The 115,343-nt window shown below is 57.7% G+C and carries 104 protein-coding genes, 1 tRNA gene and 1 pseudogene (2 of these 106 only partly in view); 48 read left to right on the forward strand and 58 right to left on the reverse strand.

Going from position 1 to position 115,343, the window contains the following annotated elements; all coding sequences use genetic code 11:
• A protein-coding gene (locus IG617_RS07540; protein ID WP_192108630.1) for a methyl-accepting chemotaxis protein crosses the window boundary here: on the reverse strand, positions 1-1,699 show its 5' portion. Its footprint begins 812 nt before the window's first position; only the first 1,699 of its 2,511 coding nucleotides appear in the window; its start codon is at positions 1,697-1,699; the stop codon falls past the left edge of the window.
• A gap of 324 nt (positions 1,700-2,023) precedes the next feature.
• Positions 2,024-2,515, reverse strand: a complete 492-nt coding sequence (locus IG617_RS07545; RefSeq protein WP_192108631.1) for a bacterioferritin — start codon at positions 2,513-2,515, stop codon at positions 2,024-2,026.
• A 256-nt stretch (positions 2,516-2,771) separates the two neighbouring features.
• On the opposite strand from IG617_RS07545, the gene IG617_RS07550 reads away from it, so the two are divergent.
• A complete protein-coding gene (locus IG617_RS07550) occupies positions 2,772-3,182 on the forward strand; it encodes a MerR family transcriptional regulator (protein ID WP_192108632.1) in 411 nt (136 codons plus the stop codon).
• Positions 3,183-3,203: 21 nt separating this feature from the next.
• The gene (locus tag IG617_RS07555) at positions 3,204-3,593 is read left to right on the forward strand and encodes a carboxymuconolactone decarboxylase family protein (RefSeq protein WP_192108633.1); all 390 of its coding nucleotides are present in this window, start codon (positions 3,204-3,206) and stop codon (positions 3,591-3,593) included.
• Between the two features lies 1 nt (position 3,594).
• On the opposite strand, the gene IG617_RS07560 is transcribed toward IG617_RS07555, so the two are convergent.
• Positions 3,595-3,894 carry an Rdx family protein gene (locus IG617_RS07560; protein ID WP_192108634.1) on the reverse strand — a complete coding sequence of 100 codons (300 nt, stop codon included), beginning with the start codon at positions 3,892-3,894 and terminating at the stop codon, positions 3,595-3,597.
• A gap of 96 nt (positions 3,895-3,990) precedes the next feature.
• Between IG617_RS07560 and IG617_RS07565 the strand changes: the two genes are divergently transcribed.
• Positions 3,991-4,860, forward strand: a complete 870-nt coding sequence (locus IG617_RS07565; RefSeq protein WP_192108635.1) for a phosphotransferase — start codon at positions 3,991-3,993, stop codon at positions 4,858-4,860.
• Here IG617_RS07565 and IG617_RS07570 read toward each other — a convergent pair.
• The 5 genes from IG617_RS07570 to IG617_RS07585 all read right to left on the reverse strand — a co-directional run bounded on the left by IG617_RS07570 (position 4,857) and on the right by IG617_RS07585 (position 7,529).
• A complete protein-coding gene (locus tag IG617_RS07570) occupies positions 4,857-5,819 on the reverse strand; it encodes an acetyltransferase domain-containing protein (protein ID WP_192108636.1) in 963 nt (320 codons plus the stop codon). The genes IG617_RS07565 and IG617_RS07570 overlap by 4 nt on opposite strands.
• A 39-nt stretch (positions 5,820-5,858) precedes the next feature.
• Positions 5,859-5,984, reverse strand: coding sequence for a hypothetical protein (locus tag IG617_RS21790; protein WP_274611770.1), 126 nt, complete (start codon positions 5,982-5,984; stop codon positions 5,859-5,861).
• A 182-nt stretch (positions 5,985-6,166) separates the two neighbouring features.
• Positions 6,167-6,577, reverse strand: coding sequence for a DUF3775 domain-containing protein (locus tag IG617_RS07575; protein WP_192108637.1), 411 nt, complete (start codon positions 6,575-6,577; stop codon positions 6,167-6,169).
• Positions 6,578-6,924: 347 nt separating this feature from the next.
• Positions 6,925-7,227, reverse strand: coding sequence for a hypothetical protein (locus IG617_RS07580; protein ID WP_192108638.1), 303 nt, complete (start codon positions 7,225-7,227; stop codon positions 6,925-6,927).
• An 8-nt stretch (positions 7,228-7,235) separates the two neighbouring features.
• Positions 7,236-7,529, reverse strand: coding sequence for a hypothetical protein (locus IG617_RS07585; protein ID WP_192108639.1), 294 nt, complete (start codon positions 7,527-7,529; stop codon positions 7,236-7,238).
• A gap of 382 nt (positions 7,530-7,911) precedes the next feature.
• Here IG617_RS07585 and IG617_RS07590 point away from each other — a divergent pair, with 382 nt between their 5' ends.
• From IG617_RS07590 to msrP, 5 genes are all read left to right on the forward strand, one after another.
• Positions 7,912-9,039 carry a PAS domain-containing protein gene (locus IG617_RS07590; protein ID WP_192108640.1) on the forward strand — a complete coding sequence of 376 codons (1,128 nt, stop codon included), beginning with the start codon at positions 7,912-7,914 and terminating at the stop codon, positions 9,037-9,039.
• A 140-nt stretch (positions 9,040-9,179) separates the two neighbouring features.
• Positions 9,180-10,379 (forward strand): pyridoxal phosphate-dependent aminotransferase, encoded by a 1,200-nt coding sequence (locus IG617_RS07595; RefSeq protein WP_192108641.1) that lies wholly within the window; start codon positions 9,180-9,182, stop codon positions 10,377-10,379.
• Positions 10,380-10,683: 304 nt separating this feature from the next.
• Entirely contained in the window at positions 10,684-11,169 is a 486-nt protein-coding gene (locus IG617_RS07600; RefSeq protein WP_192108642.1) for a DUF992 domain-containing protein, read from the forward strand.
• 638 nt (positions 11,170-11,807) lie between these two features.
• Entirely contained in the window at positions 11,808-13,901 is a 2,094-nt protein-coding gene (locus IG617_RS07605) for an elongation factor G (RefSeq protein WP_192108643.1), read from the forward strand.
• A 157-nt stretch (positions 13,902-14,058) separates the two neighbouring features.
• Positions 14,059-15,024, forward strand: coding sequence for a protein-methionine-sulfoxide reductase catalytic subunit MsrP (gene msrP / locus IG617_RS07610; RefSeq protein WP_192108644.1), 966 nt, complete (start codon positions 14,059-14,061; stop codon positions 15,022-15,024).
• 630 nt (positions 15,025-15,654) lie between these two features.
• Here the strand turns inward: msrP and IG617_RS07615 are convergent.
• From IG617_RS07615 to IG617_RS07625, 3 genes are read right to left on the reverse strand one after another with little or no spacing between them, the layout of a single operon-like run.
• On the reverse strand, positions 15,655-16,551 hold the full coding sequence (locus IG617_RS07615) for a LysR family transcriptional regulator (protein WP_192108645.1): 897 nt from the start codon (positions 16,549-16,551) through the stop codon (positions 15,655-15,657).
• 43 nt (positions 16,552-16,594) lie between these two features.
• Positions 16,595-17,560: a thioredoxin-disulfide reductase gene (trxB, locus tag IG617_RS07620; RefSeq protein ID WP_192108646.1), complete on the reverse strand. Its 966-nt coding sequence runs from the start codon at positions 17,558-17,560 to the stop codon at positions 16,595-16,597.
• A 25-nt stretch (positions 17,561-17,585) separates the two neighbouring features.
• Positions 17,586-18,566 carry a mitochondrial fission ELM1 family protein gene (locus tag IG617_RS07625; RefSeq protein WP_192108647.1) on the reverse strand — a complete coding sequence of 327 codons (981 nt, stop codon included), beginning with the start codon at positions 18,564-18,566 and terminating at the stop codon, positions 17,586-17,588.
• A gap of 150 nt (positions 18,567-18,716) precedes the next feature.
• On the opposite strand from IG617_RS07625, the gene IG617_RS07630 reads away from it, so the two are divergent.
• On the forward strand, positions 18,717-19,190 hold the full coding sequence (locus IG617_RS07630) for an Lrp/AsnC family transcriptional regulator (protein WP_192108648.1): 474 nt from the start codon (positions 18,717-18,719) through the stop codon (positions 19,188-19,190).
• A 25-nt stretch (positions 19,191-19,215) separates the two neighbouring features.
• Here the strand turns inward: IG617_RS07630 and IG617_RS07635 are convergent, their stop codons facing one another.
• The 4 genes from IG617_RS07635 to IG617_RS07650 all read right to left on the reverse strand — a co-directional run bounded on the left by IG617_RS07635 (position 19,216) and on the right by IG617_RS07650 (position 24,156).
• Positions 19,216-19,692, reverse strand: a complete 477-nt coding sequence (locus tag IG617_RS07635) for a hypothetical protein (RefSeq protein ID WP_192108649.1) — start codon at positions 19,690-19,692, stop codon at positions 19,216-19,218.
• An 87-nt stretch (positions 19,693-19,779) separates the two neighbouring features.
• Positions 19,780-20,253, reverse strand: coding sequence for a transcription elongation factor GreA (gene greA / locus IG617_RS07640; RefSeq protein WP_192108650.1), 474 nt, complete (start codon positions 20,251-20,253; stop codon positions 19,780-19,782).
• Positions 20,254-20,364: 111 nt separating this feature from the next.
• Complete coding sequence (gene carB / locus IG617_RS07645; RefSeq protein ID WP_192108651.1) at positions 20,365-23,727, reverse strand: carbamoyl-phosphate synthase large subunit; 3,363 nt, start codon at positions 23,725-23,727, stop codon at positions 20,365-20,367.
• Positions 23,728-23,916: 189 nt separating this feature from the next.
• Positions 23,917-24,156: a helix-turn-helix domain-containing protein gene (locus IG617_RS07650; RefSeq protein WP_192108652.1), complete on the reverse strand. Its 240-nt coding sequence runs from the start codon at positions 24,154-24,156 to the stop codon at positions 23,917-23,919.
• A 488-nt stretch (positions 24,157-24,644) separates the two neighbouring features.
• On the opposite strand from IG617_RS07650, the gene IG617_RS07655 reads away from it, so the two are divergent.
• Entirely contained in the window at positions 24,645-25,706 is a 1,062-nt protein-coding gene (locus IG617_RS07655; protein ID WP_192108653.1) for a helix-turn-helix transcriptional regulator, read from the forward strand.
• A 499-nt stretch (positions 25,707-26,205) separates the two neighbouring features.
• Positions 26,206-26,700, forward strand: coding sequence for a MerR family transcriptional regulator (locus tag IG617_RS07660; RefSeq protein ID WP_209008346.1), 495 nt, complete (start codon positions 26,206-26,208; stop codon positions 26,698-26,700).
• A gap of 180 nt (positions 26,701-26,880) precedes the next feature.
• Here the strand turns inward: IG617_RS07660 and carA are convergent, their stop codons facing one another.
• The gene (gene carA, locus IG617_RS07665; protein WP_192108654.1) at positions 26,881-28,062 is read right to left on the reverse strand and encodes a glutamine-hydrolyzing carbamoyl-phosphate synthase small subunit; all 1,182 of its coding nucleotides are present in this window, start codon (positions 28,060-28,062) and stop codon (positions 26,881-26,883) included.
• 243 nt (positions 28,063-28,305) lie between these two features.
• On the opposite strand from carA, the gene IG617_RS07670 reads away from it, so the two are divergent.
• The 9 genes from IG617_RS07670 (at position 28,306) to IG617_RS07710 (ending at position 38,366) form a co-directional block, all read left to right on the forward strand.
• Complete coding sequence (locus tag IG617_RS07670; protein ID WP_192108655.1) at positions 28,306-28,770, forward strand: GatB/YqeY domain-containing protein; 465 nt, start codon at positions 28,306-28,308, stop codon at positions 28,768-28,770.
• Between the two features lie 233 nt (positions 28,771-29,003).
• Positions 29,004-31,001 (forward strand): DNA primase, encoded by a 1,998-nt coding sequence (dnaG, locus tag IG617_RS07675; protein WP_192108656.1) that lies wholly within the window; start codon positions 29,004-29,006, stop codon positions 30,999-31,001.
• Between the two features lie 433 nt (positions 31,002-31,434).
• Positions 31,435-33,438, forward strand: coding sequence for an RNA polymerase sigma factor RpoD (rpoD, locus tag IG617_RS07680; protein ID WP_192108657.1), 2,004 nt, complete (start codon positions 31,435-31,437; stop codon positions 33,436-33,438).
• A gap of 8 nt (positions 33,439-33,446) precedes the next feature.
• Positions 33,447-34,877, forward strand: a complete 1,431-nt coding sequence (locus IG617_RS07685; protein WP_192108658.1) for a DUF930 domain-containing protein — start codon at positions 33,447-33,449, stop codon at positions 34,875-34,877.
• 154 nt (positions 34,878-35,031) lie between these two features.
• Entirely contained in the window at positions 35,032-35,421 is a 390-nt protein-coding gene (locus IG617_RS07690) for a DoxX family protein (protein WP_192108659.1), read from the forward strand.
• 155 nt (positions 35,422-35,576) lie between these two features.
• Complete coding sequence (locus IG617_RS07695) at positions 35,577-35,909, forward strand: ArsR/SmtB family transcription factor (RefSeq protein ID WP_192108660.1); 333 nt, start codon at positions 35,577-35,579, stop codon at positions 35,907-35,909.
• A complete protein-coding gene (locus IG617_RS07700; RefSeq protein WP_192108661.1) occupies positions 35,906-36,991 on the forward strand; it encodes a permease in 1,086 nt (361 codons plus the stop codon). The genes IG617_RS07695 and IG617_RS07700 overlap by 4 nt, the downstream gene beginning before the upstream one ends.
• A gap of 14 nt (positions 36,992-37,005) precedes the next feature.
• Positions 37,006-37,848 carry a transglutaminase-like domain-containing protein gene (locus tag IG617_RS07705; protein WP_192108662.1) on the forward strand — a complete coding sequence of 281 codons (843 nt, stop codon included), beginning with the start codon at positions 37,006-37,008 and terminating at the stop codon, positions 37,846-37,848.
• Between the two features lie 107 nt (positions 37,849-37,955).
• Positions 37,956-38,366, forward strand: a complete 411-nt coding sequence (locus tag IG617_RS07710; protein WP_192108663.1) for a ketosteroid isomerase-related protein — start codon at positions 37,956-37,958, stop codon at positions 38,364-38,366.
• A gap of 2 nt (positions 38,367-38,368) precedes the next feature.
• Here the strand turns inward: IG617_RS07710 and IG617_RS07715 are convergent, their stop codons facing one another.
• Positions 38,369-39,025 (reverse strand): dimethylsulfonioproprionate lyase family protein, encoded by a 657-nt coding sequence (locus tag IG617_RS07715; RefSeq protein ID WP_192108664.1) that lies wholly within the window; start codon positions 39,023-39,025, stop codon positions 38,369-38,371.
• A 182-nt stretch (positions 39,026-39,207) separates the two neighbouring features.
• On the opposite strand from IG617_RS07715, the gene IG617_RS07720 reads away from it, so the two are divergent.
• Entirely contained in the window at positions 39,208-40,305 is a 1,098-nt protein-coding gene (locus IG617_RS07720) for an NAD(P)/FAD-dependent oxidoreductase (RefSeq protein WP_192108665.1), read from the forward strand.
• 275 nt (positions 40,306-40,580) lie between these two features.
• Positions 40,581-41,168, forward strand: a complete 588-nt coding sequence (locus IG617_RS07725) for a GNAT family N-acetyltransferase (RefSeq protein ID WP_192108666.1) — start codon at positions 40,581-40,583, stop codon at positions 41,166-41,168.
• 73 nt (positions 41,169-41,241) lie between these two features.
• On the opposite strand, the gene IG617_RS07730 is transcribed toward IG617_RS07725, so the two are convergent.
• Together IG617_RS07730 and IG617_RS07735 are read right to left on the reverse strand one after the other, a co-directional pair.
• Positions 41,242-42,027, reverse strand: a complete 786-nt coding sequence (locus IG617_RS07730) for an SIMPL domain-containing protein (protein WP_254170483.1) — start codon at positions 42,025-42,027, stop codon at positions 41,242-41,244.
• Positions 42,028-42,136: 109 nt separating this feature from the next.
• A complete protein-coding gene (locus IG617_RS07735) occupies positions 42,137-43,510 on the reverse strand; it encodes an AI-2E family transporter (protein ID WP_209008347.1) in 1,374 nt (457 codons plus the stop codon).
• Between the two features lie 17 nt (positions 43,511-43,527).
• Between IG617_RS07735 and IG617_RS07740 the strand changes: the two genes are divergently transcribed.
• Positions 43,528-43,604, forward strand: a tRNA-Ile gene (locus IG617_RS07740).
• A gap of 367 nt (positions 43,605-43,971) precedes the next feature.
• Here IG617_RS07740 and IG617_RS07745 read toward each other — a convergent pair.
• Complete coding sequence (locus IG617_RS07745; protein WP_192108668.1) at positions 43,972-44,880, reverse strand: LysR family transcriptional regulator; 909 nt, start codon at positions 44,878-44,880, stop codon at positions 43,972-43,974.
• Between the two features lie 117 nt (positions 44,881-44,997).
• Here IG617_RS07745 and IG617_RS07750 point away from each other — a divergent pair, with 117 nt between their 5' ends.
• Positions 44,998-45,861 (forward strand): NAD(P)H-binding protein, encoded by an 864-nt coding sequence (locus IG617_RS07750; protein WP_192108669.1) that lies wholly within the window; start codon positions 44,998-45,000, stop codon positions 45,859-45,861.
• 154 nt (positions 45,862-46,015) lie between these two features.
• On the opposite strand, the pseudogene IG617_RS07755 reads toward IG617_RS07750, so the two are convergent.
• The 13 genes and pseudogenes from IG617_RS07755 to IG617_RS07815 form a co-directional block, all read right to left on the reverse strand.
• Positions 46,016-46,321: pseudogene (locus IG617_RS07755) on the reverse strand (DUF2793 domain-containing protein); the annotation flags it as partial.
• 69 nt (positions 46,322-46,390) lie between these two features.
• On the reverse strand, positions 46,391-47,695 hold the full coding sequence (locus IG617_RS07760) for an HlyD family type I secretion periplasmic adaptor subunit (protein WP_192108670.1): 1,305 nt from the start codon (positions 47,693-47,695) through the stop codon (positions 46,391-46,393).
• Positions 47,692-49,413: a type I secretion system permease/ATPase gene (locus IG617_RS07765; protein WP_192108671.1), complete on the reverse strand. Its 1,722-nt coding sequence runs from the start codon at positions 49,411-49,413 to the stop codon at positions 47,692-47,694. The genes IG617_RS07760 and IG617_RS07765 overlap by 4 nt, the downstream gene beginning before the upstream one ends.
• Before the next feature lie 178 nt (positions 49,414-49,591).
• A complete protein-coding gene (locus IG617_RS07770; protein WP_192108672.1) occupies positions 49,592-55,072 on the reverse strand; it encodes a putative Ig domain-containing protein in 5,481 nt (1,826 codons plus the stop codon).
• 3 nt (positions 55,073-55,075) lie between these two features.
• Positions 55,076-55,492, reverse strand: coding sequence for a hypothetical protein (locus tag IG617_RS07775; protein WP_192108673.1), 417 nt, complete (start codon positions 55,490-55,492; stop codon positions 55,076-55,078).
• 617 nt (positions 55,493-56,109) lie between these two features.
• On the reverse strand, positions 56,110-56,883 hold the full coding sequence (locus tag IG617_RS07780) for a hypothetical protein (protein ID WP_192108674.1): 774 nt from the start codon (positions 56,881-56,883) through the stop codon (positions 56,110-56,112).
• A 982-nt stretch (positions 56,884-57,865) separates the two neighbouring features.
• Positions 57,866-58,936 (reverse strand): AAA family ATPase, encoded by a 1,071-nt coding sequence (locus IG617_RS07785; RefSeq protein WP_192108675.1) that lies wholly within the window; start codon positions 58,934-58,936, stop codon positions 57,866-57,868.
• Between the two features lie 36 nt (positions 58,937-58,972).
• Entirely contained in the window at positions 58,973-61,048 is a 2,076-nt protein-coding gene (locus IG617_RS07790) for a transposase domain-containing protein (RefSeq protein WP_192108676.1), read from the reverse strand.
• Positions 61,045-61,536 (reverse strand): hypothetical protein, encoded by a 492-nt coding sequence (locus tag IG617_RS07795; RefSeq protein ID WP_192108677.1) that lies wholly within the window; start codon positions 61,534-61,536, stop codon positions 61,045-61,047. Before IG617_RS07795 ends, IG617_RS07790 begins: the two co-directional genes overlap by 4 nt.
• Positions 61,533-62,360: a ParB N-terminal domain-containing protein gene (locus tag IG617_RS07800; RefSeq protein WP_192108678.1), complete on the reverse strand. Its 828-nt coding sequence runs from the start codon at positions 62,358-62,360 to the stop codon at positions 61,533-61,535. Before IG617_RS07800 ends, IG617_RS07795 begins: the two co-directional genes overlap by 4 nt.
• On the reverse strand, positions 62,360-62,743 hold the full coding sequence (locus IG617_RS07805) for a hypothetical protein (protein WP_192108679.1): 384 nt from the start codon (positions 62,741-62,743) through the stop codon (positions 62,360-62,362). The genes IG617_RS07800 and IG617_RS07805 overlap by 1 nt, the downstream gene beginning before the upstream one ends.
• A gap of 163 nt (positions 62,744-62,906) precedes the next feature.
• Positions 62,907-63,185, reverse strand: a complete 279-nt coding sequence (locus tag IG617_RS07810) for a hypothetical protein (protein ID WP_192108680.1) — start codon at positions 63,183-63,185, stop codon at positions 62,907-62,909.
• Between the two features lies 1 nt (position 63,186).
• Positions 63,187-63,498 carry a helix-turn-helix domain-containing protein gene (locus IG617_RS07815; protein WP_192108681.1) on the reverse strand — a complete coding sequence of 104 codons (312 nt, stop codon included), beginning with the start codon at positions 63,496-63,498 and terminating at the stop codon, positions 63,187-63,189.
• 150 nt (positions 63,499-63,648) lie between these two features.
• Here IG617_RS07815 and IG617_RS07820 point away from each other — a divergent pair, with 150 nt between their 5' ends.
• On the forward strand, positions 63,649-64,191 hold the full coding sequence (locus IG617_RS07820) for a helix-turn-helix domain-containing protein (protein WP_338109954.1): 543 nt from the start codon (positions 63,649-63,651) through the stop codon (positions 64,189-64,191).
• A gap of 79 nt (positions 64,192-64,270) precedes the next feature.
• Here IG617_RS07820 and IG617_RS07825 read toward each other — a convergent pair whose 3' ends face one another.
• Positions 64,271-64,537, reverse strand: coding sequence for a hypothetical protein (locus IG617_RS07825; protein WP_192108683.1), 267 nt, complete (start codon positions 64,535-64,537; stop codon positions 64,271-64,273).
• Positions 64,534-65,256: a RadC family protein gene (radC, locus tag IG617_RS07830; RefSeq protein WP_209008350.1), complete on the reverse strand. Its 723-nt coding sequence runs from the start codon at positions 65,254-65,256 to the stop codon at positions 64,534-64,536. Before radC ends, IG617_RS07825 begins: the two co-directional genes overlap by 4 nt.
• Before the next feature lie 237 nt (positions 65,257-65,493).
• Between radC and IG617_RS07835 the strand changes: the two genes are divergently transcribed.
• Positions 65,494-65,781, forward strand: a complete 288-nt coding sequence (locus IG617_RS07835) for a hypothetical protein (RefSeq protein WP_192108684.1) — start codon at positions 65,494-65,496, stop codon at positions 65,779-65,781.
• A 177-nt stretch (positions 65,782-65,958) separates the two neighbouring features.
• Complete coding sequence (locus IG617_RS07840) at positions 65,959-66,324, forward strand: hypothetical protein (protein ID WP_209008351.1); 366 nt, start codon at positions 65,959-65,961, stop codon at positions 66,322-66,324.
• A gap of 254 nt (positions 66,325-66,578) precedes the next feature.
• Here the strand turns inward: IG617_RS07840 and IG617_RS07845 are convergent, their stop codons facing one another.
• From IG617_RS07845 to IG617_RS07865, 5 genes are all read right to left on the reverse strand, one after another.
• Positions 66,579-68,288, reverse strand: coding sequence for a tetratricopeptide repeat protein (locus IG617_RS07845; protein ID WP_192108686.1), 1,710 nt, complete (start codon positions 68,286-68,288; stop codon positions 66,579-66,581).
• Positions 68,289-68,321: 33 nt separating this feature from the next.
• Positions 68,322-69,818: an ATP-binding protein gene (locus tag IG617_RS07850; protein ID WP_192108687.1), complete on the reverse strand. Its 1,497-nt coding sequence runs from the start codon at positions 69,816-69,818 to the stop codon at positions 68,322-68,324.
• Between the two features lie 614 nt (positions 69,819-70,432).
• Entirely contained in the window at positions 70,433-70,837 is a 405-nt protein-coding gene (locus IG617_RS07855; RefSeq protein ID WP_192108688.1) for a hypothetical protein, read from the reverse strand.
• A gap of 178 nt (positions 70,838-71,015) precedes the next feature.
• A complete protein-coding gene (locus IG617_RS07860) occupies positions 71,016-71,459 on the reverse strand; it encodes a hypothetical protein (protein ID WP_192108689.1) in 444 nt (147 codons plus the stop codon).
• Positions 71,460-71,512: 53 nt separating this feature from the next.
• The gene (locus IG617_RS07865; RefSeq protein WP_192108690.1) at positions 71,513-72,442 is read right to left on the reverse strand and encodes an MliC family protein; all 930 of its coding nucleotides are present in this window, start codon (positions 72,440-72,442) and stop codon (positions 71,513-71,515) included.
• A 396-nt stretch (positions 72,443-72,838) separates the two neighbouring features.
• Between IG617_RS07865 and IG617_RS07870 the strand changes: the two genes are divergently transcribed.
• Entirely contained in the window at positions 72,839-74,437 is a 1,599-nt protein-coding gene (locus tag IG617_RS07870; protein WP_192108691.1) for a winged helix-turn-helix domain-containing protein, read from the forward strand.
• Between the two features lie 247 nt (positions 74,438-74,684).
• Positions 74,685-75,230 (forward strand): YaeQ family protein, encoded by a 546-nt coding sequence (locus tag IG617_RS07875; protein ID WP_192108692.1) that lies wholly within the window; start codon positions 74,685-74,687, stop codon positions 75,228-75,230.
• Between the two features lie 276 nt (positions 75,231-75,506).
• On the opposite strand, the gene IG617_RS07880 is transcribed toward IG617_RS07875, so the two are convergent.
• From IG617_RS07880 to IG617_RS07900, 5 genes are all read right to left on the reverse strand, one after another.
• On the reverse strand, positions 75,507-76,361 hold the full coding sequence (locus IG617_RS07880) for a D-amino-acid transaminase (RefSeq protein ID WP_192108693.1): 855 nt from the start codon (positions 76,359-76,361) through the stop codon (positions 75,507-75,509).
• A 19-nt stretch (positions 76,362-76,380) separates the two neighbouring features.
• On the reverse strand, positions 76,381-77,136 hold the full coding sequence (locus IG617_RS07885; protein WP_209008352.1) for an amino acid ABC transporter ATP-binding protein: 756 nt from the start codon (positions 77,134-77,136) through the stop codon (positions 76,381-76,383).
• Between the two features lie 5 nt (positions 77,137-77,141).
• Positions 77,142-78,011 (reverse strand): amino acid ABC transporter permease, encoded by an 870-nt coding sequence (locus IG617_RS07890; RefSeq protein ID WP_192108694.1) that lies wholly within the window; start codon positions 78,009-78,011, stop codon positions 77,142-77,144.
• Entirely contained in the window at positions 78,008-78,775 is a 768-nt protein-coding gene (locus IG617_RS07895) for an amino acid ABC transporter permease (RefSeq protein WP_192108695.1), read from the reverse strand. Before IG617_RS07895 ends, IG617_RS07890 begins: the two co-directional genes overlap by 4 nt.
• 66 nt (positions 78,776-78,841) lie before the next feature.
• Complete coding sequence (locus IG617_RS07900) at positions 78,842-79,675, reverse strand: transporter substrate-binding domain-containing protein (RefSeq protein WP_192108696.1); 834 nt, start codon at positions 79,673-79,675, stop codon at positions 78,842-78,844.
• Positions 79,676-79,787: 112 nt separating this feature from the next.
• On the opposite strand from IG617_RS07900, the gene IG617_RS07905 reads away from it, so the two are divergent.
• Positions 79,788-80,708 carry a LysR substrate-binding domain-containing protein gene (locus IG617_RS07905; protein ID WP_192108697.1) on the forward strand — a complete coding sequence of 307 codons (921 nt, stop codon included), beginning with the start codon at positions 79,788-79,790 and terminating at the stop codon, positions 80,706-80,708.
• A 61-nt stretch (positions 80,709-80,769) separates the two neighbouring features.
• Here the strand turns inward: IG617_RS07905 and pncB are convergent, their stop codons facing one another.
• Complete coding sequence (pncB, locus tag IG617_RS07910) at positions 80,770-82,062, reverse strand: nicotinate phosphoribosyltransferase (RefSeq protein ID WP_192108698.1); 1,293 nt, start codon at positions 82,060-82,062, stop codon at positions 80,770-80,772.
• A 79-nt stretch (positions 82,063-82,141) separates the two neighbouring features.
• A complete protein-coding gene (locus IG617_RS07915) occupies positions 82,142-84,496 on the reverse strand; it encodes a transketolase-like TK C-terminal-containing protein (RefSeq protein ID WP_192108699.1) in 2,355 nt (784 codons plus the stop codon).
• Positions 84,497-84,630: 134 nt separating this feature from the next.
• On the opposite strand from IG617_RS07915, the gene IG617_RS07920 reads away from it, so the two are divergent.
• Positions 84,631-85,083 carry an Lrp/AsnC family transcriptional regulator gene (locus tag IG617_RS07920; protein WP_153768191.1) on the forward strand — a complete coding sequence of 151 codons (453 nt, stop codon included), beginning with the start codon at positions 84,631-84,633 and terminating at the stop codon, positions 85,081-85,083.
• 12 nt (positions 85,084-85,095) lie between these two features.
• Here the strand turns inward: IG617_RS07920 and IG617_RS07925 are convergent, their stop codons facing one another.
• Positions 85,096-86,412 carry a cytochrome-c peroxidase gene (locus tag IG617_RS07925; RefSeq protein WP_209008353.1) on the reverse strand — a complete coding sequence of 439 codons (1,317 nt, stop codon included), beginning with the start codon at positions 86,410-86,412 and terminating at the stop codon, positions 85,096-85,098.
• A gap of 21 nt (positions 86,413-86,433) precedes the next feature.
• Between IG617_RS07925 and IG617_RS07930 the strand changes: the two genes are divergently transcribed.
• Complete coding sequence (locus IG617_RS07930; RefSeq protein WP_254170485.1) at positions 86,434-86,925, forward strand: tetratricopeptide repeat protein; 492 nt, start codon at positions 86,434-86,436, stop codon at positions 86,923-86,925.
• Between the two features lie 51 nt (positions 86,926-86,976).
• Here IG617_RS07930 and IG617_RS07935 read toward each other — a convergent pair whose 3' ends face one another.
• From IG617_RS07935 to IG617_RS07965, 7 genes are all read right to left on the reverse strand, one after another.
• Positions 86,977-87,291, reverse strand: a complete 315-nt coding sequence (locus tag IG617_RS07935) for a Dabb family protein (protein WP_192108700.1) — start codon at positions 87,289-87,291, stop codon at positions 86,977-86,979.
• Positions 87,292-87,389: 98 nt separating this feature from the next.
• On the reverse strand, positions 87,390-88,448 hold the full coding sequence (locus IG617_RS07940; protein WP_192108701.1) for a TRAP transporter substrate-binding protein: 1,059 nt from the start codon (positions 88,446-88,448) through the stop codon (positions 87,390-87,392).
• A 29-nt stretch (positions 88,449-88,477) separates the two neighbouring features.
• Positions 88,478-89,767, reverse strand: coding sequence for a TRAP transporter large permease (locus tag IG617_RS07945; protein WP_192108702.1), 1,290 nt, complete (start codon positions 89,765-89,767; stop codon positions 88,478-88,480).
• Positions 89,767-90,357 carry a TRAP transporter small permease gene (locus IG617_RS07950; protein ID WP_192108703.1) on the reverse strand — a complete coding sequence of 197 codons (591 nt, stop codon included), beginning with the start codon at positions 90,355-90,357 and terminating at the stop codon, positions 89,767-89,769. The genes IG617_RS07945 and IG617_RS07950 overlap by 1 nt, the downstream gene beginning before the upstream one ends.
• An 83-nt stretch (positions 90,358-90,440) precedes the next feature.
• Complete coding sequence (locus tag IG617_RS07955) at positions 90,441-90,971, reverse strand: flavin reductase family protein (protein ID WP_192108704.1); 531 nt, start codon at positions 90,969-90,971, stop codon at positions 90,441-90,443.
• Positions 90,971-91,861, reverse strand: a complete 891-nt coding sequence (locus IG617_RS07960; RefSeq protein ID WP_192108705.1) for an aldo/keto reductase — start codon at positions 91,859-91,861, stop codon at positions 90,971-90,973. Before IG617_RS07960 ends, IG617_RS07955 begins: the two co-directional genes overlap by 1 nt.
• On the reverse strand, positions 91,861-93,015 hold the full coding sequence (locus IG617_RS07965) for an LLM class flavin-dependent oxidoreductase (RefSeq protein WP_192108706.1): 1,155 nt from the start codon (positions 93,013-93,015) through the stop codon (positions 91,861-91,863). The genes IG617_RS07960 and IG617_RS07965 overlap by 1 nt, the downstream gene beginning before the upstream one ends.
• 106 nt (positions 93,016-93,121) lie before the next feature.
• On the opposite strand from IG617_RS07965, the gene IG617_RS07970 reads away from it, so the two are divergent.
• The 9 genes from IG617_RS07970 (at position 93,122) to IG617_RS08010 (ending at position 102,972) form a co-directional block, all read left to right on the forward strand.
• Complete coding sequence (locus IG617_RS07970) at positions 93,122-93,832, forward strand: GntR family transcriptional regulator (RefSeq protein WP_192108707.1); 711 nt, start codon at positions 93,122-93,124, stop codon at positions 93,830-93,832.
• Positions 93,833-93,842: 10 nt separating this feature from the next.
• A complete protein-coding gene (locus tag IG617_RS07975) occupies positions 93,843-94,964 on the forward strand; it encodes a Gfo/Idh/MocA family protein (protein WP_192108708.1) in 1,122 nt (373 codons plus the stop codon).
• Positions 94,965-95,136: 172 nt separating this feature from the next.
• Entirely contained in the window at positions 95,137-97,512 is a 2,376-nt protein-coding gene (locus tag IG617_RS07980; RefSeq protein ID WP_192108709.1) for a heavy metal translocating P-type ATPase, read from the forward strand.
• 10 nt (positions 97,513-97,522) lie between these two features.
• The gene (gene cueR / locus IG617_RS07985; RefSeq protein ID WP_192108710.1) at positions 97,523-97,918 is read left to right on the forward strand and encodes a Cu(I)-responsive transcriptional regulator; all 396 of its coding nucleotides are present in this window, start codon (positions 97,523-97,525) and stop codon (positions 97,916-97,918) included.
• Positions 97,908-98,327 (forward strand): c-type cytochrome, encoded by a 420-nt coding sequence (locus tag IG617_RS07990; protein ID WP_192108711.1) that lies wholly within the window; start codon positions 97,908-97,910, stop codon positions 98,325-98,327. The genes cueR and IG617_RS07990 overlap by 11 nt, the downstream gene beginning before the upstream one ends.
• 50 nt (positions 98,328-98,377) lie before the next feature.
• On the forward strand, positions 98,378-98,872 hold the full coding sequence (locus tag IG617_RS07995; protein ID WP_192108712.1) for a c-type cytochrome: 495 nt from the start codon (positions 98,378-98,380) through the stop codon (positions 98,870-98,872).
• A 4-nt stretch (positions 98,873-98,876) separates the two neighbouring features.
• On the forward strand, positions 98,877-100,280 hold the full coding sequence (locus IG617_RS08000; protein ID WP_192108713.1) for a multicopper oxidase family protein: 1,404 nt from the start codon (positions 98,877-98,879) through the stop codon (positions 100,278-100,280).
• Positions 100,281-100,478: 198 nt separating this feature from the next.
• The gene (locus IG617_RS08005) at positions 100,479-102,074 is read left to right on the forward strand and encodes a PAS-domain containing protein (RefSeq protein ID WP_192108714.1); all 1,596 of its coding nucleotides are present in this window, start codon (positions 100,479-100,481) and stop codon (positions 102,072-102,074) included.
• A 16-nt stretch (positions 102,075-102,090) separates the two neighbouring features.
• On the forward strand, positions 102,091-102,972 hold the full coding sequence (locus IG617_RS08010; protein WP_192108715.1) for a response regulator: 882 nt from the start codon (positions 102,091-102,093) through the stop codon (positions 102,970-102,972).
• Here IG617_RS08010 and IG617_RS08015 read toward each other — a convergent pair.
• Positions 102,924-103,139 carry a DUF3329 domain-containing protein gene (locus IG617_RS08015; RefSeq protein ID WP_209008354.1) on the reverse strand — a complete coding sequence of 72 codons (216 nt, stop codon included), beginning with the start codon at positions 103,137-103,139 and terminating at the stop codon, positions 102,924-102,926. The two genes, IG617_RS08010 and IG617_RS08015, sit on opposite strands and share 49 nt — an antisense overlap.
• A 139-nt stretch (positions 103,140-103,278) precedes the next feature.
• Between IG617_RS08015 and IG617_RS08020 the strand changes: the two genes are divergently transcribed.
• The 4 genes from IG617_RS08020 to IG617_RS08035 all read left to right on the forward strand — a co-directional run bounded on the left by IG617_RS08020 (position 103,279) and on the right by IG617_RS08035 (position 108,378).
• The gene (locus IG617_RS08020; protein WP_192108716.1) at positions 103,279-104,043 is read left to right on the forward strand and encodes a hydroxypyruvate isomerase family protein; all 765 of its coding nucleotides are present in this window, start codon (positions 103,279-103,281) and stop codon (positions 104,041-104,043) included.
• A gap of 118 nt (positions 104,044-104,161) precedes the next feature.
• Positions 104,162-105,481: a ferredoxin reductase family protein gene (locus IG617_RS08025; RefSeq protein ID WP_192108717.1), complete on the forward strand. Its 1,320-nt coding sequence runs from the start codon at positions 104,162-104,164 to the stop codon at positions 105,479-105,481.
• 249 nt (positions 105,482-105,730) lie between these two features.
• Positions 105,731-107,050: an NAD(P)/FAD-dependent oxidoreductase gene (locus IG617_RS08030; protein WP_192108718.1), complete on the forward strand. Its 1,320-nt coding sequence runs from the start codon at positions 105,731-105,733 to the stop codon at positions 107,048-107,050.
• Between the two features lie 5 nt (positions 107,051-107,055).
• Entirely contained in the window at positions 107,056-108,378 is a 1,323-nt protein-coding gene (locus IG617_RS08035) for an NAD(P)/FAD-dependent oxidoreductase (RefSeq protein WP_192108719.1), read from the forward strand.
• Between the two features lie 566 nt (positions 108,379-108,944).
• Here IG617_RS08035 and IG617_RS08040 read toward each other — a convergent pair.
• Entirely contained in the window at positions 108,945-109,856 is a 912-nt protein-coding gene (locus IG617_RS08040) for a hydrogen peroxide-inducible genes activator (RefSeq protein ID WP_192108720.1), read from the reverse strand.
• Between the two features lie 216 nt (positions 109,857-110,072).
• Between IG617_RS08040 and katG the strand changes: the two genes are divergently transcribed.
• On the forward strand, positions 110,073-112,256 hold the full coding sequence (gene katG, locus IG617_RS08045; RefSeq protein ID WP_192108721.1) for a catalase/peroxidase HPI: 2,184 nt from the start codon (positions 110,073-110,075) through the stop codon (positions 112,254-112,256).
• Positions 112,257-112,332: 76 nt separating this feature from the next.
• Here the strand turns inward: katG and tsaA are convergent, their stop codons facing one another.
• Positions 112,333-112,857, reverse strand: coding sequence for a tRNA (N6-threonylcarbamoyladenosine(37)-N6)-methyltransferase TrmO (gene tsaA, locus IG617_RS08050; protein WP_192108722.1), 525 nt, complete (start codon positions 112,855-112,857; stop codon positions 112,333-112,335).
• A gap of 311 nt (positions 112,858-113,168) precedes the next feature.
• On the opposite strand from tsaA, the gene IG617_RS08055 reads away from it, so the two are divergent.
• Positions 113,169-114,254: a DUF2336 domain-containing protein gene (locus IG617_RS08055; protein ID WP_192108723.1), complete on the forward strand. Its 1,086-nt coding sequence runs from the start codon at positions 113,169-113,171 to the stop codon at positions 114,252-114,254.
• Between the two features lie 141 nt (positions 114,255-114,395).
• Positions 114,396-115,343 carry the start of a mechanosensitive ion channel family protein gene (locus IG617_RS08060; RefSeq protein WP_209008355.1) on the forward strand. 1,413 nt of this gene lie beyond the right edge of the window, so 948 of the gene's 2,361 nt are visible here — the first part of the coding sequence; its start codon is at positions 114,396-114,398; its stop codon lies beyond the right edge, outside the window.

The following is a 115,343-nucleotide window of genomic DNA, read 5'->3' on the forward strand; positions in this document are numbered from 1 at the left end:
GGAACGTGCTGACAAGCGCGTCCACGCGCTGTTGACGCTGGCGGGTTGCTTCGGCGTTTGCGTGCTGCTCGGCCTCCAGACGGTGGCGCTCCTGTTCGCGCTCACAGAAGGTGCCGACGGCGCGGGCCATGTCGCCGATCTCGTCCTTGCGGTTTTCGGCCGGGATCGACAGATCCGTGTCGCCCTCGCGCAGGCGGCCCATGGCAACGGTGAGGCCACGCAGCGGCGTGATGATGCTGCGCGACAACATGTAGGCCAGAAATCCGCTGATCAGGACGGCAGCCACAAGCGCGAGCGTGATTTCGATCTGGGCCGTCTGACCGGACGCCACGGCCAGTTCGCCGGAGCGCGAGCTGATGACACGGGCCGTTTGCGCCAGGTCGGTGACGGCGGCGATGAAGGCTGTGTCGGCGGCCTTCAGTTCGGTTTCGACTTCAGCGACCCTTGCGAAGACATTGGCCAGCTGTTCGGCCACGGCGTCTGCCGTGTTCAGGAGCGGTGTGACAGCGCCCTTGAGCGTGCCTTCAACTTCAGCGTCATGGGTGACGACCAGGGCTTCAGACTTGGTTTTCGCCATTTTTTCGCTGACCGTGAGGATCAGCGACGCTTCTTCGACCAGAAGCCCGGCTGTGGTCTCGTCCGGCTGCTTCAGGTAGTTGGCGTAAAGGCTTTTCATGGCAAAGGCGCTGCGGGCAAGCGTCTGCGTGTTGGTCGAGAGGAAGGCAAGGGCCGTGCTTTCCTCCGAAAAGGCCTTGAGGTCGAGCGTCATCGCCTTCATCGGACGGTCGACCGCCTCGGCCAGCTGATCGATCTGTTTTGAAAGGGTCGAAAGCCGCGGACCAAAAGGATCGATGCCAAAGGCAACCGCGCCGCCGTTGGCATGATCCTTCACGGCCTTGGTCAGGGCCTTGGTGTTCTTTTGCAGATCCTTGACGAGAGCCTTGGTTTCATCGGTCTTCACAGCACGGCGGACGGCCTTGGCGTCCTTTTCGAGCTTGCTGATCTGGTCCAGCACAGACTTGACGATTTTCGGCTCCGGCACGCGGGCGACGGTGGGCAGATCTTTCTGCAGCACAACCACGCCGACACGAATGCTGCTCATGCGGGGCACGACACCGGACAATTTGTGCAATGTGCCTTCGTTGACCATCGCCACGGCAGCGCGTCGTTCCAAAAGGGCGCCGATGCCGTCAAAGGCGACATTGGCCTTGTCGACCAGCTCGCTGGTGAGCTGATCCAGCTCGGCGACGGCGTCATCGCGCTCCTGCCGAGTGACGGCAAGACCTTCGAAAGAGGTGTTCAGATCGGTCGCCATGCCAGCAAGGTCAGACGCCTGATCGGGCGCGATGATCGCGAGGCTGTCGGTCCGGCTGGTGATGGTGGAAATGTTGGAGCGGACCGCGGATGCAGCCTCGGGGGATCCTGTCAGCTCGAATTCGCTGACGCCCTTCAGGAGACCGGGCAGCTGTCCCTGGATTTCGCTGGCTTCCTTGGCGGTGCGCACGGTGGTCTGCACCTGCCAGGCCGCGAAGAGACCGCTCGCGCCAACGCCCAGTGCACAGACAAGCATGACGGCCAGGCCGCCGAGAAACTGCGTCTTCACGGAAACCTGCAAGGAGAAGCGCGACTTCTTCTCGGTGGCTTCCTGTGCGGGTTCTGAGGCCGGTTCCGGACGTTTGCTTGCACGCTTCAACAACACTTTCGCTACTCCACACAAATGGTTGGATCCCGATGTCCTCCCAACCCCAAATTGGGCTGGAAGACTAAAGGAAGTCCAAACACCTGTGAAAAATGCGGAGGTTTATTGCCTCGATTTTGTGCGAAAGAGATTAGATCTGCCGAAATATTAGCAGTCCAAGCAAAACTGACCACTTAAAATCGAGGGGCGTGTGGTGGTTGTTGATCACCGGGCCGAGGCTTACAGAGGATCTTCTATGATCTCCGCGCCAGTTTTACACGCGCTGGGGATCTGACGACGGCTAAACGTCGTCGCCAGAGGTATTCGATTGGCGGACTTTGAGGTTTATTCCTCGTCTTCGCCAACACCGACCGTGATGTGCTTCGAGATGTATGTTTTCTCGCCGATCCGGTCGAGCAGGTCGAGCTGCAGTTCCAGCCACGACATGTGACCTTCCTCATCCAGCGCGATCTTTTCGAAGAGTACGCGGGAGCCGATATCCCCGGCTGCAGCGGCATCCTGGGAGGCCTTGGTGTAGAATTCGATCGCCTCTCGCTCATCGGCGAGGTCTGCCTCGAACATGTCCTTGAGCGTTTGGGCGCGCTGCGGAGCCTTGGCCATCTTGAGCTCGGGAGAGCCCTTCAGGAACATGATCCGTTCAATATACTCGTTCGAGTGACCGAGTTCTTCCTGCATTTCCTCACGCATCTGGTCCGCGAGTTTGTCCATGCCCCAGTCGTCAAGCACATGGGCGTGCAACTGGTACTGATGGGCAGCCGAGAGCTCCATGGCCAATGCGGTCTGAAGATTTTCGAGTGTCTTGCTTTTATTGGTCATGCCTTGGCTCCTGAAATCCGGTTCGTCTGAAAAAGTGTTCCGTCGAGGTTATGCGGAGATCTCACGCCTTGCCCTCACACGCCTTGATATATGTCGTTGAGTATCATTTTCACGTAGATGCGACAATTTGAATATATGCAGTCACTCGGGATGGTTCGCTGGCCTTCAGCGCGTCAGTGGCAAGTGTGAGAAAGCGCTTGACCTGGAGCGCACTCCAACTTGTAGATGAAGCAAATCGTCCTGTTCGGAGACAGTCATGCTGATCGGTGATCTGGCGCAAAAATGCGGGCTCAGTGTTGATACGCTGCGCTACTATGAGAAGATCGGCCTCATCCCCAAACCCTTGCGGGATCGTGGCGGCCGGCGGGTCTATGATCAGACCATCCTGAGGTGGGTCGATTTTCTGGACCGGCTCAAGGCGACCGGCATGGGGATCAAGGATCGGCTTCGCTATGCGGACTTGCGCACAAGGGGAGCGGCGTCGCTGACCGAGCGGCGCCAGATGCTGGAAGAGCACCGGGACAAGGTCCGGTCTGATCTTGAACGGTTGACCGAGATGCTGGATGTTCTGGACGATAAAATCATCTTGTACCGGAAGATGGAGGCTGGAGAAGCCGTCGATCCGTCTTTCGAAAACTGCGCCCGGACCGAACACGGCGCTCAGTGATTCCTATAAGGGACATCTTCAATGAGCACTGCCGCCACGAATACCGCGTTGGAACGCGGCCGGGATCTGACCCAGCAGCTGAACCCGAACCTGGAGGCTGTCCTGGCCGAACGGTATGATGATCTGCTTCCCGGGTTCTCCGAAAGCCTGATCGAGTGGGCTTATGGTCGGCACTATGCCCGGCCCGGTCTGGATCTCAAGACCCGCCAATTGTGCACCATCGCAGCCCTGACGGCCCTGGGTGGGCAGACAGCACCGCAGCTGAAGATCAACATCGAGCACACGCTGGCGAGTGGAGCCTCCCGGACCGAGATCGTTGAGGCGATCTGGCAAATGGCCGTCTACGGCGGATTGCCGGCAGCGATCAACGGCCTGAACGCCGCGCGGGAGGTCTTTGAAGCCGAGGCGTAGTTCAGCCCTCGCTCTTGTGCCCGTCTGAATGGCCGAGCTCCATGTCTGGCCAGACTTGGTCGCGCAAGCGTTGCTTCAGGATTTTGGCTTCCGGAAAGCCGCCGTCCTGCTTGCGCTCCCAGATCGGCTTGCCGTCGCAAGTGATGGTGAAAACGCCACCTGTTCCGGGGATCAGCGTGACAGCGCCCAGTTCCTCGGAAAAGGTAGTCAGGACTTCCTGGGCCATCCAGGCGGAGCGCAGAAGCCACCCGCATTGGCGGCAATAGGTGATGATGATATGGGGACCGTTCAAAGGTTCCATCGGTGGTTCCATTCTGATGAAGGCGGCGCGGCCGCCGGAGAAGATTTTGGAATATTTTGCATATCCATATCTGCCTGTCTCTCCGGTCGTGTGCCTGTGAGTGAAGGCGCCGCAAAAGAGACGGCCTTCGCCAGCTGCGGAAAGGCCATTGAAGGGCACCTGCAACTTGCGGCGATCACCGGCGAGCTGATAGCGGCAATGCGCTTGCCCGGCCTCACCAACCGCGTCTACCGGATTGAGTGTGCGAATGGGGATTTCGTGCTCCGGCTGCCGCGCGCGGAGACGGCCATGCTGATCGACCGGCAGGCAGAGCGTGCCAATCTGCTGGCTGCGGCAGAGCAAGGCGTCGCGCTTGCCCCATTGTTCGTTGATATCCAGGCCGGCATTCTGCTCAGCCCAGCGTTGGAAGAAAAGTCTGATCTGGTGTCGCCCGCAGCGCTGGGCAGTCTGGTCGGCCGGCTTCACCGCAAGGTCGCTGGTTTTGCCGGCGCGCTAGATCTCAAGGTGTTGTTGCAGGTGCCGCGCCATTTGGACGCTGCTCTTCGTAGCCGCTTTGCGCCGCTGGAATGCGCACTGGCGAAACATCCTGTCAAAACGGATGGACAACTCGTCGCCAGTCACTGCGACCTGTCACCCGGAAACATCTTGATGACGGCGTCTGGCCCGACCTTGATCGATTTCGAGTATTCCGGCATGGCACCTCCCGCCTGGGATCTTGCCTATGCGGTGCTCGAACATGGCTATGATCAGAGCGGCGAAAGGGGCTTCCTTGAAGCCTATGCCGCTGCGGGCGGCGACGTGCCGGAACCCGAGGGGCTTCAAGGCATGAAAATGCACTGCGATGCTGTTTCTGCGCTCTGGGCGCTCGGTCAGGCTGCAAGCGGCAACGACGCGGAGGATTTTCTGGCTTTCGCAGAGCGCCGGATTGCCCGCGCGCTCAGTATTGCCGACGAGCTTTCCCGCTAGTCATCAGCTGCTGGCGCTGGCGGCGTCTCCCGCAGGCAGATGCGGTAGGTCTCGTTGAGCTGGAGACGAAGGTCCGGATCTTGCGGGTTGGACACGAGGTTCTCCCATATGCCTTGGTTCTGAAGCCTTTCAAGCGTGCAGCTGCAGGAGGCCCGGCAGACGGCTTCGTCGCCGAAGGTGATGGCACAGTTTTTCGTGCAATCGCGCAAAAAGACATTGGCGCTTCGGTCCGGTGCAAGGCCGACGGCCGAAATCGACCACACAAGGCCATAAAGAATCGGCTGGTGGACCAGGTAGATGATCAGTGACCGGCGACCAAGGATGTTGAGGATGCGACCACCCATTCCGGGGATCTTGAGCCGGGAGACACTTTCAAGACCACGCCTTTCGGTCAAAGCGCGGGTCAGTCCGACGCCGAGCATGGTCAGTCCGGCCCAGGGGGCAAGCGGGACATAGTCGACCGCGCCAAGGTCGGGTGTGCCCAGCCCAGACCACAACAACAGCTGGCCGTCGAAAACATGGCTTTTTGCCCAAAAGGGGAGGCTTGCGATCAGCGCAGCTCCAACAAGGGAAAGCCAGGCCGGCGCACGGAGGAAGGGCAGCGCAATCAAACTGCTGGTGGCAATCGCATGCAAGATGCCAAAGCGGACAAATGCATCGCCGAACGTGAAAGAGGTGGCGAGAGAGACACCCGCTGCGGCCAGGACAATGACGGCCTCGCGCTTCCAGAACGCTCGCCAACGCACCCCGTGCTGATGCGCGAGGGTCAGGCTCACGCCGGCGAGGAACAGAAAGGTTCCGGCGATGCCGGCGGCAAAGGCCCGCCACTCCGGTGCGCTGCTGACCTGCCAGTCGACGTGACCAAACCAGGACAGGTCCCAGCTCAGGTGGTAGGCGATCATCGCGAGGATGGCGACGCCGCGCAGGGCGTCTATGGCGTCAATCCGGGACGATTTCATAAGCAGCCCCGGAGGTTAACTTGCCTGATTGGCGTGACTTCAGGCGCCGAAGGCAACGAGAAGTGTGCTGCACAGGGCAGAAAGGGCAAGAAAGCCGGCAACAAATGGCCAGGGTGAGGGCCGGTCCATGGAAAAGGCATCGCGCTTGGAATGATCGTTGAACATAGGTTCGACAGCTCCTCGCTTGGTTCAATTCCCTGGATGAGGGATGTCCAAGCGTGGCCGAGACGAGGGGCGGACGGAAGATGGTAAATCAGGCGTTAACAGTGTTTTCCAGAGAAAACCGCTCCGATGTGCCGGAGCGGGGATAACTTTGAAAGACTTTGGGGCAGCCCCTTGAACATGTCTTAGAGCTCGAGGGCGTCGAGCCCTGCCTCAAGATAATCGGCGAGCATCGGCATGCCGAGAAGGTATTTCGCGGTGGAGCCGACGGCGCGTTCACGTGCTTCCTGGGTGGCCTGTTCGAAATCGGCCGCTTCAAAGTCGCCACGCCCGATCCAGGCAATCGAGACGAGTTCGGCAGCTTCATCGACATTGAGATCCTCGATCAACTCCCGAAGCTCTTCATCCGACATGTCGTCGTTTTCTTCCTCGGCCAGACCGTCGTGGTGATGGGCGTCGGTCAGTGTCTCGGAGTCGAATTCGACATCACCTTCATGTCCATCCTCAAAGCTGTCGTTGAGGGCGGTCGAGACGGCACGTGCCTTCTGGGCGAGCATGCGGATCGTGTCGGCGGACAGTGTCAGGTTGATGTCCATGTCGGGGTCCCCACTTGTTTCCCGTTATTTATCTCTGACCAAAGCGTGCGAGGCAATGGTCTTGCGCATCTATCGATGAAGGTGAGATGCAAGCCTAAATCCCGGTCTTTCCCCGAAATCCAAAGGCCAGGGCGCTCCGTGCGCCGGCTGATGCATCTGTTTTTCATTCCTTCACTCACGGACTTGTATGGCAGGCGCGAGCCTGCTTAACTTTGATCAAGAGCAAGGGATTGCAAACAGATCACCGGGGGCGGACCGGGCGCGAGAGAGCCGAAGAGGGACACAAGTCCTTCTTCGGCTCTCTTCATTTATGCGTCGTGGATCGTTTTTCGTGCAGGTTCCGAAGCCTAGTGCGGGCTGTTTGGCCCGTCAGTATTCCCGTCAGTGAGCCTGTCGGTGAGAATGTGGGGCACGTTGGTCGATAGGGCTGGTTCGGAAGGTGCGCTGCCGCGTTCGGCAAAGGATTCCGGTGCCCAGGATGCTGCGATTGTCAGGGCGACAGCAAAGGTCAGCCCGAGCGCGATGGCGCCCAGAAGAGCGCGTGCATCTGACAGGTCACGATTTTTCCTCCGAGGCGGCAGAATTTCTTCTGCTTCCGGCTGCCGGCTTTTTCTGAGCTTGCGCCAAAACATCCAGCGTTCTGAAGGCATGGGGTTTCTCACGATTTGTCTGCAATCTGGTTGGAGGACGCTGCCTTTTGAGCAACGGGCGCGGCATCAGGGGTTTCGAAGCCTTGAATGAGGCGTTCCGCCAGACAGGCCGTGGCTGCAAGCATTGCGGTGAAGGCGGCACAGAGCGTTGGAAGTGCGATGTCGACCCCGATGACAAAGCCGGTCATCGCGCCTGCCAGGGAGAGCACCGCGAAAGCTGCAGCGGCGATACCCGCCTGATCCCGGTTGGTCAGCGTCGTGGCGCGGGCCGTTGTGTTTTTGCCAAAACCGTTCTTCTGCATTTTGCCATTTCTCCAAAGGGACAGGCGCGCCAAAGAAGGAGGCGCGAAAGCCGAGGTCTTGCAACTGAGCAACATCTGGCGAGGTCAGTCGATGGAGCGAAAATGTCTGAGGACTTGGCCTTGCAAGGGACAGCTTTCAGGCTGTTCCGGTGTCATTTTGTGACCAGAATGTGGTGCCGGACGTGCACCGGAATCGATAGGTCATTCGAGCCCGTCTGCTCGGATTTGGATCAAGTTTTAAGTATTAATGATTGGTTTACCCAACCTTTCCGGATGTGGATGTCGGGACGATTGAATCGTTAAGATTCATAACTTTTTTGCTTTTCTGGCGGATTGTGTTTCGGGTGTGGGGCATGTTGCCAAATGGCGGGTATTGCGGACGATGAATGTACAACCAGCTCAATTGCGCGCTGTAAAAAATGCGGAAAATGCGGAAGGCCAGGATGGTCAGACACCGGAGGTTCAAGAAGAATCCCCGGCGCTCAACCTTGCCGGTCTGCAGTTCTTCTTCGCTGACATCAACCGCAAGACAATCGTCTGGAACGAGAGCGGATCGCAGAGCTTCGACAGCGAGATCCGAGGTCTGTGCGAAGCGCCTTCCAGTGAAGCCCTGCGCCTTCTGACACAGGAAGATCGCAAGAACATTCTGCGTCTCATTCAGGGCGCCATTCGTGACGGCAAGGCCGGGCCCTTCGATGTGGGCGGCGGAGCTGACCATCGCATACCCGGCATTCCGCTCATGGCCTATCGCTACGAGCTTCAGGATGGTCGGCTGATCGTGGTCTGTTTCCCGTCTCTTGGCGAAGACAGCGGCAATCCGGGCAATATCGCCCTCGGTCTCGCACCGATCCTTCAGCACTTTGTGGCAAACTCGAACCGTTGCGTTTGCCTTGTCGACAATTTCGGCTACGTGCGTTTTGCCAGCGAGGGCTTCCTGAGCAGCTTCGGGATCCCTGACGCCAAGCTGATCCTGGGTCGAAACATCGCCCATATCCAGAAACGCGTCGGCCGAACCCTTGTATCGCTTATTCTCGAATCCCTGACCCGGCGCGCCAGCGCGACCGGCCGCGGAAAGTTCCTGGTGGGAACGGGTGCGGCGGTGGAGCTGACCCACAACACGATGTATTTCCGGATCTCGGGAAGTTTTGGCGGTGTGCTCTTCTCGGCTGGCCAGGCCAGTGGCGATGTGGATTTTGCCAAGATCTTCAATCTCTGCAGTGCGCCCATGGTCGTGGTCAACACGAAGAACCGCATGATCCTGGCCGCCAACAAGGCAGCGATCAAAGCCTATCAGCTGACGCCCGAGATCATGGACGAGAAGCCGATTACGGAAACACTGCTCCATCCGAAAAGCTATGGCACCTTGTTGCAGGCCGCCGAGCAGGAAAGCGACGTGCCGCAGCCGACTGTCATCAACGCGTTGAACGGGCAGTCCAAGAAAAAGCGGATCAAGGCGACTCTTTTGCCCGACGACAGGGCGCCCAAGCTGGTTCTCGAAGCCAGGTCCTGACCGGCATCTGACCCTCTGCCTTCTTCAACATCTGCTTTCTGGCATTTTTTGCCGGTTCAGCTTCTGTTGCACTTGCGAAGCCCTGCCTTGAGGACTACGGTCCGCGCGCTTGGATTTTCCCCTTTGCCATGGAGGGCACAATGGGCTTTATCGCCGACGCGCTGGCGCGCGTAAAACCATCCGCAACGATCGCTGTCACCAACAAGGCCCGTGAGCTGAAAGCCGCAGGCCGTGACGTCATCGGCCTCGGCGCCGGTGAACCGGATTTTGATACCCCGGAAAACATCAAGGCGGCGGCGATTGCGGCCATCAACGAAGGCAAGACCAAATACACCGCCGTCGACGGCATTCCCGAATTGAAGGACGCGATCATCGCGAAATTCAAGCGGGAAAACGGCCTGTCCTATGAGCGCACCGAGATCTCGGTGGGCACCGGTGGCAAGCAGGTAATCTACAACGCCCTCGTCGCGACCATCAATCCGGGCGACGAGGTGATCATCCCGACGCCATACTGGGTGAGCTATCCGGACATGGTGCTGCTGGCTGGCGGCGAACCGGTGATCGTCGAAGCGGACAAGTCGACCTTCAAGATCACGGCTGAAGCCCTGGAAGCGGCGATTACCCCGCGCACCAAGTGGTTCATGTTCAACTCGCCGTCGAACCCGTCGGGCGCAGCTTACACGCGCTCCGAGCTCAAGGCGCTGACCGATGTTCTGGTCAAGCATCCGCATGTCTGGATCATGTCCGACGACATGTATGAGCATCTGGTCTACGACGATTTCGAGTTCACCACGCCGGCACAGGTCGAGCCGTCGCTCTATGAACGCACCCTGACCGTCAATGGTGTCTCCAAGGCCTATGCTATGACCGGTTGGCGCATCGGCTATGCTGGTGGTCCGGCGGAGTTGATCAAGGCGATGGCCAAGGTCCAGTCGCAGTCGACCTCCAACCCGAGTTCGATTGCACAGTGGGCCGCCGTTGAAGCGCTCAATGGCCGGCAGGACTTCATTCCGAAGAACAATGAAGTCTTCAAGGGCCGCCGGGATCTCGTGGTCTCCATGCTCAACCAGGCCAACGGCCTTTCCTGCCCGAACCCGGAAGGCGCGTTCTACGTGTTCCCGTCCTGCGCTGGAACGATCGGCAAGACGGCTCCGTCCGGCAAGGTGATCGGAAGCGATGAGGACTTCGTCACGGAGCTGCTGGAAACTGAAGGCGTTGCCGTGGTGCATGGGTCGGCGTTTGGTCTCGGACCGAACTTCCGTATTTCCTACGCAACTTCGACCGAGGCGCTTGAAGAAGCCTGCACCCGCATCCAGCGTTTCTGCGGCAATCTGAAGTAAAAACGCGGGCCCATCGGTTTCGATTTGAGGGCGGCGTGAGCCGCCCTTTTTTGTGTCTGACCACAGCGATCTTGAGACTGCTCACACCCTATCTGCGTCCGCAAGCCGCAGCTGTTGTGACGGCTGCTTCCCCCATTTCGACACGATTGGATGGAACCTTTCCGGCGTGGAGCGATTTGCTCCCTGTTCGCGGATGGCGACGACAGAATGCGTCGAACGTCAGCCCTGTGAAGGCTCCGGGCGTGGTTGATTTCCGGTTCCTTCAAAGTGCCCAGTATCAACCTTTTTGATTCAGGAGACTCTTATGTCCCGTCGTGCAACGCTTGCTTTGCTTCTCGTGTCCGGCTCCTTGCTGGCTTCCCCTGTCATGGCCCAGGACAAGGCGCCTGGCGTACAGGTCGGCAAGCTCACCTGCACCGTCGAAGGTGAAAGCAATTTCATCGTTGGCTCCAGCGCTACGCTTGGCTGTAACTACAAGCCGGTCGGCAATGGCGCGGTCGAATATTACAGCGGAACGGTCAAGGACTACGGCCTCGATATCGGCACGACCGACCAGGCCACGCTGATCTGGGGCGTTCTTGCTCCCAGTGCTGACATGGAGCCGGGCGCTCTTGCCGGTACCTATGGTGGCGTCACAGCCGGTGCCAGCCTTGGCGCTGGTCTCAAGGCCAATGCTCTTGTCGGTGGTCTGGACAAGTCGATCGCCCTCAACCCCTTCAGCGTCGAGAGCCAGACCGGAACAAATGTGACCCTTGGCGTCAGCAAGCTGACGCTGAAACCGATCAACTAATAAAAACTTCCTCCCCCACCAAAACTTGGGCCGGCCTCGCGCCGGCCTTTTTTTTATGTCCCGCGCCCGTCAGTCAGAGTTTTGTTTTGGGGCGCAATCGCCAGTGCTTGAGCCCTGACAGGCGGTGCTTTGGTCCTGAATGCGCTGCAAATCCTGTCTGCGTTCGCTTTCATCGTTCAATGTGCGATTGGAAAGGCTGCCGCGTTGGTTGTTCTGTTGGCGATCCAGCTGCTGGCGTGCGGAAGGGAGGTTCGCCCTCGGATCGGAGTTTAACCCGCGTAACGGTGTCGACTGTGCGAAAGACGCAGTCTGATGGCCGGCAACGACGAAAAAGACGATCAATGCGACGGCTTTAGCAAGATGTGTCACGACATTTAACCTCCGCGGGCTTCGCCCTGGGGATTGGGCTTTCGAACTCGAGCATTCTTTATCCTCAGGCTCAAGGGGGAAACCTGAGAGGGCATTTTATTGGTGCGATGCCGCATAAGTTTCCCTTGCGTCAAAGCTGTAAACGGCGCGACGATACTCCTCCGCTCTCCGGTCCAAAAGGACTTCTTATCGGCGGGTGTGGCGCGGACAGGCCGTGCCTTCCGGGTCGGCCTCGTGATCGCGCTGGGATAACCAACGGGAGGCGACGCATGGCTCAAGTTTCATCGGGAGGCAACGATCACACGGACAGAGCGGCTGGCGCCGGCGCTTCGGAAACGCGATGCATAGCGCTGGTGGGTCCATTCGGCAGCGGCAAGACAACCCTTCTGGAAGCCATCTTGAAGCGCACAGGTGCGATTGCGCGGCAAGGGAGCGCTGGAGAAGGCAATATGGTCGGCGATGCGGGCCCCGAAGCCCGCAGTCATGGCATGAGCGTCGAGACGAATTTTGCCGAAACGGACTTTATGGGAGACCGGTTCAGCTTCGCCGATTGTCCCGGTTCGGTCGAGTTTCTGGCGGAAATGGAGCATGTTCTGCCTGGGGTCGATCTGGCCGTGGTTGTGGCCGAGGACGATCCCCGCAAGCTGCCTGCCTTGCAGCTGATCCTGAAAAGTCTTGAAACCCGCGCCATTCCGCGGGTTTTGTTTTTGAACAAGATCGACAAGGGCAGCCGGGGCGTGCGCGAGGTTCTGGAAAGCCTGCAGCCGGCGTCCTCTGTGCCATTGGTCCTTCGGCAATTGCCAATCTGGGAAGAGGGAAAGGCGACGGGTTTCATTGATCTGGCCCTGGAGCGGGCGCATGTCTATCACGAACGTGAGGAAAGCACGCTGGTCGACATGTCCGATGGGGACCGTGCGCGCGAGCTGTCGGCCAGGTTCACGATGCTTGAGACCCTTGCCGACCACGATGATGCGCTCATGGAAGCGCTGCTGGAGGACATTGCGCCTGATCCTGAACTGGTGTTTGGCGATCTGGTGCGCGAAGTGCGCGAGGGACAGATCTGCCCGGTGTTCTTCGGCTCTGCCGAGCACGGCAATGGCATCGGCCGGCTGTTGAAGGCTCTCAGGCATGAGGCACCTCATGTTGACCGCCTTCGGCCCCGGCTCGAGGCGACCGGCGACGGCACACAGCTCAGGGTCATGAAAACGCTTCACACGCTTCATGGCGGGAAGTTGTCGATTGCGCGTGTCCTGTCGGGCTCTGTTGCTGACGGGGATGTGCTGCAGCATCGCGGCGGCGATGCGCGGGTTTCAGGTGTCTATTGCCTCTTCGGTCAACAGGCGGTCAAAAAGGCGCCGGCGGCGGCTGGAGATCTTGTTGGTCTCGGCCGCCTGGACCAGGTCCAGACTTCCGAGGCGCTGGCGGATGACAAGAGCTTCCTGCCAGAACGCACTCAAGCGAACGGGGCCGAACAGTCCTTCGAGCCTGTTCTGTCCATCGCGGTGACAGCTGCCCGGAGCCAGGACGAGGTCCGTCTGTCATCGGCGCTTGCCAAGCTGGTGGAGGAAGATCCGTCACTCCATCTGGAGCAAAGCCAGAACAGCGGCGAGACACGGCTTGGCGGGCAGGGAGAAATGCACCTGCGGGTGGCCCAGGAACGGCTGGCCGGAAAATACGGTCTGACCATCAATGTCGACGCGCCTCAGGTTCCTTATGCGGAGACGATCCGGCAGGAAACTTCAGTGCGTGGCCGCCACAAGAAGCAGTCTGGTGGGCACGGGCAATTCGGTGACGTTGCGCTCACCATCCGGCAGTTGCCAAGAGGTGAGGGCGTTGCCTTCAGCGATCAGATCACAGGCGGTGTCGTCCCCAAACAGTATATCCCCTCCGTGCGCGACGGCGTCCTTGAAGCGCTGCAATGCGGTCCTCTTGGCTTCCCGGTGGTCGATCTGGCGGTCTGTCTGACCGACGGCTCCTACCATTCGGTCGACAGTTCTGATCAGGCCTTCCGCATGGCGGCCATTATGGCCATGCGTGAGGGGCTGGAAAGTTGCAAGCCGGTGCTGCTTGAACCTGTGCGAAAGGTGACGCTCTTCTGCCCGAGCGATACGACCGCGCGCATCAATGCGATCGTTGCTTCAAGGCGGGGTCAGATCCTCGGGTATGATGCCCGGCCCGGCTGGGCTGGATGGGATGAGGTCGACGCCCTGATCCCCGAGGTCGAGATTGGCGACCTGATTGTCGAGCTGAGATCGGCAACGGCGGGTGTTGCCAGTTATCGAAGTGTTTTCGACCATATGGCCGAGCTGAGCGGCAAGGCTGCGGACCTTGCGCTGAGGCGCGCTGGCAAGAAGGCGGCGTAAGCTGCCTGAACGAGCTTCCTCCCGGGAGCCCCTTCCGTTGTCCGCATCTTGACCCGCTCGAGAGGCGGCGGCGGGAGGGGAGCCGCGAAGTCACCGCCGCGTTATTTGCACTTGAACGCCGGTTCGGGTTTTCTGGCAGGTAATGAGGAGCAAAGCCATGAATGTCATTCACAAGAAACCCTGGGCCATCGCGGAGCGCGAGGCAACGCCGGAAGCGGTTTTCTGGAACCGGCGCAAGTTCCTGGCAGGCGTCGCAGGGGGATCACTCGGGCTTGGCGCGCTTGCAGCAAATCCGGGCCGTGCCCTGGCCGAAGAGGACCCCAGTGCGGGGCTCTATCCGGTGCCGCGCAATGAGGCCTTTGTTCTGGACCGTGACCTGACCAAGGAAAGCGTCGCGTCGACCTACAACAACTTCTATGAGTTTGGCACTCACAAGGAGATTGCCAGTGCGGCGCAGGCCCTGCCGATCCGTCCTTGGACCGTGCAGATCGATGGCCTGGTGGACAATCCGCAAACCATCGACATCGATGCGCTGCTGGCCAAAATGCCGCTTGAAGAGCGTCTTTATCGTCACCGCTGCGTGGAAGCTTGGTCGATGGCTGTGCCCTGGTCCGGGTTTGCCCTGGCCGAACTCGTCAAGCTGGCTGGACCGACGTCTGACGCCAAATATCTGAGGTTCGAAACTTTTCACAATCCGGAGATCGCACCGGGGCAGAAGCAGGGCTGGTACCCTTGGCCCTATGTTGAAGGTCTGAGCCTGGCTGAAGCGACCAACGATCTGGCCTTCATGGCGACAGGTGTTTACGGCAAGCCGCTGGCGAAACAGTTCGGCGCGCCGCTGCGTCTTGCGGTGCCCTGGAAATACGGGTTCAAGTCGATCAAGTCGATTGTCCGTATCTCTTTCGTCGAGGAGCGGCCGGTCGGCCTTTGGGAGGCCATTCAGTCGAAGGAGTACGGTTTCTGGGCGAATGTGAACCCGGGCGTACCGCATCCGCGCTGGAGCCAGTCAAGTGAACGCATCCTCGGCACCAGCGAACGGCGCAACACGCTGATGTTCAATGGCTATGGCGAGCAGGTGGCAGAACTCTACAAGGACATGAAGGGCGAAGCGCTCTACATGTGATCTTTCAGCAATTCAAAAAAGAAGGGCCGGCGTCTTCTGACGACCGGCCCTTTTTTCGAGATGCGCTGGGGGGAAGCGCGTCTCTGTCGGGGAGGGGCGCGGATTGTTCATCCGCACATCTGATGTGGTGAGGTGTCTTGTGTTTCGCCAGACTTCCGGAGCACATTTTCGCAAATGTGAACGAAGTTTAATGTTTTGACGGTGAGGGCATTTCGCGCGCTGTGAAAAAGGCAAAAAAAAACGCCGGATCCAGAGGATCCGGCAGTTTGTTTGATTCACTGCCGAAGCAGAAGAATCACCTTCCAGAGGGGAACAGCTGGAAAACGACGTCACTGGGAGGAAGGTGCGACGCCCGAAAACCAACAGTGATGCTTATATGCAGTGCACAAGCTGCTGAAACAAGAGGCAGCTCTGCAGGGCAGCTATGCAAAAAGTTAATAGCTCTTGCTCGCACGCGCCAAACCGTCAGATTTCCGGCCGTTTCTTCCTTAAATCTGCGTCTGATATTAGTCTAAATGACGAGAAATAGAGGGTGTTTTTGATGCTGACGGGCGTTCTGCGTCAGGAGTATGCATACTTATTATGCGTGCATCAAAAATAGCTTGATGCGCAGCGGAACGTCTTGATGGACTAAAACGCCCAGTTTTCCGCGTTTGTGACGAGGAAGTCGCGGAAGGCCGTGATGCGGGCCGTGTTCTTGAGCTCAGACGGATAGACAAAGAAGGTGTCGAAGGACGGCACCTTGTCCTCGAGTTCGCTGAGAACCTGCACCAGGTTGGTGTCTTTCTCGATGATGTAATCGGGCAGGATGGCTATGCCGACACCGGCCTGTACGGCCCGTTTGATGGCAACCAGATTGTTGACCTTGAGCGCGGACTTGCGTGGGTCGAGCGCGGGCCGTCCCGCCGTCTGCAGCCAGTTCATGTCGCGCAGATAGGCAGGGGCCTGCTCTCCGAACGTGATGACCCGGTGCTTGTCGATCTCTTCGATCGCCGTGGGCGTGCCAAACCGCTTCAGGTAAGTGGGTGATGCAAACACGTGGAAGTGCACAGTGAACAGTTTGCGCTGAATCAGGTCAGGCTGTGTCGGTTGCCGCAACCGGATGGCCACATCAGCCTCGCGCATGCCCAAGTCCAGCTCGTCATCATCAAAGATCAGTTGCAGTTCGACATCGGGATAAAGGTCGATGAAGTCATTGATCCGTGACGTCAGCCATGTCGAGCCAAGGCCGACGGTGGTCGTAACCTTGAGCGTGCCGGATGGCTTTTCCTTGCTGTCGGTCAGACGGCCCCTGACGGCCTCGAGCTTGAGCAGAACGTCACGGGCGGTGCGGTAGAGAAGCTCGCCCTGTTCGGTCAGCAGCAGGCCACGTGCATGGCGGTGAAACAGCGGAACGCCGAGATCATGCTCAAGCGAGCTGACCTGACGGCTGACCGCAGACTGGCTCATGTTCAAGGTGTCGCCAGCGTGCGTGAAACTGCCCGCCTGAGCGGCAGCGTGAAAAATGCGCAGTTTATCCCAGTCCATATTTCACGCCTCCGCGCCGCCCGTCCGGCAATTTCCCTGGCGGTTATTCAGCCGCCTGGGATTCGGTCACGTCATGTTCGGCCAGAAAGCGTTCTGCTTCAAGCGCGGCCATGCAGCCCATGCCGGCGGCGGTGACGGCCTGGCGGTAGATGTCGTCGGTGACATCGCCGGCTGCGAAGACACCAGGGATGGATGTTCTGGTGGAATCGGGCTCTGTCACGAGATAGTCGCCGGCCTTCAGCTCCAGCTGACCGCGGAAAAGCTCAACCGATGGCGTATGACCAATTGCGATAAAGACGCCGTCGGCGGAAATTTCCTGGGTTTCGCCAGATTTTGCGTTTTTGAGCCGAACACCGGTCGCGGCTTTCGGCATGCCGCCGCCGAGGATCTCGTCGACCGCATGGTCCCAGATCACTTCGATCTTCGGGTGTTTGAACAGGCGGTCCTGAAGGATCCGCTCCGCGCGCAGGCTGTCGCGGCGATGAACCAGGGTGACCTTTGAGGCCAGGTTGGCGAGGTAGAGGGCTTCCTCGACCGCCGTATTGCCGCCGCCGACAACGACCACTTCCTTGTTGCGGTAAAAGAAGCCGTCGCAGGTCGCACAGGCCGAAACGCCGGCGCCCATGAAGTCCTCCTCAGAGGGAAGGCCAAGCCAGCGCGCCTGGGCGCCGGTGCAAATGATGACGGAATCGGCTGTGTAGACCGTGCCGCTGTCGGCTTCCATGCGGAAAGGACGGACGGAGAGATCGGCCTTGGTGATCGTGTCATAGACGATCTTGGTGCCGACGTTTTCCGCCTGCTTCTGCATCTGGTCCATCAGCCAGGGGCCCTGGATCGCATCTGCAAAGCCGGGGTAGTTCTCGACTTCGGTCGTAATCGTCAGCTGACCGCCAGGCTGGATACCAGCCACAAGGGTCGGCTCCATCATCGCGCGCGCTGCGTAGACTGCTGCTGTGTAACCGGCGGGGCCGGAGCCGATGATGAGAAGCTTGCTGTGCTCGGTTGTCATGTGCTTTGCGCCTTCAATCCTGTCGTCACGTCGCCAATGTGCCAGCTCGATCTGCAGCCATCGCCTTTCGAATGGCGTCTGCGATCATGGGCGTTGCATCCTGCGGCTCGTAGGTAGTGGTTTTCAGCGGCCCGGGAAAGGGGTGAATGACGCCCAGAGTGCTCAAAGACGCCAAAAAGCGCTCAATTTTTTTGTGTCCGCCCGTGGGGTGGAAAACATGGATCGGCTTTCCGGTGCTTGCGGCTTCTCCAATCATGTTTGTGGAATCAGCCGTGGCGACGATTCCATCCGCTTTTGCGAGAATTGCACCCAGAGGATTGTCGCCGGTGCCTTGCCAGAAAAAGTGGCCTTCAACCGCTGCGAACCTCGCAAGGCGTTCGGCCAGTGCTGCGGGGGTGCGCCGTGATGTGGTGATCATCAGGCTGGCGGAATGGTCTCTTGCGAGGGCCTCAAGACCTGCTGCCAGCCGTTCGCAATCATCTTGGGAAAACGTGTGGTGGCGACTGTCGCCGCCGACCAGAACTGCAATGCGTGGCGACCTCAGCGCGTCGAGTTCAGGGTGAGGTGTCTCGCGAAGCTGCTTGAACAGCATTGGCGAATATCTGTGCGGAGCGGTCGGAGACGTCAGGACATTTGGGCCGCGCAGGGCATCGTGGTCTGGAACCCAGATGAGATCGGCGGCCTTTGAGCCCGTGCGCGGATCCTTGAGGCAAACGGTGAAGGTCTTTCCCTCGCTCGCATTCTTGATGTGGCGCAGATAGGCGATGGCACGCCGGCCGGAGCCTATCGCCAGATCGGGAAAGGGTGGTGCGATCGGGCTGTTTTGAGCCGAGGGGCGTTCGCGAGGGTCAATTGGGCCATAGGGCATGAGCCAGGAAAAGGGGGGCTTGGGCCGCACGTGGCGCAATTGATAGGGAACTTCGAGGGCTTCAGCGACGCCGATACACTGAACCTCATCACCGACCTTGCCATCTGTCAGGATCCAGCAGCTTTGAAGACGCGCCATCAACACCTTATTGCCCGCCAGCCGAGCTTCCCTATCGAAATCTTTCTGATTCATGCGCGAATTTGTTATAGTCTTGCACGGACGCGCAAAAAATCATAATCCGACGTGAAACAAAATGTCGCCGGTTTGCGGCGAAAATAGGAGACTGCATTGAAAGCGCGTCTTGACGCCATTGATTGGCATATCTTGAAAGAACTGCAAGAAGACGGGCGCATGACCAATGTGGAGCTTGCGCGCCGGGTTGGCATCTCCGCGCCGCCCTGTTTGCGCCGGGTTCGCGCGCTCGAAGAAGCAGGCCTGATCCGCGGATATCGCACGCTTCTCGATGAAAAACAGCTTGGCTATGATGTCACGGCCTTTGCCATGGTCGGACTGCACAGTCAGACAGAAGCTGACTTGATGGCCTTTGAAGAGACGGTGAAGAGCTGGACCATCGTTCGGGAAAGCTACATGCTCTCCGGCGAAGTGGATTTCCTGTTGAAATGCGTGTCGCCTGATCTGCAAACCTTCCAGAACTTTGTCATTCGCGAGCTGACCGCCGCCCAGAATGTGGACAGCGTGCGCACTGCGCTGACAATCCGCCGCACGAAGGACGAGCCGATCGTTCCGATCGAAGAGAGCTGAAGCCTGACGTCGGGCTGACGAAAAATCACACCATCGAAAGGCGCTGGCGCAAGCGGCTGAGCTTTTGCCGCAAGCGGCGGATCAGCCGAATATCGCGCAAGGCCGTCATCACCAGGGTGAAGCTGACCGACAGCAGGAGCGCGGTCAGGAGCATCATGATCGGCATGATCTGATCATAGAGCATCATGTCGATATAGGGATCGACGCTGTTGAAGCCCGAGTAGAAGCGCTGGTGAAAGGCGTCGCGAAAGGTCAGGGGGCGCACCTGACCATGTTTGAAGTAGGCGAGAACGTAGAGCAGCGCGAAAACACAGCCTGCCAGCACCACGAGAAATCCGAAGATCCGCGTCGCAAACGCGATGGCGTTTTCCTGCCGGGCGATCAGTCTGCGCAGGATTGAACGCTCGCGCTCTTGCAGCCTGGAAGCCGCAAGGATGCGATAGCCCCACAGAGGAACTGCGAGCGCGATCAGGATGAAACTTATTGTTATGAAGATGTCCATCCCGTTCCCCGGCAGAGATGCGTTACATCGGGCAGTCTAGCCCGAAGTCTCGCAAGGTCAAACCGGAGAAGGGAAGGGTGGTCGGTGTCAGATAAACTTGACGTCGACGATCTCGTAGGAGCGGGCTCCGCCAGGTGCGGCAACTTCAACGCTGTCGCCAACTGTCTTGCCGATGAGGGCACGTGCAATCGGAGAGGAGATCGAGATCTTGCTCTGCTTCACGTCGGACTCAACGTCGCCGACGATCATGTATTGCTTTTCTTCCTCGGTGTCTTCGTCGATCAGTGACACGGTCGCACCAAATTTGACGACGTCGCCCGAGAGCTTGGTCACATCGATGACCTCAGCACGCGAGAGCTTGTCTTCCAACTCGGCGATCCGACCCTCATTGTGGCTCTGCGCTTCCTTGGCGGCATGGTATTCGGCATTTTCCGAAAGGTCGCCATGGGCGCGTGCCTCAGCGATCGCATCAACGATACGCGGGCGCTCGACCGACGTGCGTTCTTTCAGTTCGACCTGAAGCATCGCGTAGCCGGCGGAGGTCATCGGAACTTTTTCCATTGGTCTCAGACCTTCAGCTTATTGGGTCCCCCCTCGTGAGGACCGTCTGTCATAAAAACAACCCGACCGGGAAAGGAGCCCTTTCCCGGTCGGAACAGAATGATACTAACCTCAGGCGAAGTAGGATTGCAAAGGTCTCACTTCAAGACTGCCGGACTTGTAGGCAACGATGCCCTTGGCCGCAGCCACGGAACCAGCAAGAGTCGTGTAGTAGGGCACCTTGTTCAACAGGGCAGCACGGCGCATGGAGCGGCTATCTGCCAGGGCTTGAGCCCCTTCCGTCGTGTTGAAAACCAGCTGGACCTCGCCGTTCTTGATGGCATCAACGATGTGGGGGCGACCTTCGAGGACCTTGTTGATCTTCGAACATGCAATCCCTTGTTCCTCAAGGAACTTTTGCGTTCCTGAGGTCGCGATGATTTTGAAGCCAGAGCCTTCGAGAGACCGGACGGCTTCCACAACGGCGCTCTTGTCCTGGTCACGCATGGAAACGAAAACGGTTCCTTCCTCCGGCACGCCGGTGCCACAGGCAATTTGCGATTTGGCGAAAGCAGTGGAAAAAGCACCATTCAGGCCCATGACCTCACCGGTCGAGCGCATTTCAGGGCCGAGGATCGTGTCGACACCGGGGAAGCGCGCAAACGGGAAGACCGCCTCTTTCACAGCAACATGCTGGAGTTTTTTCTCGCTCAGGCCGAAGGAGGCGAGGTTTTCGCCCGCCATGATGCGGCTTGCGATCTTGGCGACCGGGTCACCGATTGTCTTGGCAACAAACGGAACGGTCCGCGATGCGCGCGGGTTGACCTCAAGCACGTAGATCTCGCCATCCTTGATGGCGTACTGGACATTCATCAATCCGCCGACCTCGAGCGCGAGCGCCATGGCTTTGGTCTGACGCTTGAGTTCCGCGATCAGCTCATCGGACAGGGAGAAAGGTGGCAGCGAACAGGCGCTGTCGCCGGAGTGAATGCCGGCTTCCTCGATGTGCTCCATGATGCCGCAGACGAAGACGTCCTTGCCGTCGCAAAGGGCGTCGACATCCACCTCGATGGCGCCTTCCAGATAGCGGTCAAAGAGAAGCGGGTTGGTGCCCAGAACCGTGTTGATCTGGCCCGTCTTGTCATTCGGGTACTTGGCGCGCACTTCTGCAGGAACCAGCTCTGGCAGCGTGCCGAGCAGATAAGAGTTGAGCGCTTCCTCGTCGCGAATGATCTGCATTGCGCGGCCACCCAGAACGTAGGACGGACGAACGACCAGGGGCAGGCCGAGCTGACCTGCGATCAGACGCCCCTGCTCAACGGAATAGGCGATGCCGTTTTCCGGCTGCTTGAGATCAAGCTTGATCAGCAGCTTCTGGAAACGGTCGCGATCTTCCGCGAGATCGATCATGTCCGGAGAGGTGCCGAGGATCGGGACTCCGGCTTGCACCAGAGTTTGCGCAAGCTTCAGTGGTGTCTGGCCGCCGAACTGGACGATGACGCCATGGAGCGTGCCGTTCTCCTGTTCCTTGCGGATGATCTCCAGAACGTCTTCCGCGGTGAGCGGCTCAAAATAGAGACGGTCGGAGGTGTCATAGTCGGTCGAAACGGTCTCTGGATTGCAGTTCACCATGATCGTTTCATAGCCGGCGTCGTTCAACGCAAAGGCGGCGTGACAGCAGCAGTAGTCGAACTCAATGCCCTGACCGATCCGGTTGGGGCCGCCACCAAGAATGATGACCTTCTTGGCGTCGCTCGGATTGGCCTCACACGCGGGCGTTCCCATGAAGGGGGCTTCATAGGTGGAGTACATATAGGCCGTCGGCGACGCGAACTCGGCCGCGCAGGTGTCGATGCGCTTGTAAACCGGGTGGACGTTCAGGCTCGCGCGGAGCTTGGCGATGTCCTTCTGATCGCTGTCCGACAGTGTTGCCAGGCGCGTGTCCGAGAAGCCCATGGACTTCAGCTTGCGCAACATCTCGGTGGTCTGCGGCAGACCGTGTTCGCGGATCTTGGCTTCCATCTCGACGATCTGATGCATCTGCTCGAGGAACCAGGGATTGATCGCGCAGGCGCTGTAGATGTCCGCCAGACTCATGCCAAGACGCATGGCCTGTGCGACATGGAGCAGGCGTTCAGGCGTCGGGGTCGAGATCGCCGCGCGGATGGCGTTCGTGTCGTCGCCCTGGCCCAGCCCTGGAATTTCGGTCTCATCGAGACCGTTGAGGCCGGTTTCCAGACCGCGCAGGGCCTTCTGCAGGCTTTCCTGGAAGTTCCGGCCGATGGCCATGACTTCGCCGACCGATTTCATGGCAGTCGTCAGGGTCGGTTCGGAGCCTGGGAATTTTTCGAAGGCAAAACGCGGGATCTTGGTGACAACGTAGTCGATGGACGGTTCGAACGAAGCCGGGGTCGCGCCGCCGGTGATGTCGTTCTCAAGCTCATCCAGCGTGTATCCGATCGCGAGTTTTGCGGCGATCTTTGCGATCGGAAAGCCGGTGGCCTTGGAAGCGAGTGCCGAGGAGCGTGACACGCGCGGGTTCATTTCGATCACGACAAGCCGGCCATCGTCCGGATTGACGGCGAACTGAACATTGGACCCGCCGGTTTCAACACCGATCTCGCGCAGCACTGCAATCGAGGCGTCGCGCATGATCTGGTATTCCTTGTCGGTCAGCGTCAGCGCTGGTGCGACAGTGATGGAATCCCCGGTGTGGACACCCATCGGATCCACGTTCTCGATCGAGCAAATGATGATGCAGTTGTCCGCCTTGTCGCGGACGACCTCCATCTCATATTCCTTCCAGCCGAGCAGGCTCTCATCGATCAGGATCTGGCCATTGGGCGAGGCATCGAGGCCAGAACGCGCGATGGTTTCAAATTCTTCGCGGTTGTAGGCGACGCCGCCACCGGTGCCGCCCATGGTGAAGGCCGGGCGAATGATCGCCGGCAGACCAATGTCATCGATTGCCTTCATGGCCTCCATGAAGCCTGTCGCGCGATCGTATCCAGTGATCTTTCCTTGCTCGTTGCGAATGGCGGGAGAGGAGGCAATCGCGGCGCGCGGGTTTTCCAAACCGATGGCGTCCATCGCTGCGCGGAACTTTTCGCGATCTTCAGCCTTCTCAATCACCTCAGCGCGTGCGCCGATCATCTCAACGCCGTATTTCTCCAGAACGCCCATTTCTTCCAGATCGAGCGCGCAGTTCAGCGCAGTCTGGCCGCCCATGGTCGGCAGGAGCGCGTCGGGGCGTTCCTTCTCGATGATCTTGGCGACGATTTCCGGCGTGATCGGCTCGATGTAGGTTGCATCGGCCAGATCCGGATCGGTCATGATCGTCGCCGGGTTCGAGTTCACGAGAACGATGCGGAAGCCTTCTTCTCGAAGCGCCTTGCACGCCTGTGTCCCCGAGTAGTCGAACTCACAGGCCTGACCGATAACAATCGGTCCGGCGCCAATGATGAGAATGGAGGAGATGTCAGTACGTTTTGGCATCGGGGCTCGCAGCGGCCGCTTCCGCACAGGGGGCACCTGTCGGGTGGCTCGTTCCATGATGAATGTCAATGTCGGCTGAGCGCGTCTTATAGGCAAAAGCCGATCATGAGGAAACCCCGCGTATCAGCTTATTTGCCTGTTTTAGCCCGCGTTCGGGCATCTAGGTGAAAATAATGTTCGAAACCTCGTTCAGGAGGTTTCTTTTCCAGGCATCTGGGAGAGGACTTCTTCTCCGTTGAAGTCATCAATGCCGGATGAAAGCGCATAGCAGGCAAGACGAATCGATTTTGGAATCTCGACCGCACGTCCGTCCCGATTGCCCTTTTCATAATACTGGATCATGCGCTTCTTCAGCCCGAGTTGCTCGGCTGCGTCTTTTTGCTTCAGTCCAAGAGACCGACGCCAGTCCCTGAATTGGTCGGGGCTCATTACGGGGCCTTTTGTTTTGGAATTTCGGTCTGTCATCTTCAGAGCGCGTTCATTTTCACTATTTAGGCATCTAACTTCAGTTCGCCCAAGTTTGCCAGTTTTGGCGCCAGCTTTTCATGCTGGCCTTTGTCGCCGTCCCTTGGGCCGAGACCGCGCAAGAACAATCTTGAACCGCCTTGATTGTCAATCTTTACGTGCACCTAGTGCCACAATTGCCGATGCCTGTTGAATATATGAATAGTTAAAATTTACAATAAAGCTTATTACTCAAGTGTTTGAGTGATAACCATAGGTTCAAATGACTGGCAGGTTTTGTGTGTTGCGCCTCACGTCGTCGCCACAATTGGGGTATAACGCGGCCCGCTTGCCCGGCAATGCCGCTTGCGAGGAGTTCTGAGCCGACACCTTTGGAGAGCGGTTTTGACCTGAAAATTACGTCATCAGGCTGAGCCAAGAAATGCAGTGCAGCGCCCGCACAGGATATGGAATTGAGCGGAAGTCTAGAGAACATTCGGATACATGGGAGCGTCGTTGGGGGATTGGAAAAATACCTGGCGTCGCTGGGCTATGACCTCCAGGCGCTTGCGCTTGAGTATGGACTGACGCTCGGTCCGCCAGAAGAATGGTCAACGCGCTATATCTCCCTCGTCGAATACTCACAGTTCCTGGAACGCGTTTCCAGTCTGCTCAATGATCCATATTTGTCTCTGAACTGGACCAGTGTGGATCCGGCCGGTGGCATGAAGCAGATGGCGTTGGCCGCGCGATTTGCGCCGTCGCCACTTGAAGCTCTGAAGATCATGTCGAGGTTTGCCAGCATCGCAATCGACTTGAGCGTTTGCGACGTGGTGATTGAAAAAGACACTGTTTACTATTGCTGGGACTATTCCCCGCTTGTGGTCAAACCTGAGCAGCTCACTGACCGGTTTGCGAGCATTGTCGCGCAAAGGTTCCTGACAGGCTTTGCCGGTGCATCGTCATCGCCTCTGGAAGCCAGCATGCGGAGGGAGCAGCCGAAGAATTCATCGCTCTATCGCCAGATGTTGGGTGGGCCGGTGAAATTCGGTTCGGACATCAACAAGATCATCTTTTCGCGTGAGCAGCTCACACAATCCAACCCCGGATATGATGGAGAGATGTTTGAGGCGCTGATCGAACTCTGTGAGCGCAGGCTTGCAGACACGCGCAAGCAGGGCGATCTGGCCGCTCTGGTTCAGGATGTGGTCGTTCATAGAATTGCTTCGGCCGATCTCAGTCTCGAGCTGGTCGCACGTGACCTCGGCATGAGCGGCAGGGTGCTTCAGCGCCGGCTTGCGGAGAACGGAACCACCTTTCAGGAAATTCACGATCGGATGCGTCGGGATCTGGCGAGCGAGCTGCTGCGCAACACCGGCGCGCCGATATCGGAGATTGCCTATCGTGTTGGTTTTTCCGCGACCGGCAATTTCACGCGGGCGGCGAAACGATGGTTTGGCCTGCCGCCCAAACAATGGCGACAGCAAGAAGCCGTGGTGCCAGAGTTCCTGCGTTCAACGATGAAGAAATCCTAGTTCTATTCTCATTACTTGTGATTAATATCAGTATACATTTTTAAACCGTATAACTACGAGTAATGATTAAATTCGGAATAGAAAATTCAAGAATTAAATTTCTCGAATTCATCGGTTTCATTTCGAATATTCACGACCGGAAATTCCGTAGAATCGATGTTTAGATTATCGATAATTAATACAAAGTGTTGTTCCGGTAAGTTGCTTTGTATTAAAAAAGGTTGTGATAAGCGAATATCTAACTCTATGATTTGATCTGGGGAAGAGAATATTATGATCTCACGTGGAGTTTTTTGACTTTTCGAACGAAAAGCACAAAAAATGGCGCGGATTGAGAACCACAACGTGCGTTCTTGATGGCATACTAAAAGATGTGTGAAGACGGGTTTCGGCCAGATTCACTTTCTAGACCGCTCAAGGTCGAAGGGGTGGAGCTGGTTTTGTGTTGCAAGCTTAGTGGGTACCTGCGCGGCGAAGGTGGGTCGCAGCGTCAGGATGTTTGTGGCATGCCGGCGAACACAAAACAAAACTAAAAATCGGGCAAGAAATAATGAATAGTGTAGCAACGAACATGGTCGTCGTGCCTGACATAGCGGGACCTGTTCAGGACGAAAATTCAGAAAGCCAGGTTCTGGCTATTTCTGAAATGTCAGATCTTTTCGAGGTGACGCTTCGTACGCTTCGCTTCTATGAAGAAAAAGGATTGCTCAACCCGGTTCGAAAAGGGGCTCGCCGCTTTTATGGCGCGCGCGACATCGGCCGGATGCGGGTGATCCTTCAAGCCAAGAAAATCGGGTTGACGCTCGCGGAAATCCGCCGTGTCATCAAGCTGGTTGAAAGCAGTGCTCCGCGTTTGGAACAGTTCGCCGAACTGCAATCCATCTGTCAGGGTCAGCAGCAAATTCTGCGCGAACAGAAGGCGATGCTGGATGAACAGGTGGCCGAGGTCGAAGGTGTCCTCGATGCTCTGGACACGCTGGTTGTCACTGGCTGATCAAACACTGGCGGACAGCTAGGCATTCGGGAACTTTCAGGCTGTCTGGCATCTTGTCATTCAAAGATGCCGGAAGACTGCCGCTTGCCAGGTTTTCGATGCCGTCAGCACTATGAAAAAGCCCGGCCTCTGTGAGGCCGGGCTTTTTCGTTTTCAGATGCGCAGGCGCGACGTCTTGCGTCAGGCGGCCTTTGCGTCGCGCATGTAGTCGGTGAAGCGCTTGAAGAGGTAGTTGCTGTCTCGCGGACCGGGCGATGCTTCCGGGTGGTACTGAACCGAAAAGACAGGCTTGCCTTTCAGCTTCAGGCCACAGTTGGAGCCGTCGAACAGCGAGACATGAGTCTCTTCCACGCTTTCGGGCAGGCTCTCGGTATCCACCGCGAAGCCATGGTTCATGGACGTGATCTCGACCTTGCCCGTGGTGTGGTCATGCACCGGATGGTTGGCGCCGTGATGCCCCTGGTGCATCTTGACGGTCTTGCCTCCGAGCGCCAGGGCCAGGATCTGGTGGCCAAGGCAAATGCCAAAGGTCGGAATGCCTGCATCGATCACGCTTTTGATCGCCTTGGTGGCATATTCGCCTGTTGCCGCCGGGTCTCCAGGGCCATTTGACAGGAACAGTCCGTCAGGCTTGTGAGACAGGATCTCTTCGGCAGTTGCGTTCGCGGGAAGCACGGTGACATTGCAGCCAGCTTCCGTGAGCAGGCGGAGGATGTTCCGCTTCACGCCAAAATCAAGCGCAACCACGTTGAACTCGGACTGTCCGGCGGCGCCATATCCTTCGTCCCATTTCCAGGGCGTTTCGGACCAATCGTGCGCCTCGGCGGCGGTCACGTCCTTAGCAAGGTCCATGCCTTCAAGCCCGGGCCATGCGGCGGCCTTTTTCTTCAAGGCCTCGACGTCGAATTTGCCGTCCGGCGAATAGGCGATGACCGCGTGGGGCATGCCTTTTTCGCGGATCAGCGCGGTCAGGGCACGCGTGTCGACGCCCGAAATGCCGATCAGGCCGCGGTCCTTGAGCCATTGGTCAAGGTGCCGCGCCGAACGATAGTTCGACGGATCCGTGACGCTGGCGCTCAAAACGCAGCCGCGAATGCCGGTCTTCGATGACATATCCACCGTTTCGACATCTTCGTCGTTGGCGCCGACGTTGCCGATGTGGGGGAATGTAAATGTGATGATCTGGCCAGCGTAGGACGGGTCCGTCAGGATCTCCTGATAGCCGGTAATTGCGGTGTTGAAGCAAACCTCGCCGACCGCTTCGCCGGTGGCTCCAAGGCCTTCACCCTCGATGACACTTCCATCGGCGAGTACAAGGAGGGCGGTCGCAGGTTTCATTGCCCATGCGTCGGCAGTCGTCATGTCTTGTTTCCAGGTGTTGTTGGTGACATCATGCGCTGCAGGTAAGGCTAGAGCGCGCGGGGATCAATCCCGACAGAATGCCGTCTGCATTAAGCGCCGGACTCTATGGGAAGCAGGTAGAATCGTCAACATTGATGACCTGAAAATAAACCCTTACTATTCAATAGCTTGCTTGTGTGTGGGTTGCAGGCTCGGTGAATGCGCACTATTGTCGGGCGATTGTTCCGGGGCGGGGTTTGAACTATGCGCGAATTGATTGGAACTGCCCTGAAGGAGGCGCAGACGTCGGGAGACAAGCGCCGCCTGGCGACCTTGCGACTTGTGCAGGCCGCAATAAAAGACCGTGATGCAAGCGCTCGCGAGAACGGTCGTGACGGCGTTGCCGAGGCCGAGGTGCTCGATATCCTGCAGAAGATGGTGCGTCAGCGCGACGTTTCCGCTCGCGAGTTTGAAGAAGACGGGCAGCTTGAACTGGCCGAGCAGGAGCGCACGGAAGCCCAGATCATTCGCGAGTTCCTGCCGGTGCAGATCGGCGGAGAAGAAATGATGGCTTTGTGCGAAGAGACCGTGAAGGACATCGACGCTCAGGGATTGCGTGATATCGGCCGCTGCATGTCCGAGCTGAAAGCCCGCTACCCGGGCAAGATGGACTTCGTCCAGGCGTCCTGCCTGGTCAAAGGTCTTCTTCGCAGCGAGAGCAAGGACTAACGGCCCGATCACCTTTACCGGTGAGATGGGCTGATGACTTTATCCAACAGTCTCCACTGCTAGGCGCTGCTCACTGCTGGCGCGCGTGAACGGCAGTGGATATGAACGTTGGTTCCCTGTTATTGTAACTGACTGGCGCAGTTTGATGCGCTCATGCTCAGGCGCTCATTGTGAGACGTCTGGGATGTGTTCCTTGAACCCAAAGGCCCGCAACCGGGCCGTCCGGCAACTTGATGCGCTTCGACAACCGCCTTCTTGATGAAATTAGAGCTCGCCTGACCCTGTCCGATCTGGTCGGGCGCAAGGTCACGTGGGATCGCCGCAAGACCCAGCCGGGCAAGGGAGACTATTGGGCCTGCTGTCCGTTTCATCAAGAGAAAAGCCCCAGTTTTCACGTCGATGACCGGCGCAACCGCTACAAGTGCTTTGGCTGCGGGGCCTCTGGCGATCACTTCCGCTTCGTCACGGAAACGGAGGGCCTGAGCTTTCCCGAAGCCGTGGAGCGTTTGGCCGAACAGGCAGGGGTGCCTTTGCCGGCTCCCGATCCTCAGGCAGCGCGGCGCGAACAAAAGCGCGCCAGTTTGGCCGATGTCTGCGAAATGGCCGCCCGGTTCTTCCAGGGCGAATATGCCGGTCCTCGGGGTGTGCAAGCGCGCGCCTACACTCAAAAGCGCGGGCTCTCTGCAGAAACGCTGGCTGAGTTCCGATTTGGATTTGCGCCTGAAAGCCGGGATGCGCTCAAGAAGTATCTTGCCGAAAAAGGCGTGTCTGAAGGCGCGATGATCGAAGCAGGCCTCGTGATCAAACCCGAGGACGGGCGACCTTGTTATGATCGGTTCCGCGGCCGGCTGATGATCCCGATCCAGGATGAGCGTGGCCGGGTCGTCGCCTTCGGCGGACGTACTCTCAATCCTGAAGGTCAACCGAAATATCTCAACTCACCGGAGACCCCGCTCTTTCACAAGGGAGTAATGCTCTTCAACGCCCATCGGGCGCGTGAACCGGCCTTCAAGTCCGGTCAGGCGGTGGTCGTTGAAGGTTACCTCGATGCGATTGCGCTGTGGCAGGCGGGTGTTCATCACGTCGTGGCGACCCTCGGTACGGCGTTCACCGAAGAGCAGGTGATGCGGCTGTGGAAGTTCGCGAATGAGCCGGTGGTTTGCTTCGACGGCGATGTTGCTGGCGTGTCCGCGGCCCACCGCGCGATCGACCGGATCTTCCCGGTGCTCAAGAGCGGCTTTTCATTCCAGTTCTGCTTCCTGCCGGACGGCATGGACCCCGATGACCTGATCAAGCAGAAGGGGCTTGAGGGCTTCGAAGGTGAGATTGCCTCGGCGCAGGCACTTTCGGAAGTCGTCTGGGACCGGGAAATCTCGGTTGCCCGGCTGGATACGCCGGAGCGGAAAGCAGCTCTTGAGAAACGCTTTGAAGATCTCATCGGAACCATCCGGGATGAACGCGTCCGGCGGCGCTATCAGCTGGATCTGAAGTTCAAGCTGTCGAACCTGTTTTTCCAGCAAGCCCGGCGCGGCGGCCAGCAAAAAGGTGAGTACGGCGGCAAGGGGCGGGAACAGGGGGATGCCTTGCCGATCGGGCGCCCGGCCCGGATCTCTGCGCCTGATAGCCCGATGTATGGCACTGAGCGGCTCATCTGCGGACTGTGTGTCCGCTATCCCCTGCTGCTCGACCGGCATCTCGAACGGATTTCCAGTGCGTTGTTTTCCGAGCAGCTTCACGGACGTTTTCGAGATGCGCTCTGCCGGCTGGTCGACAATCTCGACGAGACACCGGTGTCCGAGCTCGTTCGCTCTTTCGATGAGCCCTTGCATCAGCTCTTGTCAGAGGTGATCGAGGAGACGGCCATGCCGCGTGAGACGCGGCAAAAGGCGGGCAGTTTTTCGGCGTTGATCCAGCGCTTCCCTTTGCTGAAAACCGATCCACCAGAAGATTTTATCGAGGCGGTCTTCATCCATTTCCTGGATGTGCTCGAGCTGAGGGCTCTTGAAGCCGAGCTGGAAACGGAAATGCAGGCGGTCGAGACCGACCTTGATGAAGAGACCTGGATGAGGGTTCAGGCAATGACCCGGGATCTTAGCCGGCGGCGGGAAGAATGCGCCCGGGACGAGGCGGATCTCGCTGAGAGAGCGAAAAAAATCAAGGTTACGTCCCCTCTCGCAGTGGCGCAGAAACCTGACCTTTCGACGCCCGAGGCCCTTGCTGCCGGTCAATAGAGCTTCTTTAGACGGTGAATTTAACGAAAGCTGCAAGTTTTTGGCGCTTTTCCATTGACCGAGGCCGAATCACACTTGCGAATCACAAACGTCGAGCTAAATAGAAGTTCTGCAGCGCAAATACGCCACGGACGGGCCGCTGAGCCCCCGGCGAATAGTCTCATGCGACGCTGCATATCCATACGATCAATCTCGCAGGGAATGCTTGGCATTTCTACGAGGAGGGAGCCGTGCAAGCGAGCGCAGCAAATTTTGGAGGCTGCGTGAAATATTTCACGGTTAATCGGGACTTAAGGGACACAGCTTACAACCCGAATCGATGATTACCCGTCTTGCGGCTGCGCGGCTGACATGCTTGCGCGCCGGGGGCGGTCCGGGTGTAGGAAATTCAGGCGCGGCGCGGCCCCACGGGACCGCGATTCTGGAGCGAAATATGGTAGCCAAGGCGACACAAGCAGACGACACTCAAGAGAACCCAGCAGAGGGCCCTGACGGTCCATTGCTCGACCTGTCGGATGCCGCCGTCAAGAAAATGATCAAAGCTGCGAAAAAACGCGGCTATGTGACTTATGACGAGCTGAATGAAGTTCTGCCTTCGGAAAAGGTAGCCTCCGAGCAAATCGAAGACATCATGTCCATGTTGTCCGACATGGGGATCAACGTCATCGAGGCGGAAGAGGCCGAAGAGAACGCCTCGGAAGAGGCTGAAGGCGGTGGCGATCTGGTTGCCGTGAGCTCCGGCGCCGTGGCCAAGACAACCACGACCAAGGAACCTGCCGACCGCACCGATGATCCGGTTCGCATGTACCTTCGCGAAATGGGCTCGGTCGAGCTGCTTTCCCGTGAAGGCGAAATCGCGATCGCCAAGCGTATCGAGGCTGGCCGCGAGGCCATGATCGCGGGCCTGTGCGAAAGCCCACTGACTTTCCAGGCGATCATCATCTGGCGCGACGAGCTGAACGAAGCCAAGGTTCTGCTGCGCGACATCATCGACCTTGAAGCGACGTATGCCGGTCCGGACGCCAAGAACGGCCCAACGGGAGACAACGACGACGAGGAAGATTCCGAGGCCAAGCCTGCAGCGGAAGAAACCAAGGACGGCGCTGAGGGCGAAAACCAGACGGAAGGCGAAAGCGAAGAGGACGATGACGACGACGAATTCGAGTCCAACGTCTCCCTGTCCGCGATGGAAGCCGAGCTGAAGCCGACGGTTCTTGAGACGTTTGATCGCGTGGCCGACAGCTACAAGAAGCTGCGCCGCCTGCAGGACCAGCTCGTTGAAAACAAGCTTGCCAACAAGACCCTGTCCCCGTCCCAGGAGCGTCGCTACAAGAAGCTCAAGGACGAGATCATCGTTGACGTGAAGAGCCTGTCGCTGAACCAGAATCGTATCGATGCTCTGGTCGCCCAGCTTTACGACATCAACAAGCGCCTGATGGGCTACGAAGGCCGTCTCCTGCGTCTGGCTGACAGCTACAACGTCGACCGGACCGACTTCCTGAAGCAGTATCAGGGTGCGGAACTCGACCCGAACTGGCTGCGCAAGGTCGCCAACCTGTCTACGCGGGGATGGAAGAACTTCATCGCCAAGGAGAAGGAAACGGTTCGCGAGTTGCGGCAGGAAATCCAGACGCTGGCAACGGAAACCGGCCTGGAGATCATCGAATTCCGCCGCATCGTTGCCATGGTGCAAAAGGGCGAACGCGAAGCGCGTATCGCCAAGAAGGAAATGGTCGAGGCCAACCTGCGTCTCGTGATTTCCATTGCCAAGAAGTACACCAACCGTGGCCTGCAGTTCCTCGATCTCATTCAGGAAGGCAACATCGGCCTGATGAAGGCGGTCGACAAGTTCGAATACCGCCGCGGTTACAAGTTCTCGACCTATGCGACCTGGTGGATCCGTCAGGCGATCACCCGTTCGATTGCCGACCAGGCCCGCACGATCCGTATTCCGGTGCATATGATCGAAACGATCAACAAGATCGTTCGTACGTCGCGCCAGATGCTGCATGAGATTGGTCGCGAACCGACCCCGGAAGAGCTGGCTGAAAAGCTGCAGATGCCGTTGGAGAAGGTCCGTAAGGTTCTCAAGATCGCCAAGGAGCCGATCTCTCTCGAAACGCCGATTGGCGACGAGGAAGATTCACATCTCGGCGACTTCATCGAGGACAAGAACGCTGTTCTGCCGATCGATGCGGCCATTCAGTCGAACCTGCGTGAGACGACGACCCGCGTTCTGGCTTCCCTCACGCCGCGTGAGGAACGTGTGCTTCGCATGCGCTTCGGCATCGGCATGAACACGGACCATACGCTTGAAGAAGTCGGCCAGCAGTTCTCGGTTACCCGTGAACGTATTCGCCAGATTGAAGCCAAGGCACTGCGCAAGCTTAAGCACCCGAGCCGGTCGCGCAAGCTGCGCTCGTTCCTCGATAGCTGACGGGTCTTTTGTCACGCGATCCTGATCATCAAGACCCGGCGGCAACGCCGGGTTTTTTGTCGGCAGGTGCCGGCGGGCAGGCGAAGGACAAGTCTTCTTCGTCCACCGCTGCGCCATTGCCCGGCATGAGAAGGGCTGCGCATCTTGATCGGCGGTCCGGTCTCAGTCTTTTTGGTCTGGGTCTTCTTCTTTCTCTATTGCTGCACCTCGGGCTGGTAGTTGTCCTGATCGGCGGCGTAAGCCTGCCTGAAGTTGCCACAGAACCCGAGCCGCGGACGATCCAGGTCGAGCTGGTGCCGCCACCTGAGCCCGAGATCCCTGAACCGGAACTACCTGAACCGGAAATTCCGGAACCTGAAGAACCTGAGCCGGAAACGCCTGAAGAGCCGGAACCAGAGCCCGAACCTGAGGAACAGGAACAGGAACCGGCGGCAGAAGAGCCGCCACCTCCGCCTGAGCCGGCCCCGGAGCCGGAAGAGCCTGCCGAAAGCGAAACTGAACCCGCGCCAGCTCCGCTTGAGGTGCTGCAACCGGTTGTGGAATTCGGCGAGGAGGACAGCAGTTCCGGTGAAGCCCAGGATGGTGATGCTGCCGAGGAACCGGAAGATCCCAGCGATGAACTTCCCGAAGAGCTGCCCCTTGAGGAACAAGCAATTCAGGAAGCTCTCGATGAGGAAGCTGACGCTGCCGGTGAGCCCGATGCAGAGCTCACGCCGGAAGCAGATCCGGATGCGGAGCTGGAGCCTGAACTTGAGCAGGCAGACGAGGACGCCGCGTCGGAAACCTTAGATGCTGAAACCGAAGCCGAAAGCGAGGCTGAGGCCGAAAGCGAGTCAGAGGCAGAAGATGTGCCTGAGGCCGACGAAGGCCAAGAGGAACAGCCCGAGACTGAGGTTGTGGGTGATCCCGGGCCTGACCCCGGACCGGAACTGGCACCTGACACGGAGCTGGAAGATTTCGGAACGGTCGGCCGGATCGTGTCGTCCGCGACGCCGAACCGAAAGCCTGCCGCACCGTCTGCGCGCAGCACGAGCAACGCTGCCTCGGGCAATCGCGGCACGGGGGCTGGGCGCGTTGGGACACGTCCGGTCAGGCGGCTCTTGTCCGACGGGATCCTGAACAACGGGCGCACCCGTACCGCCATGGCGGGCATGTCACGCGCGCAGCGGATGGATCTCTTGTGCATGACCGAGCTGCGCGCCCAGCTTCGGGCAGACAATCCTGCGCGTCCTCCCGAAGCCCTGCCGTCGTTTCGGCAGCCTGCTGGCAATGTGCTGGAGCCCGGCCTCGCCGCATTTCGTGCCGCAGGACAATGGTATGACCTTGCGTTTCGCTGCGAGGTGGATGACCGGGCGACGCGTGTCCTGAATTTCAGATATGGCATCGGCCGGGCTGTTCCACGCTCAGAATGGCAACGCCGCGGGTTCCCGAATTTCTAGAGCCCGGTAGGGTTCGCAATCTCATGTCTCCTAGGTAAAAACATGATGATTGCGGCGTTTCCGTGCCAACTTCTCCTTGGTGTTAGGCTGCGGCAAGTGCATAGGGTGTTCCTGGACGCGCGCAACTTCTTCCGATTTCAAAGGACGTATCAAGATGACATTTCTCAAGCCCTTTACCCCCTATTTGCTGAGTGCCTTGAGGATCGCGTCAGGTCTGCTTTTTCTGCAGCATGGCGCAACGAAGTATCTCAGCTTTCCCAAGACCGAAATGTCGGGCGTCGATCCCATGACGCTGGGCGGTGCTGCGGGTCTGATCGAACTGGTCTGCGGCGCCTTGCTTGTGGTGGGGTTGTTCACGCGCCCGGCGGCATTCCTGGCATCGGGAACAATGGCTGTGGCCTATTTCCTGGCGCACGCGCCGCAAAGCCTCTATCCGATCATCAATGGCGGTGAGCTGGCAGCGCTCTATTCCTTCGTCTTTGTCTATCTGGCTGCTGCCGGCGGCGGGCCGATCAGCATTGACCGGATGGTCGGGCGCGGCTGAACCTCGCCGAACATCTGTCTTGTGATCTGACTTGGAGAGGCGGTCGTTTGACCGCCTCTTTTTGTTTTCGCATCAGCGGCGCGAAAACTGGCTTGACCGCCTTCTTAAAACTATATAACTAGAAATATAGTTATTTAAGCCTGTCGGGATGACTGATGGATATCGAAGAAGCAAGTCAGGGCTTTGCAGCCCTTGGTTCTGAAGCGCGGCTGGAGGTCCTGCTGACGCTGGTCAAGGCCGGCCAGGCAGGGCTGACCGTGGGTGACATCCAGAGCCGAACCAGTATGGCCGCCTCGACACTGGCCCATCATCTGAAGTTTTTGGCATCTGCCGGTCTGATCGTTCAGGAAAAAGCCGGCCGTGCCGTGATCAACCGAGCCGCCTTTGATCATCTCGAGGGCCTGGCCGGATACATCATGAAGGAATGCTGCGCCGACGAGCAGTGCATGCCTGACGGGTGTGCCTCCAACAAGGAGAGTGAAACATGACCGATACCGAGTTTTCTCCAACAAACTCCGGCTGCTGCGCACCGAAGGAAACGAGTTGTTGCAGCGGCAAGAAGGCGAGTTTCGACTGGAGGCCCTGGGTGCTGACGCCCTGGTCGATTGTTGTGGTGGTGCCGCTTCTGGTTCTTGCGCTCGATCCGGAGCGTACTGTGGAAGTGGTCTCCTTCGCGCTTCGGGCCTTCGCCGGGACGCTGCCCTATATCGCCTTTGCCGTTCTGCTGATTGCCTGGCTTAAGGCTGCTGGTGCGGAAGGTCATATCTCCAGGGCGTTCGAGGGACGCGAATGGCAGGCGATCGTGATGGCGGCGCTCTTCGGTGGACTGGCGCCGTTCTGCTCCTGCGAAGTCATTCCCTTCATCGCCGGCCTTCTTGCCGTTGGTGCACCGCTCTCGGCGATCATGGCATTCTGGCTGTCTTCGCCACTGATCGATCCGCCAACGCTCCTGATCACGGCTGGCGCGCTGGGCTGGTCCTTTGCCATCGGCAAGGCCGTCATCGCCGTCAGCCTCGGTCTCTTCGGTGGAGTTGCGGTCGCTCTGGCCATGCGCAGCGGCATGTTTGCTTCGCCTGTTCGGATCGGCTCTGCTGCATCGGGCAGCTGCTGCGGTGCCTCCAAGACAACAGGCAAGCCGGTCTGGCGCGTCTGGAAAGACAGTGAGCGCACCACGCAGTTCTGGTCGGAACTCAAGGCCAACGCGCTGTTCCTCGCCAAATGGCTGGCGCTGGCCTATGTGCTCGAAGCCTTGCTGGTGACTTATGTTCCAGCCAGCCTGATTGCCGGGGTCGTTGGCGGAGAAGGCCTCGTGCCGATCGTGATTGCTGCCTTTGTAGGGATGCCGGCCTATCTCAACAGCTATGTGGCACCACCGCTTTTGTCAGGCCTGATTGATCAGGGCATGAGCAATGGCGCTGCCATGTCCTTCATGATTGCAGGTGCCGTGAGTTCGATCCCGGCCATGGCCGCTGTCTGGTCGCTGGTTCGGCCTCAGGTCTTTGCAACCTATCTCGGTCTTGGTCTCTTCGGAGCCATTGCCTCTGGTCTCATTTTCCAGATGATCGTTTGAGGAAAGTCGATTTGATGTCTCTGGTTATTGTTGAAGTCATTGTGAAATCCGCTGAGCATGGCGGGAGCAAGCTACTCGCTCCCGTCGGCATGCCGACGCCTCATCAGATGGCGTTGCACTTCTCGGTCGAAGGCGGACAGTTTGATCTGACCGGCGAGACCACTTCAGGTCAGATGGCGGCCCTGATCACGCCGGAAGGCGCGGGTGATGATGTCAAACTGGTCTATCACTTCGCCGATGCGGATGGGATGTATCCAGAGAGCGTGTTCCAACCGCGCGAGAGCTGTTTTACCCGGGCGGCGGACGCTCTGGTGACAGATGCCCAGCAGATTGCAGAACAGGCAGTCGATGGCCATGCAGCGATTGCCGCGATCGTTGCTCATACCTCGGAAAAGTTCAGCTACGGGCATGTGGATGTCCGCTTCAATGAAGGCATGGATACCGTTCCACACCTTGGCTGCGGCCTCACCAAGGGCTCCTGCGTCGACATCAACACCTACCTGATTGCATCCCTGCGGTCCGCAGGCCTGGAGGCTGGCTATGTCACCGGATACTTCTTCCCGCAGGAGAAGAACGGTTGTTGTTCTGACATGCATTGCTGGGTCGTGACGCGCCACAATGGCGTGGTGCTGGAGTGGGACATCGCGCATCACAAGAAGATGGGCAAGGAGGACATATGCTGTGGTCTCAATCCAAAGCCCGGTAGCCGTGTCGCTCTCGCCCATTCCATGGGGCTGGCCTTTCCCGAGCTTGGCATCTTTGAGGAAAAGCTGATCGCCGAGCCGGTCGTGGTGTCGGATGAAGGAACCATTCGGCTGCATGATCTGGAAATCCGGATGAGACTGGCAGGGGATTAAGCCGGGTTTTCCGCTTTCAGGCTGATATCTGTCGGGATCCGAGGCATTGTGTGAGCCTCGGTCCGATCTATTGTGGCGCAGAGTTTCCCATCAATATGGTTGCCCCAATGTCGAACCCGACCACCTTAGCCCTGATCAAGTCCTATTATGCTGCCTTCAACGCCGGTGATGCCGAGCAGATGCTGTCGATGGTGAGTGATGACATTGCGCATGACGTGAACCAGGGTGACCGGCGCTCCGGCAAGACGCTTTTCGCCGAGTTCAACGCGCATATGACGCGCTGCTACAAGGAAGAGCTGACCGACATCGTTGTCTTTGCCGACGAGACTGGAACGCGGGCGGCGGCTGAATTCACCGTCAACGGCACGTATCTTTCGACCGACGAGGGTCTGCCGGAGGCGAACGGCCAAACCTATCGCCTGCCGGCCGGCACCTTCTTTGACCTGAAAGAGGGCAAGATCTCCAGGATCACCACCTACTACAACCTCGAAGACTGGATTGCCCAGGTGAATGCCTGAGCCTATTTGCGCTGGCGGCTGAAGACCATTTTCTGTGAGGTCAGAACCTCCGGCAATCCTGTCCAGGCGTAGGTCAGGAGGGCTGGCTCGGTCTTTGAGACCGTGATCCGATGCATGTGATGCGGCGGGTTGAAGATCATGGAGCCGGGTGCATAGACACCTTGATGGTTCTCCGAGACCGCGCCTGACAGACAGATGTAGCTTTCCGAAATCCCGTTATGAGCGTGTGCCGGATAGGTGCAGCCGGGCGCGAAGAGCACGAGGCCGAGGATCACCTGATCGGTCAGAACCGGGCCATTGGGGCCGCAGATTTCCGCGTAGGCGTAGGTCTTCTCCAGCCCGCGCGGCACTTTCTCATAGCCGTATTGCCAGACCAGATGGTCCTGAACGGCCTCAAGCGAGCGGATCAGCGGAGCGGTTCGCTCCAGCTTTCCCTCGTCCAGGGCACGTCTGAGATGTGCGGTCACGGGTTTCTGGGCCGGGCTGTCAAAACGCACCTCGGCATTGCTCTTTGTGACCCGGCTGATGGCCTCTCGCACGGCACGTTGATGGCCCCGGATACGATCGCTGCCGCCTGAGGACAGGAAACGGTAGAGCTCGTAGTATTCCCGTAGAAGGTAGCCCCAATCGGGCAAGTCAGAGAGATGACGGTCCGACATCTTGTCTCCAGAAAAATATCCTTGCCAGATGGCACGTTTCAGCATCCTGCAAAAAGCAGGTCGGATCGTATATAGATAACTGTTCCTGTGAGACAATTTGGAATGGCATTACGACTTGATTTGGCTTGCGCGCGACCTCCACGAGGTTAAGCTTCCCGCGTAGAACTAGAGAAAGTCGTTTCATGAACATCATCGTCGTCGGGGCCGGGATTTCGGGCCTCTCCACCGCCTGGTCTCTGGCCAGGAAAGGCGTTGCCGTCACTCTGCTGGAACAGGGGCCGATTCCCAATCCACTCTCGGCGTCCGGGGATCAACACCGGATCATCCGACGGGCCTATGGCGGGCAGGGCGGATATCAGCGCCGCATGAGTGAGGCCTTTGAAGCCTGGGACGCCATGTGGGACGACCTCGGTGAGAGTCATCTCGTGGATACGGGGTATATGCTTCTGTCGCAGGTGCCCGGAGATGAAGGCGAAGAGTATCGTGACGGCCTGATTGAAGGTGGCTATGCCTTTGAGGAACTGAGCCCGGCCGAGACTGCAGCGCGATATCCCTTCATTGATGCCGGCACCATCCGCTTCGGTGCGGTCAGCCCTGAGGGGGGTGTGCTCCTGTGCCAGAAGATCGCTGCTGCCTTGCGTGACTGGCTCAGGGCCAATGGGGCCGACGTGCGTGAAAACTGCAAGGTTACCTCACTGGATGCGGAAGCCGGGCGTGTTCGGCTGGAAACCGGCGAGGAACTGGTCGGCGACAAGGTGGTTGTGACAGCCGGGGCCTGGACGCTTCGCCTCCTGCCGGACCTTGCCTCCTCGCTGACGACCTATCGCACGGCCGTTGCCTATCTGACCCCTCCAGCAGACCTGAAAACCGCGTGGGAGAAGGCGCCCGTGATCCTTGATGTGGGTGGGAGCGTGGATGGCTATGTGCTGCCGCCGGTGGCAGGAACAGGACTGAAGGTCGGCGCGGGCATTCACAAATACAAGTGCGAACCGGACACCGACCGCAGCGCGAAGGCGGGTGAGGGCGAGAAAATCCGCAATTACTTCGCCCCACCCTTTGCACGGATCGAAGACTACGGCGTCGCCGACGTTGTGACCTGCGCCTACACCTTCACCGAAGACCGGCACTTCTTTGTGCGCGAGATTGGCCGCACCATCGCCGTGTCGGCCTGTTCCGGACATGGCTACAAGTTCGGCGCAGCGGTCGGTCACCAGATTGCAGGTGGACTGTTGAGTGGTGACGTCGATGCGTCAAGGCGTTGGCTGGAAGCGCGGGACTGATCGAACCCTGCCGATTGCTGCGGTTCTGGCTGGCATGTACCGCGCGACCTGTGCGGCTTGCCGTCAGGCTGTGTCGTGCCTTCGTAGCTTTGAAGGCCATGGCGGCATCCCAAAGGTGTCGAACAAAGCCAGAAGGCGTGCGCTCAAAAAGTACACTTGTCAGTGTGGAAATTGTGCCTGATCACGGCCGCACTGCCGGTTTTGTCGCGGTAGGGTGTTGATTTTTCTCGAGCCGACCTTGATGTTTGTGCCGAGGGAAGTGGTGAGGAAATTATATGACAATTGAAATCAGGATTTTGAAGGGCGATGAACTTGAGGCGGCTCTCCCGGACCTCGCCAAGCTTCGCATCAAGATCTTTCGCGACTGGCCCTACCTTTATGACGGCACGATGGAATATGAGCAGGCCTATCTGTCGCGCTATGCCCAGACCGAGGGAGCGGTCATCGTCGGAGCCTATGACGGCGACACCCTGGTGGGCGCTGCGACTGGGGAGCCGCTGGAACAGGAAGTGATCCAGTTCCGTGGTCCGTTCGAGGACAAGGGGCTGGACCCGCGCGAAATCTTCTATCTGGCAGAAGCCCTGCTCGATCCAGCCTATCGCGGTCAGGGAATTGGTCATCTGTTTTATGATGAGCGTGAAGCCCATGCCAAGGCGCTGGGGTTCTCGACGGCGGCCTTTTGCGCGGTTATCCGCCCGGACAACCACCCGCTGAAACCGGACAACTATTCGCCGCTGGATGATTTCTGGCGCAAACGCGGCTATGACAAACTTGCCGGCGGGATCGTGCATTTCCCCTGGCAGGATGTGGGCGAGGACGTGGAGAGCGAGAAGCCGATGCAGGTCTGGATCCGCTCGCTCTAATCGGTATCTACCTCTGAAACTTGGAACAAAGCCGGAGCCCGCATCAAAGGGGCGCCGGCTTTTTTGTTTGAGCCTACTGGTCCAGTTCCCAGACGATGGTGACATTGGCCGAGAGCGTCTCCTGGCCTGCCTCGATCGGAACGGCAGCTTCCGCCATCATCATTTTGTCCGCGCGCATGGCATAGGGACGCGGCGCGATCGCTCCGCTTTCAGAGATCGACAGGACCCGGCCGAGCGATACGCCTGCGGCTTCTGCGTAGAGCGCGGCCTTGGTTCTGGCGTTTTCAACGGCAGCCTTGCGTGCCGCGTCCATCTTCTTGTCCGCGTCGCTCACCTGGAACGAAATGCCGCCGACCTCATTTGCGCCGGACCGCACGACCGTGTCGAGAATGGCGCCCAACTTGTCGAGATCGCGCACCTGGATGGTGACACCATTTGAAACTTCATAGCCGACGATCTTCAGTGGCTGGTTGGGATCGTCGCGGCGATCCGCATAGCGCGGATGAATGGAAAAGCCGCTTGTCTGTATGTCTTTTGCGGCGATGCCTGCCTCTTTGATTTTGGAGATGACCTCGTTCATCGCCTGGGTGTTGCTGGACAGGGCTTCAGGGGCTGACTTCGCCGGTGTCACGACGCGCGTCGTCACGACGCCCATGTCCGGAGCCAGCGAGATCTTGCCCTGGCCGGAAATCGTAATGGTCGCCGGGGTCTTGCTCTCATCGGCATGGGCTGGTGCCGGTACCAGCGGAGAGAGCGCGAAAAGTGCTGCGATCAAAAAGGTGCCGGCGGCCTTTCTGGCGCTGGTTTCGCCTTCGTGGCGGCGGGTCTGCGGCAGGCGCGAAAGGGGCTTAGAAAACAAGATCATACCTCACATAAAATCGCGGCGGGGACCGCTTGTCTTTTAACGAGCCTATCTTTCAGTCCGATTGCGGCACGGCAAAGGCGTTTCGGTTCATCTCCGGTTCAGGTCAGCCGGCCGGTTCGTCGCCTTCGAGCCTTTCGGGAAACACTGCAATGTCGCCATTGGCGGACAGGAGGACCGCTATCGGGCGCGACCGCTCGAATTTGGCGCAGATGATCAGGATCACCACGGTCAGCGGGACACAAAGGACCATGCCGACCACGCCCCAGATCGCCCCCCAGAAGGCGAGGGAGATCATGATGACCAGGCCGGAAAGGTTCAGACTGGAGCCCATCAGCCTCGGCTCGATGAGGTTGCCGATCGAAAACTGGATCGCGCCCAATCCGGCGACGATCAGAATGAAGGGACCCAGCGTGTCGAAAAACACCAGCGACAGAAGCGCGGGAAAGATCACGCTGACGAGCGAGCCAATGGTGGGAATATAGTTTAGCAGAAAGGCGATGAAGCCGAAGAGGGCTGCATAGGGCAGCCCCATGGCCCAGAGGATCAGGCTGGTGAGAAGACCAGTTGCTATGCTGACGACGGTCTTGATGCCGAAATAATGCAGGATGGACCGGTTGATCTCTTCGCGCAGGGCAAAGGCAGCCCGCGCGCGCGCAGGCGTGGCGAAGAGTTTTTCGAACTTGTGGTCGAAGGTCGACTGCTCGAGCAGAAGAAACAGCACATAGATGAACACAAGCGAGGCGGACCCGGCGATTGTAGTGATGAAGCCTGCGCCTGCCGTGACCAGTTTCGGCAAGATGGCGTCCGGCAGGAAGTCCTGCAGCTCCAGCGGATCGTTGAGCTTGATCAGGGCGGCGAACTGATTGAAGACCTCCTCGAGCCGCACCTGATAGGCCGGAGCGTCTCGTGCCAGCTGTGTCAGATTTTCTGCAACCATATCCAGAATGAGGGTCGATGTCAGAAAGATCGTCACCAGCGAGAGCGGGAAGGCGATCCAGCCCGGCAGGCGCCAGGCGCCGAAGGGAACAAGCTGAAAGCCGTGGGACAGGGCATTGATCAGGTACCAAACGATCAGGGCGATGGCCAGGGGCAAGAGCAGCGCCCGGCCTGTGACCAGCAGCCAGCCGACAAGGCAGACCAGGATGAGGCTCAATGTGATGCTGAGCAGCGATGACCGCATGATGTTCCCTTTGGATCCATGGCCTTGATGGCTCTCATCGCTACACGCTTCGGCGCGGATTGGAAAGGGATCGGCAGCTTCCAGGTGGCCAGCTGCGCCCGCCTGATCAAGCGAAACCGGAGCACTTAAAGGCAGGCGGCACCAACCATTTTCAGCCTGTTGTGCGCCGCGATTTGCTGAAAGCGCACGATTTCCAAAAGAGGCCATCAGACAACCGCCAAAGCGCTTGCGGCGCAAAGAGGCTTTGGTGTAGTTAGCAGGTGTCCGGTCACTGAATTCGTTGCAGGTTGCTGCCACATGTCAGTCCGTCGACAGGGCCTGTAGCTCAACTGGTTAGAGCCGTCCGCTCATAACGGATTGGTTGGGGGTTCGAGTCCCTCCGGGCCCACCATTCTTTCTGGTTGCATAATGGAGGTTACGCCTAGCGGTGTAGCTCGCCACGCAAAACTGGAATGTTTGACACGGCGAACTGGAATTTTCAGTTTTTGCGTGGTTTCAGGCGCGCTGGGCGGTGAATTGACGTTTTCGCCACCCGTTTTCAAGCTTCAGTGCCGATGCAAGGGCGTCTTTTGAATACCGCTTGAAGACCCTTTAAACCCCGTTAAATCGCCATTTATGGCGCCAGATAAGGGCGGGAAACGGACGTTCGTTGCGATCCGAACCAACGGCAATACAGCGGGTCGGGCTGCCGTTCGCACAGCCCCCTGAACCGTCAACATGGCATCGGTGCGAACTGCTCGCATCGAGTTGGTGTCAGTTCAACGAGTCACGGCACCGGACTGGCAAACATCTATGAAGGCCCGTAGCGGGGCAGGAGTCGAGCGACTCGGGTAGTAAAGGTGCGGCCCCTCCTGTGTTGGCCACCAGTCCCGCAGAATGGGGACAAGCGCGCCTGTGGCCATGTCTTCGTCCAGCCAATTGCGGAATGCATAAATGATTCCGATCCCGTTGCGCGCATAGCTTCGCCCCGTGTCAAGCGCAGCAACACCGAGTACAAGCCGGTTGACCGGTTCGACCCGGACTGACCGTTTCCCGGATTGCAGGTCCCATGGGAGCAATGGGCCGCCTGGCAGGCGATATCGGATCGCATCATGCGCGGTCAGCTCTTCCGGTTTCCGAGGGACACCGTGGGCTTGCAGATAGGCGGGCGATGCCGCCAGCGCTAACTGCTGCTTCCTCGGTCCGATCGGGATCGAAACCATGTCCTGTTCCAGCAGGGAGCCGTAGCGGATGCCCGCGTCGCACCCTGCGGCGACAATGTCGATCAAGTCGCTTTCCACAATGATTTCAACTTCCACACTGGGGTGGCGTGTCCGGTATTCGGCCAATAGCGGTGGCAGGATATCCGGCACTACGGCTCCCGGTACGTTCAGTTTCAGCCGTCCCTTCACCTCACCGCCCAGGTTGGCCGCCTCGACACAGGCCGCATCCAGTTCTGAGAGCAATGGTGCGATGCGATCCGCAAGCTGTTGCCCTGCGTCGGTGGCATGCAGGCTGCGCGTCGTGCGGCGCAGCATCGGGACGCCGAGCTGCGCCTCGATCCGGGTGATTGTCGTGCTGATCTTGGAGGGAGCCACACCAAGTCTTCGGGCTGCGGCCCGAAAGCCCCCCTCGCGGAGGACCATGAGAAAGACGGCGAGATCATCGATGGAGACACTGTTCTTCATAGAGAACAAGGTATTCAAAATTCGATGGTTTTCCAACCTAAGGAGAACAGTCATGCTGCCCGCTGATGGAAATGCCGTACATGGCGCGGCGCAGGAAAGACGATTGGAGACGGGATTATGCTTATCGTTACAGGAGCTTCCGGAAAGTTGGGGCGCATGATCGTTGATGCGCTGCTGCATCATGTTCCTGCAGAGCGCATTGGCGTCAGCGTCCGCGCGCCGGAGAAAGTGGCTGACCTTGCCAAGCGCGGCGTGCGTGTCCGGCGCGGCGACTACTCTGAGCCCGACAGCCTGCGCCACGCTTGGGAAGATGCCGAACGGATACTGCTGGTGTCCTCCAATGCCGCGGCCACGGGGGGAGATCCGCTGAAACAACACGAAACGGCCATCGCGATCGCCAAGGAGGTGGGCGTGCAGCGGCTGTTCTACACCAGCCAGGTCTCGAGTTCTCCGGACTCGCAGTTCCCGCCCGGACGCGATCACGCCGCGACTGAGAAGATGCTGGCAAGTGCCGGGATAGCCTGGACCGCACTGCGCCATGGGTTCTACGCTGACAGTATACTCGCCATGAATGCGAAAGGCTTCGAGAGCGGCGTATTGACCGGCCCGGAGGACGGCAAAGTCGCCTGGACGGCCCACGAGGACCTGGCAGCGGTCGATGCTCTCTTGCTGGCCGGGCGCGAGTTCATAGATGGTCCGACGCCACCGCTGACCGGGAACGAGGCGTTAGACCTCACCGACCTTGCGCATTTGGCGGGTGAAGCGTCTGGACGAACGATTGAGCGGTGCTTCGTCAGTGAAGACACCATGGTGGAAAATGCGCAGCGTGCAGGTGCACCGGCAGGCGCCATCGCGGTCATGGTGGGTTACTATCGCGCGGCATTGGCTGGCGAATTTGCGACCCTTGATCCGACGCTGCAAAAGCTCCTCGGTCGCCAACCGACAGCCGTTCGGGACGTGTTTGAGAGCATATTCAGCTAAGACCTGACACGCGACGGCTACCAAACCATTGGCACAGCGGATGTGATCTCGAAGTGGTCACCTCTTTCCGCCAATCGCCAACGTCAACAAGGACCCGTTCCTGCCGTTCATTGCAAACCCACCAACATCCGAAATGGGTCGAAAACTGACCATCTCACGCCTGCGGCACGACCGGCAAGAAGTAGTGCAACACCACCTTCACGGCCCCACCGCTAAAACTCCCTCCATTTGCAGTCAGCCTGACCGGCGTATCCGAGTAGAACGCCTGCGGCCCGATCACCCCGGCATTGGTTGAGCCAGCCGCGATCCCGAGCGATCCGCCGAACTTGGATGTCTCACCCGATAACCCGCAGTCGTAGGAGGTTGCTCCTGTAATGGTCGTCGTTGTCCGGGTTGAGACGCCAAAGACGATCGCCCGGTTTGGAATGACGATCGAGGTGTCGACGCTAGCGCCGGACAAGCCGGACCAGAAACAATTTGAAGACCAGCGGAACTTGCGGGCGCCTTCGAGCTCAGTCCGACCTCCGCATCACCGCTCTCGCATTGCATGTGCGATTTGATCGCGAACTGGCTTGATCAGATAAGATAGCACTGTTCTGTTTTGCGTGGTCATGAAGGCCTCTACCGGCATTCCAGGCACGAGAGCGGCCCCGCCTAGTTTCGACAGCTCAGCCTCATCGATCGCAAGTCTGGCGGTGTAGTAGCTGAGGCCTGTGCGTTCGTCCTCTGTCAGATCAGCGGAAATCGTCAAAAGGCGGGCGTTGAGTTCCGGAGTTGTGCGCTGATCGAAACTGGGAAAACGAACCCTGGCACGCTGTCCCTGTCCAAGCTGATCAATATCGACTGGCCGGACCTGGGCTTCCACGATGAGCTTGTCTTCTCGCGGAACAACCAGCATGATGGGTTCGCCAGCAGCAACCACACCACCGATGGTATGAACAGCCAGCTGATGGACGTAGCCTGTCTGCGGTGCGCGCAAGTCGACACGCTGCAACTGATCTTCTGCAGCAATGCGTTGTTCGGCAAGGCGGGCCAATTCGGATCGAACCTCCTGCAGCTGTTCAAGAACCTCTGCACGGAAATTCTCGTCGATCTGGAGGATCTGGATCTCTCTTTCGCTGATTGCTTCCCGAGCCTGGGCAATTTGAGCAATCAGACTGCCATGCTCACCGCGCAAGCGGGTTTTCTCGCGGCGCAATGACGTCACGCGGCTTTTGGAGACCAACTGCTTCGCCAAGAGGGCATTGAGGTCAACAAGTTCAAGATCGATGAGCTCGATCTCTTGCGCTTTTGCGTCCAGCTGCGCCTCCAGGCCCTCAATCTGCCGATCCAGCTGGGTGATCTGCTCGCTGAGCTGCTGACGTTGACCTGACAGCGAGTTCCGCCGTGCCTCAAACAAGAGTTTTTGGCCGATTTCAACTTCAGTCAGACTGCGGGTTCCGCCCGGCCCTAGAAATGCAATCACAGTTCCGCCGTCACGCTCGGCAAGTAGCCGTTTTTCCTGAGCTTCGAGTTCAGCAAGCTGCTTGGTAATCACGGCAAGGTTCGCGCGCGTCACGGTGTCATCAAGGCGAAGTAGCAGTTCTCCGGCCTCCACCAAGTCACCATCATCGACCTTGATCTCACGCACGATCCCGCCTTCCTGATGCTGGACCTGCTTGATATTGCTTTCCACCACCACGGTCCCTGAGGTCACGACAGCGCCCGATATGCGGGCCACAGCCAACCACCCACCGAGGCCGACGACAACTGTAAGGCTGATCAGCAGTACTGCAAGCAGATGCGCTTTGACTGTTCGTTTGAGATGAGCATCGCTACCTGGCTCCGCGTTCATGCCCTGCCTCCAACACTGGCCACCGGCAAAACCACTTTCTTGAGAACCTCGTCCTTAGGCCCGAAGGCAACTGCCTGTCCTTCCCTCATGCAAAGGACCTTATTCGCTGCGGTAATCGCACTGGGACGATGCGCGATCACAACGACAATGGAGCCACGCTCGCGCATCGCCATGATTGCATTGGTCAAGGCATTTTCGCCTTCTGCGTCGAGGTTGGAGTTGGGCTCGTCGAGCACAATCAGGAACGGGTCGGCGTAGAGCGCACGAGCCAGTGCAAGGCGCTGGCGCTGGCCTCCTGACAGATTGAGACCCGCTTGCCCAATGACAGTATTGTACCCATCCGTCAGCCCGACAATCAGGTCGTGAACATCAGCAAGTCTGGCAGCTTCGGTAATTGCCTCAGGACTCGCGTCGTCGCGAAAGCGCGCAATATTCTGCGCGATGGTGCCGTCGAAGAGTTGCAGATCCTGGGGCAGGTATCCGATGAAGTCGCCACGTCGATCAATCGGCCATTGCCTGATATCCGCTCCATCGTAAGAAACCACGCCGCGAAGAATTGGCACTGCCCCGACAAGCGCTCTTGCCAGCGTCGATTTGCCTGAACCAGAGGGCCCGATGATGCCAAGACCATCTCCGGCGGCAAGATCAAATGAAACATTGGTCACGAACGGCGTTTGCTCGCCGAAGGGCCCGCAACTTACCTTCTCCAGGGACAGTGACGTCTGAGGTAAAGGCAATTCCAGTTTTGGCTTCTCTTCTGCCGCCAATGGAAGCCACTCTTTCAAGCGATGCAAGGCCTGACGACAGGCGACAAAGCTCCGCCATTGCGCCACGGCCTGTTCAATCGGCGCAAGCGCCCTGGAAGTCATGATCGACGCAGCAATCATGACGCCCGGCGTGATTTCCTGTTGGATCGCGAGCCAGGCTCCGGCGCCCAGGACGGCGGATTGCAATACGAACCGGACCGTCTTGATCAGCGTCGAGAAAAATCCACCCCTGTCAGAGGCCCTCAATTGGGTCGCCCGAAACCCGTCGTTGAGCAACTCCCATTTTGCCGTCAAGGCCCCTTCCATCCCCATTGCCTGGATTGCTTCCGAGTTCCGCTTGCCCGCTTCGACTTCGGCGGCACGGCCGCCTGCCTTGCGGCTCGCTTCCGCGACTGGCGTCTTTGAAAACACCTCATTCAGGCCAATCAATCCGGAAATGACCACTGCGCCCCCGAGAGCAACAAAACCCAAGATCGGATGAAACAGGAAGACGAGCGCAATGTAGAAAGGCAGCCAGGGTAGGTCGGCAATCGCAGCAGGCCCCGCACCGGAGAGAAATTGACGGACAGTATCAAGGTCTTGAACTGGACGCATGTTTGCCGATCGGCGACCAAGACGAACAGGCAGGCTTGTCGAAAGGCGAAAGACCGCACCAGACATACTCGCATCGATCCGGTGAGCCAGACGTGCGAGCACACGGCTTCTGAGGCCCTCCAGAACGCCGTAGAAGGCATAAAGTACAATTGCCAGGCTGCCGATCACGACGAGGGTCGGCACTGACCCGCTTGCAAGGACCCGGTCATAGACCTGAAGCATGAACAGCGGTCCGGTCAACATCAAGAGATTGATAAGAAAGCTGACAAGACCAACCGCAGTCAAGGCAAAGCGGACGTTGCGGAAAGCCATCGAGAGGACTGAAGCGGCACCATCCGGCGTCTCTGAACTACGCATCTTGGGTTCGATACTCTATGGAATGGGAGGAGTGTGAAAGATGGGCAAACAGCGCGGCTCACACAGACTGTGTGCAGTACGCCTGCGGCCCCCGAGCGAGGCGGGAGCCACAGAAGTGCATCTAAATGGCGCTGACTGTAGCCGCCATGTACCGCGTCACCACGACGAACCCGAGGCCCTAGACAAACCGGAAGTCGTCCTGATGAAGGTTCGAAACGACCACGTTTTGAATGAGGACCGATGTCTCTGCGTCGATCGTGATCGTTGTATCCGTGCCATCATCAGAAGCGGCAGCCAGAACACTCGCTAGATCTGAGAAAACACCGCTCTCGAACTCAATCTCATCATCGGATCCCGCTCCGGCGACAAAGTCGGTGATCGTGTCATGTCCTGTGTCACCAAACGAGAATACGAAAGCATCATCGCCGTCGCCTCCAACCAGATGGTCCGCGCCAGTCCCTCCGATGAGGCGATCCGCACCAGCGTATCCGTAAAGGGTGTCCGCGCCAGCTTGCCCATTGATGGTATTGTCTGCCGCGGACCCCCAAACGACATTATTACCACCACCCATTTCAACGTGCTCGAATGCACCTTGGCCAAGCGAGTATTGGCGATCATCCGTGCTGGTATAAATCAGCGTGTCGATACCAGCATCACCAGAAAACCAGCTGTCATCCGCATCGGCAAATACGATATCATCGCCATCTCCGCCTTGAAGGCTATCAGATCCACTTCCCCCGATCAGCGTATCATTGCCATCATAGGCCTGAATGAAGTCATCGCCAGCCTCGCCATCGAGTATATTGTCGCCTGCAGTGCCGTATATTGCGTTGTCGCCGGAGCCGGCCTTCATATGTTCAAAACCACCGTTATCCAGCGCGTAGTCGAAGTCGGCAGTGCTGGTGAAAATGAGTGTGTCTTCGCCGTCATCTCCGGAAAACCAAACATCATCGGCATCGCCATAGACAGTGTCATCGCCGTCGCCACCCATGAGTGAATCGGACCCAGAGCCGCCGATAAGGGTATCGTTCCCACCATAGCCGTGGATGACATCATTGCCCCCTTCGCCGTCTATGAGGTTCCCGTCGGCGGTGCCCCAAATTGTATTGTTGCCCGATCCGGCAGACATGTTCTCAAAGCTACCTTGATTCATGGCGTATTGCCGATCGTCAGTGCCATCGTAGATGAGAGTATCAACACCGTTTCCGCCGTCGAACCATGTATCTGCAGCGTCGGCATGGATCGTATCGTTGCCATCCCCACCGTCGATTGAGTCCGCTCCAGCTCCCCCAATTAACGTATCATCGCCAGCCAAACCACTGATGGCGTCGTCACCAGCAAGGCCATCAATCAAATCTGCACCACTTGTTCCAGAAAGAGTATCGTTTGAATCAGTCGGCCCTGATACCACCACCTCTACTTCCAAGGTGTAGGTTCCGATATTGGTGTCTGCACCGCGTGCCTCAGCATCCAGGTAGTAGGTGCCCGAGGTTGTCGGTGTAAACTCGATCAAGGCGTCGAGGGATCCGTCATGGTCGTCGTTGAAATCAATTTCGACGCCTGCTGCATCGAACAGCGCCAGGAAGGGATCGCTCAAGGTCCCGCCGGATGTGGCGGCACCCCGCAGGCTGAACTGATAGCTCACGCCTGCTTCCAGTTCGACAGCATACCAGTCATGATCGCCGGCTACGTCAACCGTGCCCGTGATCGAGCCCCCTACTGCAATGGAACTGGCTGTTGCGATCGTATCGCCGACGTCTGTATCAGCCGGTGTAACAATCAGCTCGAATACGCTTTCTGCAGTTGCGGTGCCGTCCGATACGATAACCTTCAACGACAAAGTTCCGTTGAAGTCCTGCGGAGGTGTGCCGGAAAACGCTTGGGTGGCGTCATCGAAGTTGAGCCAGCTCGGCAGTGCCGAACCGTCTGCGAGAGCAGCGCTGTAAATCAACGCGTCACCATCAGCATCCGTGAAAGTGCCAGCAGGCACCGCAAACGACCAGGCCGTGTCTTCCGCTGTGGATTGGTCCAAGATTGCTGCAGCAACAACAGGCGCGTCGTTCTCAGGCGATATTGTCAGCGTGAAGCTCGCCTCCGCTGTCTCGGAACCATCTGATGCGATCACTTTCAGCGATATTGTGCCATTGAAATCTTGCGGAGGTGTGCCGGAAAACGTTTGGGTGGCGTCATCGAAACTCATCCAGCTCGGCAGGTCTGAACCGTCTGCGAGAGCGGCGCTGTAGCTCAACGCGTCGCCATCGGCATCTGTGAAAGTGCCAGCAGGCACCGCAAACGACCATGCAGTGTCTTCCGTAGTCGATTGATCGGAAATCAACGCTGTGACGACAGGAGCATCATTTTCAGCCACCACCGTGAGCGTGAAGTTTGCGTCCACCGTGCCGGTTCCATCCGATGCGGTCACTTTTAATAATAAAGTTCCATTGAAGTCCTGGGGAGGTGTGCCGGAAAACGCTTGTGTGGCGTCATCGAAGCTGAGCCAGCTCGGCAGTGCCGAACCGTCTGCGAGAGCAGCGCTGTAGCTCAACGCGTCACCATCGGCATCTATGAAAGTGCCAGCAGGAACTGCAAACGACCATGCAGTGTCTTCCGCAGCGGATTGGTCCAAGATTGCTGCAGCAACAACAGGTGCATCGTTCTCGGGCGATACCGTCAGCGTGAAGCTCGTCTCCGCTGTCTCAGAACCATCTGATGCAATCACCTTCAGCGATATTGTGCCGTTGAAATCTTGCGGAGGCGTGCCGGAAAAGGCTTGTGTGGCGCCATCGAAGCTGAGCCAGGATGGAAGAGGATCGCCATTTGCAAGGCTCGCACTGTAAGTCAGGACATCGCCATCAGCATCAGCGAACGTGCCTGCCGAAACCGCATAGCTCCAGGCGGTGTCTTCCAAAACGGCCTGATCAGCAATCGCTGTTGCCACGATCGGTGCGTCATTGGTATCACCAACAAGAAGGGTGAAAGTTGTCTCCGCGGCCCCTTGCCGATCATAAGCTGCCACCGTTATTCCGATGCTTCCATTGAAGTCTACCGGCGGTGTCCCGCTGATGGTGTTTGTGGATTGATCGAAGGACATCCAAAAAGGCAGTAAAGACCCATCAGCCAAGGTGGGCTGAATGAAAAGCGTGTCTCCATCCGCGTCGAAGAAAGTATCCGCTGGAACTGTATAGGACCATGGTGTGTTTACCGGCAAGGATTGGGAAGCAATTGGAGTGACGACGACTGGCAGGGTGTTGTTCATATCCGCCAGTGCACGGGATTCGATAGCCTGTACGTCCCAGCTCGTTGTAGCTACATAGTCATCCGCAGCGCCATCATTCAGAAAAACTATTTTCTCAATAGCAGTGGTGTTTCCTAGCGCAAATTGCCCCTCGACAAGGAGGGTTTGCCCGGTCCAGGTATCGGTAATAAGCAGGTCCGTCAGATTGGCACCAACTTTTGATAAAATGACATCTTCTTCTAGAAGATAATAGATCTCCAGTATGTCGAAATCAGATGAGAGGCCCGCGTCAGATATCGTGTCGGATCCAGTGTCGTATTCGAATTTGTAAGTATCCGATCCGATTCCACCGTCTAAAATATCGTCCCCTATGCCGCCAACGAGAACATCATTTCCCGCCCCCCCAGAAACTTGATCATCGCCAAGGCCTCCGAACACTTGGTCATCGCCGACTCCGCCATCTAAGACATCGTTGTCCCTGCCACCATCGAGAATATCACTCCCTTCGCCGCCGGAGACTACATCGTCACCGCGGCCTCCGGACAATTGGTCATCTCCAGCTCCGCCGTCTAAGGTGTCATTGTCATTTTCGCCCTTAAGGCTATCGGACGCCGCCGTTCCAATGATAATGTCATCACCGTCCCCCCCGGAGTAATCAGCGCCTTCGCCTCCAGGACCTGCCTGCAGGTCTGGAGCATCATTTCCGCTGGTCCCGTTGATTGCAGGCAGGGTCGCATAAATATTGAAATCGCCCCAACTGAAGTTCTCGACTGCGAAAGCAGCATGATACCCGGACCAATGGGCGGATATATCTCCTCCAAACTCTGACCCTGTATAAAATACAAACCCGTAGAGCTTGCTAGTAGAAGAGTCTAAATACAAAATATTTCCACCAGCAGTGTAATAGTCTAAGCCATGGGTAGATTTTGCTGTGTAAATGAGATTGCTAAACTCATCAACTCGATGATCCTTTGTTGCTGTTTGCCCGTCATGGTCGTAGGAGAGCGACTTTGAAAAAATTTGCCCATTGCCATCGCTGTCGGAAATAACATCTACATTTTGATACAGGGATAAATCAAATTTTTGCGGATCTCGTCCAACATCAACGTAACTGGTGAGAATGACATCGAAAAACGAATATCCTCCCGAGGCAGATCCCGGAGTTTCCCAATTGCGTTGATCCTCTACAACGTCCAAGCGCTGATAAAAGAGATAGCTGTCAAGACCTTCGCCACCTTCCAGACGATCCTGGATTTCATCATCAAAGTAAGATGGTGTATTTTGAAAAAATACGTCACTTACATTTTGACCTCCAAGCTGACTTCCGGCAACTCCGCCGATAAGCGTGTCGCCACCTGTGCCTCCAAACAAAGCATCCTGTTTGTCAGTGCCAATAACAGTGTCATGTCCGCCGCCAGCAACGTATACAATTCCATTTGTCGTCTTATTATGTTGAGGAAGGTCGAAAGTATAAACTAACGGCCAAACAGCCCCAATATCTGCGGTTTCGTCCGTAACATCGTATCCGCGTGTCGTTGTATAGCTGTGCAGATCGTCACTACCGCTTGTGCCGTAGACGATCATCTTGTCGCTCAATGTAGTAGAGGTAATGCCATCTTCAAACAAATCATCAAATAAATCCTGAATTTCATCTTTTAACAGTGATTGATTATCAAAGCTATACTCAAAAACGCTGTAGTATTGGTCTGTCATTTGCTGATCAGCAAGATAATCTGTGTAGGTATATGTTTTTGCGGTGAGTCCACCTTCTTTGAATACAAGCTCTACAGTTCGACCAATTCCCGAAGGATCTATCGCGCGTTCGGAAGTTTCTTGGGTTAGCTCTGTGGACCCGTCGCTGGACTTGAAATCAAAGTTTTCAGGATCGTAACTGCCTTGCCCTTGGTTTTCTCGGCGCGGTTCCAGATAAAAATTTTCTAGACGCATCGTATATGGATGGCTTGCTCCGGGAGCATTGTTCTTTTCAATTACAAACTTTGCATCATTGTTGATTTGAAAGGCAGTGTTACCCCAGATAAAGACCCGCTCGCCGTAGTTGCCAACCCCATCGTTCCAATCTTTTTGATCAACAGAAAGACCGTAGCTTGAAAACCCAAGAAAGCTAGCGATTTCGCTCTTATTCAATTCTACTCTGTCTGTGCCATCACCTGAGTAGAACGACGTAAATACTTCATTTGCCTCGGCGACGTCGAATGTCATGAATGTACTGATCAAATCAATATTCGACGCGAGTGCAAATCTTCCGGGACCATCCGGTCCGGTCATATAGTCGATAACTTGAACTTGAATGTCAGTGTCGACGTTGTCAGCTCGTATCAAAGTTTCACTTGAAAAGTCTCCAGGAAGGCTTGTAGAACCGTAGAGATATTGGGAAATCACTTGAGAAATATTTGGAAGTGACATTCGCTACTGATCCTTTGAATAACTAAAAATTTGGTAAGATGTGTCGATCACCCGGACACGAGAGAAAACCGGGAAATCTGTCTTGATCTGGCCATCCTTCAGGTATCGGATGTGCACGTCTATGCCGACAAAACCACACTGCCGCTCGAGGAAGCGGGATAAAACAGAAAGCGGTTTTCCATCGACCTCAACCGGGTAGTATCGGCAGCAATCTGGATATTTTTCGAGATATTCTTCTGCACTAGACGCATGCACTTTCGGGTAATTTTCATAGGTGCCATCCTGTCCCGGAATGGCAACGGTGCCCGCTCCACCAGTGTCAAGATAGTGCTCAATAGCCTTCAGGAAAATTTTGTTTTCGTCGAGTTCTTTACAAAGTGTGTTGACGTGAAGAACCTGCTGGACAATCCCAACGGACATCAAAGTGACCGCGGTCAGACCCAGGACAAGTCTCAATCGTTTTGAAGTCATAAGCTAACCAAGTTTGTTCGCATGCGTTTGCCTGTCCAAAAAAGTTTATCGCGTCCCGGCGGATTTGGGACCAGCGCCTGACCTTTAAGGCTACAAGAGATTTACCTGACGCCAGCAAGCAACGCGACAACGGAGCAAGATATCGCCAGCCCCTGGACGACACGTCCGGCTTCAGGTTTGCCATCCACGTCGTCAGACACATCAAGCCTGTAACGAACGACAGACGCCGGTACGAACCAGGACCCACCGGCCCCAGATTACCGCGCAAACGCTCAAAAGGACAATGAAGCTACGCTCAAGGCGACCACCTATGTTCTTCACGGAAAGCCGACTTTCTGCCGCGCAGAATGCAGTTCGATGGTCACTAGCTCTGCCCACAATAACACCGCTCGCCACAAGTCTGAAAACGGGCCTAAACGAGATTCAAGGTTTCGACATTTCCAAGAGAAACTTTCAGAAATAGCTCATAATTGCAATGGCAAAAATATCAATCTTTGCGTGCCATCTCAAAATAGTGCAGAGACACGCCGAAAATTAATTATGTATGCGTAATCAGCGCGTTCATCTTACCTTGCGACTTCCCACTGCATAAGAAGGCCCTCAAGGGTGCCGATAATCTCTGCGTGCAAACCAACGGCGTCGAGCGGCAGAGAAAGCAGTCCGGAAAGCTCCCAATTTCTTAGATCAAAAATTACCGAGCACATGCGTCGTCGATCAGTTTCCTTTTCATTTACACATCTGTAAAAAAAATGATAATCCTCATTTGAGTAATAATAATCAACCATTAGGCGCGTTTCCTCCAGAAGATAGACATTAATACCATCTTTATATTCTGGCTTTTCATTCATTCTATTTAATGTGCTTCTGTAGCTTAGTTCTGGATCGTATCTCCTTTTCAAACTATCTGCGTAATACTGCATTGAGTCCACAAATATGAGCCATTCATTGGGTTTCGGATCAGGGTGTGATTCATCTGGCGGTTGGAAGGGTTTACGTATGGAGTGATTTTTGTCGGGAGCCTTTCCATCAGGTATCCAGAATTGTATGGGCAAATTTGGATGCTCGCGGTGGCAACTTTTCATATCGGGCGAGGGGCGGCCCTTAAAATATTTCCACGGCACTGCGAAGCGGTGCGGTCCGAGGTCGACTAGAAAAAGCCTTGAAGGATCCAGTGACTTGCGCCCGTACCCGACGGGCGGCTCGGGTGGTTTGACACATGGAACATCTATTTTTGCCAGATCCTCCGCGGACAATGCATGGGCATGCTGCGTTGATGTGCCAAGAGCCAGCCAAAAGAGGCCGAGCAATATTTTCAAAGCTTGAAGTTGCCTGATGCTCATTCCGCTATCGTCTTCATCTCAATAGGCCTCATTCTTCGTGCTGGCGCACGCCCTTCTGGGCGCATGGCAAGGCGTATGCGTCACATCCCCTCATACTTCGACATTTCCAAGAGAAATTTTTAGAAATCCTGCATAATTGCAATGGTGAAAATATCAATCTTTGCGTGCTAATTCAAAATGGCGCAGAGATCCGCTGAAAATTAATTATGTATGCGTAATCAGCACGTTCACCGAACTGACATACTCATATCGAACCGGCATCGATAGGTTCTCGGAATAGAACACCTAATCAATAGACACATCCAATCTCCGCGGGCTCTGAGGTCGCCGAAAAGTCAAGAATCCAAGGAGGATGGAACAAGAGGCGCTGGGGTGCCAGCGCGCTCCCATGATCGGAAATGTGTGACCCAAACGAGGAAAGTGATTTTCGAAGGGCTTCGATCAATGAGGCGCAGAGACGACACTGAACGGTTGAACTCATCATGCTTAGACTGGCGCGGCACAAGAGTAATCCTCGATGTCTCAACACAATCGATTTTGATACGTCTTAAAACACGCCAGAATGCGCGCTGGTGGTTTCTGGCGACGGAAGTGCCAACGCCCCCTTCAATGCCCTCCACGCCCATATTTTCGTTTCCGCATATCGGCCAGATTTTCGCGATAGCAATGATACCAATTTCGTCGGAATAGGCTTTTCGGCAAAATGCTTGAAGTCAAACGGCGGATGTAGCTGACGCCGGTTGACGCTTTCAGCAATTTGGCTAGCTTCAGTTTCCTCCATGCGAGAGTGGGCCGGCAATGCTATTTTCCACCCAGATGACCATCGACGATCGCATCCCTTGTCGCCGTCTAGATAGATACCCGTTTGGAAGCAGCTTATTACCAAGTACGGATTTTCCTACAGGAAAGACTTGCTCAGAAACGCCTCTTTTCCGTTAGTCTACGCGTTTCTGAGCAAGTCTTTCGCATTCACCTAGGCCGCTCATGTTACGTCCTCCACGTCCCGGTTTTTCCAGGCTGCCTGGATGTGCCCGACCTGGAGGGGCTCGCCATTGCCCATGGCAATCATCGTGGCCAGCTTCATGGTCTTGTCGATCTGGCGCAGGGCACCGCCCTTCATTCCGATGCCGATCAGAAGCTTGATGCAATCGGGGTCGCTGACATTCCAGCCGGAGATGAAGGTGCGCAGATCGCTCACCCGTGGTTTTTCGCGCTTGAGCCTTTTGCCAAGACGGCTTTTCAGCTGGGCATAGGATGGTCCGTCGTTCTTCTTGGTAAAGCGCCCATAGACTTCGTTGTTGCCGACAAGCGCCACGCCGCACTTGTGAACATCTACAAAGTGCCTGAGCTGATTGATGGCATCATCGACCAGGTTCTGAGCCTCATCGACAATCAGAAGCGACCCGTTGCCAATGCGCTGCAGCTTGCGCCCGATGGCGCGGGTGAGCTTCGCCGGATTGTGTTCTATGACGTCCAGTTCTGCGGCCAGCTCCACCAGCATGCCATGGACGGTTTTCGTCTGAGGTGAGACGGTTGCCAGATACGCGTGCGGGCGGGTGGCGCAATAGTGCCGGCAGGCCTCGGTTTTGCCTGTGCCGGCCCCTTGCGTGATCATGACAAGATCGGAGGTCATCTGCGCCCATGAGAGCGTTTCGATGATTTCCTGGGACATCTGCATCTTCATGAAGCCGGGAGAGGCGGGGATTTGCGAACAGATGTCAGCCTGTTCTTCAATGGCATCCAGCCATTTGCCGACCGCCAGGTTCTGGTTGTCCAGTCGCCCGGAGTATTTGCCTGAATACCAGGTCGAGAAGGTTCCGCTCGGCATGCCGATCCGGCGGGCAACTTCGCCCATGGACCAGCCATTTGCACGGGCGACCTCGATCACCCGGTCGACGAGGCCCCACCAAAGGTCGATGTCATGGGTTGTGCGGTTCGTGCCGAGGTCCGGGCCGGTGACCGGACGCTCCCAGCTGGTTTTGCGGAAGGGTGCAGCGCCAGACCTGGCAACATCCGGGGAGCTGCTCCCGGAAACTGGGGAATGTGTGTTCATCAACTGGTCCCTTAACGTTCGCCGGACCGTGTCCGGTCATGGTTTTTGGGAACCGTACGCAAGACTATTCGGCTCAATTTGATTGGATGCTTCGTCTGACGATTGATCGCTTTCCGGATCAAAAGCCGGGTCATTGATGTGGTCGATGGGGCCGGAACCGCGCACCAGCTTGAGCGCCCGGGCAAAGCTGTGCTCGACAGCTTCATCCTGGGTGCCCTCATCTGATGGCGGTCTGTGCACAGCGGTCCGGATGTTCAGCTCCGGTACCAATCTTGGAATGTTGGGTGTTTTCTGCTCGGAAGATGCATCTTCAGAAGCTTGCCTGGACGCGTCCTTCGGAGCGCCCTTGGCGTAGATATCTGCCAGCTGGGCAGCGCTGAGCGCGGCATGTGTGCGGCGCTCCTGATTGACGGCCTTGGTCCAAGCGCTGCGCGAGCGCTCATGGACGCGGGCGGCATCGACATCATGAAAGCCCGTGTCGGCCACGCAGTCTGCTTCACAGATCAACGCATTGGTCAGGTCATAGACCTTGAGGGGCCGGGTCAGGTGGTCCGGATCGAAGCGGATGATGACGCGCTTGCCCGCATGGGCGGTCAGCGCTGGGTGCCAGAAGCGGTTGCCATAAAGATGGATCTCGCCATTGCCCTTGCGCGCCTTGAAGGCTTCGGATGCCAGCAGCCACAAGGCCCGCTGGGCATTGGTCGGCCAGCGCACGATCGTTGCAGGATCAGCCAGGCTGGCCTCGAAGGTCTCTTCAAAGGATCGTCCCGCGCAGTTGGCAGCCTTCCGGCCAGCGCGCAGATTATGCTCGTGGATTTGGCCATCGACGTGGAGCTTGAGGTCTTCGAAGGGAACGGCCCGGCTGGCGTAATTCTCAGGCTTGGCGTCGGGGCTGTTGCCCGTATAGGCACCGGCGCAGGCCGGATGCCTTGCAATGTCATCGGTCAGATCGCGGAACGCCCGTTCGATCGGCTTGGATTGGCCGGAAAAGGGCTTGGTCCAGGAGAGGTCTATGCCGAGCGCCACCAGAAGCCCGCGCGGGTCTTCTTCGCGCACCTTGAAGCGGTAGCGGGTCTTTGCCCCGCCGGTGATCCACTTGGAGGCAAAGGCGCGGCCATTGTCGAGGGTGATCTTGTCGGGAATGCCATAGCGCTCGACCATGTCGCCGATGGTCAGTCGCACGGTTTCCTTGTTTTCGGTTTCCGCCAATCGCCAGGAGACGAATTTGCCCGAATAAAGATCCTGCAAAGCCACAAGACAGGGGCGGATGATGTCGCCGTTTGGCATGCGCGCGAAGACGTCCAGCTTGTGGCCGTCCATGTTGACCGCTTCCATGGCGTGAAGGTGATGGCGGGTTCTGCGTTGCGGCGGGTAAAGCGCCTTGGCCTTGTCCCGGCCCTCGCGCGCCAGAACCTGGACGGCACGGGGAACCTCAGCATCGAGACGCCGGCGCAGGGAGCGTTCCGAGGGGATCTTGCCCCAGTCGTACTCGCGGGCAACGGACACCACGCGCCGATAGCAGGCGGACAGGGATGGCTGTTCCGGGCGCAGGTAATCCGACTTGAAAGTGTCCCAGGCGTCCGGATGGCACTCGGCCCGGTCCTGGCTTTCTGAGGCAGAAGGTTTGGGTGCAAGAGCCGCCAGCCAATCCTCGCGCGCCTTGCCCTGGATCTGGCCAAGCCAGGCATAAAGCGTGGCGGTGGCAATGCCCGCCCGTTTTGCGGCCATGCGCATGGCAGCGGTCTGGGTCAGGCCAGCGGATTTAAGATCCTCGACCTCCTGAAGTGCGTTCAAACGGTCCTGACACAAGGATTTGTTGGTGTCTGAAAGCGCGTCATAGCGTTTCCAGAGATCCTTCCGGCGCCTCAGCGCGTTCTTGTCTTCGTCGTCTGAAGAAGGTTCGCTGATGATGGCCAGGCGAAGCTGGGCGGGCCTGGGCAGCAAAGCGATGTGATACTCGAGACCGCCACCGCGCCCCTTGCGCTTGCGGGCATAAAGCGGGTTGTCCCTCCAGCCCTCAGCCTTTGCCACGGCTTCCAGTCCCTGGCGGGTTTGCGGCAGATCCGGCAGATGGGCTGCGGCAAGCTCGGAGAGGGAGAACCAGCTGATCATGAGGTGCTGCTCCCCCCGGTGTTGTGTCGTCTGATCACCACGGGCACCGAGCGGAGCGTCTTGAGCTGTTTGACCAGATCCTTTTGCTCCTGTTGGAGCCGGGCGATCTCTGCCAGGCGCGCTTCGTCGCCTTCAAGAACCAGCAGACCATCTTCCGAGACGATCATGTCCCAGAGCCAGTTGGCTCCGGTCGCCCGGACAAAGGCCTTGAACCGCACCAGAGAAATGTCGTGGCGTGCTTTGCTCTCGGCGGTATAGGCATCAAGCGTTGCCTTGGAGAGGTTTGGCAGCCCGAGATATTGCGCCATGCGCGCGGCAATCACAGGGCGATCATGGGGGCATTCGCGGATGGCCTGCGCCATGGCGCGTTTGATCTTCGAGCGGAAACGATCGAGATCGATGGTTGCCGTTGCGACCCGAACTGGAAACAGGGCTTCCTGGAAGAGGTCAAACTGATCGGGATGAGGCTTGTTGGGTTTGTGGGTCATTCGGCCGCCTCTTGCATGGAGGCCTCATTCACCACGGCGTTCCTGATGCCGATGTGGTCCAGAAACCGGGCTTTGGTCAGCTCGCTGGCCTGATCCCAGGCCGCAACCAGAGCGCCGAAGGCTTGCGTTTGAAGGTCAGGCCGCTTTGGCTTCGGGCGATCATCGATCGCTGCAAGCACCTGCCGTAGGTCCGGCTCTTGCTCGAAGGCCTGGGCAGCCTGTTTCTGTTTGGCAGGCTCCATCTTCGCCAGCTTCAGCAGCGCTGACTGGTTGTCGGCAACAGCTGTGCCGCGCACGGCAGTTCTCAGATCCGCATGCAGATGCTGCGAGATCTGGTTGAGGCGCTTGATGGTCTTCGGGTGCAGGCCGAGACGCTTGGCGGTGTACTCTGAGAAGGGAAGTGAATTAGGGACACCTTGTCCCAATTTCTCAGCAGTGGGTCGGCCAACTTCTATTTTGCCATTTCTGGCTTCCCAGAGTTCCCGGTACTTCAGAACAAAGACTGCGCGGTCGATGACCGACAATTCGTTGCGGTGAAGGTTCTCGCTGATCTCGAGAAGCTGGGCTTCGGATTGGTCCGCTTTGAGGACAACGCAGTCGATGGCCTCAAGGGCCAGGAGTTCTGCAGCGCGCAGGCGATGCGCGCCAGCAACAAGGGTATAACTCCCCCCTTTGGCGCGCGGCGTTGCGCGCACTGTGATCGGGTTCAACAGGCCGTATTCGGCAATTGATCCGGCGATCACCAGCGCATGATCTTCTTCGATCTCTCGCAGGCGGTCAGCGACAATGATCTTTGCAAGGGGAAGGGACTTGAACTCGGCCATTACGCGGCCCCCAAATTCAGTGAAGCGGGACAGGTGAGGTCTGGTTCCAGCTGGAACTTGAACAGCATGTCGGCGGTCTCGGCGATCTGGCCGTAGTGAGCTGCGAAGACCGCGCACTCCAGTCGCGCGTTCACGGTGCTCAGTGCCCGGTTGACCGCCTCACGGGAGCGCTCCTGCATCTCGACGACGCGTCGCTTTGGAATGTTGAACTCGGTGATCATCAGGTGCAGCACGACTTGACGTGCGAGCGCTGCATCGAACCAGTCATGGGGCGGCTCGATCACCGCGTCGACACTGAGATGCGGGAAGCCGCCGCGGGTCGCTGAAACACAGGCAAAGAACACTGCGTTCAGGATCTCGTGCTGATCATGGAGGTTCAGCATCGAAAACCTCCCCTTGTGAAGTCAGCGCGCCTGTTCGGCGTCGGAAGAGAACAGGCGCGCTGGTCCCCCACAGCGGGCGGATACGAGATACTGTGCCCAAACTTGAGGGAAACCAGTTCGAGAAAACCGGACCAGAGCGAAACCCTGAGGGACAGAAGCGCACTCATTGGCTCGCTGCCCGGATCAGATGTGACGTGGCAATGAGAACCGATAGGAAGCCGCAGCCGATCGCCCCAAGCATGAAGGCGGTTTCGCGCCAATGCGCGGTCTTGTGGCCAGTTCCTTGAAACGGATGATGCATCGCATCCAGCGTGTCGAATTGGACAGCGGGTTTCGGCGTTGCATGGGGCAGGCGAGGTGGGCAAACTCGGCTTGTTGCTGCAGGTGCTGTTGAAGCCGCTGCGTCCGAAACGGGAGCTGCCGTATCATCGGGGCGGGCCACTTTACGCGGCCTTGGTTGCTGCGGTGCCAGAGGAAGAGCACTCAGAGCACTTCTTCGGGCTAGCAGACTCAGCTTCGTATTTGGTAGACAGAATGCGGGATGTTCGAATGGGGTAGCGGTCCGGAAAGAGAACCTCGACCGGTTCGCCAAGAAACTTGGCCAGGGCTGCTTCTGCCTTGCGATGGGTTCTTGACCAGACACCCCGGAATGATTTGGGATTAATGCCTTCTCGCTCTGCGAGAGCCGTCAGGGTCATGCCCTGACGATGCAATTCGGCTTTGATGGCGTGTTTATCCCATAGTTTTCCGGTCATCGGATATCTCCGGCGGCGCCGGCCTGTAAAAACAGACGGCCTATGTCGAGGTGAAAACGCAATCGCGGGCTGCATGTGCTGCCTGCTACAATTTTTGATAAACAACATTCGCGCTTTTGTAAAGCGCAAATGTAGTCTTTGGTGATTTTTGTGGCTAGACCGGAGAGCGAACCCAAAACTGATTTAGGTCGGCGGCTTCGTGACGTGCGTAAAGCCTGCGCTGTGCCCGATCGTGAGGCTTTCGCGAAGATCCTTGCTGTGAGCAAGAACTCAATTGCGCACTACGAGCGCGGGGAGCGAACCCCAGATGCCTCAGTTCTCGAAGCTTATCTTGATCGCTTTGGTGTAAACCTGAATTGGCTGATATCCGGTCACGGCCCAATGTTCCTGGACGGTGCGCCGCCCGAGCCGGGCGGATCCTCAACTGACGACGGCAAGCCGACGGTTCAATCCGGCATCTTCAAGGAAACCAGCAAGCTGGTTCACGAGAGCCACAAGGCGAAGGGCGTGACCCTGCCTTCTGATGCGCATCTGGCCGAGACTGTGTCCCGCTACAATGAGTTGGTGGCGGCTGCCAGGAACCCTGCCGATGAGGGCGAGCTTAGGGCGCTGTTCCCCTGGCTTGAGCTAAGAATTTCGCAGGATCTGGAAGAAGCCCAGAACGCGCCAGGCTCCGGCAAACGTTCGGGCTGATGTTGATCAGAGATTGTAATTTTTAACATTGCAATTATTACTATATTTTAAATAGCGCGCCGGACCTTCCTGCCGAAACTCAATGATCGTTCAGGGGAAGCTTGGCCAGGATCTTGTGTGCCTCGACCATGTGTTTTCGGGCAAGGGTCTCGGTGGTGCCCGTGACCCGGGCGACCTCCCGAAACGACATTTGACGCATTGTCCTGAGCCAAAGCGTTTGAACCAGGACTTCTGAATGACGGGCGTCGACATCCAGATCTTCTGCATTTGGCTGGTTCTCTTCGCAAAAGCCCGGAAGAGAACTCAACCGGGGCGTGGGCTGGTATCGAATGGCGAGAATGCTCATATCAATTCCAATCCTTTAAAAGACACCGACAGCCCTTCAGCGACGATGATGTGGTCATAGATCGAGATGTCAAAGACCTCCGCCGCCTCCACAAGCCTGTGTGTCATCAAGATATCGGCTTGCGACGGTGTGGGATCGCCTGACGGATGGTTGTGAACGAGGATGAGTGCTGATGCGTGATGCAGGAGCGCGCGTCGCATAACTTCCCTGGGATAGACCGGCGTATGGTCGACGGTTCCCTCCTGTAAAACCTCGTCGACAATCACTTCATTTCTCTTGTTCAGAAAAACGACGCGGAACTGTTCGCGGCGCAGATTGCCCATCGCTGTTTGAAGGTAGGTGAGAAGATCCGTCCAGCACTCGATCACGCATCTGTTGGACACCTCGGCACGGGTGCATCGCAAGGCACACTGGCGCGCAATGACAAGTATGTCTGCAAGACGCTGGTCTACGCCCTCAACTTGCAAAAGTCTGTGCCGTGCTGTGCTGAGGACGCCCGGCAGGGACCCAAAGGCCAGAAGAAGATGGCGAGCGATCGCATGAGCGCCGTCCGAGCTGCAGGCCGGCTCCAGGAGAAGGGTTAGAACGTCGAGGTCGGTTAAGGCGTTCGCGGTTGATTTTCGGCATCTGAGCTGAAGTTCAAACCTGGAACTGAAGTCATGCTCTAATGCCAGCAGTTCATTTGCCGTCGCGTGCTGTCTCCAAACCTCATCCGACACCAGACGCCCCCCAACTCACACCGCAACTGCCGTTTTAGCCCCACAGCAATCGCTCTACTTTTAAGTGTATATTGACGAGATTTTTAAGAAGTACAACTTAAAATTGCCGTACAGTTACATGCGTCATTTGGAGTCGATAAAAATCGGAATGGCGCAGAATATTATCTGGCCGCCGGTCACATAGCCATGTGAGGCGAGTCCGGAGGAGAGAAGATTTTATCGGCGCGGCGAACGCATATGGCAACTGAAGATGAGCAGAGCTACGAGCAATTTGTGAAGGCGTTTCGACGTTATTGCCTCATGCGTCGCCAGCTCACGGTGTTTCAGTCAAAATCGAAGGACGCCATCCGGGACCAGCGATACAGCGACGCTGAATATTGCATTGCCTGGATCGAAAACCTGGAAGTGAGCGCCGACGATCATCGGGAAAGAATGCTTGATGCATTCGACGAGCTCGAGGTGGTTGCACAGGCGGAAATCGTCTGTTTGTTGAAAACTGCAGTCAATCGGCAGCTTCAAGTGTAGAGCCACTAAGTTCCAGAATGGAGTTATCGGAGATAGCCTTCGGCTCGGAACGGATCTTCGCTTGCCAATAGAAATGCGGCAATGCGGCCAAGCTAACGAGTCATCTGATTTAGGATTGTAATCCGGCAACTGTGGTCGTTTGATAGTATGACGATTGCTAAGGTGATTAGGTTACCAATGATGGATGAGCGTGGCAGCGTTGAGCTTGCTGAAGCGACCGACGATTATATCGATATAGCTATTGTGCAGATGGCACTTTGCGATGACAAAGACCGTAGGCTTTTTGAGAAAGACTACAGGGTCGGAGGCGAGATTTGGCGGGTGCACAAATTCGACGCCGACCCGTTTCTTTCAAATCCTCATGCTCACTGTATCGACGGCAGCAAACGATTTGTGGGCCTTAAAATGCATCTCGGAAATGCGGAATTGTTTCGCGGCGCCAACTCGACTGGTCGATTTCTCGACAAGAAGCAATTCGAAAGCCTGATCAACCTCATCCGTCCAAAGTTCCCTGACATAATTTTTCCGTTAGAAAACAATTGAGTTTGCGGCCTAAATCGGACGTTCATCTGCCAAAACGATGCTGCTGCGCAATCCGCCGAACCCATCTTATCGTACCGTTGAAGACCTTTTCCGCAAGATGCCGTCAGTGCAGAAAAATTGCCATTGTCTAGGGGTCGCACCACATCACCAATTCCTGCGGGCGATAGCCTGCAAAATGACTGAACTTCTCCCCTTGGAGATCGCGTTTTTTAGTTCGCTCTTTTTAGGGTAGTGGGTGTCTACGGATCTCGGGGCTATTCGCTTCGCGTACGTGAGAGCGCGCGCCTCTTGTTGATCTGGGCGGTAGCTAGGGTCTTGAGGAAGTTTGGCGGGGTCTGGTCGCCCAGGTCGCCCTTGAGTGCGGTTATGAGGCTAATGGTCTGGTCGAAGGCGTCGACCGCCCGATCCAGCTTCTGCATACTCTGAAGCGCATTACCCATGTTCATATAGGCGGTAGCGAGGGAATTGAGGAAGCCCGGCGGGGTCTGGTCGCCGAGGGTGTCCTTGAGGGCGATCCTGAGGCCAATGGCCTGTTCGTAGGCGTCGACCGCCTGATCCAGCTTCTGCAAACCTTGAAGCGCATTGCCCTTGTTCATATGGGCGGCAGCGAGGTCATTGAGGAGGCCCGGCGGGGTCTGGTCGCCCAGGTCGTCCTTGAGGTCGGTCATGAGGCCAATGGCCTGTTCGTAGGCTTCGACCGCCTGATCCAGTTTCTGCAAACCTTGAAGCGCATTACCCATGTTCATATGGGCGGTAGCGAGGTCATTGAGGAAGCCCGGCGGGGTCTGGTCGCCGAGGTTGTCCTTGAGGGCTCTCCTGTGGCCAATGGCCTGTTCGTAGGCGTCGACCGCCCGATCCAGCTTCTGCATACTCTGAAGCGCATTACCCATGTTCATATAGGCGGTAGCGAGGGAATTGAGGAAGTTCGGCGGGGTCTGGTCGCCCAGGTCGCCCTTGAGGGCGCTCCTGAGGCCAATGGCCTGTTCGTAGGCGTCGACCGCCTGATCCAGCTTCTGCAAACCTTGAAGCGCATTGCCCTTATTCATATGGGCGGCAGCGAGGTCATTGAGGAAGCCCGGCGGGGTCTGGTCGCCCAGGTCGTCCTTGAGGTCGGTCATGAGGCCAATGGCCTTTTCGTAGGCGTCGACCGCCTGATCCAGTTTCTGCAAACCTTGAAGCGCATTGCCCATGTTCATGTGGGCGGCAGCGAGGGAATTGAGGAAGTTCGGCGGGGTCTGGTCGCCCAGGTCGTCCTTGAGGTCGGTCATGAGGCCAATGGCCTTTTCGTAGGCGTCGACCGCCTGATCCAGCTTCTGCAAACGCTGAAGCGCATTACCCATGTTCATATGGGCGGCAGCGAGGTCATTGAGGAAGCCCGGCGGGGTCTGGTTGCCCAGGTCGCCCTTGAGGTCGGTCATGAGGCCAATGGCCTTTTCGTAGGCGTCGACCGCCTGATCCAGCTTCTGCATACCCTGAAGCGCAGTACCCTTGTTGATCTGGGCGGTAGCTAGGGTCTTGAGGAAGTTTGGCGTGGTCTGGTCGCCCAGGGTGTCCTTGAGGGCGGTTATGAGGCCAATGGCCTTTTCGTAGGCGTCGACCGCCTGATCCAGCTTCTGCAAACCCTGAAGCACATTACCCTTGTTGATCTGGGCGCCAGCGAGGTCATTGAGGAAGCTCGGCGGGGTCAGGTCGCCCAGGTCGCCCTTGAGGTCGGTCATGAGGCCAATGGCCTGGTCGTAGGCGTCGACCGCCTGATCCAGCTTCTGCAAATCCTGAAGCACATTACCCTTGTTGATCTGGGCGCCAGCGAGGTCATTGAGGAAGCTCGGCGTGGTCTGGTCGCCCAGGGTGTCCTTGAGGGCGGTTATGAGCTCAATGGCCTGGTCGTAGGCGTCGATGGCATCGCGGAAGTTGAAGCTTTTTTGTTTTAGGTCGGCAACGAGCCCCCACGCATGGGCCTTCAAAATTGTTCCGTTTGTATCAATATCTTTTTCGTATTATTGCAGGGTTAAATCGCAGCAGTGAAGAAGCTCCTGGTCAGCAAGATCGTTGGGATTTTCCATGCAAGTCTTCAACAGTGCCTTTAAAGCGTCTTCTGCGGCTGAGGGAGGCTTTACAAACGTTCGGATAAAACTTTCTGCGATCTTTTGATAAGGCCTTTGAACAAATTCGCTGAGGCCAAACGCTCGTCGTTGAATGAAACCGAAAGGATCTTCGCTTCGTTGAAAGATGATGCTTTTATTGTCTACTTGATGGTCTGCGTTCAATTTTGCCTGGAGTTCCTCTGCAAGCCTTTCAGAAAACTCCATCCCTTGAATGCCCCCTAGAGCGAGGAGTTGGTACACTTCTGGTCCTGCGGCTCGGAGACGACTTTCAATAACCTTTTCAAGCTCTAGCTTTTCAATCTCGTCTAGCGCCCCAGGTTCCAACGCGCCCGTCTTGTCAAAATCTATAAAGAGATCTTCTCGCGTATCTAGGTGGAGGAGCAATTCATCGAGGAAACGGGGATTGCCGTCCGCATGATCCGACACCGCTTTGCGTTGAGTGGTCGTCAACCCAGGGAATTGCGCGCTGACAAGCGGTTCAAGGCCTGGGTCGTCTTCGGAGCTTCGCAATGGCGTGACCGGTATGACTTTGAGATTTTCAGCGCGAATGTACCGCTGGTCGCGGGAGTCTTGCAGTGCTGCGATGAGCAAACAGGTTTGGTCGCCTGAGGCCCATTCCTTTTGCCAGCTCGTCGCTATGACCATTAAGGGCCAGTGGTTTTGTCCCGCTTCGGCAACAAGTTGGCGGGTCAGTCTGGAAAGGCTCCATTCCCCCTGAGAGAACTGGATATCGTCGAGAACCAAAATGAGTGGCAGTCGGTGTTTTTTTGTCTGTTCGAAAACAATTCTAATGGCTGCGAGGGCGATTTCATGAGGTTCTGGTGGTACACCGCCTTCGGAGCCGAAGTAGCGTTGATAAATGTCCAGAGCGGTCTTGGCGACGCCAATAGGTGTGCCGACGACGGGCAGTGCTCCCGCAAGTTGCGCTGCGACGTCTAAACCCGTAGCGACTCCTTTGTTAAAGTGGTTCCTCCGCTTCCCTGCCTGCTCCACGAACGAATTTAGATGACACTGAAAGGCCTGCATTTCGGTTTGCAAGGCCTCTCCGTCACGTATGCTGTTGTGCTGCCCGGTATCCAGACACCTCACGCCGAGCCAAAGATAGCTGATTTCATTTGCAGAATTGCATAGGTTTGGAGCAGGACTGACTTCCAGACTACGTCCGGATTTTCCGAGGGCGTCGGGCCAGTATCCGTTTTTACCGGTGCCTTCCGCATTGATGGATAGCCAGTTGTAGAACTCCTGCACGATCCGAGTTTTTCCCAATCCGCTCTCTGCTGTCAGTACATGAACTTCCGGGTGGTAGGAGGGATCATTCTTAAGGCGATGCCAGCTGTCTTTAAGCAGCTGCAGTTCCTTTAGCCGACCGCAGAAAATCGAATGGTCCATGAAAATACCCTAGTGAAAAATCCTGATAGATTTAAACCATAGGTAGACGCTGACTTGCTAGACCCCTTCGCTTGAAACGAGTGAGATCTGTGTCAGCGTATCAAGGCCTGATTTCGGCTATTGTTGGAGAAGTTCCATAAATGGCGTTATCCGCTTCACGGTCTCGGCTTGCACGTTCGAACGATCAGTGGGGAGTGGCTTGATGCCGCCAATGTGCTGGAATTCCGGACTTTCCGCGTTTGCTGACAGGCGACGTGCGCGCAGAGCCAACTTCGTTTTGCCTGGACCAGTTTGGGATGGGAACGAAAGCTCTTATAAACCGCCAATAATTGTCGTTTTAACGCCATTTGAAATTTAGACGCGTCGCCAGGCAGGGCGGTATTTTTGGCGTTGACGAAGGGATGCTTGTGTCAAACGAGCGCGGGGCCTCGGGTCACTGGAAACTGGCTATGCCTCTGAACCCGCAAGCCTTTCCACCAAATCCCGCCTTACCCCGGTTATTCCCGTCAATTCCAATTCTGAGTGTCAAACAACAAGCGGTGCCGCGCCTAAATTTAGGAAACCGCACTCGGGGCAATTCACTTGGTATCTCGTTGCTTAGCCCTCAGTTTTCGTTAGCGTTGGATGCACTGGAACTTCGCCCTGATAATCTGCCGCTGGCCATTGGCATTGCCGTCCATTGTCATTGAGAGTTGCGCGCCTTGTTGTTCAAGATCGATTTCGAATTTGGTACCAGCAAAAGCATGGCCCACATCAGATCTCCATTTGCCAATTCCTGATGCCAGAGAGGTGTCGCCGTGGGTCGAACGCGCTTCAGCAGTCCAGCCGTTGCTTGCAACTATTCCATAGTAGTGTCCCCCACCAAGGCTGCTGACATCGATAAAACAATTTCCGCACGCTCCGGCATTGGACTGTACCTGCTTGTATTTTTTACAGAACTCAGCCTGAGCCGCGTTCGAAAGGGTGAACAAGGCGATGGAGGCGACGGCAAATTTGAGGAGATATTGGCGAAAACCCATGGTGGTAGTCCTGGTCAATGAGAACAATTGAAAGGTTCCATTGTGCGAAACCTGGTGTGGTAAGAACGGTGCTGCAAAACTTGCTGGTGAGGAGAAGGATCAGAGTTCAACAGAAGTGCTTCAGGCAAAGCCCGTTGCACCACTCCATGCCTGAAGTACCCATGCGTTCGTTAAGTATTTAATTCACTGCACAGTAGCCATCTGATCCTTTTGCAAAGCGTGGGTGATAATAATAATTTGAAATCCATGGACTAGGCTCTTCCTGCCGCTTACCATTTACAAACAAGGCGTAAACGCGGTTTGGATAGACCGCGACAGCGTAATTGCGATGGGGAGTCGTGTCGCAATTACGAAACTTTACATATTTTATCGGCTCGACACATCGTCCGTTTTGCAAATCAAGGATAGCCGGACAAGTCGTCGTCGCTTTTACGGCTGGACGCACACAATCGGTACCGTCCGCATTGGGCACCAAGGGTGCGATGCATTGGACGATAATCTTGGGCATCTGCGCCTGAGCGGGTGTGGACGATAGTGTTCCTGCGCCAGCCTCAAAAACAAGAGCGGCTGCCAGCGCGAGCTTGCCTAGACGGTGTGAAAGTGATGCGTGCTCAAGTTTCATAATTCTCTCCAAAAACAATTTGCGTGCTGCGCCACCGCATGGCGGCTGTTCATTTATTCAAAGCAATTGTCGACGCCGCTTGGATGCTGCAGCGTTGCGGAATTTCCCTTGGCAAAAAGGGTGAATCTGCCGTTGGTGTACTGGCTTCCAGAGCCGGATGGGACCTGCTCAAGGCGTTCCTCCGGCGAACCATCGATGCTGAAAATCGCATGCCCATTGCCGCTGGTCACAAAAGTGACTGTCAGAGGCAGGCCTTCCGCACAGGTGTAGCGAACCGTGGTTTCACTAGCTGGTTGCGGCAGCTCGCCGCCGGTCTGGGCTGAATCCGCTTGGGCAAAGGAACCTGTAATTTGATAGAGAGCCCTTTTGGGTTCAGCGCCTAAGCCGTAAAGCACTTGCCCGCGATGGAGATCCAGCTGGATGCCAACGTTGCGGGAGGCATCAAACAGGTAGACCGACCATTCGTCCCGGGATTTTTCCTGAAAATGAAAATTGACCCGTCCTTGAGCATCGGTTTCCTGCCACTGGCCATTCCCCGTATTGGTGAAGCTGCCGCCGGAATGGATGACCGCGCCGACGGTAAATCCGTTGGCCCCGGCTGACGCAGTGGGCTGTGAGATCACCGGCGGATTGTCGCGAACAGGTGCCTCTGTCTGGAGACGCGGGCCATCGCAAACACGAAAGATGGTTGGATAGGGGTTTTGCGAGCACATGATCCCGCCCCACTGGTAGCCGGTGCGGCCATTTCGGTAGCGGATCTGGAACCATTCATAACCGTTCATCATGGCGCCGGTGCCATTGAGAATGAGAATATCGTCGCCTTCGCGAAGACTTCCAATCTGCCTGTAGTTCATGCCGGGACCACCGCGAACCTTACCGCCATAAGAATATCCAGGTTGCGGGAAGTCGACATCGGGCGAGGCTTGACCGCTTGTGGGTAAGACCATCAAGGCGGCAAAAAGAAAGGCAGGTAAACCGCGCATAACAACTCCAAATTGATGCAATAAATTCCAGATTTGACCCCAAGCCAACTCTGCTTCAGAGGCCTTTGGGGACGTTTAGAACGCTCCACCTGAATGGAAGATGAACCATCACCTCCTGTTGCCGACCCGTCGCAATACACCTGGCTCCAGTGGGGGTCGGATTTCAGGCGCTGGGTCGATTTTGGGCGTTGCCGGAGCCTTTTCTGGTCGAGGTCCTGACACTCGACCGAAAAATTGCCCCTATTCCCTTGCGTTACGGCTGCGATCGCGTTGTAAACTCAAATGAAATTGGTAAGCGGGAAATGTTGTAGAAATATTTGCGGAGTTTGATATCGGCAAAAATACTGCTTACCACGCGGAAATTCTGAAAGTGATTTGGCAGGAAATCAATTTTACATGAGACACACAATCCGGCTCGGGTCTCTATGCTTTGACGAGAGTTTTGTCTCGGCCGTTTCTGACGGCGAGGCTCTCGTAACCTTCACAAGAGCGGAAACGAGGCTGATCAAGTATCTTGTTCAATATCCCAACCAGGTCCGAAGCCGCGCTCAACTGCTTGACGCCGTAAGTCATGGAAATGAAGAGAAGCTGGATCGCAGCATCGACTTCCTGATCAATCGGTTAAGACAAAAATTGGGCGATGATGCCAAGAACCCGACTTTTATCGCCACGCGATATGGCGAGGGGTACATCTGGCTTGCGTCGCAAGCGAAACACCAGTCTTTGCCACGCGATTGCCATGCCGTCGTTGGTCCCGTGTTCGGCTTGAGCCACATTGGTCACAAACGGACTTCGGCCGAACTCTTCGCTCAACAGTTTCAGCAGGCTTTTCAAAACCATTTCAGCGACGACTTGGAGGTTGTGTTCGATCCGGATTGCCCGAAAGCCGACGACCTTGGTGAAGACGCGCCGAAGATCGGTATCGAGCTGAGTTTTGTGCTTGTCGGGGACCAACTGGAATGCGTGTTTCGCGGATATCTGTTTCGCTCCGATAGAACGGTTTTTGTAAAAAGAATATCCGCATCCAATGCATCACCAGCGGACATTGAAGTGATATCGGGCGAAATCTCCAGCGCTTTGCGCACTGGCCTGGCGACGGAGGTCGAAGCACAGATGCCGCTTGCGGTTGGCATGATCGAGGCGGGCAAAACCTTCACCGGAATAAAGGGGCATTGGTCTGAGAACGACCAGGGTCTACGCGCCCAGGTAAACGGCAATCCAACGGACTATCGCGCGAAAATCATGCTCGCGACAAACATCCACACGAAGTACCTGCAAGACAGTGTACAGATCTTCATGTCGAATGCAGACCCGCGAAAAGACGACGAAGATGAAATCGAAACACTTGTAACGGAAAGCCTGCCACACCTTCAAAACGAACCGACATTCCTGCTGCCAGCCGCCAAATTGCTGTTCTTCATAGATCGCGGCTACAACGAGATGGCCGTCAAGATGGCCGAACGCCTCCACAAGGAGAGCACATCGTTGGCAGCCTCGTTGCCGGTTGTCGGGCAAATGCGTGTGTTTACCGGCCAAAATGAAGATGGACAACGTGCGCTTGATCAAGCCCTGGAACTTTGTGAGCAGGGATCCCAGTTTGAAATCTATCTGATGATCCTGAAATGCGAGGCCTTGGCGGCGGTTTCGGATCGCGATGGGTTGGATCAGATCCTGGATCAGGTCTGCGCGCGTGTGCCGCAGATTGAAGTTCTCATGCAGGTCTTGTTTACCTGCTCAGAGCGGCCGTCAAAGATTGCACAGCAGGCGCTGGTCAACATGCCGCCTGCACAGGCAAGAGGTATGGTAATGCTCATGCATTATGTTTACGGGCGGTTGCTTCAGAACCGGAAGCACCGGGCGAATGCCTATCGGACACCCGTGTCCCTGTTCTCCAAACAATTCGGCCCGAACATCATTCCAGATGAAGTCAGGCAGGTGTTGAGACCTTGTGAAGACCCAGATGCGGATAATAACAATTTGCCGAAAACCGCCTGAATTGTTTTCAAGTTCCTGACTACAATCGCAGTGTCCTTCAAATCCCGTTAATTCGCCATACGGGCGTCCTTCAGCGCTCAGTTTGAGATGATCGCTGGCCATTCGCTTGGAAGAGCTGCGATCGGCGTTTACGTCTCACAATTGGACGACACCTATTCGCCTCGCTTTTTTCGTGGTCGATTTATCTGCTTTCACAATGTGATCAGACACAGTAAGCATCCTGATCTTTGAATTTTTGGGACATGTCATGGCGCAAAATGCCGCAATTTATAAAGTCGAACTTTCAGTCTCCGACATGGATCGTCACTATTACGAAACCCATAAACTGACCGTTGCTAAACACCCCTCAGAGACGGATGAACGGCTGATGGTGCGTATTGTAGCTTTCGCGCTAAACGCCCATGAGTATCTGGAAATGACAAAGGGCCTTTCAACGGATGACGAGCCAGATATTTGGCAGAAAAGCCTGAGCGGCGAAATTGATGTGTGGGTGGCCCTTGGGCTTCCCAGCGAAAAAGTGATGCGCCAATCCTGCGGCAAAGCCGACAAGGTGGTCGTCTATCCTTACGGCGGCAGGACGGCCGAGATGTGGTGGGACAAGATCAAAAACAGCACCTCCCGTTTTGAGAACCTTCAAGTGATTAACTTTTCCGAGAAAGACACGGGTGAACTGGCAAAACTGGCAAGCCGCGCGATGAAGCTCCAGATAAATATTCAGGACGGCGATGTGATGGTGAGCGTTGATGATAGCATCGTTTACGTTACCCCGTTAAAATGGAAGAGTGCCGCATAACGCACGGGTTTCTGGCGCAAAAATGGACTTAAGTTGCTCGGTGGCGTCATCATGATCAGATGTGGCTTACCGATGTCCGCACCTTAGAAGCGGTGCCGCAGCGCCGAGAGCTTCCGCCAACAGTAGCTTCGGCCCGACACTGACCTTCTCACTCCAGAAGCACCAAGGGCATGAATGCGTTCAGCACGGCCTTCACGGACCCGGCGGTAAAACTCCCGCCATTGGGCTTCAGCAGCCACAGACAGCTGTCACCGTCTGCGGCTTCTGGCGGAGCCGTCAGATCGCCGTGCGGCGGCTTTCGGTCAGATAGGCTTCGCGCAGGGTGCTGGATACTGCGCCGGGCACGCCATCGCCGATCGCAAGGCCATCGACGTCGACCACGGGATTGACGAAGCCGGACGCGGAGGTGGAGAAAGCTTCCTTCGCGCTCTTGAGTTCCTCGATGGTAAAGGCCCGTTCAATCACCTTCATCTGGTGCAGCTTTGCGACCTTCAGGACGGCGCTGCGGGTGATGCCATGCAGAATGTCGTTGGACAGCTCGCGGGTGATGATTTCGTTGTTCTCGGTGACGATATAGGCGTTGTTTGACGAGCCTTCGGTGATCTTGCCATCACGGCAGAGCCAGACATCATCGGCGCCGGCCTTCTTCGCCCGGGTTTTCATCAGGGACGAATACAGCAATTGCACCGTCTTGATGTCCGAGCGGCCCCATCTGAGGTCGTCGGCTAGGATGATCTTCTGCCCACGCTGCGCGAGCGTGCTGGCGATCAGGGGCTTGGCCTGGGTGAACAGGACAATGCCCGGCTCGCCGGTCATTTCGGAAAAGTCAAAGTCACGGTCCGCCGCGCCGCGGGTGAGCTGCAGATACACCAGGCCTTCCTCGAGGTCGTTCTTCTCGACCAGGGCCTTGTGGATTGCCAACAGATCTTCGTCGGCATAGGGAAGCGTCATGTCCAGCTCGCGCATGGATCGCTTGAGGCGCGCCATATGCGCTTCGAAGTCGAGCAATTTTCCGCCCAGCACGGCGGTGACTTCATAGACGGCGTCGGCAAACAGAAATCCGCGATCGAAGATCGAGATCTGGGCCTGGTTTTCGGGCAGATACACGCCGTTCACATAGACAGTGCGCATGAGTATTTCCTGAGGTCGATTAGAGAATTTGGCCAAGGAATTCCTTGGTCCGTGGGTCAGAGGCACTTTCGAAGAAGGTCTCGGGTGGGCCGTGCTCGACGATCACGCCGCGGTCCGTGAAATAGATGTGGTCGGCCACTTCACGGGCAAACCCCATCTCATGGGTGACAAGGATGCAGGTCATTCCATCGGCGGCGAGTTCCTTGATGGTGAGCAGCACTTCCTTGACCGTTTCCGGGTCCAGGGCTGCGGTGACCTCATCAAAGAGCATGACGTCCGGGTCCATGGCCAGGGAGCGGGCGATCGCCACACGTTGCTGTTGGCCTCCCGACAGCTCGCCGGGGTAGGAATCTTCTTTTCCTTCCAGCCGAACCTTCTTGATCAGCGCGCGGGCGCGGACCTCGACTTCGTCCCTGGGCTGTTTCAGCACCTTGATCGGCGCCATCATGACGTTTTCCAGCGCGGTCTTGTGCGGAAACAGATTGTACTGCTGGAACACCATCCCGACCTTCTTGCGCAGCTCCAGCTTGTCGAGCTTGGTGTCATGCACCTCCTGGCCCTCGATGGTGATGGAGCCGGCCTGGATGTCGTTCAGGGCATTGATACAGCGGATCAGGGTCGATTTACCTGATCCGGAGGGGCCGATGATACAGATCACCTCGCCCTTCATGATGTCCATGGAAACGCCCTTGAGCACCTCCAGGGTTCCAAAAGCCTTGTGAACGTCCTTGATCGACACGATGGGCTGTTGGTCTGTCCAGTCTTGATCTGACATGCGTATTACCCCTTTACGGCGTATTTCTTTTCCAACCGCAGCGTCAGCCGGGCAATCGGATAGCAATAAGCGAAGAAGATGATCAGCGCGAAACCGAAGAACGGCATCAGCAGCGACGGGTTGTTGCCCTCGGCCTCCATCGCCTGGCGCGACAGGGTGACAAGTTCCGTGACGCCCAGAAGCGAGACGAGGGGCGTTGCCATGGTCATGATGGCGTACCAGTTCATCCAGGGCGGGATCATCCGTTTGAAACACTGGGGCAGAATGATCTGCCACATGATCTGACGTTTGCTGAAGGCCAGGCTTTCGGCCGCTTCCCACTGAGCGGACGGCACAGACTGGATCGCGCCGCGCACGATTTCGGCGAGGTTCGCCATGATCGGCAGGCTAAGGCCAAACACCGCTTTCATCCAGTCCGGCACGGCGATGTAAGTGCCGGCGATGCGGATCTCGAAGGGAAGCGTCAGCATCACGATGAAAAGCAGCACCAGCCAGGGCGAATTGCGGAAGAGCTGGACAACAAGCCAGGAAAATCCGCGGATGCCCGAGTTGTCAGACACACGGCCCAGTCCGAGGAACAGCCCTGCGATGGTCCCGAAGAGCATCGTGAAAAAGCTGATGATCACGTTCATCAGGAAGCCCTGCGTGATCAGCAAAGGCAGCCACTTGGCCATGATGTCCATGATCTTTTGGGCCGAATAGACGGTCTGGGCTTCAACGACCGTGGGCCAGATCAGAAACACAGCTGCGATCAGCGGCAGGACCCAGACGGGCATGCGGCCAAGCCAGCGGGAAAAGCCAAGTTCGTCAGGACCTTGATACCTGGGTTCCAGGGTCACGGGCAGGTCGGTGGATGTGTTGAAAGACCTGGTCATCGGCGCGCCTTCCCAAAGCCGGGGACAAGCAGTTTGGCTTCCCAGCGGTTCATACCAAAGGCGAGGACGCCGACCAGTGCGATATAGGTGAAGAACAGCACGGCCATGGCCGCATTCTGTGCCGATGCATAGTCGTTCCAAATCGACACCATCTCGTACAGCAGTTCGGGTACGGCGATCGCGATCGCTTGCGTTGTCGTCTTGACCAGGTTGATCAGGTTGTTGTTGAGCGCCGGCAGGCTCACACGCAGGGCCAGTGGAAAGGTTATGTTGGTATAGGTTTGCGCGCGCGTGAAGCCGAGTGACTCTGCGGCCTCCAGCGTCGACTTCGGAACGGCTTCAATGCCCGAGCGGAAGATCTCGACATTGAACGCGCCTGCGAAGAACGACAGCGAAATGATGGCCCAGCCGACATTCGATATGATCGGTTGCTCGGTCCAGCCGTCCGGCCCGGTCACGGTTGGTGTGAATTGGCCAAGCGCGAAGTAAAAGAACAGGAGCTGGATCAGCGGCGGGGTGTTGCGAAAGAACTGGATGTAGCCCTGGACAATCCAGCGGATGGTGCGCGAGGGAGACCCCTGCGCCCAGGCGCCGACGATGCCGATGATGACGCTCAGGATGACGCAGGCCACTGACAGTTGCAGGGTCACAAAAAACCCGCTGACCACACGGTCCCATTGGGCCGGTTCGTGGAAAAAGATGAAATTCCACTTCGGATAGGTGTCCGCCATGGTGCGGAAAAAGTCTTGGATGGTCTCGATCATGGGGGACCTCAGCAGGCGAGACGGGAAGGGCGCCGTCGATGACGGCGCCCCCACTCACAGCGAGGCTTACTCAGCCAGCCAGTCTTTGAAATGCGCCTGCTGGGCTTCGAGGAATGCGCTCTTCTGGATGCCCCATTTTTCTTCCAGCTCAAGCAGCTTGCCCGACTGCAGCCAGTTGTACTGCATGCCGGACATGAAACGGCCGAAGACACAGCTCTGCTCGGCGAGCGGCACGGCCAGTCCCCAAGGGTTGTCGTCTTCGGTCTGTAGCGGCATTTCGTAGTCGTCATACTCGCCTGAAGCGAGGTCGGCCGCGATCGAGCTGTCGTCGTAAACCCAGGCCACGCATTTCTTGTCGCGCAATGCCTGTTTGGCTTCTGCATTGCCGGTGAAGGCGATGATCTTCGCGCCGTAACGCTCTTCAACGATCTTGTTGTAGAAGGCGCCCTGTTTGCCGCAGACCGGCTTGTCCGTCAGGTCGGTCCATTCGGTGATGCCGAGTGCCTTTGGCGCCATGATGTTGGTGCCAGAGGTGTAGTAGTTCGGCTGAACAATGCCCACGATCGCGCGGCGGTCGGTGCGGTCAGACATGGTGGCGATCATCAGATCGATCTTGCCCTGTTCCAGAAACTGCATCCGGTTGGAGGACTGGACGCCAACCAGTTCCAGCTCGACACCCAAGGTCTCGGCCACTTCGGCAGCCATGTCGGCTTCCATGCCGACGAGCGCGCCGCTGCTGTCCAGAAAGCCCCAAGGTTTGGTGTCGGCTTTTACGCCGACAACGATCTTGCCGCGTTCGTTGATCTTGTTCCATGTGTCGTTGGTGCAGGCCGCAAAGGCGGTGCCGGATGTGGTCGCAACGACGGCTGCAGCCGTCAGCAATGCTGTAAGTGTCTTCATGGTGTTCTCCTGTTGGAAGGCAAATTTTTTGCTCTTATGGAAAAATACTGGCAGGAATTCACCGCGTGATCTAATGCTGTTTTTTGATGGGTTATGCAATAAAGGCATAAAGTTGGAAATCACTTGGCTCGAAGACCTTATCGAACTTGATGCAGCGCGGAATTTTTCTGTTGCTGCGGCTGCACGCAACATCACGCAGCCTGCGTTTAGCCGCCGCATCAGGGCGCTGGAAAATTGGGTTGGGACCCAATTGATTGATCGCAGCGCATATCCGGTCAAACTCACGCAAGCGGGCGAGATCGTGCTGGAAAATGCGCGCACGCTCTCAAAGGAGATCTATCGGCTGCGCGACGAGTGCCTCGACCTGTCGAGCCCCGGAGCCGACACTTTGAGCGTCAGCGCAATGCATTCCATTGTGCTTAGCATCTACCCAGAATATGCGCTCAATCTGCAGCGTCTCATCGGTCCTTTCGCCACGCGGATGACGGCGACCGATTATTACGATTGCCTGGAAAGTCTTTCTCTTGGCCGGTGCGAACTGGCTATTTGCTATGCCCATATCCTGGGGCCGAAAATACAGAGTTCCGGTCAATTCCAGACGCAAGTGCTGATGAAGGACTCTCTTGTCTTGGTCACAACACCCGATCTCGCAGAAGAGATGGAGACGGCACTCGCAGCACCGTCCAGCGGCGCAACATTGCCCCTGGTGTCCTATTCATCAGGCTGTTTTCTTGGCAAGATGCAGGAGGTCCTGACCAAGCACTACAATGCGCGTGGTCTTGGCTTTCATACGGTTTTCGAGAATTCGATGTCTGAAGCCGTCAAACGCATGATCCTGGTCGGTGCTGGTATCGGCTGGCTGCCGGAAAGCGTCATCAAGGATGAGCTGAAGCACGGAGCGCTTTCGGTCCTGACCGGGAGTGCCGCTGAACTGGAGCTGGATGTTGCCCTCATGCGAAAACACGCCGCAGGATCGCCGCTCATGGAGCGCATCTGGGATCTTGCCGTCGCTGGCGCTGTATCGGCGGAATAGACATTCGCTCTTTTCGAGTGGCGCACTGCAACAAGGCAAGACGCAAAGCTGCAGGTGAGGGTTAGACCAGCACGTCCATTTTTTCCTGCGCGCCGACGCCGAACACACGCTTGTAGCGTGCGATTTCTTCGTCGGGACCCATGGCCTTGTTCGGGTTGTCGCTGAGTTTCACTGTGGGCTTGCCGTTGGCCGAATTGGCCTTGCAGACCAGCGAAAACGGAGCGAGCGAGTCTCCATCGGTGAGGCCGCGGAAGTCGTTGGTGAGCAGAGTGCCCCAGCCGAAGGACGTGCGAACGCGGCCGGCGAATTGCTGATGCAGCTCGATGATCTTGTCCGTATCCAGGCCATCCGAGAAGATGACCAGTTTCTGGGTCGGATCTTCACCCTTTGATAGCCACCAGTCGATCGCCGTTTCCGCGCCGGTTGCCGGGTCGCCGGAATCGATGCGAATGCCTGTCCATCCGGCCAGCCAGTCGGGCGCGCGGTCGAGAAAGCCCTTGGAGCCGTAGGTGTCGGGCAAAATGATGCGCAAGTTGCCGTCATGCTCGTCCTGCCAGTCGCGCAGAACATCATAAGGAGCCTGGGCGAGTTCGTCATCCGTGTTCGCCAGAGCGGAATAGACCATGGGAAGCTCATGGGCGTTGGTGCCCACGGCCTCCAGATCTCGCTGCATGGCGATGTGGCAGTTGGAGGTCCCGGGGAACTTGTCGCCGAGCCCTTCCATCATGGCCTGGACGCACCAGTCCTGCCACAGGTAGGAATGGCGGCGGCGGGTGCCGAAGTCGGCCACCTTGAGGCCTTCGAGAGGCTGCAGACGCTTGATCTTTTCCCAAAGCTTGGTCATCGCACGGGCATAAAGAACCTGCAGCTCGAACTTCTTCATGGAGTTGATCACGGCGCGTGAGCGCAGCTCCATCAGAATCGCAAGGGCCGGGATTTCCCAAAGCATGACCTCGGGCCAGGAGCCTTCAAAGCTGAGCTCGTACTGGCCATCATGCTTTTCCAGGTGATAGGCGGGAAGGCGCAGGTTCTCGAACCACTCCATGAAGTCGGAGCGGAACATCTGCCGTTTGCCGTAAAACATGTTGCCGCGCATCCACGTGCTTTCGCCGCGCGAAAGGGACAGGGAGCGGACATGATCGAGCTGCTCGCGCAACTCGCCCTCGTCAACCATTTCGGCGAGGCGAATATCCTTGGAGCGGTTGATCAGGGAAAAGGCGACCGTGGTGTCCGGCTTGTTGCGATACACCGATTGACACATGAGCAGCTTGTAGAAATCCGTGTCGATAAGCGAGCGGACGATCGGATCGATCTTCCATTTGTGATTGTAGACACGGGTTGCGATGTCGACCATGTGCTTGGTTTTTCTCCATTCGGGGCAGTCATAAAGCAGAAATACAGCCTCGATGACAAGCCCGGTTCGCGCGCCTCCGTCAGTTGATTGGCCGGCCGAGCGTAAGGCCGTCGATCTTCTCGATGATAGACGCTGTGTCCATGCCGAAATGGCGATAGAGGTCGCCGATGCTTCCGGTCTGGCCGAAATGCTCGACGCCAAGCGGGATTGTCTGATGACCAACGACACTGCCAAGCCAGGACAGGGTTGCGGGGTGGCCGTCGATGACGGTCACCAACTTGCAATGCGCGGGCAGGCCACCCATCAGTGTTTCGATGTGTGATCGTGCGGCTGTGTTGCCGCGGGACCGGGCGCGCTGGGCGGCGGTCCAGCCCGCGTTCAAACGGTCTGCCGAGGTCACGGCCAAAACGCCGACATCACGTCGGTTGCCCGCCAGAAGCCCAGCTGCCTTGATCGCTTCAGGGGCCACCGCGCCCTGATAGGCGATGACAACCTCGCAGTTGGGGCCTGGCTTGCGCAGCCAGTAAGCACCGTCAATCGCGCCCTGACGGAAAGCATCATCACCGCGTTTGCCCGGCTGCTCGATCGGATTGGTGGTCAGCCGCAGGTAGACCGACCCACCGGTCTCGTCGCGCAGCCAGGTACGCTCGTCCGGGTCGCCATCACCGTCGCGCTGAAGGTAATCAAAGGCCCATTCCATAATGACGGCCAGCTCGTCTGCAAAGGCCGGTTCGAAAGCGGCCAGACCGTCCTGGCTCATGCCGATCAGAGGTGTACCGATGGATTGATGCGCGCCGCCTTCCGGGGCGAGCGTCGTTCCCGATGGCGTGCCGACGATCATGAAGCGGGCGTCCTGATAACAGGCATAGTTCATGGCATCGAGGCCGCGGCAGACGAACGGGTCATAGACGGTTCCAATGGGGATCAGGCGTTTGCCGAACAGCGAATGGGAGAGGCCCGCCGCGCCCAGCAGCAGAAACAGGTTCATCTCCGCAATGCCAAGTTCGATATGCTGTCCGTCCGGCGTGAACTCCCATTTGGCCGTTGATGGGATCCGGTGTTCGATGAAGGCATCGCCCTGAACCGTGCGGGCAAAGAGCTTGCGCCGGTTGACCCAGGGCCCGAGGTTGGTGGTGCCGGTGACGTCCGGGGAGGTGGTCACAATACGCTCGGCAAGTTTGCTGTCGCCCTTGGACAGGTCGTCGAGGATCTTGCCGAAAGCCATTTGGGTCGACTGATCGCGGTCTGTGGCGAGTTCGATCGCCGGAACGGAAATCTTGTCATCCTGGTAGCGCCGGGTCCCTCTGGCGAAGAACGGCACCTGGTTCAGGAAGGTCGTGAAGCTCTCCGTGTCCTCCACAGTGGCGAAGGGTTCCCATTCCTCGCCGGTGGCGACGCCCATGTGGGTCTGCCATTCAGCCATCTGGGTCTTGTTCATCAGGCCGCCATGGTTGTCTTTGTGACCGGCAATCGGTGTGCCCCAGCCCTTGATCGTGTAGGCAAGGAAACAGGTCGGACGGTCGTGGTCGATGGCGGCAAAGGCTTCGGCCATGGTCTGGGTGCAATTGCCGCCGAGATTTTCCATCAGCTCGGCCAGTTCGCCGTCGCTGCGCCGGTCGATCAGTGCGGTGACATCGCCCTGGTCGCCAAGGTCGTTCATCAGTCGCTGTCGCCAGATCGCTCCGCCCATGAACGTCAGCGCCGAATACTCCTGGTTGGAGCAGTTGTCGATCCATTGCCGCAGCTTCTCACCGCCCGGCTCTTCAAATGCTGCCTGTTGCAGGGCGCCGAATTTGACGCGCACCACGTCCCAGCCGAAAGCATCGAAGATCTTCTCGACCCGGTCAAAGAGGCCTTCGCGCACAATGCCGTCGAGGGATTGCCGGTTGTAGTCGATGATCCACCAGCAGTTTCGAAGATCATTCTTCCAGCCTTCCTGAAGGGCTTCATAGACATTGCCCTCATCCAGCTCGGCATCACCGACAAGCGCGATCATGCGCCCCAGCGGAACGTCACCTGACCAGCTCTTCGCTGCGATGTAGTCCTGGACGAGCGATGCAAAGGACGTGATCGCGACACCCAGCCCAACCGAGCCGGTCGAAAAGTCGACGTCATCTATGTCCTTGGTGCGGGACGGGTAGGACTGAACACCGCCGTAACCGCGGAAATTTTCCATCTTCTCGCGGGTCTGATTGCCCATCAGATATTGCATCGCGTGGAAGATCGGCGAGGCATGCGGTTTGACGGCGACCCTGTCTTCCGGGCGCAGGGCTGAGAAGTAAAGTGCTGTCATGATCGAGACCATGGACGCAGAGCTTGCCTGATGTCCGCCTACCTTGATTCCGTCGGCCTTTGGGCGAATGTGATTGGCATGATGGATCATCCAGTGGGAGAGCCACAGGAGGCGTTGTTCGACAGTTTTCAGATGATCCATGAGGTTCCCCGCATTTGGTGTTCCGAGGATTCTAATCAAACGTTGGGGAAGATTTTCGGCTATATCACTCGCAAATACGCTTATGCGCGATATAATCCTCTTTATGGTGGCAAAAATTAGAGAATATCTGCAAAATGGATGAATTTGACGCTCGGATACTGCGTGCGCTGCAGGCAAATGCGCGCATGTCTCTCAATGAGCTGGCTTCTCTCGTTGGCTTGAGCCCCACCCCGGTTGGACGCCGGCTTCGCCACCTGGAAGAGGCGGGGATTATTGAGGGCTATTCAGCGGTTTTGAACGAGGCGGCCCTTGGTTTCGGTGTGTCTGTCTTCGTCTCCGTTCAGCTCGACAAACAGGTCGATGAGGCGCTGGAGATCTTCGAGAACGCCATCCAGTCTTTCCCTGAGGTGGTGGACTGCTGGCTGATGACGGGCAACCGGGATTATCTGCTGCGGATCGTCACCACGGATCTTTCGGCCTTCGAGCGCTTTCTGGTCGGAAAGATGACCAAGGTCGAAGGCGTGTCCTCCATCGAATCCTCGATCCCCTTGCGCCGGGTCAAGACTGGACTGTCCCGCTGCGTTTGAGCGGCGACGATCCTACTCGTCCAGCGGCAGTTCGCTGGGAACGCTTTCGGGAACACCGAAGGGGGGATTATCCAGTGAGCTTCCGGTCAGGGCATTCAGGAAGGCAACGAGCTCGCTGATGTCCCGGTCGGAGAGTTCGGTCGGCTGAATGTCCAGGTGACGCTTCTGCCGCGCCAGTTCGCGCTTGTCCTGCCAGATAACAAAGTCCGTGGCCGCCAGCCACGGTGCGGGCGGAAGCTTTGCGTCTTCGGGCTTCCAGGCGGCGAAACTTGCCACTGGATCGGCGTGGTGCCTTATGATGCCCTCAAGCGTCGCATAGGCGCCATTGTGGCCATATGGCTGGGTGATGGCGACATTGCGCAGCATGGGCGTGCGGAACCGGTAGGCATCTTCCAAGCGATCGCTCTCACCCATCAGACCGACATCCCTTGCGGTTGGGTCGAAGCGTCGTGTGCGGCCGGGCCCGAAGGGAGGCAGCGCGAGGGCGTGAAATTTCTGGTCGCTGAAGAGATTGCCTGAGTGACATGTCGAGCAACCCGCCTCGCCGTAAAAAAGCGACATGCCCTGTTGCGCGACGGGATCCAATGCATCCGTCTCGCCCGCCAGAAAACGGTCGAACGGGCTGTCGAAGGATTGCCACTCCAGCGCCATGAAGGCGGCCAGTGCGTTGGCGATCTCGACAATCGTGACCTGCTCCGGCTTGTCGATGTGATCGAAGGCTCTCACGAAAAGCGCGCCATACTCTGGGATCGTGCGCACGCGCTTGGCCAGGATCGGCCAGGCGGCATCGATCCGGTCATGAACGGCGCCGGCGATCTCGTTTTCTTTCGGATTTCCGGCCATCTCGAATTGCGCGACCAGGGGAAACAGGGCCTGCACGGCCAGAGGCGAGCCGAGACCATCGGGCAGCCACTCTTCAGCGGGCGAATTGAAGCCATTTCCGTAGCTGTTTTCCGCGCTCAGGCGGCCGTCGTGAAAAAGCACCTGAATGTCTCTTGCTCCGAGATTCCAGAGCGCCGGCGCGTTGCGTGGGATGCGTTTGCGAATACGGCTGCCGCCCGTGCCGGCGTGGCGGGCCGGTCCGAGACCAACACCGCCCTCTCCAATTCCGAGCGAGAGGCCGTCCGAGGTGCCGAATTCGGGATGATGACAGGTGCTGCAGCTGATATTTCTGTTGCCGGACAGGATCTTGTCGTAAAAAAGCAGCTGACCGACCGCCGCCTGATCCTGGTCGAAGGGGAGGAAGTCCTTTTGGGAAAGAGGCGGTGGTAGCTCGGTTGCGCCCGCCGGCTGAAAGGCCATCATGAAGACGCAGACTAGTGCTGCCATGAGCGATGGAGGAGAGAACCTTTGAAACACAAGACCCTTTTGGCGGCCGGATGGCTGATTTGCGTCGTGCTTTCTATTGGTCCAGCGCGCGCGGAAATCGAGGCAGCGCGCGACCTGATGGAAGAGGGGAACTTCGCCAAGGCGATGGAAGAATTGTGGCCGGCGGCACGGTCCGGCAATGCGGATGCCGAGGAGCTGATCGGCGTGATGTACGCCATGGGACTGGGGGTCGAGCGCGATGACCAGAGGGCGTTCGAGTGGTATCTGCGCAGCTCTCTGAAGGGGCACCCGGGCGCGCAATCGGGCATTGGCTGGTACTATGAGGTTGGCCGAGGTCTGCCGGCTCCGGACCTTGTGCGTGCCTACATGTGGTACACGCTGTCGGCGATCGGCGGTGATCCCGACGCTGCGATCTCTTTGGAAGAGGTGGTCAAGAAGATGACCCAGGAGGAGATCGATAAGGCGCATGTTCTCGTCAATGACTACAAGGTGTGGATGTATCCGTTCCGGTAAAGCCCGGCGCAGCTTTTCGCGATCAAGCTTCGCCGCTGCCGCGCTCCAAGGTCAACCTGGAACGTCGAGATCGAAGACCACAATGCCGTCAGCGCCGCCTTCGCAGAGATCACACAGACGGCCGCCAAGAGCTCTGTGGACCGGGTGGTTGGCGTAAGCCTCCAGTGCGGACACATCCTTAAAGCGGATGACAAAGCCCTCGTCATAGGCCTGTGATTTCCGTTCGAAGTCGAGGTTTGGTCCGAATTCGAAACCGAGCACGCCGTCCAATGTAACGCTGAAGTCCTGGAGTTCCTGAAAGACTTTGCTGCGCTCGGCAGGGGGGCTGTCAGCGCGAAAGTTGCAGAAAACACAGTGCAGGATCATCGCTTGCTCCAAGAGCGGGCTAAAAGGTCAGCGGTACGAGCAAAAAAGGGCGGGCATTGGCCCGCCCTTTTCGCTGGTATCGATCAGCTTCGAACGGATCAGTTCAGGTCGGCGTCGCGGTCTGCGTTGATTTCCGCTTCGGCCTCGGCAACTGCGTCTGTCAGAGCAGTGAAGACCTCGTCACCACGAGCGACATTGCCCTTGAACCAGTCATAGACCGGGCTTGCGGCTTCCTTGAAAGCAGCTTTTTGATCAGGGGTCGGAACGTAGAGATCGCCGCCACCGGCCACGAAGTCTTCATAGGCCTTGATCGACTTGCGCTTAGGCGAAGCGAAGGTTGCCTGCTGCAGGGCATAGAAGCCGTCGACGACAACGCGGCGCATCTCTTCCGGCATGGCGAGGAACTTCTCGTTCGACATCCACCACAGGGCGCCCATGTAGGCGTGTCCGTCGAGGGTGACATACTGAAGGCCTGCATCAGGGAACTTCATGCCCATGATGTCGGTGATGCCGTTCTTGGAGCCTTCAACAACGCCGGTCTGGAAAGAGGTGAAGAGTTCTGGCCACGGGATCGGGGTCGGGGAAGCGCCCAGGGCCTTGACCAGTTCCTGCGGCAGATCGGCGACGACCGTGCGGATCTTCAGGCCTTCCATGTCGGCAGGTTCAGCCACGCGGCGCTTGGTGTTGGCAAAGTTGCGCCAGCCGCCAGTGTTGCCGATGGTCATCAGGCGGATCAGGCCGTCGGAATCTTCCAGAGCCATGTCCCGGACCTTGCGGGTGAAGTCGCCGGACAGAACCTTTTCAGCAACGCGGTCGTCAGCCATCAGGTATGGCAGATCGAGGACCTGCACATAGGGGAATATGCCCGATGCGCCGCCCGAGGTGGAGATGTAGACATCGATCACGCCGCCTGCGACACCCTGAAGGCATTCGGCGCCGTTGGAGCACAGCTGGGTTCCGATGAACAGTTCCACCTCGATGGCGCCATTGGAGGCGGCTTCGACGTAGTTCTTGAAGACGACGAGGCCGTCGTAATCTTCATCATTTTCGTTGGAGTTGGCCGTGGCGCGGATGGTGTAATCCGCAGCAACAGCGCTGAGCGCCGAGCCTGCCAGCATGGCCGCGACCGTCAAGGTCTTCAGTGTCTGTTTGAGCATTTAAGTTCCTCCCTTTGTGCTCAGGTCAGTCAGTTGGCAAATCCGGTAAGACGCGGAATTGTCATTGAAATCGCAGGAATATAGGTGATCAGGAAGATCACGACCACTTCTACTGCGAGAAACGGCAAGATCGCCTTGGAGATGGTTTCGACCCTTTCGCCGGAGACGGATGCTGCGACGAACAGCACCAGCCCCATGGGGGGCGTTGCCAGACCGATGGTCAGGTTGACGCTCATGATGATGGCGAAGTGGATCGGATCGATGCCAAGGCTGACGAAGATCGGCCCAAGGATCGGGCCAAGAATGATGATCGCCGGACCGGCATCCAGGAACATGCCGACGACGAAGAGCAGCAAGTTGATCAGGAACAGCAGGATCAGCGGATTTTCCGACAGGCTGAGGATGAAGCTCGCCAGTTGTTCGGGTGCGTGGGACAGGCTGACCACCGTCTTGAAGGCCATGGCCGCACCGACAAGCAGCAGCACCACGGCGGAGGTCATGCCCGCGCGTGACAGTACATCCGGCAGGTCTGACAAGCGCAGGGTGCGCAGCACGAACAGCCCGATGACGAGTGCGTAGGCAACAGCGACGGCCGCTGCTTCTGTCGGTGTAAAGACACCGCCAAGGATGCCGCCGAGAATGATCACCGGGGTGAGCAGCGGGAAGAACGCCTTCAAACTGGCCTGGCCACGTTCCGACCAAGTGTGCTTTCTGGTCGCGACAGGAAAGTCATATTTGTCCGCGAGGACCTTGACCATCACCATCAGGCCGGCGCCGACCATGATGCCCGGTACGATGCCCGCGAGAAACAGCGCGGCAACGCTTTCGCCCATGACATAGGCATAGATGATCATAATGCCGGAGGGCGGGATGATCGGTCCGATGACCGAGCTTGCCGCCGTGATGGCGGCAGCAAAACGGCGGGTGTAGCCCTGCTTTTCCATGGCCGGGATCAACATGGAGCCGAGAGCTGATGTGTCGGCAACGGCAGAGCCTGAAAGGCCCGCGAACAGCATGGATGACAACACGTTCACATGGGCAAGGCCGCCGCGCAGATGGCCCATCAGCGCCTGGCTGAATTCAACCAGACGCATTGTAATGCCACCACGGTTCATCAGTTCGCCAGCCAGCATAAAGAACGGGATCGCCATTAGGGGGAAGCTGTCCATGCCATTGTAGACATTGCGATATAACAGCGTGATGTCGCGTTCCTGGCCATTCAGCCAAAGCAGCAGGCCCGGGGCCGCTAGCAGCCCGAAGAAGACGGGAAGTCCGACCGCAAGGAAGACAAGGAAAAGGGGCAGAAACCAAACGAGCATCATTCGGCTCCAGATGTGTTGGACGTCAGGATTGGCTTCAACCGGTCACGACCGCCGAAGAGCGCCACGAGCGTGCGCAAAATCAGTTCTATGTTGACGGAAATGAGGAGCACGATGCAGACGAGCATGGAGGCCATCATCCAGCTGCGCGGCACGCGCAGCCACTCGGACAAGTCGAGGCTGACCGGTACGAAGAGCGATGCAGTGGCAAAACGCCCACCAAATCCAGTGACCTCGCTCCAGCCGATCTTGACGGCGGTCAGGAGGACGGCGAGGCAGATCGTCAAAAGGAAGAGGTTGAGCAGTGTTCCAAGAGTTCTGGGCAGCAGGTTGCACAGCATGTCGATCGCAACGAAACCGCCACGTCTGAAAGCGGTTGGTGCCATCAGGCCCGTCATCCAGAGCATGCAGAACCTGGCGGCCTCATCCGGCCAGGGCAAGGCGTTGTTGAAAACGTAGCGAAAGACGACCTGAATCAGGATGGCTGCAACCATCGCGGCAACTGCGATTACACCAATGGCACGCCCGATTCCCAGGACTTTTTCATTGATCCACCCAAGTGGCGAAATGATCGCCAAGACTATGCCCATTGAGGGCCCTCCCACTTATTGGCCTGTCCTCCAACCGGCCTTTTATTTTAGATGCGCGCAAGCATTTTCTTACGCGCGTCCCGTTATTTGTCGTCTGCGGCCGGGTTCGCGGCGTGGCCAAGCTTGCCCGCGAAGAAAGTCAGGGCGTTGCCTTCGCGCATTTCGGCGCGAACGACCCGGCCGAGTACGATCAGATGGTCGCCACCTTCATAAGCTGCAACGCGGGCGCACTCGAAACGGGCGAGGCAATTCTCGATCAATGGAACGCCGCGTTCATTGATGGAATGCTCCAGGTTCTCAAAGGCATGGGCGTTTTTGGCGAAGCCCTGGCAGAGTTCGCCTTGCTCATGGCTGAGCACGTGAATGGCATAGTGTTCGGCCGCTTCGAAATAGCCGAAGCGGCGCGATCCCTTGTCTGGTGCCCAAAGCACAAGCGGCGGGTCCAGAGAGACCGACGAGAAGCTGTTGGCGGTGATGCCGACCGGCCCATCCTGCGAGGCTGTGGTGACCACGGTGACGCCGGTGGCAAAGCGGCCGAAGGCATCCCGAAGCAGACGGGTGTTTTCGGTGTCCGGGGCGAAGCTGACGGGATGGCTGCTGTTCTGCATGTTCATCAGGGCACCTCTGTTCCAAGGGCGGCTTCGTAAAGCCGATACCAGCTTTCACGGTCGAGTTTTACCTTGAGAGCGTCGGAAATGCGTCCGATCCGGTCCAGGTTGTTGGTTCCCATGACGGGGATCAAACGGGCCGGGTGGGCGAGCAGGAAGGCAACGGCAACGGCAGACCGGTCGACGCCAAATTCTGCGGCCAGTTCATCCATGACCGCACCAAGCGCACCTTCGTCCTTGATCAGGGTGCCGCCACCAAGCGGTGACCATGCCATGAGCTTGGTGCCGAGTTTTTGATGGAAGGCCAGATCGCCATTGGTGAAAGGGGAAATCTCGCCGAGGCTGATCTCGATCTGGTTGGTGACCAGTGGCGTGTTCATGGCGGACTGAAGCAAATCCCAGTCCCACGGACGGAAGTTGGAAACGCCGACGCTGCCGATCTTGCCGCTCTTGACCAATGCGTCGAGCGTTGCGCCGGTCTCATTATGGTCCATCAAGGGATCTGGGCGGTGGATCAGCAGCAGATCGATGTGCTCGATCCCCATGTCCTTGAGCGACATCTCGACGGACTTCTCGATGTGCGCGCGCGAGGTGTCGTAATGCTTCACCTTTGCCGAGGCATAGCGCCCCATCGGCGCGACAATGTCGCATTTGGTGATGATTTCCATCTTGCCGCGCAGGGAAGGATTGGCCTTAAGGGCTGTACCCAGAATGGCTTCGGCCTGATAACCGCCGTAGATGTCTGCCTGATCGAAGCTGGTGATGCCCTGATCGAGACAGCTTTGAATCTTGGCTTCAACATGCGCGGGAGAGGTGTCTGCATCGTCGCCGATGCGCCACATGCCATAGACAAGCCGGCTCAGTTCCAGCGCTGGTGAAAGGGGAATGCGGTCCATTAGCGGCGAACTCCGTTTCCGAGCGGTGTGGCCGGCGTTTGCGCGGGCACCCGTCCGTAGGCATGTGGCAGGGAGCAGGTCTTCATGTTCGGCAGCACGCGGGAGCCGAAATGTTCTGCTTCTTCAATGTGAGGGTAGCCGGAGAAGATGAAGGCCCGAATGCCCATCTTCTGGTAGGCTTCGATTTTCGACATGACCTGATCGGTCGATCCGACAAGGGCAGCACCGCAACCGGATCGGGCGCGGCCGACGCCTGTCCAAAGGTTCGGTTCGATGTAGCCATACTCATCGGCGATTTCCCGGTTCTTGGCCTGGTGGCTGACGCCGAGAGAGCTGGAATCGAGCGCACGTTCGCGGATGGCCCGGCCATAGTCGTCGTCCAGCTTGGAGACGATATAGTCGGCGTATTCCTGCGCTTCTTTTTCCGTGTCACGCACGATCATGTGCACGCGCAGGCCATAGTCGAGGGTGCGGTCATAGCGCTCGGCAACCGCGTTGACCGCTTTCATGCGACCTTCCAGTTCCTCGACCTTCTCTGGCCACATCAGATAGACGTCACAGTGCTCGCCACAAAGTTCCAGAGCGGCTGGCGAGTAGCCGCCGAAATAGAGCAGCGGGCCGCCTGTCTGATAGGGACGTACCGGATCGGTTGTCAGGCCGGAGAACTGGTAGACATCGCCCTGATGGTTGATTTCGTCCTGCGTCCAGGCCTGCTTGAGGATCTGTACGACCTCGCGTGAACGCTGATAGCGGTAGCTGCTCTCCGCCTTTTCTCCCGGAAAATCGGAGCTGATGATGTTGACCGTGAGCCGGCCCTTCAGCATGTGATCGAGTGTCGCGATGGTGCGCGCCAGCATGATCGGCTGCATCTCGCCGCAGCGTACGGCAGCGAGCATGTTGATGGTTTCCGTGATCGGCGCGCAACCGGCCACAAACGATAGTGTGTCTTGCCCGACCTGATAGGAGGACGGGCACAGAATGTTGCGGAAACCCTGTTTTTCGGCCGTCTTCACGATGTCGGAGCAGTGTTCCCAGGAAGAACGCAAGTGACCTTCCGGGACACCCAGGAACTGGTAGTCGTCCGAGCAGAGCGCGGCGAACCAGGATACCTCGGCTGCGTCCAGATCTGCTGATGTGATCGGCACGACTGTCATGCGTGAATTCCTCCCAAAAGGACTGTTGCTTTTTTTCTTGCGTAGCAGGAGCATTGATGTAAATCAATAGTGTATCAATTTCGAAAGCGACAGGTCGACGCAACCCATGGCGGGGGCTCCCCACAATCCCAATGCATTGCCGATCTATATCCAGATCAGCGAGCTTCTGATCCGCGACATCGCGGCAGGGCGGCTGATTGACGGTGAGCGTTTGCCGCCAGAACGGGATCTCGCGGCAGAACTGGGGACGTCTGTCGGCACCTTGCGCAAGGCACTGGCGGAGCTCACAAAAAAAGGTCTGCTTGAGCGGATTCAGGGTTCCGGAAACTACATTCGGCAGAAGGCGCAAACCGAAAGCGTCTACGGGATGTTCCGGCTGGAACTGCCCGAAGGCGGCGGACTTCCGCGCGCCGACGTTCTGGATGTGGCCTACCTCGAGAAGTCTGACGACTTGCCGGCATTCGGGACGTCACCATTTGCATCGCGGGTGCGTCGCCTGCGCTACTTGAATGACACGATTATTGCGGTGGAAGAGATCTGGCTCGATGGCTCTGCGGGTGAAATCCGCGCCGAGCAAATGTCCGATTCACTCTACCATTACTACCAAAAACAACTGGGTTTCTGGATTGCGCATGCGGAGGACAGGGTCGCCATCGGCAAAGTCCCTGACTGGGCTCCTGCTGCTTTCGAAAAGCCGGCTGGGACCATCACCGGCTTTATCGAGCGCTATAGCTGGGCAGAAGCGGCCGAGCCCATCGAGTTTTCCAGAACCTGGTTCGACACGGACAAGGCGCTCTACGTGCAGCGCCTGAAATGAGGAGTTGAGTATGTCCGGCACGATAAACTATGGCGTTATTGGCTGTGGGATGATGGGGCAGGAGCACCTGAGGAACATCGCACTGCTGGCGGATACGCGCGTTGCGGCGATCTTTGAGCCTGATGCTGAAATGGCCAAGCGCGCGACCGAGTTCGCGCCCGATGCGGTTCTCGCGCCCTCCGTCGAGGCGCTGCTTGAGGTTGAACAGCTGGACTGTCTTCTGATCGCCAGCCCGAACCATTGCCATGTGGCGCAGATGGAAGCGATCCGGGCGCAGCGCCCGCTGCCGCTCCTGGTCGAAAAACCGCTCTTCACCGACTCAGCCGACCTGGCGCAGATCGAGGCTTTCAAGGCGACCTATCCTGCCCCCGTCTGGGTGGCTATGGAGTATCGCTACATGCCGCCGGTCGCAGCTTTGTTGCAGCAGGCTGACGATGCAACAGGCGGCATTCGCATGCTGACGATCCGCGAGCACCGTTTTCCGTTCCTGGAAAAGGTCGGCAACTGGAACCGTTTCAACCGCTATACCGGCGGTACTTTCGTCGAAAAATGCTGCCATTTCTTCGACCTGATGCGGTTTGCACTGAAGTCGGAACCTGTGCGGATCATGGCATCGGCGGCCCAGTCCGTGAACCATCTGGGCGAGGCCTACGGCGGCGAAACGCCCGATATTCTCGACAATGGCTATGTGATCGTTGATTTCGAGAACGGCAGCCGGGCGATGCTGGAACTTTGCATGTTTGCAGAAGGATCTCGGTATCAGGAAGAGATTTCTGCCGTTGGCCCGACGGGCAAGATTGAGGCCCTGGTTCCAGGACCAGGTCGCTTCTGGCCGGAAAACCTCGGCGAACCTCCTGTGCCTCAGGTCATCGTCAGCCCTCGCGATCCAAAGGGGCCGCGCAGTCTGGAAATCCCGGTCGATCCGGCCCTTCTGGATGCGGGCGATCACAACGGCTCGACTTTCTACCAACACGAGGGCTTCCTGAGAGTGGTGCGCGGGGAGCAAGCCAGACCGGATGTGTCTCTCGATGACGGTCGCATGGCTGTGCTGATGGGCATCGCCGCCCAGGAATCTGCCCGTACAGGACAAGCGGTTATGCTTGCAAACAGCCCCAAGCAGTCAGCAGCCTGATATCTGATGGCGCTCGGGCGCTGAGACTTCTTCATCCGACTCCAGACAGGCCGCCGATTTCGGCGGTCTGTCTCTGATGTTCTGACACCTGCGGTTTTTTGCGCCTTGACCTTCCAGTAGATGGAAGCCCTATCTGTTTCCTGGAACGTGCTCACAGGAAATGGCCCAGGAAATGAAACGCGAAGACAACAGCGCCGAAACTGCATCCGATGCCGCATGTTGCGGTGGTCATGAGGGCCAGGCGCCCGGTTCAGGTGCGGTGGCCATTGATCCTGTTTGCGGCATGACGGTGAAACTGGGTGCGGGAAAGCCAAGCCTTGCCTACAAGGGCAAGGACTATCATTTCTGCAGTCAGAAATGTCACGACCGCTTCGACGCGGATCCCTATTTCTTCCTTTCTGGCAACAACAGGCGAAAGCCGCAGAAAGCGTCGGCCAACGCTCCGTTTACCTGTCCCATGGATCCGGAGATTGTTCAGGAAGGGCCGGGAACCTGTCCGATCTGCGGCATGGCGCTGGAGCCCATGAGCGGCGCGTCCGACGAGCCGAACCATGAGCTGATCGACTTTACGCGGCGCTTGTGGGTCAGTGCTCTGGCAGCGGTGCCGCTGCTTCTCCTGACCATGGGGCCGATGGTGGGGCTCCCGACCCGCGACCTCCTGGGTGAAACCACGTCGGTCATCATCGAGTTCTTGCTGGCGACACCGGTTGTTCTTTGGGCCGCTGCTCCGTTTTTCCAGCGGGGCTGGACGTCGCTGAAGACTCGGAACTTCAATATGTGGACGCTGATCATGCTCGGCGTCGGCGCAGGCTATCTCTACAGTACCGTTGCAACGTTTTTCCCCGGTCTGTTTCCGGACACCATTCGAAGCGATAGCGGCCATGTGCCGGTCTATTTCGAGGCGTCGGTGGTGATCGTTGCGCTGATATTCGTTGGTCAGGTGCTAGAGCTCAGGGCGCGTGAGAAGACGGGCGATGCGATCCGGGCTTTGATGGATCTTGCGCCCAAAACGGCGCGCCGGATTACGCCCGAAGGCGATGAATATGACGCGCCGCTTGAGAACATTCTTTCAGGCGACAAATTGCGTGTGCGCCCCGGAGAAAGCGTGCCGGTCGACGGTGAGGTGCTGGACGGGCGCTCATCGGTGGACGAGAGCCTGATCACCGGGGAGCCTGTACCCGTTGAGAAAGAGACCGGCGACACGGTCACGGGCGGCACGATCAACAAGAACGGTACGCTCATCATCAAGGCGGTCAAGGTCGGTGACGAGACGGTTCTGGCGCAGATTGTTGATATGGTTGCGGCCGCGCAGCGTTCTCGAGCTCCGATTCAAGGCCTGGCGGACCGGGTTGCGTCCTACTTCGTGCCGGCGGTGGTGGCCATTGCCGCGATTGCCTTTGCCCTGTGGTGGGCGGTCGGGCCCGAGCCAGCGTTTACCCATGCCGTTGTTGCCGCCGTCTCCGTGCTGGTCATCGCTTGTCCTTGTGCTCTTGGCCTTGCGACGCCCATGTCGATCATGACCGCGACCGGTCGCGGCGCGCAGGCCGGTGTCTTGATCAAGGAAGCGGCGGCGCTCGAACGTATGGCCAAGGTCGATACGCTCGTCGTCGACAAGACCGGAACCTTGACGGAGGGGCGGCCAGTTTTGAGCGATGTGGTCTCTCTCGGTGATGCGAATGAGACGGATCTGCTGACCATTGCGGCCAGTCTGGAGGCGGGGTCGGAACATCCGCTCGCTGAGGCAATTGTTGGCGGTGCCGAGGAACGCGGGATCAAGGCGGCGGCGATCGAGGATTTCGAGGCGATCACGGGCAAGGGTGTCATCGGTCGGCTGAAGGATGAGCCTGTCGCGCTGGGCAACGCCGCGTTGATGGCGGACCTTGGTGTCGATACTTCTGGCGCGGGAGACGCGCCGACCGAACTTTCCGATGCAGGCAAGACTGTCATGTTCCTGGCTCAGGCCGGGTCGCTCATTGGTTTTGTCGCTGTTGCCGACCGCATCAAGCCAAATGCTGCCGAAGCCATTCGGGCTTTGAAAGCTGAAGGCTTTCATGTGGTCATGGCCACCGGAGACACGGAACGCACCGCAAAAGCGGTGGCTGCCGAGATCGGTATCGATGAGGTGCGCGCAGGCGTTCTGCCTGAAGGCAAGCAGACGCTGGTCGACGAGCTTCACGCCGCAGGGCGTTCTGTGGCCATGGCTGGTGACGGGGTCAATGACGCACCGGCCCTCGCAGCAGCGGACGTTGGAATTGCGATGGGGACGGGCGCCGATGTGGCCGTGGAAAGCGCTGGTATCACCCTGCTTCACGGAGATCTGGACTGCATCTTCAAGGCGCGGCGCCTGGCGAAAGCAACGCTTGCGAACATCCGGCAGAATCTCTTCTTTGCCTTCATTTACAATTCACTTGGTGTTCCCATCGCAGCGGGTGTCCTGTTTCCGCTCACGGGCATGCTCTTGTCGCCGATGTTTGCTGCGGCGGCCATGAGCCTGTCATCGGTCTCGGTCATTGCCAATGCCCTGCGCATGCGCAGACTGAAGCTGTGAGAAGAACGCCATGAACATCAGCGCTGCTGCCCAGCTTGCCAGCCTTCCGCCCAAGACAATTCGCTACTATGAGGATATCGACCTGGTGCGCCCAGGCCGGTTGGACAACGGCTACCGGGATTATTCCGAGAGCGATGTCCATCGCCTGCGTTTTCTGCAGCGGTCGCGAAGCCTGGGCTTTACGATTGAGGAATGCAGGCTCTTGCTGTCGCTCTATGACGATGACCACCGGGCAAGCGCTGACGTCAAGGCGATTGCGAATGCCAAGATCCTGGAAGTCGACCGGAAAATTGCGGAGCTGCAAGGTCTAAAGACGACCTTGAGTGCGCTTGCACGCGATTGCCACGGGGATGATCGACCCGAATGTCCGATCATGGATGATCTTGCGGGGCATCATGAACAATAGGATCCCGATCGCCATCGCCGGTCTTATGCTTGCCACCGGCTTGGTCTGGCGGTTTCTGGCAGCGCAGCCGGAGGACGAGCCGGATTTTGGAACGCCACTGGTTGAGGTGCAGGTTCCGCAGCTCTTAGGCGAGGCTATGGAAGGCAAGGCCCTTTTCAACGACAACTGCGCTACCTGTCATGGCGCCAATGCCGCTGGCCGCGAAGGCGTGGCGCCGCCGCTTGTTCACCGCATTTATGAGCCTGGCCACCATGGCGACGAAGCATTTGTCCTTGCCGCCCTGAGAGGCGTTCGTGCGCATCATTGGCCTTTTGGCAACATGCCGCCGGTCGAAGGAATAACGCAGGAAGAGGTGGTCAAGATCACCGCCTATGTACGCGCGCTCCAGAAGGCAAACGGAATTTTCTGAGAGCATCAACAGGCGGCTGGTCATCGCATGATTGTCCGGGAGGAGAGAAAATGAGCTTGGCGAAATTGAGTGTCGTGACTGCCATCGTCTGCGGCTTCTGGTTGTTTTCGGCAGATGCACCAGTGGAGGCCCATGGCGGTGCAAAGGGCGTCGTGAAACAGCGCATGGACGGGATGGCGGAAATGGCGAAAGCCATGAAAACCGTCGGCGGGATGATCCGCGGCAAGACACCTTATGATGCCGCGGCGTTGGCGCGAGCGTCCCGCATGCTGGGCGGCCATGGTGGTTCGGCGCTGACGGATCTCTTTCCGGAGGGGAGCGTCGACGCTCCCAGCGAGGCCAAGCCCGAGATCTGGCAGGACTGGGCAGACTTCCAGGCTCTTGCAGACCAGCTTGAAGCCCGCGCTGCTCTCCTGGACGAAGTCTCCGGGAATGGTCTTGGGCCGTCAGCCGAAGCGGGAGTGCCGTCTGTTCGCGAGCTCTTTGGCATGGTTGGCAAGACCTGTTCCTCCTGTCATGAAAAGTATCGGCTGAAAAAGGACTGAGGCCATGCGCATTTCTCGGCGTGACTTCCTCGCAGGGGCTGGTTCCTCTGCTTGTCTTGGTATCTTGCCCGCTGCGGCCACAATGGCGCTCGCGGACGACGGATTTGTCGAGCTTACGGCAGGCCCCTCTCTGCAGAAAATCTATAAGGAAAGCGGTCCGGCTTCATCGCTCTGGACCTACAACGGTGGCGTGCCGGGGCCCGAGATCCGTGTGAAGCGCGGCGAGCGGGTCAAGGTTCGGCTGATCAACCAGCTGGAAGAGCCGACCTCCATCCATTGGCATGGTGTGCGGATTGATAACGCGATGGACGGCGTTTCTGGACTGACGCAAGACGCTGTGCCTCCAGGCGAAACATTCGAATATGACTTTGTCGCCCCCGATGCCGGCACCTATTGGTACCACGCTCACAACAAGAGCTGGCAGCAGGTCGGGCGTGGCCTCTACGGTCCCTTGATCGTTGAGGAAGAGGAGCCGGCGTTTGGCCTTGATCAGGATCTGACGCTGATACTTGATGACTGGCGGCTCGATCGAGAGGGAGCTCTGGATCTCGAAAGCTTCGGATCGCTCATGGACTGGTCTCACGCCGGGCGGCTGGGAAACTGGCTGACAGTGAACGGGGCTAGTCTGCCGAGATTTGACCTTGTGGCTGGGGCTGCTCATCGCGTGCGGTTGATAAATGCCTCCAATGCCCGTGTTCTGGAGCAGGATCTTTCGGATCTTGGCGGGAAGCTTATCGCTCTAGATGGTCAGCCGCTGAAAGAGGCGATGGACGTTCCAAGTGGCGGATTTCTGATGGGGCCTGGCCAACGTGCGGACCTTGTGGTGGTGCCGGCCGAAGGCCGCGAACTCGCACTGAGAGAGATCTCGGGTGCCGATCCGTTTGACGTGGCACGTTTTGTCATTCTGCCAGAGGGCACTGTTCGCGCCTCCCATCCGACGCTCATGGCCAATGTACTGCCCGAACCGGATCTGACCTCGGCGCGCAAGCTTGTGCTGGATATGACAGGTGGCGCCATGGGGCAGATGGCAGGCATGACCCACGGCGGCGAACCGCTGACGCGCGAGAGAATGCGTGAGACCGGTCAGCTCTGGGGCTTGAATGGCGTCGCGGGTATGCCGGAGGTACCCTTTTTCCGGACCTCTTCTGGAGAGACTGTTCTTCTTGAGATTGTCAACGATACGGCCTTTCCACATGCCATGCATACGCATGGCCATCACTTTCGTATTGTCGAGCAATCCCGGGCCATGGTTGAGGACACGGGAGCCTTTCGCGATACTATTCTGGTCGCTGCCGGAGAGACCGTACGAATTGCATTCGTCGCAGACAATCCGGGGAAATGGCTGCTGCACTGTCATATGCTGGAGCACGCGGCTGCTGGAATGATGACCTGGTTTGAGGTTCTTTGACTGTTTCAGGAGCTAAATGCCGAAAAGTTCGTTTCTGATGAACTGCTTTGTTATTAGAATTTCCTACAGTGATATTTGTTGGTTGTCTTCGTAATGTTTAAGCACTTATTTCAATAGTTAATTATGTAAAGTTTGTATTTAGAAATAATTTTATTTTTCGCGTCAGATTTTTCCTGAAAACTGCTTTGGGAGGTCGGCGTGCCACATTTTCTACACGAGGATTGCGATCCTTTGGTCCTGTTGAAATGCCTGGCGTCGAGTGTTCACCAGGGCATTACGGTGATCGACAAAGATCTCAACCTTGTCATGCTGAACCAGACCGCGCGGGAGTTGCTGGACCTGCCGCTGGACCTTCTGGATGACGATCCGAGCCTTGCCAATGTGTTCCGATACAATGCGCAGCGAGGGGACTACGGGCCTGGTGACCCGGAACAGCAGGTTGCCAAACGGATCGACTTGGCGAAGCAGTTCGTCGCCCATGATTTCATCCGCGAGCGGTTGGACGGGACCGTCCTGCGTGTCCAGGGAAGCCCAATGGACAATGGCGGCTTCGTGACGATCTATACGGATGTCACCCAGGAAAAGCGGCAGGAGGAAGAGCTCAGGAACGCACGCCAGAGGCTGGAAGGCACCCTGACGCAGCGGGATATCGAGCTGAAGGCCAGCCGTGACCTGATGCTCAACACGCTCAATACGATTTCGGACGGCGTCGGTGTCACCGACAAAGACGGCTATCCCATGCTTGTGAACAACAAGCTTCGCGAGATCTATCCGGCGTTGGACAGGACCACTGAAGAAGGCGGTACCATTCTTGATGTGATCCGCACGGTCTTTCCAGAGGAACCTGATCGTCCCATCGACAATTTTCTAGACGACCCGGACATGTGGACGGAGCGCGAGTTTCCCGATGGCAAGTGGTACAAGATCACCAGGGCGCGCACCGTCGATCAGGGGATGATCTCGGTCTATTCCGACGTCACTTCCTACAAGCGCCAGAATGATGTGCTTCGGAACCATACGGACGAATTGGTGCGTCTGCTGGGCCGGGAAAAGAAGCTTACCGGGATACAGCGCGAGTTCGTGTCGATGGCCTCGCATGAATTCAGAACGCCATTGGCCATCATCGACAGCAATGCGCAAAGGCTGAAGCGCCGGATCGACAAACTCGAGCCTGATGTCGTCCTTGAGCGCGTCGAACGCATTCGCGAAAGCGTTGAGCGGATGCAATATCTGATCCATCGCTTCCTTGATTTTTCCCAGTCCCAGTCGGGTGAGATGGAGCTGGAAATCAAGAGCGCGCCCCTACGTCGGCTGGTGGAGACTGTGTGCTCGCACCATCAAAGCGTCGCCAAAAAATTCAAGATCCACGCAGATATTGACGATCTGCCGGAAACCGCGGAGATCGACCGGGGCCTGGTCGAGCAATGTCTGTCCAACATTCTCTCGAACGCGATCAAATATTCGCCCGAGCGCAATGACATCTACGTTTCCGGCCGTGAAGATAAGGATTATGCGGTGATCTCGGTGCGCGACGAAGGGGTCGGCATTCCCGAAGAGGAAATCCCGAAGATCTTCAATCGCTATTTCCGTGCCTCGACGTCTAGCGGCATTGCCGGAACCGGTATCGGTTTGAACATGACGGAAATGATCGTCTCCAAACACTCCGGCAAGGTCGAAGTGGAGAGCCAGGTCGGAGAAGGCACGACAGTGACACTGAAATTGCCGATCAAGGCGAAACGCAAAAAGAAAATGTCCGAGGTTCAGATCTCGGGTGAACTCGCTGGTGTGATTTGACGGAGGAGCTACAATAATGTCGGAAAAAGCGACAATTCTCTGTGTAGAAGACGAGACGATGTTGCTCGAGGACCTCAGGGAGGAGCTTGAGGACGCAGGATATCGTGTGCTGACTGCAGAAAACGGGACCGAGGCGATGCGCGTATTGCGCAAGGAAAGGCCTAACCTGATCCTGTGCGACATGATGATGCCTCGCATGGATGGCCCGACGATGTTGAAACACATCCGGACCAATCATCCCAAGCTGAGCGATGTCCCGTTCGTTTTCCTGACGGCCAAGGCGACCCGAGAGGACCTGATTGAGGGCAAGCGGCTGGGCGTCGACGACTATCTGACCAAGCCGGTGGACTATGATTTGCTTCTGGCGACGGTGGAGGCGAGCCTCGGACAGATTCACCGGATCGAGGAACGCAACAAGCAGAAGCTTGTGCAGCTCTACAACTCGTTCCAGAAGCAACGGCCCGGCACGAGCGAGAAGCTGCGTGTGTCGTTCGTGACATCAAAGCCGGCTTCAATCCTTCCGCTGACGAATGCGCTTGCCGAGCTTGGATGTGAAGTCTCGCTGATCCCGGAAGAGCAACTCGCGCAGAAAGAGTTCTCCGTGAAGGACATCGACATCCTGTTTCTCGTCTACAGTCGGATCGTTCACTACTATCTGAAGTTCGTCGTCAGCGGACGGCCCAAGGGCTGGAAGGGCGAGATGGTTCTACTCGCGCCGCAGAATTTCACGCCTGATCAGAAGTCATCGCTCAGCGAAGGTGGCATTGAAGACTATATTGAATATCCCTATCCGCCGGTGGAGATCTTCAAGCTGGTTCTGAAACGGATTCAAAACGGTGGTGCGGCGGCTCAGCCCTCATCTGCGGGAGGGGAGGCGGTGTCCTCATCGGCCTTGTAGCTGACGAGAAAGGTCCAGACGGCATAGCCTGTGATGGCGAGGGTGATCCAACCCCAGCTGTTGTTGCCGTGATAGAATTCGAACCCGGCCCAGCCGGCGCAAAAGACGATAATGGCCAAGCGCCGCCAGAGCGGTTTGAAGAACGGGTTTTCAGTATCGGAGATCATGCGCCACCTTGTTGTTTGGTCCCGAAGCCTAAACGATCACGTTTTGATTTGCACCTTGTCCCGTCTTCGGCGAACAGGTTCTTGAAGGCCTTCGCTGGCTGTGTGACCTTTCCCTCCGCAGAGTTGGGAGGGGGCAGTGATGAAGTTTTCGGCTAATCTCGGTTTCTTGTGGCATGACCGGCCTTTGCCGGAGGCCATAAGGCTTGCCGCAGCCGCCGGATTTGACGCGGTTGAATGTCATTTCCCTTATGAAACAGACCCGGCGGAGGTGCGTGCGGCGTTGTCGGACACCGGGTTGCCGATGCTCGCGCTCAACACCTTGCCCGGAGACCGCAATGCAGGAGAGTTCGGACTTTACGCATTGCCCGGACGAGAGGAAGATGGGCGCCGCGTCATCAGGCAGGCTGTTGACTATGCAGCGCTGATTGGCGCGCGCAAGGTGCATGTCATGGCCGGTCTGGCGAGCGGAGAGCCGGCGCATCGCACTTTCCTCTCTTCGTTGGTATTTGCGTCCGACCTGGCGGCAAAGGCGGGGCTGACAGTGTTGATCGAGCCGATCAACATGCAAGATGTTCCAGGATATTTTCTGAACACCACAGATCAGGCGCTGGAGATCCTCGCGGAGCTCGACCGGCCGAATGTGAAGCTGATGTTCGATTGTTATCATGTGCACATCATGGAGGGCGATCTTGCCTCCAGGTTGAACGCCTGCCTGCCGATGATAGGACATGTCCAGATCGCTGCGGTGCCCGGTAGGGGGGAGCCCGATCAGGGCGCGATCGATTATGTAGCGGTCATGAAACAGCTTCAGCAGATCGGTTATGACGGTTTCATCGGCGCTGAATACAGACCGCGCGCCACCGTCGAAGAGGGGCTTGGCTGGATGCAGAGACTTCGGGTTTGAGCTGACCGCGTTTGACCAATGTCATCGACCGATCCCCATGGCCCGTGGTGAATGGGAACGTCGCCGGGCACTGCAATCTGGCCATGGCGGCTGCAGCGTCCAGGCTTGAGGGGTGTTCATGCGCGGTATCTGGCTCATTGCGATCTATCTGGGGATCATCGTTCTGCCGTTGATACTGGCAGCTGTGGGTGCCAAGCCGCCGAGGCCAGTATGGGATGAGATCGCGTCAGGGGCAGGCATGGTCGCCTTCGCGATCCTCCTTGCTGAGTTCCTGTTGTCGGGGCGGTTTCGGGCCATCTCGGGCGGTGTCGGCATGGATGTCACCATGCGGTTTCACCAATTGCTCGCCCGTTCGGCCCTGGCGCTGGTCATCGTGCATCCCTTTCTCTATACGACGCCCTTTGGCTGGGCTTTGCCTTATGATCCAAGCCGACAATTAACCCTTGTGCAACCGGGGCCGGCGTTGATGGCGGGGGCTGCCGCCTGGATCCTGTTGCCGGCCTTCGTTCTGGTTTCCATTGCCAGATCGGATTTGTTCAAGCGCTATGAAAACTGGCGCTGGGCGCATGGCCTGGGTGCCGCGCTGATCGCGGGATTGAGCTGGTATCATGCGACGCAGGCGGGCAGGTACTCGTCTGACCCGGCGCTCTACTGGCTTTGGACGGGCCTGTTCGCCGTCGCGATTTTGTCGCTTGCCTCGGTATATGTCCTGCGCCCGATCACAAAGCTTCGGCGCCAGTGGAAAGTCTGTGAAATCAGCAAGGCTGCCGATCAGACATGGGCAGTCGACCTGGAGCCGGTCGGGCATGACGGTATCAGCTACAAGGCCGGTCAGTTCTTCTGGCTCAACATTGGCCACAGTGCGTTTTCACTCTCAGAGAACCCTTTCTCTGTGGCTTCTGCGCCGGCTCAAAAAGGCAAGCTGTCTTTCGTGATCAAGGAGCTGGGTGATTTCACCTCGACTCTGAGTAGCATTCCTCAGGGCACCAAGGCCTATGTCGATGGGCCCTTCGGTCACATGACGATCGAGAGACGGCATGAGCCGGGTATCGGCCTTATTGCGGGAGGCGTGGGTATTGCACCGATGCTGTCGATCTTGCGCGAGCTGGATGCTACCGGCGACACGCGGCCCGTAAAGCTTGTGTATGGCAATCGCAACGAGGGGCAGATCGTCGCGAGTGAAGAACTCGATCGCTATGCTCAGCGCCAGGACGTCGATGTGGTCCATGTGATTGCTGAACCGGGCCCTGACTGGTGCGGTGAAACCGGAATTACCGATGCTGGGTTTATCAGGCGGCACTTTGGCCGTCCCGAGCAACGGGACTGGCTCTACGTTCTGTGCGGACCACCTGCGATGATGACCGGCGCGGAAGAGGTTCTCCTGGCTTTGGGCGTTGCCCCCAACAACATTCTATCGGAGCGCTTTACTTATGACTGATCGCGAACCGGACAGGGGCGCTAGAACGCCGACACGCAATCGACGAATGGTTCGTTTTTGGTGGTGGATGAATGGTATTGCAATCCTCGCTCTAATTGCCTTTGCGTCACGTGGGGTCTTGGCGTTCTAAAGGGCAATTGCTTCGGTGATTTGCCTTGCCAATGGCTGAAATCCGGTTGAAAGTCAGGGCCTTCGCGCAATCCAAGGCGCGGATGAGACCCGTTAGACCCTTGAACCAGGTTCGCCTGAATGCTGTCTTCTCTCGACCTTCTGACCGCAAATGACGCCCGCGGCGTTCACGCCCCTTCCTACTATGCAGCAACCGCAAATCGCCAGACCGAACACCCCGAACTGACGGGTGAGACGAGCTGCGATGTCTGCATCGTTGGGGGCGGCTACACCGGGCTGTCTAGCGCGCTGCATCTGGCCGAGCGCGGCTATGACGTCGTCCTTCTGGAGGCAAATCGGGTTGGCTGGGGGGCATCCGGTCGTAATGGCGGCCAGGTCGGCACCGGACAGCGGGTCGATCAGACGGTTCTGGAGAAACGTCACGGTCTTGAGCAGGCAAAGGTTCTTTGGGACCTGGCGCTCGAGTCCATGGATGTGACGCTCGGCCTAATCGGCGAGCACGGCATCGAATGCGACTACAGGCCCGGCGTCCTGCATGCGGACCATCGTAAGGCCTATGTGCCGGAGACCAAGGTCTACGTTGAGCATCTGAACACGATCTATGGCTACGACAAGGTTCGTTTTGTCGACACGGACGAAGTCCGGCAGATGGTCGGCAGCCCCTGCTATCACGGCGGCTCTCTCGACATGGGCTCAGGGCATGTTCATCCGCTCAATCTGGCGCTCGGCCTTGCAGGTGTCGCCGAGGCGAAAGGCGCGCGGTTGTTCGAGACCACTCGTGTGCTGTCCTACACGCCGGGCGAGACGGTTACGGTGAAGACGGAAAAGGGCACCGTGCGCGCCAAGCATCTGGTGCTCGGCTGCAATGGCTATCTCGGCAAGCTGGACAAGAAAACGGCGGCGCATGTATTGCCGATCAACAACTTCATCGTTGCGACCGAGCCATTGTCGGATGCCGATGCGAAGGCGTTGATCCGTGACAATGTGGCGGTCGCCGACAGCAAGTTCGTCATCAACTATTTCCGCCTTTCGGCGGACAATCGCATGCTGTTTGGCGGCGGCGAAAACTATGGCTATCGCTTTCCTGAAGATATCAAGTCCTTCGTGCGTAAGCCGATGAGCGAAATCTATCCGCAGCTTAAGGATGTGCGCATCGACTACGGTTGGGGCGGAACGCTGGCGATCTCACCCAAGCGCATGCCCTATTTTGCAAGAATTCATCCGAATGTTCTCAGTGCATCCGGCTATTCCGGTCATGGCGTCGCCATGGCGACCTTTGCCGGCAAGGTACTGGCGGAGGCGGTTTATGGTACGGCCGCGCGGTTCGATGCTTTCGAGCAGATCAGGGTGCCTGCCTTCCCGGGCGGTGACAAGCTGCGCTACCCGTTGCTGGTCCTGGCGATGACCTGGTATTCACTGCGCGACAAATTGGGAATCTGAGATCCATGGCGCATATCGGCGAACAGGACGGGATTACCATCGGCAGCTATTGGGAAGCCTCTGTCGGTGAAATCAAGGAAGACCGGCAGCTGGTCGGAGAGGCGCGCTTCGATGTTGCCATTGTCGGCGCGGGCTATACCGGCCTTTCGGCGGCTCTTCGTCTGGCCGAGGCCGGGCTTTCGGTCTGTGTCCTTGAAGCCAACCGGGTTGGCTGGGGGGCGTCGGGGCGCAACGGCGGTTTTTGCTGCACGGGCGGAACCAAGCGGTCCGACGCCCAACTGATTTCGAAGTTTGGCTTGGAGGAAGCCAAGCGCTTTCTGGCCTATCAGCTTGAGGCCATCGATACGGTCGACGACCGGCTCGCCCGCTGGAACCTGGACGCAGATCGTCACTCGAAGGGCGAGATCATCCTTGCTCATCGGCCCAGGGATTATGCCGGTTTTGCTGCGGAGGCTGCCTTCCAGGAGGAGACCTTCGGTGTCGAGGCTGCGGTTCTTGGGCCTGATGCCCTCAAGGAGCGCGGCCTTGGCGGCCCCGAGTTCCATGGCGGTCTGCATCTGCCTTATGGCTTTGCGCTCAATCCGATGAAATATGTTCAGGCTCTAGCGGCGCAAGTTCGGCGCCGTGGAGGCCGGATCTTTGCCCATACGCCTGTCACCCAGTTTGAGCAGGAAGGGCCGAACTGGCGGCTTGCGACCCGTTATGGCAGCGTGCAGGCGGAAAAGGTCATCCTCGCAGGGAATGGCTATTCCCGAGAGAATGCGCCGAACTGGTTGAACGGCAGGTTGCTGCCGGTGATGTCCTCGGTTCTGGTCACGCGCCCCTTAAGCAACGTGGAGCTGAACGACCAGGGTTGGACGAGCGACCTGATGGCCGCTGACACCCGCATCCTGCTGCACTATTTCCGCCTCCTGCCGGATCGGCGCATGTTGTTCGGCACCCGTGGCGGCATTTTTGAAACTCCGGACAGCCTCAAGGCCATGCGGGCTCGGGGCAGGGCGGATTTCGACAGGATGTTCCCGGCCTGGGCTCACGTGGAGGCCGACCACCAATGGCATGGCCATGTGTGTCTCGCACGGGACCTGAGCGCCTATGTTGGTGCTGTTCCGGAAATGGATGGCGTCTTTGCGTCGCTGGCCTACCATGGCAGTGGCATTGCGATGTCGTCACTCTCTGGCGAAAAGGTCGCGGATCTGGCGCTTGGCCGGATCACGCAGGCGGATTTGCCTGCGGTGATTTCGAGGCCCTTGCGCAGATTTCCGTTTCCTGCCCTGCGCCAGCTTTATCTGCAGGGTGCCTATTGGGCTTACGGGCTGAAGGACCGCTGACCCGCACGCGGTCTTTTTCCAACTCCAGACGTCATCCCCGCCTTGTGCGGGGATCCATTGGTTCTTGTATCAGTAGTAGAAGCGGAGAAAGCGAGACGGGGTTAGGTCAGCTCATACTCACATCTGAACGGCGGACAGCCAAGTGGTCTGGATCCCTGCACGAGGCGGGGATGACCGTTTTTGGGCGAGGGAGGGGCTGTTGGATATCAGACGTCGCAACCCTCCCGGCCGTCGTTGCAGGACTTGATCCTGCAATCCATGCTGTTTCATGTCTCCAGATCGAAGTGGTTCTGTGTGGCAAAGTCACGGCATGGATGCCATGGTCGAGCCATGGCATGATGGAGTGGGGTGGTAAATGCCCAAGTGCGATGCCTTCCCTGCGCAGGCATGGGGGGCAGTAGTCGTAGACTGTGCTGCATGACCCGTGAGGTTCCGGCATATTGGGTCCCGGATCTCCGCGTCGCTGCGTCCGGGAAGGCATGGAGTGAGAGGCCCCGCCACATCCTAACCACACACACCAGCGTCATCCTCGGGCGTGTCCCGAGGATCCATTCTCATGCCCTTCGCTAGCTTGCCAGCCGGCAGCCCGCTTCACTCACCGTTGTCCGAAGGGTCTCCAGTAGGGTTTCGAAATCCTCCTTGCGGGGCGAGGACTTGCGCCAGACGAGGCCGACGGTGCGGGCGGGCTGGGGGCTTTCGAAGCGTTGCAGGACAACCCGTTCGTCGCGCACTTCCACTTCGGCGCAGATCTCGGGCAGGAGCGTGACACCATAGCCGGCGGCAACCATCTGCATGACGGTTGAAAGCGAGGTGGCGCCCAGGGCGTTCTTGCCCGGTGCCGGCAGGTTCTGGCAGTAGTTCAGCGCCTGGTCCCGCAGGCAGTGGCCTTCCTCCAGAAGCAGCATGTTCTCACTTTCAAGATCCCTGGCCGAGACGCAGGTCGCTGCATCATGGCTGCTGCCTGCCTTGCGGGCCAGGAGAAAGCGGTCGGTGAAGAGCGGCTCGCTGACCAGTGCCGGATGAAGGACCGGCAGGGCAACGACGATGGCGTCCAGATCTCCGGTCAGAAGCTCCTGGGTCATGGGATCGGTCAGGGTCTCGCGGATGGTGAGCTTCAGATCCGGGTGGGAGAGGCTGAGCGCCGGCAGGATCCGCGGCAGAAGATAAGGCGCGATGGAGGGAATGATGCCCAGACGCAAGGGGCCGGCAAGAGGCTGGGACATTTGCCGGGCATAGTCGGTGAGGTCCCGCACGTCCGTGAGAATCTTGCGCGCGCGCGCGGCAATTTCCTCGCCCTCCCGCGTCAGGCGCACGGAGTTGGGCTGGCGTTCCACCAGCTTGACGCCCAGCTCTGCCTCCAGATCCTTGATCTGCATCGAGAGCGCGGGCTGGGAGACTGAAACTGCATCGGCCGCCTTGCGGAAATGCAGGTGTCTGGCGAGGGCTTCAAGATAACGAAGTTGGCGAAGAGAGATCATGACTGATAAGATAATCTGATCGTATCTTAGAATCAATCCAATTGGACCTGATCGCGGACCGCGCCTATCTTCTGGCCAAGCCACCGGGGGTGCGCCGGGATGACATCCTGTCAATCGGAGCACGGACGGTACCATCTGACTGACATCAGGTTGTGTCACGATGGGCCCGGCTGGTGCAGAGAATTAATGATTGCCTGGAAGGACTGGAGAGGAACTATGACCGCTAAGCTGAAAGATGTGAATGACAGCTCCGGCAAATGCCCGGTGATGCACGGTGCCAATACGGCTGCCGGCGTGGCAAACACCGATTGGTGGCCGAACGCCCTCAACCTCGACATCCTGCATCAGCATGACACGAAGACCAACCCGCTGGGCCAGGACTTCGACTACCGCGAGAAGCTGAAAAGCCTCGATGTGGACGCGCTGAAGAACGATCTGCGCGCCCTGATGACAGACAGCCAGGACTGGTGGCCGGCTGACTGGGGTCACTATGGCGGCCTGATGATCCGCATGGCCTGGCACGCGGCCGGTTCCTACCGTCTGGCCGATGGCCGTGGCGGCGGCGGCACGGGCAACCAGCGTTTCGCTCCACTGAACTCCTGGCCGGACAACGTCAGCCTCGACAAGGCACGCCGCCTTCTGTGGCCGATCAAGAAGAAGTTCGGCAATGCCATTTCCTGGGCCGACCTGATCATCCTTGCCGGCAATGTGGCCTATGAGACAATGGGTCTGAAGACCTTCGGCTTTGCCTTCGGCCGCGAAGACATCTGGCACCCGGAAAAAGACGTCTACTGGGGCGCCGAGAAGGAATGGCTTGCGCCTTCCGACGAGCGTTATGATGACGTCGACAACCCGGAAACCATGGAAAACCCGCTTGCCGCCGTGCAGATGGGCCTGATCTATGTGAATCCGGAAGGTGTCAACGGCAAGCCGGATCCGCTGAAGACTGCGGCTCAGGTGCGCGAGACCTTCGCCCGCATGGCCATGAACGACGAGGAAACCGCGGCGCTGACCGCTGGTGGCCACACGGTCGGCAAGACCCATGGTAACGGCGACGCAGAAGCTCTTGGTGCAGAGCCGGAAGCAGCTGGCATTGAAGAGCAGGGCCTTGGCTGGAGCAACCCGAACCAGCACGGCAAGGCTGCCAATGCGGTGACCTCCGGTCTGGAAGGCGCCTGGACCACCCATCCGACCAAGTTCGACATGGGCTTCTTCGACCTTCTGTTCGGCTACGAATGGGAATTGAAGAAGAGCCCGGCCGGTGCATGGCAGTGGGAACCGATCGACATCAAGGAAGAAGACAAGCCGGTTGATGCAACCGATCCTTCTATCCGTCACAACCCGATGATGACCGATGCCGACATGGCCATGAAGGTGGATCCGACCTATCGCGCAATCTGCGAGAAGTTCATCGCCGATCCGGCTTACTTCCAGGACACTTTTGCCCGCGCTTGGTTCAAGCTGACCCACCGCGACATGGGGCCGAAGGTTCGTTACATTGGTCCGGAAGCGCCGCAGGAAGACCTAATCTGGCAGGATCCAATCCCCGCCGGTTCCATGTCCTACGACGTCGATGCCGTCAAGGCGAAGATCGCTGCCAGCGGCCTGAGCCTGTCCGAGATGGTTTCCACTGCCTGGGACAGCGCCCGCACCTACCGTGGGTCTGACATGCGCGGCGGCGCCAATGGTGCCCGCATCCGTCTGGCACCGCAGAAGGACTGGGAAGGTAATGAGCCAACCCGTCTGGCCAAGGTGCTCGGCGTTCTGGAAGGCATCGCTGCCGAAACCGGTGCAAGCGTTGCGGACGTCATCGTTCTCGCAGGCAACGTCGGCATCGAGCAGGCCATCAAGGCTGCGGGTCTCAACGTCTCGGTTCCTTTCGCACCGGGCCGCGGAGACGCGACCGACGCAATGACCGACGCGGAGTCCTTCGAGCCGCTTGAGCCGGTTCATGACGGTTATCGCAACTGGCTGAAAAAGGACTATGTCGTCAGCCCGGAAGAACTGATGCTCGACCGCACTCAGCTGATGGGTCTGACCGCCCATGAGATGACCGTACTGGTTGGCGGCATGCGCGTCCTTGGCACCAACTACGGCGGCACCAAGCATGGTGTCTTCACCGACCGTGAAGGTGCATTGACCACGGACTTCTTCGTCAATCTGACGGATATGTCCAATACGTGGGCGAAGGCGGCTGACGGGAATTATGAGATCCGCGACCGCAAGACCAACGACGTCAAGTGGACAGCCACGCGTATGGATCTGGTGTTTGGATCGAACTCGGTCCTGCGCTCCTATGCGGAAGTCTACGCTCAGGATGATGCCAGCGAAAAGTTCGCCAAGGACTTCGTGGCGGCCTGGACCAAGGTCATGAACGCGGATCGGTTTGACCTCGCCTGATCAGGCAAGTTATTATTACGATATTGAATTGGGCGGCCTTTGCGGGCCGCCCTTTTTGCTTGTCTGAAAGGTGGCGCTAAAGATCAGTGGAGCGACGCTCCGGATGACTGCGCTGTCCATGCCAGCCGACGGTGGCCTCCGGCACCGAGTCATTGCGGGGGAAATAGGGCTTGATGTCGATCAGTGGCGTGCCGTCAAGACAATCAAGACCCCGGACCTTCAGCGCGCAGCCGTCAAGGGAGACAAGTTCGACCACGGAGAGGGAGACGGGATTGGGCCTCACCGGAGATCGCAGAGCAAAGCAGCCGTGGGTGACGCTGTCGAAGGCCGGTGCCTGAACGATGATGTCGCGTCGCGCCTCATGCATCCAGTAGAGGATGATCAGGTGTGAACAGCTTTCGACGGACTTGAGGCCGTCCTGATAACGTGGGTTGAGATGGATCGTGCAAATGTCGTCGTCGCGTCCGCCGCTTCTTGGGCAGGCATGACGGTCCTGCCAGGGCGTTGCGATATGGCCGATGAACACCAGGCCAGCGTCGGCTGGCATGTCTGCCGGATCTTGGGGAAGGATCTTTTCGCCGGATCTGGCGGAATCAGGCATGATTTGACCTTTTTCAAGTTGGCATTGAATTGAGTGCCTTTGTCAGGCTTCGCGCAAGCCTGCAGAGTGAAACAAAGGGAAACAAAAAAAATACCTCGGAAATATAACAATGGAATTCGCTGGGTGAACGCGGCAAAATTTCTGATTTTTGATTTTAAATCAATGTCTTATGGCTCATTTTGTCAATGCTGATAGAATTGTTGTCAAATTTTAGCAAAAGACAAATTTATTCCTCCCTTTTCCGTTTTTTCCTTCTTCAAAACTCACCTTCATGTTCGCCTTACGGAAACTTCTCAATCAGGTAATGCAGCATGACACAGGCGTTGAAAACCGAACTGGTGAATTTCCAGGAACTGGACGGCGGGGCGGACAGCTCTCGCAGCGCGGAACTGGCCCGGCATGTGGCAAGCCTGTTTGCCTACACCTCGGATCGCTGCACAGCGGAACAAGTCGACATTTACGACAGTGTCCTGTTGCGGCTGATCAGTATGGTCGAGGTCGAAGTCCGCAGCTTCGTGGCCGAACAGATGGCAGGTCTGCGGCGCGGGCCGGAAGGGACCATCCGCAAGCTTGCCGAGGATGAAATCGTCATTGCAGAGCCCATTTTGCGGTGTTCAACGGTGCTTCGTGATGCGGATCTCGTAAATATCGCGGAGAAGAAGGACGACAGCCATCGCCTTGCCATTGCGAAGCGCGAAGTGCTTTCCGAAGCTGTGACCGAAGTTCTGGTGAATCGTGGCGATGTTCATGTAAAGCGTCAGGTGGCGGGCAATTCCGGAGCGACGTTCTCGGATCGTACCTTGATGAAGCTGATTGGCGACTCCACCGCTGACGCCACCATTCAAATGTCGCTGAGCGAGCGCGCAGATCTGGCCGAACACCATATCAAACAGCTTGTCGGCGTTGCCTGCGAAGAAGTTCGCAAGGCGCTCGTGAAGCGCGGCGAAATCGCCGATGCCGCACGGCTGCCGGAAGCTGCCGACATCACCGCCCAGCGGATGACCAACGAATACTGGCTCGCCCGCTATGACTTCGAGACGGCTCGCAACCGGGTTTTGCTCCTGGCAAAACGGGGCATGGTCACGGAAGCCACCCTGCGTCGCTTCGCCATCGAAGACCGCTTTCCTGAATCTGTCGCAGCCTTTGCCTGGATGGTCCGCTGCGGGGTTGAAGAGGTCAGCCACTGGATGGTCCGCGCCGATCCGGAGCCGTTTCTGATCATCGCCAAAGCGAGTGGCCTGTCCTCCATTACCGTCAATTCGCTGCTCTCCATCGGCCCATGGCGCCATCGCCTGACACCGGAGATCCGTGCGACATCTATGAGAACCTTTGACCGGATGAGCGTTGGTGAAGCCGAGCGCCGCATGGCGCATTGGGGCAATGTCATGCTGAACTAGTGTTTGGCCTATCCCCTTGTTTCGGCTCAACTTGTGTTTTGGCGGCGGTTCGGTAAACGGACCGCCGTCTTGTTTTGTCTGGACGTCGTCATACTGAAACCTTAGACAAATCAGAATGCCGGGCGTCAAAGGGGGACGGAAATGACCATCAAGGCGGAGACGTTGCATCAAACGACACTTGAGCTTTCATCGCGCATGATGGGGCTTCTGCTCCTGCTGGTGGCAGCTGTTTTCTGGATGGCCCTTTTATCTTCCAATGCCGATGCGCAGGGCGCGCTCGGCATCTTGACGGACCTTTCAAGCGACAAGACCGAAGCATCTGCCCCTGCGGAGCCAGCTCAGCCGGCGGCTGAAAATGCTGCGGCTGGCGCGGAAGAGCAGTCCCGAACGATGGAGTTTTATGTCGCAAGGGCGCTCAAGGCGCGCGATGTGGTCTTGCAGATCCTGAAGAGTGCTCCGGACCTGCATGAAACCATCGGCGCGACGCTGCGATCCAAAGGCGGGCACGGAGACATGGGATGGCTTTGGGCAACGCTGCCTGGGGTGGTCGTGGCGATCGGTCTTGGCCTTTTGGGCTATCGGCTGGTTCTTATGTGGGGGCGCAGGCACTTTGCCCATCGTTATTCCGAAGGCGTGCAGCCGCGGGCAGACAAACTCAGCTACCTGTTCTTGCGCGGCCTGCTCATGCTGGCGGGCCTTGTGGTGTTTGTCGCGATCGCTGGCCTCATTTTGTTGTTCCTGAACCGTGGGCCGGTCAGCGCGCATCAAACGGCCATTGTGATTTTGAGCGTCACGACACTGTTCATGGGGCTGCGCATTGTCTTCCTCAATTTGCTGGTGCCAAATGTGCCCAGCCACCGTGTCTTTGCCCTGTCTGACAAGGATGCGCTTGGCCTTTACCGCAGCCTGATTGTCGGGACTGCGGTTTCAGCCCTGGCACTGGCCCTGTGCAACTGGATGGACAAGCTTGGCTTGCCGAAGGATGCGCATAAGCTTGCCCTGATCGCCTCGGCCTTGCTGTCGTGCCTTATCCTCACCGGCATCGCGGTGGCCTATCGGTATGCCATAGGCGCACTCATTCGCGGTGAG

The organism is Roseibium polysiphoniae (genome assembly GCF_014842925.1).
Classification (GTDB): domain Bacteria; phylum Pseudomonadota; class Alphaproteobacteria; order Rhizobiales; family Stappiaceae; genus Roseibium; species Roseibium polysiphoniae.

What these genes read in the sequence shown, in the direction of transcription:
- IG617_RS07545 (WP_192108631.1), bottom strand. Translation starts at nt 2,515, where the DNA reads ATGACCAATAAAAGCAAGACACTCGAAAATCTTCAGACCGCATTGGCC.
- IG617_RS07550 (WP_192108632.1), top strand. Translation starts at nt 2,772, where the DNA reads ATGCTGATCGGTGATCTGGCGCAAAAATGCGGGCTCAGTGTTGATACG.
- IG617_RS07555 (WP_192108633.1), top strand. Translation starts at nt 3,204, where the DNA reads ATGAGCACTGCCGCCACGAATACCGCGTTGGAACGCGGCCGGGATCTG.
- IG617_RS07560 (WP_192108634.1), bottom strand. Translation starts at nt 3,894, where the DNA reads ATGGAACCTTTGAACGGTCCCCATATCATCATCACCTATTGCCGCCAA.
- IG617_RS07570 (WP_192108636.1), bottom strand. Translation starts at nt 5,819, where the DNA reads ATGAAATCGTCCCGGATTGACGCCATAGACGCCCTGCGCGGCGTCGCC.
- IG617_RS21790 (WP_274611770.1), bottom strand. Translation starts at nt 5,984, where the DNA reads ATGTTCAACGATCATTCCAAGCGCGATGCCTTTTCCATGGACCGGCCC.
- IG617_RS07575 (WP_192108637.1), bottom strand. Translation starts at nt 6,577, where the DNA reads ATGGACATCAACCTGACACTGTCCGCCGACACGATCCGCATGCTCGCC.
- IG617_RS07580 (WP_192108638.1), bottom strand. Translation starts at nt 7,227, where the DNA reads ATGCCTTCAGAACGCTGGATGTTTTGGCGCAAGCTCAGAAAAAGCCGG.
- IG617_RS07585 (WP_192108639.1), bottom strand. Translation starts at nt 7,529, where the DNA reads ATGCAGAAGAACGGTTTTGGCAAAAACACAACGGCCCGCGCCACGACG.
- IG617_RS07590 (WP_192108640.1), top strand. Translation starts at nt 7,912, where the DNA reads ATGAATGTACAACCAGCTCAATTGCGCGCTGTAAAAAATGCGGAAAAT.
- IG617_RS07595 (WP_192108641.1), top strand. Translation starts at nt 9,180, where the DNA reads ATGGGCTTTATCGCCGACGCGCTGGCGCGCGTAAAACCATCCGCAACG.
- IG617_RS07600 (WP_192108642.1), top strand. Translation starts at nt 10,684, where the DNA reads ATGTCCCGTCGTGCAACGCTTGCTTTGCTTCTCGTGTCCGGCTCCTTG.
- IG617_RS07605 (WP_192108643.1), top strand. Translation starts at nt 11,808, where the DNA reads ATGGCTCAAGTTTCATCGGGAGGCAACGATCACACGGACAGAGCGGCT.
- msrP (WP_192108644.1), top strand. Translation starts at nt 14,059, where the DNA reads ATGAATGTCATTCACAAGAAACCCTGGGCCATCGCGGAGCGCGAGGCA.
- IG617_RS07615 (WP_192108645.1), bottom strand. Translation starts at nt 16,551, where the DNA reads ATGGACTGGGATAAACTGCGCATTTTTCACGCTGCCGCTCAGGCGGGC.
- trxB (WP_192108646.1), bottom strand. Translation starts at nt 17,560, where the DNA reads ATGACAACCGAGCACAGCAAGCTTCTCATCATCGGCTCCGGCCCCGCC.
- IG617_RS07625 (WP_192108647.1), bottom strand. Translation starts at nt 18,566, where the DNA reads ATGGCGCGTCTTCAAAGCTGCTGGATCCTGACAGATGGCAAGGTCGGT.
- IG617_RS07635 (WP_192108649.1), bottom strand. Translation starts at nt 19,692, where the DNA reads ATGGACATCTTCATAACAATAAGTTTCATCCTGATCGCGCTCGCAGTT.
- greA (WP_192108650.1), bottom strand. Translation starts at nt 20,253, where the DNA reads ATGGAAAAAGTTCCGATGACCTCCGCCGGCTACGCGATGCTTCAGGTC.
- carB (WP_192108651.1), bottom strand. Translation starts at nt 23,727, where the DNA reads ATGCCAAAACGTACTGACATCTCCTCCATTCTCATCATTGGCGCCGGA.
- IG617_RS07650 (WP_192108652.1), bottom strand. Translation starts at nt 24,156, where the DNA reads ATGAGCCCCGACCAATTCAGGGACTGGCGTCGGTCTCTTGGACTGAAG.
- carA (WP_192108654.1), bottom strand. Translation starts at nt 28,062, where the DNA reads ATGACGACTGCCGACGCATGGGCAATGAAACCTGCGACCGCCCTCCTT.
- IG617_RS07670 (WP_192108655.1), top strand. Translation starts at nt 28,306, where the DNA reads ATGCGCGAATTGATTGGAACTGCCCTGAAGGAGGCGCAGACGTCGGGA.
- dnaG (WP_192108656.1), top strand. Translation starts at nt 29,004, where the DNA reads ATGCGCTTCGACAACCGCCTTCTTGATGAAATTAGAGCTCGCCTGACC.
- rpoD (WP_192108657.1), top strand. Translation starts at nt 31,435, where the DNA reads ATGGTAGCCAAGGCGACACAAGCAGACGACACTCAAGAGAACCCAGCA.
- IG617_RS07690 (WP_192108659.1), top strand. Translation starts at nt 35,032, where the DNA reads ATGACATTTCTCAAGCCCTTTACCCCCTATTTGCTGAGTGCCTTGAGG.
- IG617_RS07695 (WP_192108660.1), top strand. Translation starts at nt 35,577, where the DNA reads ATGGATATCGAAGAAGCAAGTCAGGGCTTTGCAGCCCTTGGTTCTGAA.
- IG617_RS07700 (WP_192108661.1), top strand. Translation starts at nt 35,906, where the DNA reads ATGACCGATACCGAGTTTTCTCCAACAAACTCCGGCTGCTGCGCACCG.
- IG617_RS07705 (WP_192108662.1), top strand. Translation starts at nt 37,006, where the DNA reads ATGTCTCTGGTTATTGTTGAAGTCATTGTGAAATCCGCTGAGCATGGC.
- IG617_RS07710 (WP_192108663.1), top strand. Translation starts at nt 37,956, where the DNA reads ATGTCGAACCCGACCACCTTAGCCCTGATCAAGTCCTATTATGCTGCC.
- IG617_RS07715 (WP_192108664.1), bottom strand. Translation starts at nt 39,025, where the DNA reads ATGTCGGACCGTCATCTCTCTGACTTGCCCGATTGGGGCTACCTTCTA.
- IG617_RS07720 (WP_192108665.1), top strand. Translation starts at nt 39,208, where the DNA reads ATGAACATCATCGTCGTCGGGGCCGGGATTTCGGGCCTCTCCACCGCC.
- IG617_RS07725 (WP_192108666.1), top strand. Translation starts at nt 40,581, where the DNA reads ATGACAATTGAAATCAGGATTTTGAAGGGCGATGAACTTGAGGCGGCT.
- IG617_RS07745 (WP_192108668.1), bottom strand. Translation starts at nt 44,880, where the DNA reads ATGAAGAACAGTGTCTCCATCGATGATCTCGCCGTCTTTCTCATGGTC.
- IG617_RS07750 (WP_192108669.1), top strand. Translation starts at nt 44,998, where the DNA reads ATGCTTATCGTTACAGGAGCTTCCGGAAAGTTGGGGCGCATGATCGTT.
- IG617_RS07760 (WP_192108670.1), bottom strand. Translation starts at nt 47,695, where the DNA reads ATGAACGCGGAGCCAGGTAGCGATGCTCATCTCAAACGAACAGTCAAA.
- IG617_RS07765 (WP_192108671.1), bottom strand. Translation starts at nt 49,413, where the DNA reads ATGCGTAGTTCAGAGACGCCGGATGGTGCCGCTTCAGTCCTCTCGATG.
- IG617_RS07770 (WP_192108672.1), bottom strand. Translation starts at nt 55,072, where the DNA reads ATGTCACTTCCAAATATTTCTCAAGTGATTTCCCAATATCTCTACGGT.
- IG617_RS07775 (WP_192108673.1), bottom strand. Translation starts at nt 55,492, where the DNA reads ATGTCCGTTGGGATTGTCCAGCAGGTTCTTCACGTCAACACACTTTGT.
- IG617_RS07780 (WP_192108674.1), bottom strand. Translation starts at nt 56,883, where the DNA reads ATGAGCATCAGGCAACTTCAAGCTTTGAAAATATTGCTCGGCCTCTTT.
- IG617_RS07785 (WP_192108675.1), bottom strand. Translation starts at nt 58,936, where the DNA reads ATGAACACACATTCCCCAGTTTCCGGGAGCAGCTCCCCGGATGTTGCC.
- IG617_RS07790 (WP_192108676.1), bottom strand. Translation starts at nt 61,048, where the DNA reads ATGATCAGCTGGTTCTCCCTCTCCGAGCTTGCCGCAGCCCATCTGCCG.
- IG617_RS07795 (WP_192108677.1), bottom strand. Translation starts at nt 61,536, where the DNA reads ATGACCCACAAACCCAACAAGCCTCATCCCGATCAGTTTGACCTCTTC.
- IG617_RS07800 (WP_192108678.1), bottom strand. Translation starts at nt 62,360, where the DNA reads ATGGCCGAGTTCAAGTCCCTTCCCCTTGCAAAGATCATTGTCGCTGAC.
- IG617_RS07805 (WP_192108679.1), bottom strand. Translation starts at nt 62,743, where the DNA reads ATGCTGAACCTCCATGATCAGCACGAGATCCTGAACGCAGTGTTCTTT.
- IG617_RS07815 (WP_192108681.1), bottom strand. Translation starts at nt 63,498, where the DNA reads ATGACCGGAAAACTATGGGATAAACACGCCATCAAAGCCGAATTGCAT.
- IG617_RS07825 (WP_192108683.1), bottom strand. Translation starts at nt 64,537, where the DNA reads ATGAGCATTCTCGCCATTCGATACCAGCCCACGCCCCGGTTGAGTTCT.
- IG617_RS07835 (WP_192108684.1), top strand. Translation starts at nt 65,494, where the DNA reads ATGGCAACTGAAGATGAGCAGAGCTACGAGCAATTTGTGAAGGCGTTT.
- IG617_RS07840 (WP_209008351.1), top strand. Translation starts at nt 65,959, where the DNA reads ATGATGGATGAGCGTGGCAGCGTTGAGCTTGCTGAAGCGACCGACGAT.
- IG617_RS07850 (WP_192108687.1), bottom strand. Translation starts at nt 69,818, where the DNA reads ATGGACCATTCGATTTTCTGCGGTCGGCTAAAGGAACTGCAGCTGCTT.
- IG617_RS07855 (WP_192108688.1), bottom strand. Translation starts at nt 70,837, where the DNA reads ATGGGTTTTCGCCAATATCTCCTCAAATTTGCCGTCGCCTCCATCGCC.
- IG617_RS07860 (WP_192108689.1), bottom strand. Translation starts at nt 71,459, where the DNA reads ATGAAACTTGAGCACGCATCACTTTCACACCGTCTAGGCAAGCTCGCG.
- IG617_RS07865 (WP_192108690.1), bottom strand. Translation starts at nt 72,442, where the DNA reads ATGCGCGGTTTACCTGCCTTTCTTTTTGCCGCCTTGATGGTCTTACCC.
- IG617_RS07870 (WP_192108691.1), top strand. Translation starts at nt 72,839, where the DNA reads ATGAGACACACAATCCGGCTCGGGTCTCTATGCTTTGACGAGAGTTTT.
- IG617_RS07875 (WP_192108692.1), top strand. Translation starts at nt 74,685, where the DNA reads ATGGCGCAAAATGCCGCAATTTATAAAGTCGAACTTTCAGTCTCCGAC.
- IG617_RS07880 (WP_192108693.1), bottom strand. Translation starts at nt 76,361, where the DNA reads ATGCGCACTGTCTATGTGAACGGCGTGTATCTGCCCGAAAACCAGGCC.
- IG617_RS07885 (WP_209008352.1), bottom strand. Translation starts at nt 77,136, where the DNA reads ATGTCAGATCAAGACTGGACAGACCAACAGCCCATCGTGTCGATCAAG.
- IG617_RS07890 (WP_192108694.1), bottom strand. Translation starts at nt 78,011, where the DNA reads ATGACCAGGTCTTTCAACACATCCACCGACCTGCCCGTGACCCTGGAA.
- IG617_RS07895 (WP_192108695.1), bottom strand. Translation starts at nt 78,775, where the DNA reads ATGATCGAGACCATCCAAGACTTTTTCCGCACCATGGCGGACACCTAT.
- IG617_RS07900 (WP_192108696.1), bottom strand. Translation starts at nt 79,675, where the DNA reads ATGAAGACACTTACAGCATTGCTGACGGCTGCAGCCGTCGTTGCGACC.
- pncB (WP_192108698.1), bottom strand. Translation starts at nt 82,062, where the DNA reads ATGGTCGACATCGCAACCCGTGTCTACAATCACAAATGGAAGATCGAT.
- IG617_RS07915 (WP_192108699.1), bottom strand. Translation starts at nt 84,496, where the DNA reads ATGGATCATCTGAAAACTGTCGAACAACGCCTCCTGTGGCTCTCCCAC.
- IG617_RS07920 (WP_153768191.1), top strand. Translation starts at nt 84,631, where the DNA reads ATGGATGAATTTGACGCTCGGATACTGCGTGCGCTGCAGGCAAATGCG.
- IG617_RS07925 (WP_209008353.1), bottom strand. Translation starts at nt 86,412, where the DNA reads ATGGCAGCACTAGTCTGCGTCTTCATGATGGCCTTTCAGCCGGCGGGC.
- IG617_RS07935 (WP_192108700.1), bottom strand. Translation starts at nt 87,291, where the DNA reads ATGATCCTGCACTGTGTTTTCTGCAACTTTCGCGCTGACAGCCCCCCT.
- IG617_RS07940 (WP_192108701.1), bottom strand. Translation starts at nt 88,448, where the DNA reads ATGCTCAAACAGACACTGAAGACCTTGACGGTCGCGGCCATGCTGGCA.
- IG617_RS07945 (WP_192108702.1), bottom strand. Translation starts at nt 89,767, where the DNA reads ATGCTCGTTTGGTTTCTGCCCCTTTTCCTTGTCTTCCTTGCGGTCGGA.
- IG617_RS07950 (WP_192108703.1), bottom strand. Translation starts at nt 90,357, where the DNA reads ATGGGCATAGTCTTGGCGATCATTTCGCCACTTGGGTGGATCAATGAA.
- IG617_RS07955 (WP_192108704.1), bottom strand. Translation starts at nt 90,971, where the DNA reads ATGAACATGCAGAACAGCAGCCATCCCGTCAGCTTCGCCCCGGACACC.
- IG617_RS07960 (WP_192108705.1), bottom strand. Translation starts at nt 91,861, where the DNA reads ATGGACCGCATTCCCCTTTCACCAGCGCTGGAACTGAGCCGGCTTGTC.
- IG617_RS07965 (WP_192108706.1), bottom strand. Translation starts at nt 93,015, where the DNA reads ATGACAGTCGTGCCGATCACATCAGCAGATCTGGACGCAGCCGAGGTA.
- IG617_RS07970 (WP_192108707.1), top strand. Translation starts at nt 93,122, where the DNA reads ATGGCGGGGGCTCCCCACAATCCCAATGCATTGCCGATCTATATCCAG.
- IG617_RS07975 (WP_192108708.1), top strand. Translation starts at nt 93,843, where the DNA reads ATGTCCGGCACGATAAACTATGGCGTTATTGGCTGTGGGATGATGGGG.
- IG617_RS07980 (WP_192108709.1), top strand. Translation starts at nt 95,137, where the DNA reads ATGAAACGCGAAGACAACAGCGCCGAAACTGCATCCGATGCCGCATGT.
- cueR (WP_192108710.1), top strand. Translation starts at nt 97,523, where the DNA reads ATGAACATCAGCGCTGCTGCCCAGCTTGCCAGCCTTCCGCCCAAGACA.
- IG617_RS07990 (WP_192108711.1), top strand. Translation starts at nt 97,908, where the DNA reads ATGAACAATAGGATCCCGATCGCCATCGCCGGTCTTATGCTTGCCACC.
- IG617_RS07995 (WP_192108712.1), top strand. Translation starts at nt 98,378, where the DNA reads ATGAGCTTGGCGAAATTGAGTGTCGTGACTGCCATCGTCTGCGGCTTC.
- IG617_RS08000 (WP_192108713.1), top strand. Translation starts at nt 98,877, where the DNA reads ATGCGCATTTCTCGGCGTGACTTCCTCGCAGGGGCTGGTTCCTCTGCT.
- IG617_RS08010 (WP_192108715.1), top strand. Translation starts at nt 102,091, where the DNA reads ATGTCGGAAAAAGCGACAATTCTCTGTGTAGAAGACGAGACGATGTTG.
- IG617_RS08015 (WP_209008354.1), bottom strand. Translation starts at nt 103,139, where the DNA reads ATGATCTCCGATACTGAAAACCCGTTCTTCAAACCGCTCTGGCGGCGC.
- IG617_RS08020 (WP_192108716.1), top strand. Translation starts at nt 103,279, where the DNA reads ATGAAGTTTTCGGCTAATCTCGGTTTCTTGTGGCATGACCGGCCTTTG.
- IG617_RS08025 (WP_192108717.1), top strand. Translation starts at nt 104,162, where the DNA reads ATGCGCGGTATCTGGCTCATTGCGATCTATCTGGGGATCATCGTTCTG.
- IG617_RS08030 (WP_192108718.1), top strand. Translation starts at nt 105,731, where the DNA reads ATGCTGTCTTCTCTCGACCTTCTGACCGCAAATGACGCCCGCGGCGTT.
- IG617_RS08035 (WP_192108719.1), top strand. Translation starts at nt 107,056, where the DNA reads ATGGCGCATATCGGCGAACAGGACGGGATTACCATCGGCAGCTATTGG.
- IG617_RS08040 (WP_192108720.1), bottom strand. Translation starts at nt 109,856, where the DNA reads ATGATCTCTCTTCGCCAACTTCGTTATCTTGAAGCCCTCGCCAGACAC.
- katG (WP_192108721.1), top strand. Translation starts at nt 110,073, where the DNA reads ATGACCGCTAAGCTGAAAGATGTGAATGACAGCTCCGGCAAATGCCCG.
- tsaA (WP_192108722.1), bottom strand. Translation starts at nt 112,857, where the DNA reads ATGCCTGATTCCGCCAGATCCGGCGAAAAGATCCTTCCCCAAGATCCG.
- IG617_RS08055 (WP_192108723.1), top strand. Translation starts at nt 113,169, where the DNA reads ATGACACAGGCGTTGAAAACCGAACTGGTGAATTTCCAGGAACTGGAC.